The sequence below is a fragment of the Aeromonas sp. 75A genome (genome assembly GCF_051919425.1).
GTDB lineage: Bacteria > Pseudomonadota > Gammaproteobacteria > Enterobacterales > Aeromonadaceae > Aeromonas > Aeromonas veronii.
The window spans coordinates 4,575,492-4,690,834 of sequence record NZ_JBQBES010000002.1; the positions used below are offsets into that span (position 1 = coordinate 4,575,492).

The following is a 115,343-nucleotide window of genomic DNA, read 5'->3' on the forward strand; positions in this document are numbered from 1 at the left end:
GGTGTGGCCTATGACGCCAGCCCGGTGCCAGCCGATCGTCGTACCATTTCCATCCCGGATGCCGATCGCCTCTGGTACAGCCTGGGAATGGGGTATCAGTTTACGCCCAACCTGACCGTGGATCTGGGGCTGACCCTGATCGATGGCAAAAAGGTGGATGTCACTGAAAAAATGGAGCTGCAACCGGGTAATCCGATGACGACCTCCACCTTCCAGGGCACTTCTGAAGGGGATGCCTGGCTGGCTGGTGCACAATTGAGCTATCTCTTCTAAATTCCTTCCCTGCAAAAAACGCTATGCCAATTATTGCCTTACTCAATAAGGTGAACACTGGCATAGTGTTCTGCAACACCATAAAATCAACCCAGTACCTTTACTGGAGCAAGGCATGTATTCCTACGTAGCAAGACAGCCGATCCTCGACAGAGACCTCAAAACTCATGCCTATGAGCTGCTCTTTCGCGATAGTCTGAATAATGTCTTCCCGAGCATCTCCTCCCAACAGGCGACGTCACGCTTGGTGGTCGAACAGTTCCTGCAACAAAATATCGATCAGCTCTTGGGCGGCCGCCCCTGCTTTATCAACTTCCCCCACTCACTGCTGCTGGAGGGATTGGCAGAGTGCCTGCCGCCCGAAAAAGTGGTGATTGAGATCCTGGAAGATTCCCCACCGGATGATGCCCTGCTGGAAAAGGTGAAACAGCTGCACAAGCTGGGATATCAACTGGCACTCGATGACTTCACCATGTCGCCGGATTGGGAGCGCTTCCTCCCCTTTATCCACATCATCAAGTTTGATCTTCGTGCCACCCCCCTGATGCAGATCAAAGTGTTTATCCAGCGGCATCAGACGCTGGGGCTCACCTATCTGGCAGAAAAAGTAGAGGACAAGGCGGAGTTCGAGCGGGTCAAACAGCTGGGGATCCAGCTGTTCCAGGGCTTTTTCTTCAGCAGACCCGAGATGGTCAAGCAAGCCACCATGGAGCCAGCGCAAGTCGTGGTGATGCAGTTGCTCAACGTGGTCAACGAGGCAGAGCCTGATATCAACAAGATTGAGCAGCTGCTCGGTCAGGATATCTCCCTCTCTCTCAAGCTGTTGCGCTATGTCAACCATCTCAAAGGTCACACCAACCCTATTTCGTCATTTCGCCAGGCTGCCATCTATCTGGGCAACACCCAGCTAAAGCGCTTTGTCTCGCTGGTAGCCGCGACCAGCGCCGGCAAGGGCAAGAGCGCCGAGCTCTACCAGATGTCGATGATCCGAGCCCGATTCTGTGAACTGCTGGCCCACGCCCACGCCCCGAGCCAGCAGGCACAACAGGCCTTTATCACCGGTCTCTTCTCCCTGCTGGATGTACTGATGGAGCAGCCGATGGACAAGCTGCTCGGCACTATCCCTCTTATCGACGATATTCGGCTGGCGCTGCTGGAGCGCAAAGGCAATCTGGGTTTCTACCTCGCGTTTTGTGAAGATTACGAGAGCGCCAACTGGTCACGGGTAACGGCCAGAACAGCCCGCCTGGGGCTGAGCGAGGATAAGGTGAGTCACCTCTATCTGGCCGCCACCACCTGGGTCACGGAACAACTGCTGGCGATGGAAGCCACCAATTAATTCGTTTCGTCATTCACTTCGACCGCGATAGCGGTCGCCTCCCCGCCCCCGATACAGAGTGCGGCCACGCCTCGCCGCAAACCCCGTTGCCGCAGCGCGGCAATCAGCGTCACCAGAATGCGTGCGCCACTCGCCCCCAGCGGATGACCAAGCGCACAAGCCCCACCATGCACATTGACCTTGTGATGAGGGATGCCGACCCCGCTCATGGCCAGCATGGTGACCATGGCGAAGGCCTCGTTGATCTCGAATAGATCCACCTCTTCCACCGACCATGCCAGACTCGCCAGCAAGCGTGAAATGGCACCAATGGGCGCAGAGGTAAACTCGGCGGGCAATGCCGCATGGCTCTGATAACCGACGATCCGAGCCATCACAGGTACCTGCCAGGCTTGCGCCGTGGCGCCATCCATCAATATCAGCGCCGCCGCACCGTCCGAGATGGAGCTCGAATTGGCCGCCGTAATAGTGCCCTCCTTGCCAAAGGCAGGCTTCAGGGTAGGGATCTTCTCCGGTCTGCCCTTGCCGGGCTGCTCGTCTTCGGCCAGCAACAAGCGCTCACCGCGATAGACGCTTGTCAGCTCGGACACAAACGCACCGTCGTGCTGCGCATCGCGGGCCCGCTGCAGCGACGCAAGGGCAAACTCATCCATGGCACTGCGTGTCAAACCGGCCTGATCGGCGCTGCGCTGGGCATGTACCCCCATCAGCTGGCCATCATAGGCATCTTGCAAACCGTCGAGGAAGAGGTGGTCCAACACCTTTTGATGCCCCATCCGAAAGCCGCTGCGGGCATTATCCAGCAGATAGGGGGCACGGCTCATGCTCTCCATCCCCCCCGCGACCACCACCCTGTTGTCACCAAGGCGGATGGTATCCGCCGCCAACATCACTGCTTTCATGCCGGATCCGCACACCTTGTTAACCGTGGTAGCAGGCACACTATCTGGCAACCCTGCTTTCAACAACGCTTGCCGGGCTGGCGCTTGCCCCACGCCCGCCGCCAGCACATTGCCCATAAACACTTCATCGACCAGCTCCGGACGCAGCCCACTTTGCTGTAGTGCCGCCTCAATGGCACAGGCACCCAACTCAGGCGCAGTTACCTCTGCCAATGCCCCCTGAAACGCCCCCATCGGAGTCCGTTTTGCCGCCACAATTGCAATATCCATTTGCCTGCCTCTGTTTGTTACATGGCCATAACATAGGGGTTCTGACGCAATGGAACAAGAGTTGCAGTGCAGTTTACGTTTAGTTAAGGTGCAGACAGGATTTAGTTCGCCAAGAAGTCTGTATGAACAACAAGGATGAAGGACGGCGCTTCAGCATCAGTGAGCTGGCCCGGGAATTTGATATTACGACGCGCAGTATCCGCTTTTATGAGGATCAGGGGTTACTTAATCCCGCCCGAGAGGGACAAACCCGCATTTACAGCAAGCAGGATCGGGTTCGCCTCAAACTCACCCTGCGCGGCAAGCGGCTCGGATTCAGCCTCGCCGAGATCCGCGAGCTGTTTGATCTCTATGATGCCGACAAGAGCAGCCGCACCCAGTTACAGACCATGCTGGGACTGGTTGAGGAGAAACGGGAGACACTGCAACAGCAGATGGAAGATATCAGGATGGTGCTGCTGGAGCTGGATGCCGCCGAGCAGCGCTGCCAACAGGCCCTTAGCCAGCTGGGATAACCGGCTTGCTGGGCTGACCAGGTAGCTCTTTCAGCCCGATCACAAGATGCCAGATAGCAAAAAGCCACTCCTGAGAGTGGCTTTTCTTCGACCTGACGGTTCGCTATTAAACGCGAACGAAGTCCAAGTGGATCAGCTTGTAACGTACCGGGTGACGCTGGATAGCTTTCACTTTTACGTTAACTTCTTCACCGTTGATAACCAGAGTCAGTACAGACTCATAGAATTCCGGCTTCTCTTGAGCCAGGATCATTTTCTTGTGGTCAACAGTGATGGACAGGGCTTCTTTGCCTGCACCGTAAACGATGGCAGGAACTTGGTCAGCTTGACGCAGGCGGCGGCTCGCACCTTTCCCCAGGTCAGAACGGACTTCAGCTTGGAATACGAAAGACATAGTATGTATCTCTTTTGGATGAATTTATGGTGCTAACTGCGACCGGTCAGCACCTCGCAAAACGAGCGCGAATACTACCACGGGCCAAATTCGGATACAAGGTACCGACTCTGCATTTAGCGCCCCTGCTCCAACCGGGCGAATTGCTGCTGACGCTGGGCCGGGCTCAGGGCATCAAACCGCGCCAGGGTCTCGGCGCGCGGGCAGTAGAGACCCTCCCCCGTTCTGACCCGAATGCTCTTGCCAAGCCGCTGCTGGTTCTCTGCCACCAGCGCCAACAAATAGCTGTAGGTATCGGCTCCCCGGGCACTGGATAACTGATTCGCTATACGCCACAGGGTCTCCCCTGCTGCGACCTGATGACACACGGTTTGTGGACCGCCGGCCGCAGGAGCCGAGAGGGTAAGCATGACGTCACTGCCTGCGGATAAGCTAGCCGTGTGGCTGGCGAGCGCCATATCGGTGCTCGCTACTCCCTCATCTCCTTTGGCACCACTCATCCCCGCAGTGCGAAAGGCCACCCCCAGCTGAACCAGTAGAGGTTCGCTCTCGGCGGGGTCGCTGGGCATATCAACACCACCGAACGCGTCTTGGGGTGTGCGGAACTCGGCGATAAAGGGCGCGACAGGTTGCGCGTGATAAGCAGGGGACCCACTCCCCTGCTGCACGATTGCACCAGCCGCAACAGCCTGCCCGGGCACAACCCCGTAAGCCATCTCGTCGATGCGCCGCAGCCTTGCCAGATAGGTTTTGGAGAGCTGCGCCTCCCCCTCGAACAGATCGAAGGGGGGCACCAACCTGGCTGGAAAGAGGATCTGCCAGCAACCGTGCTTTTGCTTTTGGGCCAGCGGCGGAAACTGATTGCCACGCCAGGCCACAAACATCGCAGGCGGCGTGCGCGCCAGCGGGTAATATTCCGGGTTCAACTGCACCCAAGTTTGTTCCGCGATGGGTTGATAACCGCTGATCACCACCTGCGCCACACTCAACCAGATCCCCAGCATCCTTGCCTCCCTGATTTGCGGTTTGAAGGGGCTACCTGACCGGCAACCCCTTCTCATCACCCGCTATCATGCTGTTAAAACAGTTAGATAGCAGCTTAGCACTGAGCGATGGCGTTAAGCACCCGTTTATCGGAGACCGGATAAGGGGTCCCCAGATTCTGAGCGAAGAACGACACCCGCAGCTCCTCAATCATCCAGCGGATATTGACCACCTCGGTGGGAATAAGCTGGGATTTGGGGATCTTGGCCAGCAGCGCCTTGTACTCCGACTCCACGCTGTGCACTTTGAGCATGTAGACCCGATCCCGGTTGGGATCGATAGCCAGCTTCTCCAGGCGACGCTCGATGGCCCGCAGGTAACGCAAGAGGTCCGGCAGCCGCTGCCAGCCGGTCTCGGTGACAAAGCCCTTGTGGATAAGGTTGCCGAGCTGCTGCTGGATATCGGACATGGCAAAGGCGGTATCGAGCTGCATCTTGCCCTTGAGCCGCTTCTTGATCTCATGGGACAGCGTCAGCACGGCTTCCACCTGCTTGGCCACCTCCACCACCGCATCGTTGAGCTCGGCGCGGACATACTCCTTGAGCGCCTCGAAACCGGCCTCGTCCCAGGCCATGCCGCCGTGCTGCTCGATCAGTTTGTCGCAGCCGCAGGCGATACAGTCATCAATCAGCTCCGCCACCTTGCCAAACGGGTTGAAATAGAGCCCCAGCTTGGCCTTGTTGGGCAGCTTCTCCTGCAGATACTTGATAGGAGATGGCACGTTGAGCAGCACCAGCCGGCGCTGACCGGCCCACATCAGCTGCTGTTGCACCACCGGGCTCTCCACCAGCTGGATGGCGACAGAATCTTTCTGATCCACTAACGCCGGATAGGCCTTCACCTCGAAACCGCTGCGCTTTTGGCTGTACTCCTTCGGCAGCTCGCCAAAGCTCCACAGGGTGAGGCCGGACTGCTCGATGTCGTCGTCCGCCACTTGTGACAACGTCTCCTGCACCTTGCCGCGCAGCGACTCTTTCAAGGCTTCCAGATCTTTGCCTTCCGCCACCTTCTTGTGTTTGTCGTCCACCACCCGGAAGGTGAGTTTCAGGTGATCGGGCACCGCAGACCAGTCCCAGGATTCGCGGGGCACGGTCACACCGGTCATGCGGCGCAGCTGGCGCTCCATCTCGTCCAGCAGCGGTCCCTGCTCGGGATTGATGCTGGCAAGCAGCGCATCGGCATAGTTTGGCGCCGGCACGAAGTTCTTGCGCATCGGCTTGGGCATCGACTTGATAAGGGCCACCAACAGCTCGTGGCGCAGCCCGGGGATCAGCCACTCAAACCCCTTCACCTCCACCTGATTCAGGAGCGGCAGCGGGATATGCAGGGTCACGCCATCCGCCGCCTCCCCCGGCTCGAACTGATAGGTCAGCTTGAGCTTGAGGCGCCCCTGCTGCCAGAAGTTGGGGTAGTCGAGATCGCTGATGTGGGCCGCATCTCCCTTCATCAGCATCTCTTTCTCGAAGTTGAGCAGCTCGGGATCCTGCTTTTGCGCCTCTTTCCACCACTTGTCGAAGTGACGGGCGGAGATCACCTCCTCCGGCAAACGGGCATCGTAGAAGCGGAACAAGTCCTCGTCATCCACCAGGATGTCGCGCCGACGGGATTTGTGCTCCAGCGCCTCCACCTCGGCCAGGAGCTTGCGGTTATCGCTGAAGAAACGGTGACGGGTCTCGAAATCCCCCTCCACCAGCGCGCGGCGTATAAACAGCTCGCGGCACAGCGCCGGATCGATACGGCTGAAGTTGATGGTGCGCTCGTTGACCAGGGTCAGACCATAGAGGGTCACCTTCTCCTTGGCCATTACGGCGCCGTTTTTCTTCGACCAATGTGGGTCGCTGTGGTGCAGCTTGATGAGGTGGCCTGCCAGCGGCTCCACCCACTCGGGCTCAATCTTGGCATTAATGCGAGCGTAGAGGCGCGAGGTTTCCACCAATTCTGCGGCCATCACCCACTTGGGCGGCTTCTTGAACAGACCCGAGGCCGGGAACAGGTGGAAACGGCCGTTGCGGGCGCCAAGGAACTCGGGCTTTTCCAGATCCTTGTTGCCGATGTGGCTCAAGAGGCCGGTCAGCAGGGCACAGTGCACCGTCTTGAAATCCGCCGGTTCATGGTTGGCTTTAAAACCCAGCTCCTTGACCGTCTGACGCAGCTGGAAATGGATGTCTTGCCACTCCCGCACCCGCAGATAGGAGAGAAACTCCTTCTGGCACATGCGGCGGAACGGGTTGCTGCCAAGAGCATCCTGCTGCTCTTTCAGGTAGTTCCACAGATTGACGAAGGCGAGGAAGTCGGAATCCTTGTCCTCAAAGCGCCTGTGCTGCTCATCGGCGGCCTGCTTCTTCTCCATGGGCCGCTCACGGGGATCCTGAATGCTGAGGGCGGCGGTGATCACCATCACCTCGCTCAAGCAGCCGGTCTGCGCCGCGCTGATCACCATCTTCGCCAAACGCGGATCAAGGGGGATGCGCGAGAGCTGGCGACCGGTCTCGGTCAGCTGCAACTTGGCTTCGCGCTCGCCGGTGGCGGGCAGCTCGCGCACCGCCTCCAGCTCTTTCAAGAGAGTCAGGCCATCCTTGATATGGCGGGACTCTGGTGGCTCTACGAAGGGGAACGCCTCCATATTGCCAAGGCCGAGCGCCAGCATCTGCAGGATAACGGAGGCCAGGTTGGTGCGCAGGATCTCGGGGTCGGTGAAGGCAGGGCGGCCGTTGAAATCCTCCTCCGAGTAGAGGCGGATACAAATGCCGTCCGCCACCCGACCGCAGCGCCCTTTACGCTGGTTGGCACTGGCCTGAGAGACCGGCTCGATGGGCAGGCGCTGCACCTTGGTACGCCAGGAGTAACGACTGATGCGGGCGGAGCCCGGGTCAATGACGTAACGAATGCCCGGCACCGTCAGCGATGTCTCCGCCACGTTGGTGGCGAGCACGATGCGCCGTCCGGCATGTTGCTGGAATACCTTGTTCTGCTCGGCGTTGGAGAGGCGGGCGTAAAGCGGCAGCACCTCGGTATCGCGCAGATTGAGCTTGCGCAAGGCATCGGCAGTATCGCGGATCTCCCGCTCGCCATTCATGAAGATGAGGATGTCCCCCAGTCCCTCGCGGGCCAGCTCTTCCACCGCATCGAAGATCCCCTGCAGTTCATCGCGCTCTTCAAGCCCTTCGCTCTTGTCACTGACGAGTGGACGGTAGCGCACCTCCACCGGATAAGTGCGGCCGGAGACCTCGATCACCGGCGCCTTGTTGAAATGGCGAGAGAAACGCTGCGGATCGATAGTGGCCGAGGTGATGATCACCTTGAGATCGGGGCGCTTGGGCAGCAGTTGCTTGAGATAGCCCAAGATGAAGTCGATATTGAGGCTGCGCTCGTGGGCCTCATCGATGATGATGGTGTCGTACTGGGTGAGCATCCGGTCGTTCTGGATCTCCGCCAGCAAAATACCGTCAGTCATCAGCTTAATGTGGGTCTGCTCGCTCACCTGATCGGTAAAGCGCACCTTGTAACCCACGTAGTGACCGAGTTCGGACTCCATCTCCTCGGCAATACGGGCCGCCACAGTGCGGGCCGCCAGACGGCGCGGCTGGGTGTGGCCGATGAAGCCCTTGACCCCACGCCCGAGCGCCAGACAGATCTTGGGGATCTGGGTGGTTTTGCCCGAGCCTGTTTCCCCTGCAATGATCACCACTTGATGTTCTTGAATGGCCTTGGCGATCTCAGCCTGCTTCTGGCTCACCGGCAGGTTGTCCGGATAAGTCACCTTGGGCACTCCGGCCAGACGGGTTTGATAGCGAGCTTGCGCGGCATCCAGATCGGCGGCGATGGTCTCCAGCACGGCGGCCTGTTTGCCTTCAGGCAGCTTCTTGACCCCGTGCAGACGGCTGGAAAGGCGGCGGGCGTCGAGATTCATGCAGGCAGAGAGACGGCGGCGCAGCGCCTCGATAGAGAGAGACAAGGTACGAATTCCTTAAATAGGTGCCCAGAGGGGCCATATCGATAAGCTGGGAGCGATCCTAAAGAGCGAGCGGGAACGGTGCAAGCCTTAACGTAGCGTTATATATGGGAAGACAGAGAGATTGGCCGATCCTCAAACATGACAAAACAACCATTGTAAGATGGCATAACATGAATAAATCGCAGCATATGAAATAGCCAAGGCAAGCCGAAGCTTGCCTTGGGAGAGAGGAAAACAGGGTTAACCGTGGGTGTGATGGACAAAACAGGTAGTGAGCTGGGCGTGAATGGCCTGCATGACGTTGTGACGATTGATGACACCGAGCAGGCGTCCCTCCTCCACCACCGGATAGATCTTCGGCTTTTGTCCCATCATCATCTCCGCCAGACTCAAAATGCTGGTATCGGGACCCACCGACAACACCTCCTTGCGCATCACATCCTTGACCTGCGCCACCTGTTCGCAGTGATAGGCCTCCTTAAGCAGCACTGCGATGCAATCCTGCTCGGAGATCCAGCCAATCAGATGGCCCTGCCCATCCACCACAGGGCCACCGAGCTGATGACTGTTCAGAAATTTCTCGACCGCAGCTTGCACCATCATGTCGGCAGTGAAGGTGATGGGTCTGCTCTGCATATAATCCTTGGCTTTTAGCGATTCCATATCTGCTCCCCTACGGTAGTCCATCAAGCTGGCGTCTTGTGCGCCGGTACCGGCACCATGCTCGGCTTGTTCCAAGCATAGCTGGCTCGCGGCAGTATGAGTCAGCGGCCAGCCTCTCCCTCAATTGGTGGCATGATCCGGCTCACGATCCGGAATGGCTGCCATCATCATCTGCGGCAGGTGATCGGCCAGCACCGCCACCACAGCGGGATCGACCCGCCCCTGATCCGCCAGTTGCTGCATAAAGGTCAATGCGTCACGGGCAGGCAGACCGCGGCGATAAGGTCTGTCCTGCACCATTGCCTGAAAAATATCGGCGACCCGCAGGATCCGCGCTTCGAGCGCCATGGCGGATGCCGGCAGGTGGAACGGATAGCCCTCCCCATCAGGCTCCTCATGGTGATAGGCCGCCCAACAGGCAATCTCTTCAAACCCTTCGATATGGCGCAGGATCTGGTAAGTCTCGAAGCTGTGGGTATTGATGATGGCCCGCTCCTCTTTCGTCAGGCTGGCAGGCTTGTCGAGGATCTCGTCCGGCACCCTGAGCTTGCCCAGATCATGCAGCAAACCGGCGATCTCCAGCATGTCACAATGGATGGCACTGACTCCCATCTGCTCGGCCAATGCCCGAGACAACCTGCTCACACCGAGCGAATGCGTCATCGTGAATGGGCTTTTGGCGTCGACAATGCCAGAGAAGATCTGCGCCAGCGCTTTTAGCTCCCCGTTGAAGGTCAGGCAAGGCTCCCGCACCTGCAGCATCTCCAGCATGTAATCATTGATGGAGCGCGCTTCCAGCTGCAGCCAGAATGCCTCAGAGCGAGACGCCTTGAGGAAAGCATCCACCAGCTCGGGGGCAAAGAACTCGTCACGGAAATCCTGCAGGCGTGCGCGGATCTCGTTGGTATGCATCAACAATGAACCATCACCATAGTAGGGCGCCGCCAACGCATCGCAGCGATCCACCAGAAAGATAAGGTTGGCCTGACGGGCTACATTGGGGTCCACATCGGCCATCTCGCGCAACAGGTGCCAGTGGGTATGGTGATAACGGATAGGCAGGGCCAGCGGGGCCAGCAAACGGAAATCCTTGAGCAGCTGATATCCCACCTCGCAGTGGCGCTGGGAGGACTCCCAATCGAACTCGCTGACCAGATGGTGATGGGTGATGGTCGAGGAGACACCGATATCATGCAGCACCCCGAGCTCGAACAGCAGACAGCGTTCGGCCTCACTCATTCCCAGCTCCCGGCTGCACTCGGCAGCCATAATCCCGACCCGTTTACCGTGGGCCACATCGCCAATGCCCACCAGATCCAGCGAGGCTGACAGGGCATACACCACCTGCCTTAGATCCACTTGCAACGAAAAGGGGGCTGCGCCCTGCGCTCTGTCCATGATCCGGGTCCCATGCGATGTTGTTGTATCAAACTGGCGCTGTTTTATGCTTCGCCTTCTATCAACTTAGTCAATAGCCGAGCCTTTTACCTTGTTTTTATAGGCATTTATGACCCTGACACCTTGAAAAGGCAAAGATTACAGCTGGATTTATTTGGCCACACCCATTCAAGTCATATGTATACGTTCAAAAATATGCGAGCAGACTTTTTAAATCTCGCGATGAGATTGTGAGCAGTTTTAAAAACTCATATCTAAGCGAAACAATCAACACCCCAACTTTACTTAATTATGACTTAATCAGAATTAAAGAGTGCTCGGTTTGCCAGTAAGAATTTTGAATAAAGGCACACCACAACGCTCATAACAGCTCTCATCCCCTAAATTGATTAGCCGAATTGTGAACTCCATCACCCATTTATTCGCCTTATCGCCATCGATAGCTGTAGACACCTCCGCCTTCTGGATACAGCTTCCCATGCTCGCGCAAGCCCACCCGATAGCTTGCGACCAAAGGGTTGGTGAAAAAATATCGGATAACCAGCGGTTATATTCGCTATAAGGCGACAGGGATAAACGGGATTTATAGAGTGAAACTGTTGAAAGCTGATTTCCAAGCGGCGGTTAACTCGGGCTATTCAGGTCATATCACTCTTTGCAGGTCATAACGACAGCGATAAAGGGGAATGTGCCCATCCGGGTATTCCATCCCCTCCAACAGCCTGCACGGGATGATATTTCCACCGCGTTAAACGCACGCTGCTTTCATCGCCCATTTTGTGTACCAATTCACATCAGATTAGGAGTGGAGCCAATAATGGCCATTCAAATAAACAAAATAGCCATGAGCCTTGCCTTAATGGCCACCGCTGGTAGTGCCACAGCAGCCGCCAAGCCCAATATTCTTGCCATCATGGGCGATGACATCGGCTACTGGAACATCAGTGCCTACAACCAGGGGATGATGGGCTACCAGACCCCGAACCTGGACAGGATCGCCAATGAAGGGGCCCTCTTTACCGATCACTACGGTCAGCAATCCTGCACCGCCGGCCGCGCCGCCTTCATTACCGGTGAAGAGCCATTCCGTACCGGTCTGCTGACCATCGGCATGCCCGGCTCTACCCACGGCATTCCGGATTGGGCCCCCACCATCGGTGATCTGCTCAAAGAGCAGGGTTACATGACGGCTCAGTTCGGCAAAAACCATTTGGGCGATCAGAACCAGCACCTGCCGACCAAGCACGGTTTCGACGAGTTCTTCGGCAACCTCTATCACCTGAACGCAGAAGAAGAACCGGAAACCTACTACTACCCGAAAGATCCGGAGTTCAAGAAGAAGTTCGGCCCACGCGGCGTCATCAAATCTTCTGCCGACGGCAAGATTGAAGATACCGGCCCCATGACCCGCAAGCGCATGGAGCATGCTGACGAAGAGTTCCTCGAGTCTTCGCTGGCGTTCATGGAGAAAGCAGTCAAGGCCAAGAAGCCCTTCTTCATCTGGCACAACGCCACCCGTATGCACGTCTGGACCCGTCTGCAAGAGAAGTATCAGGGTAAATCCGGCGTCAGCATCTATGCCGATGGCATGCTGGAGCACGATGATCAGGTGGGGATCCTGCTCGACAAACTGGACGAGCTGGGGGTCGCCAACAACACCATCGTGATCTACACCACTGACAACGGCGCCGAGACCGTCAGCTGGCCGGATGGCGGCACCACCCCATTCTACGGCGAAAAAGGCACCACATGGGAAGGCGGGATGCGGGTTCCGCAACTGGTTCGCTGGCCAGGCGTGATCAAGCCAGGCACCAAGGTCAACGCCATGATGGCCCATCAGGACTGGATGCCGACCCTGTTGGCCGCTGCCGGTGTACCGGATGTGAAAGAGAAGCTGGCCAAGGGCTACAAGGCCAACGGCAAACAGTGGCGGGTGAAACTGGACGGTTACAACTTCATGCCGTATCTCGCCGGAAAAGCCGACACCTCCCCACGCAACTCCATGCTCTACTTCTCCTCAAACGGCGAACTCAACGCCGTGCGCTGGAATGACTTCAAACTGAACTTTGCCACCATGGAGGGCAGCATCACCGACGCGGCGCGTGTGACTCCGAACTGGCCGCAGATCATCAACCTGCGCGCAGATCCGTTCGAGAAGGCACCGCATGAATCAGGCATGTATCTGCGCTGGATGGCAGACAACATGTGGCTGTTCGTACCTGCACAGGGGATCCTGAAAGAGTTCTTCGACACTCTGCCCAACTACCCGATGCAGCAGAGCTTCCAGATGAACCCGGCCAGCATTAGCTCCCAGAGCCTGATGCTCAAGGGCAAACTGGCAGAGCTGGATGCACTCAAACAAAAAGTCGCCACCATCAAGTAAGGCGGTGACTCCAACGCCCATCACTCTCTGGTGGGCGTTTTCAATTTCCAGCCGGCTCGCCCCGAACTGGCTGGAAAGTGAAAATCCGTTGGCCCCCTCCTAGCCCTATCTCTGTCTCGTTAAATGTACCCTGTGGAAAACCCTATGAACCCCTTGCAACAACAGATCTCGCAACTCATCGAACAGGTTGGTCACAGTGTGGTCGGCCAGTCCCATGTGATCCGCGCCCTGGTCATCGGCCTGCTGACCAATAGCCACGTGCTCCTTGAAGGTTTGCCCGGCACCGCCAAGACCCGCTCGGTCAAGGCGCTGGCAGAAGCCCTCAATACCAGCTTCGGCCGCATTCAGTTCACCCCCGATCTGCTCCCCTCAGATGTAACCGGCACAGAGATGTATCAGGAGCGTGACGGAGCCCACCAGTTGCGTTTCCAGCCAGGCCCCATCTTCAACAGCATCGTACTGGCCGATGAAGTGAACCGCGCCCCCGCCAAGGTACAAGCGGCGCTGCTGGAGGCGATGGCCGAAGGCACCGTTACCGTCGGTGACAAGAGCCATCGCTTGCCCGAGCTCTTTATGGTGCTGGCCACCCAGAACCCCATCGAGCAGGAGGGGACCTACCCGCTGCCAGAAGCCCAAATGGACCGTTTTGCCCTCAAGGTCTCGGTCGCCTACCCCGATGATGAGGCAGAGCTTGCCATCATTCGGCTGGTGCGGGCCGAAGAGCGCGGTACCCGCCAGCAGAACGAGGGGTTCGCCCCCCTCTCCCCTGAACTCATCTTGCAGGCCAGATCAGAGCTCTCGGCCATGACGGTCTCACCGCTGGTGGAGCACTACATCATTGCGCTGGTCATGGCGACCCGACACCCCGATCGCTACCCGGCCACCGGGCTGTCACAGTGGATTGCGGTCGGCGCCAGCCCCCGCGCATCCATTGCTCTGGACAAGTGCGCCCGCGCCTATGCCTGGCTACAAGGGCGCAACCACGTGCTGCCCGACGATGTGCGCGCCATGGTGCCCAGCGTGCTTGTTCACCGCTTTACCCTCAGCTATGACGCGCTGGCAGATGGGGTGGATCACCAGCAGGTGGTGATGACTCTGCTCGATCACGTCGTCATCGGGTAAGCAATACCATGACACCTCGCTCCTTATCCCATTACAGGCTGACACAGGGCGGGCAACCGCCCAGTGGTGACCCCCGCATCCACTGTGACTACCTGACACTGGTCCGGCTTCAGGGGCTGGTCGGCCAGTTTTCACTGCTGCCCCGGCTAAACAGCGGCAACCTGCTGTGCGGCCGCCACCCGTCACGCTTTCGCGGCCGTGGGCTCAACTTTGAAGAGCTGCGCCACTATCAGCAAGGGGATGATATTCGCACCCTGGACTGGAAAGTGACCCTGCGCACCGGCCGCCCCCATGTGCGCAGTTATAGCGAAGAGAAAGATCGTCACGTGATCCTCTGCGTTGATCAGCGCAGTTGCATGTTCTTCTCCTCGGTGGAGGTGATGAAGTCGGTGGTGGCCGCCGAAGTCGCCGCCCTGCTCGGCTGGCAAGTACTCAAAGAGAGCGATCGGGTCGGGCTCGCCATTTTGCACTGCGATGGCGTGGCGTGGCTGCGCGGCCAGCGCTCCCGTGGCCACTGGTTGGCAGGGCTGCGCCAGCTCTGTGCCGCCAATCATGCTCTCTCTGCCACCAGCCGCGACAGCGAGGCGACCGGTCTGGCCCCCCTGCTGGCGATGCTGGGCCGCCTCAAGTTGAAAAATACCACCCTGATCTTTCTCAGCGACTGGGCTGGCGTCACCGAGGCCGACCTGACCCGCCTCGGTTACTTGCAGCAGCACAACGATGTGCTGGCACTGCACATCGCCGATCCCTTCGAGTCGACCCTGTCGACCACAGCCGCTGACGCCAGCTGGGTAGTCGGCGATGGCCAGTACCAGCTCAATATTGCTCCCCACCAGATCCCTGTGCTGGATCAGGGGCTAGCCCACCAGCAGCAACTGAAAAAAGAGCAACTGCTGCGACTGATGGCCTTCAAAGGATTGCCGCTTATTACCCTCGACACCGGTGGCCACCACCTCGCACGCCTCATTACCGCATTGGGAGGAGAGCACTGATGAACCACAAGCTGCCCGGCACCTATATGCTGCGCGAATTGCAGGACGTGACCGTACCACCCACCATCAGCTGGCAACCGCAAACCGCAGGTTGGCTGCTGCTGGCGCTGAGCCTGGGGGCGCTGGCGCTGCTCTGGCTCTATCACCGGGCACAGCGCTGGTGGCAACAGCGTTACCGCCGTGAAGCGCAGGCGGCCCTGCGCACGATCAACTGGTCTGATGCCGGGGCCAGTCTGGCGCTGTTTCACCTGATCAAGCAGGTGTTGACCCACCTAGATCCCCGGCACGGCAAGCTGTTTGGCATGGCGTTGCTGCAGACCCTCGACAATGCCATGGCTGATAGGCAGCCCCGTTTCGCGACCGAACTGGGGGAGCGCTGGCTGGTATCGCTGGTCTGTGATCAGGTGGTGCTAAGCGTGAGTGATCAGCTCTGCCTCGTTTCCCTCTGCAACGACTGGCTTGCCCACCACCAGACTCCAATACAAACAGTCTCGTTGGCGACGGAGGCTCATCATGCTTGATGCCGGTCTCGAGTTTGCCCACCCCCACTGTTTCTGGCTGCTGCCCCTGCCGTTGCTGGTGTTTCGCCTTATTCCGGCCTATCGCACCCGGCAGAGTGCCATCAAGGTGCCCTTCTTCGATCTGCTGATCGATCTGCTGGATGAACCGCCGCGTGAGGGGGCAACCCAGCTAACTGCCAGCTGGTGGCAGCGGATCGCCCTGATCACCGTTTGGCTGTTAGCGGTGCTGGCATTGGCCAAGCCCACCATCTATGGCCCGCCTCAGGTGCGCGAGCGGTTCGGGCGGGATGTAATGATAGTGCTGGATCTCTCCGGCTCCATGACCGAGACCGACTTCTCCCCCAACCCCGGCAAGTCCCTCAGTCGGCTCGACGCCGCCAAAGAGGTGCTTAAACAATTTGCTGCAACGCGCAAAGGAGATCGACTCGGGCTCATCCTGTTTGGGGATGCCGCCTTTCTCCAGGTGCCGTTTACCGCCGATCTCGACACCTGGCAAACCCTGCTGCAGGAGACCGATGTCGCCATGGCGGGCCAGAGTACCCATCTGGGAGATGCCATCGGTCTGGCAATCAAAGTGTTCAACAACAGTGATCGCCACGGGCAACTAGACCAGAACAGCGCCAAGCGGGAGAAAGTCGCCATCATCCTTACCGATGGCAACGACACCGGCAGTTTTGTCAGCCCGCGGGATGCGGCCCGGGTAGCCGCGGTCAACGGCGTGCGGCTGCATACTATCGCCATGGGGGATCCGGCCACCGTCGGCGAACAGGCTCTCGATCTCGATACCCTGCAACAGTTGGCGACCCTGACCGGCGGCCAGTTGTTTCAGGCTCTTGATGAGGCACAGCTGACGCGCGCCTATCAGGTGATCGGTGAGCTGGAGCCACAACGCTACGAAAGCACCCGCTTTCAGACCCGCGAAAGCCTGCACCATTACCTCATCGCCGTCAGCGTCGTCCTCTATCTCACCCTCTTTTCCCTGTTGACCCTCAGGCGCTACCGCCTGCGCACTGCTCTCTCAGGAGACACGCCATGATGGATCCTCTCTACTGGCAACAGCTCTGGCTGAATGCCCACTTTCTGCGCCCCTGGTGGCTGCTGGCCATGTTCCCCCTTGTCGCCATCCTGCTGCTGCGCTGGCACATGGATGAAGCGAACAACTGGCAACAGCGGCTGCCGCCCCATCTGCGCGAGGCGCTGACGCTGGGGGACACCGGCTGGAAAAAGAACCTGCCCCTCAAGGTGCTGGGGCTGCTGATGGGGCTGGCCATCCTGATCTGTGCAGGGCCGACCTGGAGCCGTGAACCCTCCCCCTTTGGCGAAGATCAGGGCGCCCTGCTGATCCTGCTCGATAACAGCGACTCCATGCTGGCAACGGATATCGCCCCCAACCGGTTGACGCGGGCCAAGCAGAAGATCAGCGATCTGCTGGCGACCCGCGATGGCGGGCGCAACGGGCTGGTGGTCTTTGCCGGCTCGGCCCACACAGCCATGCCGCTGACCCGTGACAGTGCCGTCTATGACCCTATCCTCGCCGCCATCCGTCCCGAGATCATGCCTAAAGCGGGCAAGCGTACCGAACAGGTGATCCCGCTGCTCACCGAGCTTCTGGCCGATGAGACCGGCAGCACAGTTTTGCTGGTGAGTGATGGCATCAGCCCCGCCGCCATCGCCCCCTTGGCTGACTATTTCCGTGGTCAATCCCGTCAGCTGCTGATCCTGGCCGCTGGCGACCCGGCCCTGAGTGGTAAACGCCCGCTGGAGCTTGCCTCACTAAGGCGACTGGCCAGTGACAGCAATGGCACCCTGCTCACCATGACGGTGGATAATGGCGACGTAGAGCGGATCAACCGGGGGATTGAACGCAACTTTTTGATCCACAACGACTCCCTGACGCCCTGGCAAGACATGGGTTACTACCTGCTCTTTCCGGTCGTCGCCCTGCTGCTGCTCTGGTTTCGCAAAGGCTGGCTGGTGCAATGGGGTCTGGTGGCAGCCATCGGTCTCTCCCTGTTACAGACGACGCCTGCGCAGGCAACCACCTTCTCGCTGGCGCCCGTAGAGCCGACAGAGCCTGCGATCAATCACTGGGCAAAGGAGCTGAAACAGCAGTGGTTAAACCTCTGGCTCACCCCGGATCAGCAGGGGCAGTGGTACTTCCAGCAGGGGGACTATCTGGAGGCGGCTAAACACTATGAAGATCCCTTCTACAAAGGGGTGGCCTACTACTATGGCGCCGAGTTTGCGCTGGCTCAGTCAGCATTCCTGCAAGCCGACTCCGAACAGGCTCTGCTCTATGCCGGCAATGCCCTCGCCAGACAGCGTGAGTATCTGGCCGCCCGCCGGCTGTTCCGACAACTGGCTGACGAGGCCAGCGACCCGAACGTGCGCCAATCAGCCGCCCATAACTATCAGGTGATGAGCGGGATTGTTGACGAGATCAACCGCGCCAGTCAGAGCCAGACCGGCACGCCGGATGGACCTGATCACTCCAGTGAACTGCCCGATGAAGAGCCACGCAGTGCCGACGGGGCGGAAGAGACTGTGGTTTCATCCCTGATGGCGCGCGAACCCCTGACCGCAGATCAGATCCTGGCCAATCCGGCGCAGGCCGAAAAGTGGCTGCGCCGGGTGGCGTCTGATCCCGGTGACTTCCTGCAAGCCAAATTCCGCCTCCAGCTACAAGCGCAGCAAACGGGCGCAACCGTCCGTCCTCGTTCTGCCCCCCACAAGGAGCCTACCCATGTGCAACCGGCACAATAAACTCCGCCACTGGCTGTGCGGATATGTGGCGACCGCAACCCTGCTCGGAGCCGTGCTGCTCACGGTCGAAGCACAGGCTACCGAGGCCGCTGATGCGACTGACGCTACTCAGGTAACCCTCAAGAGCTGGTTGAAAGAGCAGGGGGAGGAGAAGCGCCCCTATGCCGTCAACCAACAGATCACCCTCTATCTGGAGCTGGCCACCAACCGCTGGTTTACTGCGGGTACCCGCATCGGCCAGTTCGAGCTGCCGGGGGTCATGGTCAAGCAGCGCAGCGAGCTGGCGACCAACTTCACCCAGCGCCGCGATGGCGAGACCTGGTCGCATCAGCGCTGGGAGCTGACGCTCTATCCCCAGCAATCCGGCCAGTTCGAGATCCCCGCCATCGCGGTGCGGGCCACCGTGGCGCGCCCTGAAGGGGGCTCCCGGCAGATCACCCTCACAACCCACCCTCAGCGTTTTGCCGCCGCGCTGCCCGACCCTGCCCTGACGGTTGACGGGCGTTGGCTGAGCGCCAGCAATCTCACCCTGAGCCAGCGTTGGCAGCGCTCTGCGGATGACCATGCTGACGGCGAGCTGCGGGTAGGGGATGCTATCACCCGCACCGTGACCGCCAGCGGGCAGGATACCCTCTCTGTGCTGATCCCGCCGCTGATAACTCCGCTTGCAAGCGATGGGCGGGTACAGGCCTATCCGGCGCAAGCCCGACTGAACGATACACAGGAGCGGGGGGAGTACCTCTCGACACGGGAAGATCAGACTACCTATATCGTGCAGCGCGGTGGTGAGTTGACCCTGCCCGCGCTGGAGCTTGCCTGGTGGAACAGCCAGACTGGCCAGCTGCAAACCCTGACCCTCCCCGGGCTGACCCTGCAAGTGCGCCACTCTCCCGCCTCCTGGCTGGCGACCTACTGGCATCGGTTGCTTGGAGTAGCCGGTGGTGTAGCCCTGCTGGTGCTGGCGCTCCAGGCTATAGCCCGTTACTACCGTCACCACCCTCGCCCGCTCGGCTGGCAATATGGGGCCGCCATCTGGAGCAGGCAGTGGGGGGCGGTGCGGGTACTAGCCTATCGCTATCTGCGGGCCAAGAGGGGTTGGCTGGAACTTAGTCGTGTCAGTTCCGATCCGGTTTGGCAGCAACAACAGGCTGTATTCCAGCAAGATCCACTTGATCGGGCTGATGCGCTCAGGATGGGCTGGCGCCTGCTGCTGCGCCTGCAAAGGCGACGGGGCACCAGTCATGGCAACATCCGCTCACGGTTGGGCCACATTGTCGGCTGGCAAGCGGCCCTGCCGGAATTGCCCCCCCTGACTGGCAAACCGACCTCAGCGGATCAGTCATCCAGCAACGCAAACAGATAAATAAAGTGCGCCACGCAGCAACCCCCCCTGCACTGGTTGTCCCACTTTGCCCACTTCATTACACTGCCAAAGTGGGATACCCGCTGGCTGCCACGCCACCTGACTGGTGTGGCAGGTTCTCCCCTCCGGCTACCCGGCAGTGCCAAGGCAGTGTGATTTTTCCACGAGCATGTAACGAGGCCTCTCTTGTTAGACATCAGAAGTACCGAGCTGAACCTGATCCCGATCTTTGTCGCCATCTATGAAGAGCGCAGCCTATCCCGGGCGGCGACACGCATGGAAATCAGCCAACCCGCCGTCAGCAAGGCCCTCAAGCGACTGCGGGAGATCTACGGTGATCCTCTGTTTAATCGCAAGGTCGTGGGGATGGAGCCCACCTCGTTTGCCATCGACATCTATCCGGCGATGGCGGCCGCGCTGAAAAACTTCAGCTCGACCCTCTCGACCTCGCGCACCTTCAATCCGCGCACTTCCCAGCGAGTCTTCTCCATCGCCTGTGTCAGACTGGTCAGCGCCCAACTGGTCCCGGCGCTGCTGTGCAAGATCCGGGCACACGCCCCAGGTATTTCGCTCGAGGTGCATCCCCTCTTTACCGAGGATATGGAGAGTGACCTGCGGATGCAGCGTTATGATCTCATCATCGACATGACCCAGAGCGGGCGCAGCATGCTCAAGAGCGAGGTGCTCTATGGCGAGCAGGTGAAGGTGGTGTGTGCCAGCAACCACCCGCGACTGGGCAGCGACTTGACGGTGGAGGCCTATTTTACCGAGGAGCATGTGGCGTTGGCCCAGTGGCAGGTCAGAGGCAGCATGATCACTGCCGAGCACCTGCCGCAAATGGCCAACCGCAATATCGTGGTACGGGTGCCGACCGCCATGGAGATGCTGCCCATCATTGCGTGCAGCGAGATCATCGGAGTCTTGCCCACCTCCATCATAAATACCTTTGCCGGCATGTATGATGTGCGGGTACTCCCCTTCCCCTTCGAGGAATCAGTATTCAGCCTGTCGGCCATCTGGCATCCCAGCCGGACCACCGAGGCGGGTCACCGCTGGCTGCGCCAGCAGCTGTTCGAAGTGGTCAGCGAGCTGGGGCTGACCACCTCCATCGTTCAGCCCTAACGGGCATCTCGCACCAGTCGCAATCCCATGTCAGCCATCATCACCGACTGGCTGGCGAAATCACGCCGGAAATTTTCAGACAATTCAGCCTCATAGGCGTAGCTGCCGCCTCGCACCGACTTATGGGCGAGGTGGCTCTTGCTCTCCTGGGCATTGTTCGGGTTCTCTTGAGGACTATGGCGATAGAAGGTCTCTTCATAGGCATCAGCCACAAACTCCCCCACATTGCCGGTCATGTCGTATAGCCCCAGCTCGTTGGGCTTTTTCAGCCCCACCGGATAGGCGCGATTCTTGGCGTTGCCGCTGTACCAGGCCACTTCATCAATCTGATCGGAGCCGCTATAACGATAGCCTTTACTCAGCTTGCCCCCCTTGGCTGCATACTCCCACTCAGCTTCGGTGGGCAGGCGGTAGTAAGCGCCGGTCAACTCATTGAGCCTTGTCACAAACAGATTGGCCTGTTGCCAGCTGAGGTTGTTGACCGGTACATCCGGTGCCTGGAAATAGCTGATGGAGGGGCCCATCACCGCCTCGAACAGAGCCTGTGTCACCTCGAATTTTGCCATGTAGAAGCTGTTGAGCGAGACCGCATGCTGCGGCCCTTCGCTCGCTTTGGCGGCAGGGTCGTTGGAGCCCATCTCAAAACGGCCCCCTTCCACCAGCACCATGTCCGCTTCAATCTTCTGTCGCAGCGGATGGAGCGGCTGGTTGCCCTGTTTGACCGAGAGGGTGCAGCCAGCCACCAGCAGGGTGGTTGCCAGCAACGGAATTGCGCATTTGAACGGTATGATCGTCATAACCTGACCTGTGCAGTAAGAGAAGTGGCAGCCATCACTGGCCAGCGGAAACCGGCGGCGTGCTCGTCTTGCTCGCGCGCTTGCTATTGAGCTCGGTCAGCACCTCGGGGGGCGCTATCTTGCCAAGTTCACTCATGCAGGCGTCGCTCTTGGGGTGATCGTGGCGAAGGTAGATATCGCACACCGCATAGAGCTGCTCCGGCGCGCTGGAGATCCGGTAGGCAAGCTCGAACGAGCCGATGGCTTTCTCGAGATCCAGCGGCTCTTGCAGCACCCCGTTGAGATACCAGAAGTAGCTGTTATTGCCAGCGAGCTCCGCCGCCTGTGCCATGGTGACTGCCGCTTCGCTCTTCTGATCGAGGCGCACCTGGGTCAGCGCCTTGGCGTAATGGAGGCTGGCATTCTGCGGCAACAAAAGAATCCCCTTGTTGAGCAAGGCCAGCGCCTCGGCATCCCGTTGCTGGGCCCGCAAGTTGTCAGAGAGGCCAAGCCAGAGCTGGGGATTGTCAGGCTGATTGGCAAGCAGCTGTTCGTAGCTTGCCTGCGCCTTGTCCCACTGCCGGGTCCAGCGATAGAGATCTGCCTGCGACAGCTGCTGCGCAGGGTCCTGCTGCCGGGCGAGATACTCGCTCACCTCCGCCAGCGGCTGGCCAATGGCGCTCAGTTGCCCCTCATTCATGGCGCCATAATCGCGAGCCAGATTGAGGGTAGCGGCGCGGCGAACCTCGGCACTGCTGTCAGCCAGCAGCGGTGAGAGCAGTCGCCAGCGGTGCGCAAACTGATAGGGATCGGCGGCAATCACCGCCGCTTCGCGCACCAATGCGTGCTCATCACGCAGGCTTCTGGCCACCGCCACCAGACTGTTCTGATTCGGGTAAGCCGCCAGCTGGCGCAGGGCATCGGCCCGCTCCACCGTTGGCAGGGAGATATCCTGCGCATTGTAGGCCCACTGCTGGATCTGGGCGGCTGAGGGCGCACTGGCCGCCACGGATGCGGTGGGTGCCTCATTCGCTGATGTGGTGACCGGCGGCACAGGGCTGGCTACCGCCAGCGCTGCGCCAGACAAGGTCATGCCAAGGGCCAGCCACAAGGCGCCCATGGTGCCGGAGCGGGTGTGACGAAACTCGTGGCGACTCAACATGCTCTGCATCGCTTATTTCCTCTGACCATGTGTCATGACGCCGTTATTCATCACCGCATCACGATACTTGCCATGGGCCACCGGATAACCGGCACGGCGCAGGATATAGGCCATCGACTGATCGATATGGCTGAAAAACTTGTACCAACCGGCACAGAGGTAATTCAGACCTGCCTCCCCTTCGTGGGTGCGAATAAAGCGGTTCTTCGGGCACTCCCCATAGCAGGCAAACTGGTAGTCACACTGCTGGCACTGGCGGGCCAGGCTGCGCGATTTGGCAAAGCCGAACGCTTGCTGGGCGGGCGAATACGCCAGCTCACTGAGCGGCTGATGGTGGATATTGCCGATCTTGTACTTGGGATAGACATAGTGGTCACAGGCAAACACATCGCCGTTGGGCTCCATCGCCAGCCCCTTGCCGCAGATCTCCCCCAAGGTACAGAGGGGGTTCTTGCGTCCCATCCAAGTCTCGACACTCGCCTCAAAATATTGCACGAAGACCCGTCCCAGATCCCGCTGCACCCACTCATCGAAAATGGTGATGAGAAAATCCCCCCACCCCTCGGCCGAGACGCACCAGGGCTCGACCACCGAATTTTTGTGCCAGGGATTGAGGCGTTTGTCCCCCTGCTTGAGTTGCTCTTGCTGCTGCCAGGTCTGGGGCGCAGTGGTACGAAAGCTCTTCTGCTCGACGATGGGGATAAACTGCATCTGGGGCGACTTCACCTCGTCGCGCAGGAAGCGATAGACCTCCAGCGCATTCTTGCTGGTGAGGTTGTTAACGCAAGTCAGGGTGGCAAACTTCACCTTGTATTTATGCAGCAACGCCACCGCCGCCATCACCTGATTGAAGGTACCGCGCCCGGCTCGGTTGACCCGATAGGCGTTGTGCAGCAGCTCGGGGCCATCGATGCTCAAACCGATGAGAAAGTTGTTGGCGGCCAGAAATTCACACCACTCATCGTTGAGCAGGATGCCGTTGGTCTGCAGGTCGTTGGCAATCACCACCCCTTGCGGCTGGTATTTGCGCTGCAACTCGACCACTTTGCGAAAATAGTCGAGCCCGAGCAACGTCGGCTCGCCCCCCTGCCAGGAGAAGATGATCTCGGGGGTATTCTGCCCCTCGATATATTGACGGATATAGGTCTCAAGGGTCTGCTCATCCATCTGGGGCGAACACCCCTTCTTGTATTCCAGCAGATCCTGCTTGCTGAGGTAGTAGCAGTAGGTACAGTCGATGTTACACACGGCCCCGATAGGTTTGGCCATCACATGCATCCGCTTGGATGCCTTGCCGTTGAACTGTGGACCCTGAGTAATCACCATAACTGCACCACCTGCAAAATTGCTGTTTTGAGGCCTGCAGTCTAAAGGCTCCCGCTGTCACACGCTGGTTATACCCCTTATAACCAGCGGATATGGGACCAAGCTAACATTCTGATGTCATAAAAAATCATCGCATCCAACGAGATAAATTGGTCGTATAGTCCCGGTGAGCAAGATAGAAGTGCCTAAGATGTCGGGAGCAACCGCCCAATAAACCGCCACCTGCACGGCTCGCCCTTCGTTCTGCCTGCGCTATGGTTTACCATGCAGACAATTGTGGTGCCTGGCACCGCCCACCCTAGCGCCAGGCGCTACCGTCATCGGATACCTCATCTCGAGCAACATGAGCAAAACAGCACACGCGGGCAACGAGCCAACATTCTACTTCCACGACTACGAGACCTTCGGCATCAGCCCCGCCAAGGACAGGCCGTCGCAGTTTGCCGGTATTCGTACCGATGCGGATTTCAACATCATTGGCGAGCCGCTGGTCATCTACTGCAAGCCGCCGGCGGACTATCTGCCGGATCCGGAGGCGTGCCTGATTACCGGTATCACGCCGCAAAAGGCGATGAAGGATGGGCTGTGCGAGGCGGATTTCATTCGCCAGATCCACGAGCAATTCGCCACGCCGAATACCTGTGTGCTTGGCTACAACAGCATCCGCTTCGATGACGAGGTGACCCGCTACACCCTCTATCGCAACTTCTATGACCCCTATGCCTACAGTTGGCAGAACGGCAACTCCCGCTGGGATATTCTCGACATGCTGCGGGCCTGCTATGCCCTGCGCCCGGAGGGGATCGAGTGGGCCTTTGATGATGAAGGCAAACCGAGCTTCCGGCTGGAGAAGCTGACAGTCGCCAATGGCGTGGCCCACGCCAATGCACACGATGCACTCTCGGACGTGCTGGCCACTATCGAGATGGCCAAGCTGGTGAAAAAAGCCCAACCCAAGCTGTTTGGTTATCTCTTTGATCTGCGCAACAAAAACAAGGTGAAGGCGCTGATTGACGTGGTGACCATGAAGCCGCTGGTGCACGTCTCCGGCATGTTCTCCCCCTGGCAGGGTTGTGCAAGCTGGGTCTCGCCACTTGCCTGGCACCCCACCAACCAGAACGCGGTGATCATGGTGGATCTGACCCGTGACCCCACCCCGCTCATTGAACTCTCCAGCGAGGAAATCCGCGAGCGCCTCTACACCAAGAAAGAGGAGCTGGGGGATCTGGCGGGCATTCCGGTGAAACTGGTGCACATCAACAAGTGCCCGGTGCTGGCGCCAGCCGCCACCCTGACGGCGGAGCGCGCCGACGAGCTCGGCATCAATCGGGAGCAGTGCCGCAAGAGCCTGGATCTGCTGCGCGCCCACCCCGAAGTACGGGAAAAACTGGTGGAAGTGTTCAATCAGGAGTTTGCCGGCAGCAATGAGAGCGACCCCGATACCCAGCTCTACGGCGGATTCTTTGGCCACGGCGACAAGTCCACCATGGATCTGGTGCGTGCTACCCCCGCGGACCTGCTGGGTGAGCGGGAGTTCGCCTTTACCGACGCCCGGCTGCCGGAGATGCTGTTCCGCTACCGCGCCCGCAACTGGCCGCACACCTTGAGCGAAGCGGAGCAGAAACGCTGGCGCCTGCACTGCAGCGACTACTTCAGCCGCCGTCTGCCGGACTATGTGCCCCGTCTCGAGGCGCTGGCCGAGCAGAACCAGAGTAACGAACGGAACTTCGCGATTCTAAAGAGTCTCTATCACTATCTGGAAGATTTATGAGTTGTGAGTAGTTTCACAATAAATCCTTCCCGCCCGTCCCCTTCTTCAGGTCATAATGACGAAGGGGATTTCCCCAAAAACCAATATCTTGCAACATCCTGAGCGGATGTCTCCCAAGCAAGAGATCTTTTTGGCCGAACGGAAGCCATTTGCTGATGCCTCGTCACCACGCACTGCTCGGATTACTGGCCCTGCTGCCGCTGGCAGCCAACGCCGCATACCGGTTCGATGTGCCGGATTATCTTGCTCGCCTGCCCGAACAGACCTATCGCATCGTAGAACAGAACTTCAACACCCTTTATCAGCAGACTGATTTCACTCCCCTGATCACCAACAGCTACTTCAACGGCTCCCATCTCTACAAGTTTGTCGGGGTACCGCTGGCCATCAGCGCCCAGTCAGGTTTCCAGCTGGAGGTGTTTGGTCAGGTCTATAACCGCGCTTCGCAAGCCTATATGCACCTGAGCGAGGACATGTCCCTCTATCGGGTGATGCGAGTCGATCTGATGGGGAACCCCAATGATCAACTGGCCATCGGTTTTGGTCTGGGGGTGCCCATCACCCCGTTGCTGACCCTCAAGGCGATCGCCTCCGGCAGTGATATCCCGGGCTATGGCTCAGCCAAATACGCCGTCGGCTTTGAGTGGCGTTACTGAAAAACATGGCTGATAACCGCTGATTGAAACAATTCAGGCTCCGTGATGGAGCCTGAATTGTTTATGGTGACGCTGTGATCAGGTGTAGTGGATCACCCGCCCCTCGCCCCCTTGCAGGGTCACAGCCGTGCCGACTGCCTGTCCCAGCCAAAAATCGATTCCCCCTTCCGGCAGCAGAAACTCCTGTGGTTGCCCCTCCCAGTTGAACAAGCAGAGCAGAGTGCCGCCCTCGGGCAGGCTTACTTCACCACAGGCAAAGTCCATCGACTCGAAACGGGCAGAGGGTGCACGAACAGCACAAAGACCCAGCAGCTTGCACAGTTGCGCCGCCTGCTCCTCATCGAGATCTTGCAGTCGATCACCGGCCAGCATCATGCCGCCGCTCGCCACCAACGCTGCCAGATGGAAGCTGTAATCCGCATTGCTTGCCTGCTGGCTCGTCAGATCCCGAAGGCAGATACAGTCGGGGTCGAGGGCCCAGAGCTTGTCATTCTGCCAGGCGCGGCAGAAGGCCTCGCGGGCGATCTGACGATAGCGGTGGCCGTTGCGCTCCACGTCATCGCTCACCCGCATGCCGTGCACCAGGCCAAGGCTCGGCCAGATGGGGGCGTTGCAACCGAGCAGGAAAGCGCCTTCACCTGCACCACGCAGGATGGCGGCCATACCGCGCCGATAGGCTTCAACCCGGGTGGCTGCCGGATCGTGGAAACGGCCACCGTGGATTGCGCCCCAGAAGTTGGCATCGAGCTTGAAGTAGTGGATGCCCCACTGCTCGCGCAGGGTTCGGAACACCTGTTCAAGGTGCGCTTGCACCTCGGGGTGGGTGCCGTCCAGCACATACCAGGGAGTGCAGCGCCAACCACCGTAGGTGACCCGCTCGGAAGGTAGCGGCAGGCCGTCATCCCCCTTCACAAACCAGTCTGGGTGCTCCTGAAACACCTGTGAACCGGGCTCTGCAATAAAGGGTGCGACCCAGAGGGCAGGCTCGCAGCCAGCCTGTTTGATCTCGGCAGCCAGTGAGGCTACACCTTGCTCGAACTTGGCCGACGGGGTAAGCCAGTCGCCCATTTTGGCCTGATAGCCGTCGTCGATCTGCACATAGCGCAGGGCCGGGAAGCGCTCGGCACGCACCTGCAGGTTCTCGCGAATGTCGGCAGCGCTCACCTCGGCGTAGTAGTGATACCAGGAGCACCAGCCGCTCGGGCGATCACTCACCTTGCCGATCAGCGAGCCATGCTCAGCCTCGATCAGCCCAGCCAGCTCGGCCAGCAGATCCTCGCGCTCCGCCCCTTCGAGGCAGATCAGCGCCTCGCTCTGCCAGTGCTCACCGGCTGCAAGTTTTCGCCCTTCGCAGTTCATCAGGATCTGCAAGCGACCATCAGGGTAGAGGCGAAACTCCCCGCCAAAACGGTGGCAGCTGGCAAAGGCGAGCAGCAGCCACCCCTTGCCATGCTCTACCAGCAACAGGTTGTGAATGGTGTGATAGCCATTGTCATCGGTGATGCGATAGACGCTGGCATCGGGACAACGGCCGACATGTTGCGGTGATTGCCAGCACCCCATGGTCTGGGCCAGCATCTGGAATCCTTCGCCATAGATGGCACTCTCCACCGGCAGGCCAAGCTTGCCGTCAAACAGCACCCAGCGCTCAACCGGAGTGGCATCAGGGCCGGTGTTGTCGAGTCGCACCCGGCACAGGGGGCCTTCCCACTGACGGGTTTGCAGCAGATGGGGTGGCAACGCATTATCGTTCGCCAGCTGGCGAACTCGGGACAAGAGGGATGTCATCACTACTCCTTGTAGTTCGAAAAAGGGTTCTATCAGACGATGTTCAACAGATAATCCGCATACAAATCAGCTTCAAACGAACTGATTTCAGTTGTTATTGTTTTAATGCCGCGACCCGGCCTCTCTGGTAAACTGCGATTTTTCTTCCCAGTCGATGAGGTTCACGTGATCGCGCAACGCGCCTTGCTGTACTTTCGTGACTTTATGGTCATCGTCGCCTGCCTGCTGGCAGGCAAATCCGTGGCAGCCATCCTGCCTTTCGCCTTTCCCGGCAGCATCATCGGCATGCTGCTGCTGTTCGTGCTGCTCTCCCTGCAACTGATCAAGCTGCACTGGGTCGAGCTGGGCGCTGGCTTGCTGCTGCGCCACATGGGCGTGCTGTTCGTGCCGGTCGCGGTCGGGCTGGTGGCTTGGCTTGAGCCCCTGCGCCAATCCTTCGGCGTCATCATGCTCTGCATCGTGCTCGGGATTGTGCTGATCCTCGCCACCGTCGGTCGGCTCTACCAGAGGATGAACAAATGATCTTCTGGCTCGCCATTCCCTTAACGCTCGCGCTCTATTTCGCCACCCGCGCCCTCTATCGCCGCCTGCCCTGGCCCATCATCAATCCGGTGCTGGTGCCGACCGCGGTGATCATCGGCCTGCTGCTCTGGTTTGATCTGCCCCTTGAGCAGTACGAGCGCGGCAGCAGCCCTATCACCATGCTGCTGGAGCCCGCCGTGGTGGCGCTGGCGCTGCCGCTCTATCAGCAGGCACGCCAGATCCAGGCCAAGCTCAAGCCCATCCTAATCTGTACCCTCGCCTCCGTCTTGATCTCGGTGTGCACAACCTTGCTGATCGGTCATTTTATGGGCACAGATCCGGCGCTGCTCGCCTCCCTTGCCACCAAATCCATCACCACCCCGCTCGCCATGAGCGTCAGCCAGTCCATCGGCGGCATTCCCGCCATCGCGGCCGCCGTGGTGGTGGTAGTGGGGATTGTCGGTGCCCTGATCGGCTACCCGCTGCTCAAACTGTTCAAAGTGACCGATCCGGAAGCGCAAGGGCTCGCCATGGGGGCCTGTGCCCACGCCATCGGCACGGCTACTTCCGCCGAGAAAGGGATCACCCAGGGGGCCTTTGCATCGCTGGCCATGGTGGTGTGCGGGATCCTCACCGCTGCCGTCGCCCCGCTGCTGTTTGCCATCTATCACTGGCTGATCTGATCACCCCATTGACCACCTGTTGACCATTCCGGGGGGCCTGCTGGCCTCTCGGGGTGCGACCTGCCGCACAATTTGCACAAGACAAACGTTTCCATTACCATCCCCCTCCGTTTGCCCGTCAGGGCGTGAGCCTGCTCACACATTTACCCGAGCTTGCTCCCTACAATGGCCGCCCAATTGGCCTTTGAGGACACACTATGCATCCCCGTTTTGCCAAGCCATTCGATACCCTCTCTGCCCCGCTCAAAGCAGCCGTGCAGCCCATGCTGGATAGTGCCGACTTCAACGCCCGCTTCACGCCGGAGCAAGTCGCCACCCTGAAAGCCGCCACAGGTCTCGATGATCGCGCCCTGCGCCTCGCCCTGTTGCCGCTGGCAGCCGCCTGCTCGGTGGCGCCCATCTCCAAGTTTTATGTCGGTGCCATCGCCTGCGGCCTGAGTGGCACCTGGTACTTCGGTGCCAACATGGAGTTTGCGGGGCAAGGTCTGTTCCACTCGGTCCACGCCGAGCAATCCGCTATCTCCAACGCCTGGCTGGGTGGCGAGACCGGGATCAGCGAAATCACCGTCAACTACACCCCCTGCGGCCACTGCCGTCAGTTCATGAACGAGCTGAGCACCGCCAAGATCCTGAAAGTCTCCCTGCCCGATGACCTGAGCGCCCTGCAATCCTTCCTGCCCCACTCGTTTGGCCCGGCGGATCTCGACATCACAGATGCGCTGATGAGCCCGCAGGATCACGCAGAGCTTGAGCTTCAAAGCGAAGACCCGCTGTGGCAGGCCGCGCTGGCCGCTGCCCGTCAAAGCTACGCCCCCTACAGTCAGGGCTATGCCGCGGTGGCGCTGCAGTTTGCCGATGGCCGCATCTTCTCTGGCCGCTACGCCGAGAACGCCGCCTTCAACCCCAGCCTGCCGCCGATGCAGATGGCCTGCGCCCATGCGGTGCTTAACGGTGAAGATCTCGCCACCATCCGCCGCGCCGTACTGCTGGAGAACAAGAACGGCCAGATCAGCCAGCGGGACTCCGCCCAGTCCACTCTAAAGGCGCTGGGCTCGGTCGAGCTGGAGTATCAGGCGGTCTGACCCCCGCTTAGCTTCGATAAACGAAAGCCCCCGCACCTTGGTGCGGGGGCTTTTTTACTTGGCTGTTTAACCGGGAGCAGCCGGTGATCCTCACGGCTTGGCTGGGTTGATCACCCCGTCTAACCGGTTGCTGATCAGACAGGTTTCAGCCGCGCGGTGAAGTGGCGCAGCAGCGGCGGCTCGTAGTCAAAGGTGAGTCCGCGAATGTCGCTGGCCCGCGCTTTCACCGCGATCAGGCAGTCGGCCACATAGTCCATATGATCCCGGGTGTAGACCCGGCGCGGAATGGTGAGACGCAACAGCTCGAAGTCCGCAGCCTCCTGCTTGCCGGTGGCGGGATCTCGCCCGAGCAGCAGGGAGCCAATCTCCACCCCGCGCACACCCCCTTCCAGATAGAGCTCGCAGGCGAGCGCATGAGCCGGGAACTGCTCGGCCGGAATATGGGGCAGCAGCTTTTTGGCATCCACAAACACCGCATGGCCGCCGGTGGGGGTCTGGATGGGGATGCCCGCCTCGGCCAGCCGCTCGCCGAGATAGGCCACCTGACTGATGCGATAGGTGAGATACTCCTCATCCATTCCCTCGCGCAGGCCGATGGCGAGCGCCGCCATGTCCCGTCCCGCAAGCCCGCCATAAGTGACAAAACCCTCCATCGCCACGCAGCGCACCTGCACCGCGCGAAACAGGTCGAGATCCTCTTTGAAACAGCAGAGCCCGCCGATATTGACCAACCCGTCCTTCTTGGCCGACATGGTGAAGATGTCCCCCAGTGCGAACATCTGGCGCACTATCTCCTTGATGCTGCACTTCGCATAAGTCGGATCCCGCTCCTTGATAAACCAGGCGTTCTCGGCAAAGCGGGCGGCGTCGATCACCACCGGAATATGGTGACGACGGGCCAGCTCGGAGACCGCCTCCATATTGGCCATGGAGACCGGCTGGCCGCCGGCGCTATTGCAGGTCACCGTGATGATGATGCCGGCCACGTTGTCGGCCCCCAGGGTTTCGATGGTGTCGGTCAGGCGAGGGAGATCAAAATCCCCCTTCCAGGCATAAGGGGCCGTGGTGTCGAGGGCTTTCGGGGTGAGCAGGTTGATGGCCCGCGCGCCAGCCAACTCCACGTGGGCCTTGGTGGTGTCGAAGTGGTAGTTGGAGATGAAGACCGGCGCCTTGCCCTGGCAGCGCTTGACCAGCTCGGGGAAGAGGATCTGCTCGGCCCCGCGCCCCTGGTGGGTGGGAATCACATGCTGATAGCCAAAGATCTCGCGCACCGTGCGCTCCAGCTCGACGAAGTTGCGGCTGCCCGCATAAGCTTCGTCCCCCATCATGATGCCGGCCCACTGGCGATCGGACATGGCACCTGTGCCGCTGTCGGTCAGCAGATCGATATAGACATCCTCGGCCAGCAGCAGGAAGGGGTTCCAGCCAGCGGCCTCGAGGGCAGCGCGACGCTCGGCGCCAGTGGTCTGTTTGATGGGCTCGACCATCTTGATACGAAACGGCTCGGGTATACGACGCATAAAAGACTCCTCACCGGCGCAAGGCCAGTGTGTTTGAAATCGGGATTGGCAAAGAGGCCGGGGCGATCAGGGTCGTCCGGCTGACAAATTCAAACGGCGGGTGCCACCAATCAGCGGTGAGGAAAGTCGAAGGTCAGAATGGGATCCCGGGTATACCAGTGGGCGAGCAGGCAGGCTGCCCGGGGCGTAGCTGTCATGATTGGCATCACTCCCCTCCATATCGGTTGTAGACAGTCGGTGGCCAACAAGATCCATAGATGGATGCTGCCAGCGGGCAGCCTCGCCACGTTAACGGCTGGTTAATTGGCAAACAAGGGGCGCACCGACGGGCTGTGCGCCCGCTCACAAAGTGCGCATCTGAGCGGCAAACTGGCAGTGAGGTTGATCCGCCCGCGCCCCCGGTTCGTTATTCTCCCTACCCATACGCCACATCCCCCATCAGCCAAGGCCGGAAGCCATTATGCATCGCAAACCCCATCTGCCCGAGAAGATCTGCCCCGTCTGCCAACGCCCCTTCAGCTGGCGGCGCAAGTGGGCGCGCAGCTGGGAAGCGGTTCGCTACTGCAGCGAGCGCTGTCGCCACGCTCGTCACAGCAGCCAGCAACCTGAGGGGGAGCGAGTCTGATGGAGCTGCGCCTGATTCTCGGCGATCAGCTGAACGCCGGTCACAGCTGGTTTCGCACCCCAGATCCGGCGATCTGCTACCTGATGGCGGAGCTGCGCCAGGAGACCGACTACTGCCGCCACCATCGCCAGAAGGTGCTGGCCTTCTTTGCCGCCATGCGCGCCTTCGCAGCAGCCCTCACCCAAGCTGGCCACCGCGTCTGTTACCTGACCCTGGATGAGAGCGCCCGCTGGCCCGATTTGCCCGGCTTGCTGGAGGCTCAACTCGAAGCACATCAGGCCAGCAGCTTTGCCTGGCAGAGCCCAGACGAGTGGCGCCTTGCCAGCCAGTTGAAAAGCTGGGCGGCGGGCCTGGCCATCCCTGCCACCGAGGTGGAGAGCGAGCATTTTCTCACTCCCCGCGATGGCTGGCAGCGCTATCCTCACAGCCGGATGGAGTTCTTCTACCGCGCCCTGCGCAAGCAATACAGGGTGCTGCTCGATGAGCGCGGCCAACCCCTTGGCGGGCGCTGGAATTTTGATGACGAGAACCGCGCCAAGCTGCCGGCGAGACAGCCCATCCCGGAACCCCTCACCTTTGCCAACGAGGTGAGCGAGATTGATGCCATGCTGACCCGCCACGGGGTCAGCACCATCGGCGAGGTGGATGCCAGCGCCCTACCGTGGCCCATCAACCGGCGCCAGAGCCGCGAGCTGCTGGCCCATTTTCTGGCCCACTGCCTGCCTCACTTTGGCCGCTATCAGGATGCCCTGAGCGAGCGGGGCTGGAGCTTGTTTCACAGCCGCCTGTCGTTTTCCCTCAACAGCAAGATGCTTCATCCGCTTGAGGTGATCCGCGCCGCCGAATCCCACTGGCAGGCCAATCAGGCCACTATCACGTTGGCACAGGTGGAGGGGTTTATTCGCCAGATCCTCGGCTGGCGCGAGTTTGTCCGCGCCCTCTACCGGGAGAAGATGCCCGACTACAAGCAGACCAATTTTCTCGGGGCCAACCGGCCGCTGCCCGGTTTCTTCTGGAGTGGCGAAACCAGGATGGCCTGCGTGCGCCACGCCATTCGCCAGTCTCTTGAGCACGGTTACGCCCACCATATCCAGCGGCTAATGGTGACCGGCAACTTTGCCCTGCTGGCGGGGATCGATCCTGACGAGGTGGATCAGTGGTATCTCGGTATCTATGTGGATGCCATCGAGTGGGTGGAGCTGCCCAACACCCGCGGCATGAGCCAGTTTGCCGATGGCGGCCTGATGGGCAGCAAGCCCTACGCCAGCAGCGGCGCTTATCTCGAGCGGATGGGCCACTACTGCAAGGGGTGCCACTATCAGGTCAAAGCCCGCCACGGGGATGGGAGCTGCCCCTTCAACAGCCTCTACTGGCACTTTCTCTGGCGCAATCGGGACAAGCTCGGCAACAATCCCCGCCTCGCCCTCCCCTATGCCAACTGGGATGGCCAAGCCGCAGAACAGCAACAGACCATTCTGGCGACGGCGGAGCACTACCTGATCAAGCTGGAGCAGTTGTAAGCGGGCCATGTCCCCTGGCACATTCACACTGACAACAGCGCAGCGATTTACGCTGGCAATCAGGCGCGTCATCGCACCAAACACCAGCCTGTGACCGGCAAGCAGACGGAGATCCCAATCCTGCGCAGAGCGGTTGAATATCCTGTGGCGGCTGATTATGGTGGTGGCCACATCAAGGTTTCCATCAACCAAACATCAGAAAAACGAGTCTAAGGAAAGACGATATGGAGATAGTGGTTCTCGGTGGCGGCGTGATTGGGGTAACCAGCGCCTGGTATCTGGCCAAAGCGGGTCACAAGGTGACCCTGCTGGAGCGACAAGGGGGCGTTGCCCTTGAAACCAGCCATGCCAACGCCGGGCAGATATCCCCGGGTTATGCGGCCCCCTGGGCGGCCCCCGGCATTCCCCTCAAGGCCGCCAAGTGGATGCTGCAAAAGCATGCCCCCTTCACCGTGCGCCCCACTGCCGATCCCTTCCAGCTGCGCTGGATGCTCAGAATGCTCGCCAACTGCACCCCGACCGCTTATGCCACCAACAAGGGGCGCATGGTGCGTCTGGCCGAATACAGCCGCGACTGCATGAAGCTGCTGCGTGACGAGTTGAGCATCGATTACGAAGGGCGCCAGCTCGGTACCCTGCAGCTGTTTCGCAGCCAATCCCAGCTCGATGCCAGTCAGCGCGATATCGAGGTGCTGGAGGAGTATGGCGTCCCCTACCAGTCGCTCGATGCCAGCGGCTGCGAAGCGGCAGAGCCTGCGCTGGCGCGGGTGCGCGGCAAAATCGTCGGCGGCTTGCGTCTGCCCGGCGACGAGACCGGCGACTGCTTCCGCTTCACCAAGGCCCTTGCCCTTGAAGCCGAGAAGCTCGGGGTCAAGTTCGTCTTCAACTGCGACATCGACGAGATTGAGCAAGCCCGCGGCCGCGCCGTGGCTGTGCGGGCGGGCGAGCAGCGCTATCGCGCCGATGCCATCGTCTGTGCGCTCGGCAGCTATGCCACCGGCTTTTTGCGGCCGCTGCTGCGCCCGCTCGGGCTGGAGCTGCCTGTCTATCCGGTCAAGGGCTACTCCCTCACCCTGCCGATGATCAACGCCGAGGCCGCGCCGCGCAGTACCGTGCTCGACGAGACCTACAAGGTGGCCATCACCCGCTTTGACGAGCGGATCCGGGTCGGCGGCATGGCGGAGCTGTCGGGCTACAACCTCGCTCTCAACCCCAGACGCCACGACACTCTGGCGATGGTGGTGGGCGATCTCTTTCCCGAAGGGGGCGATATCAGCAAGGCTGAATTCTGGACCGGCTTACGCCCCATGACGCCGGACGGCACCCCGCTGGTGGGGCCCAGCCCCATTCCCGGCCTCTGGCTCAATACCGGCCACGGCACTCTGGGCTGGACCATGGCGGCCGGTTCGGGTCAGCTATTGTGCGATCTTATCAGCGGCAGCGAGCCCGCCATCAGCGATGAGGGGCTCACTCTGGCCCGTTACGGCTAAGCGCATAACAGGTCGGGCTGTTTCACTCGCCAACTGCGCCCCCAGACAACAGCAGAGGACGTTCTCGACCGCTTTATTGACAGGCCACCGCCAAAAACGGTGGCCTTTTCGTCTGATGTTGACCTTCTCCCTCCCCATCTGCCTGAGCGGTGCTCTGGCTGCCGGTTAATGCAGCAAACGGCACAGAATATTGCGCAATTCGACTTGCGCAAGCCGCCACAATCCGTAATGTGGATAGACGCATTTTTCGCAGCGCATATTTTTAAATGGCCTGTAAACCGCTTGTAAACAGGCGTCGCCAGACAAGAGGTTACGGGTGTCACCGCGAGTTTCTTTAGCAGCAATCCAGGGTAGGACATTATGAAAAAAGTAGGTTTGGTCGGTTGGCGTGGCATGGTGGGATCGGTTCTGATGAGCCGGATGCAGGAAGAGCAGGATTTCGCCCATATTCAACCCACATTCTTCACCACCTCCCAGGCCGGTGAGGCCGCTCCCAACTTCGGCGTCGATGCCGGTACTCTGCAGGACGCCTTCGATATCGAGGCGCTGGCCAAGCAGGATATCATCATCACCGCCCAAGGCGGCGACTACACCAAGGATGTCTATCCGCGCCTGAAAGCCGCTGGCTGGCAGGGTTACTGGATTGACGCCGCCTCCTCCCTGCGGATGGAGAAAGATGCCGTCATCATTCTGGATCCGGTCAACGGCGACGTCATCGAGCAGGCCCTGAACGATGGCATCAAGACCTTCGTTGGCGGCAACTGCACCGTCAGCCTGATGCTGCTGGCCCTCGGCGGCCTGTTCAAGGCCGATCTGGTGGAGTGGGTGAGTGTGGCCACCTATCAGGCTGCCTCCGGTGGCGGTGCCCGCCATATGCGCGAGCTGGTCACCCAGATGGGGATGCTGCGCGACGAAGTGGCGGTCGAGCTGGCCGACCCTGCCTCCGCCATCCTCGACATCGAGCGCAAGATCACCGAGAAGACCCGCTCCGGCACCCTGCCGGTGGACAACTTCGGCGTACCGCTGGCCGGTGGCCTTATCCCCTGGATCGACACCAAGCTCGACAACGGCCAGAGCCGTGAAGAGTGGAAAGGTCAGGCCGAAACCAACAAGATTTTGGGTATCGAGAACGCCGTCATTCCGGTGGATGGTCTGTGCGTGCGGATCGGTGCCCTGCGCTGCCACAGCCAGGCGTTCACCATCAAGCTGAAAAAGGATGTGCCGCTGGCGGAGATCGAAGCCCTGCTGGCTGCCCACAACGACTGGGTGAAAGTGATCCCCAACGATCGCGACATCACGGCCCGCGAGCTGACCCCGGCGGCCGTTACCGGCACCCTCAGCATTCCAGTCGGTCGTCTGCGCAAACTCAATATGGGCCCTGAGTATCTGGCCGCCTTTACCGTGGGTGACCAGCTGCTGTGGGGCGCCGCCGAGCCGCTGCGCCGCATGCTGCGTATCCTGCTGGCGCGCTAATCCGCCACAGCAGCAGATACAACAAGGGCGGGGAGTCACACTCCCCGCCCTTGTTTATTGCCTGTTTTTATAAGCCCTGTAGCAGGCTCTCACTCTTGCTGTCACTTAAGCTGAATACGCTGACAGCCGCTGTAGATCTCGGCCCGCCCGGGGCGGCAAAAGCCCACCAGGGTGAGCCCCGTCTGCTCGGCCCGCTCGACCGCAAGCTCGGTAGCGGCCGAGATGGCGAGCAAAATTTCCACCCCGGCGCTGGCGCACTTTTGCACCATTTCGAAGCTGGCGCGGCTGGTCACCAGAATGGCGCCGTCACGCCGACCAGTGCGGCACAGATGGCCCACCAGCTTATCCAGCGCAATATGGCGTCCCACATCTTCGCGGATGGCGAGAATGTTGCCTTCCCCGTCCAGATGCACCGCCGCATGGGTGGCGCCGGTGCGCTGGCCCAATAGCTGGAGCGGGCGCAGCGCGGTCAATACCTTGTCGATATGGCCCACCGCCAGACGCTGACTGTCAGGCAAGCTTGGCTGGGTGCGGATCACCTGCTCCAGACTCTCGCTGCCGCAGATGCCGCAACCGGTGCGCCCCGCCAAGGTGCGCCGCTTCTCTTTGAGGCGATGAACGCAGCGATTGGCCAACGTGATATGCAGCTCAATCCCCTGACAGCCATCAATCTGCTCGATGTCGTGGATATCGAGCAGGCTGTCGATGATCCCCTCGGATAGCGAAAAGCCGATGGCGAAATCCTCCAGATCGGAGGCCGAGCACATCATCACACTGTGGGCGATGCCGTTGTAGACCAGCGCCACCGGCGTCTCGGAGGGGAGCGCCATCTCGCTGTCGCAGGTCAAGGTCTCGGCTCGGTAGTGCACCACCTCGCGGTGGATAGCGCAGCGGGCCAGCTCGTTCTGTTCGCTCAGCCCTCTTTGTTCTCTCTGCTCGCACTGTTCGTTCTGTTTTTGCTCGCTCCGCTCACTCCGCGCCTCAAGCTCAAGTAGCTCTCTCATGGTGCGACCCCGTCAATGATCTCGGGATCTCTGGCCGAAATGCCGAGCCGCTTCATTTTCGAAAGCAAGGTGGTGCGCTTCATGCCAAGGCGGTTGGCCGCCCCCCGCTCGCCAGCGACGATGCCGTTGCAGTCGCGCAGGGCGGCGATGATCGCCTCGCGCTCATCGGTCGGCCCCTCCTCGGCAAAGAGCGGCGTGGCGGGTTCGTCATACACCAGGGTCTCAATCTTGTGATAGCCCTTGAGGGGCATCAGCTCATCGGGCGAGAGGTTGAGCACATGGCCGCGGGTCATCACCACGGCGCGCTCGATAACGTTCTCCAGCTCGCGGATATTGCCGTACCAGGGCAGCGATACCAGCATCTTCATAGCATCGGCGGGGATCGAGGTGATGGTGCGGCGCATCCGCTTGGCGATCTTCTTGATGAAGAAGTTGACCAGCAGCGGAATATCCTCGCGGCGCTCCCGCAGCGGCGGCAGCTCGATGGGAAAGACGTTGAGGCGGTAGTAGAGATCGCTTCGAAAGCGCTTGTTCTTGACCATTGAGAGCAGATCGCAGTTGGTGGCGGCCACCAGCCGCACATCCACTGCGATGGGGTTGCTGTTGCCCACCCGCTCCAGCTCGTGCTCCTGCAATACCCGCAAGAGTTTGGGCTGCAAATCCAGCGGCATATCCCCCACTTCGTCGAGGAACAGGGTGCCCTTGTGGGCCCGCTCGAAGCGGCCGATGCGCTGGGTCAGGGCACCGGTAAAGGCCCCCTTCTCGTGGCCAAAGAGATCGCTCTCGATAAGGCCGGTGGGAATGGCGGCGCAGTTCACCTTCACCATTTCGTGGTCGTGGCGGGCACTCAGGGCGTGAATGGCCTGGGCGATCAGCTCCTTGCCGGTGCCGGTCTCGCCGAGGATCAGCACGGTACTGTCGCTCTCGGCCACCAGCCGCACCTTCTCCAGCACACTCTCCATCACCGCGCTCTGGTAGATGATGTGGGGGAACTCCCCCTGCATCTGCGGCTCGTTGATGCGAATGGTCTTCTCGCGGGCCCCCGTGGTGTTGGAGATCTCCTGCTGCGCCTGCACGTTGTTCATGGCTATGGCGGTGCGCGCCGCCACCTGCTCCAGCAAGGAGATATCGATATCGGCAAAGAAGTCGGCGTTGGGGTGCGAGAGGATCAACACCCCCAGCAGGTTGCCCCGATAGCGCAGCGGCAAAATACAGGAGCTGTCGGCCTCGGGCGGCAGGATCTGGGAGGTAAAGCGGCAGCGATTGCTGCAGCCGTGGCCGTGTTCGCGATAGACAAAAAACGGCTCACTGTGGCCAAGGGCCCCCTGCAGGCACTTCTTTTCGAAACAGGAGTGATCGATGATGCCCGGCTGATCGCTCTGGTGCTGATTGACCAGATAGCTCTTGAAGCTGTCGGAGGTGGCGTTGTATTCGGCCAGACACAAGCTGCTGATGCCGAAGTGGTGGTGCAGGATGGTAAACAGGCTCTTGGGCAGCTCGGCGATGCGCACCAGTTTGATCACCGCGTTGGTTACATCCACCAGAATTTTGCAGCTGTCGCGCTCAAGGCGCAGGGAGTTGGCCTGCTCAAGAGTGCGCTCCTTGTCGAGCACGTTCTCCAGCGCAATGGCGATAATGGCAGCCAGCTGGGTCAGCTTGGCGAGCGTCTCCATGGTGAAGCTGTCGAGCTGGGTGTTGATAAACTCGACCCCGCCAAGGTGGCTGCGGGCGGTGGTGATGGGGAGCTGGCAGTAGGAGCGCAGCCCCCCGTAGACCCCTTCGCGATCCAGCGCCGGGCAGCGATTCTCAAAGCGGGCGGCAGCGAGAATGATGGCCTGTTCAGGGGTCTCTTTGGTAGGACGGGGGGAGAGGTGCAGCTCTGCCTTGGGGCAGACCAGATGCTTTGGGCCGGAATGTCCCATGAAGTAGAAGATGGCCTCCTCGTCCGCACCCATGTTGAGGATCAGGTTGACCCGGGTTACGCCGCCGAAGCTGGCATCTATCTTGTTGAGTTTGTGGATAAAATCATCGAGCGTCACGGCCGACAGGAGGGATTTGGAGAGCAGGAGGAAACCGTCGTCCCAGATGGGAGAGATCTCGTCCAGGGGGATGGCACTCACATTTAGCATTGCGGCCTCACGTTATATCGATTTAGTCACCAGTCAGGCTGTCCATGCCATCGCATCACGACAAGCACCCGTCACCAAAATAAATAGCCGCAGCCCGTAAAAGCGGCTGCCAATAAGAAAAGCGGTGACGAAAATTGTCGCATGTTGCAATTCCAGAGTTGTTATTAACGAACGACAACAAAAAGTAACATCGTTATCGGGGGATATATTGGAATGGCGACTCATCATAGATGAGCTCAAATTTCATTACAATCCGATTTAATATATCTGACGGCCATATTTAACCGGTTATTTCATCAGTTCTTGATCTCAATTAAGGCGCCCGAAAAGTGGGCCGCCGTCAACTGTCAGATCTGCCTCTCCTCTTCGCTGGCTGCGGGTTTCAAGATGGCGTTTGCTGCCCATCCATCGGCAATTTACGAGGTGATGATCCGGCTGTGGCAGCACTTCAGGCCACCGAAGATAAAGAGGGCCGACAGGCTCTGGAAGGCCATCAGCAGCCAGCTGGCGTTGTCGGCAAGCTCAACCGAGACGCACTGGTGAGTGAGGTAGACCAGCAGGGTGACCACCCCCAGCAGCAGGCAGTTGATCAAGGTGGTGGAGATAAACCCGATCAGCCAGGCACTGGAAATACTCAAGGCGGAAAATACGCTGCCCATGGCGAGCCGTGCAGCCATAAAACAGCCGAAAAAACCGAAGCCGAGCAGAAATATCATCTCGTCACGCCAAATATAGCAACCTATTCCCAGCAATATCGCCGCCAGATAGGTGCCAATATAGAAAATTCCGAATAAGCGACCAATTTCATGTTGCATCATTTATCCCCTGTTTTTGGGTAATAAAAGGGTGCCCGACTCGATAAATCCGAGTCGGGTTCCCTTATTTGTGCAGAACGTCCTTTTTTAGGGCGGGTCAGCCTTTGGCTGCGCTGCGCAATTTCGCCTTGAGCGCACTGTATTCAGTCTGGACGTACACTTCCGCCTCAGGCTGATTGTCGATGCGCTCGATCTTCACCGCGCAATACTTGTACTCCGGCGTGTGGGAGACGGGATCGACGTGCTCGATGGTGAGCTCGTTACAGGCCCCGATCCACCACTGGTAGGTCATGTAGACCACCCCGGCGTTGACCCGGTCGTTGTAGTTGGCCCGGGTGATCACCTTGCCACGGCGCGACGAGATCCAGACCAGCGCCTGATCCTTCACCCCGAGCTTTTTGGCATCGCTCGGGTGGATCTGCACATAGCCCGGCTCATCGGCCAGGGTTTGCAGCGCCGAGCAGTTGCCGGTCATGGAGCGGCAGGAGTAGTGACCCACCTCGCGCACGGTGGAGAGCACCAGCGGGTACTCCGCACAGGGCTGCTCCAGCGGCGGCCGCCACTCGGAGGCGATCAGCTGACCCTTGCCGCTCGGGGTGGTGAACACATTCCCCTCGAACAGAGTGCTGGTGCCCGGGTGATCCTCGGTCGGGCAAGGCCACTGCACGCTCTTGAGATCGGCCATCTTGTCGTAGCTGACCCCGGCGTAGAGCGGGCAGAGCGCACGCATCTCGTCCCAGATCTCTTCGGTGTTGTGGTACTCCATGGGATAACCCATGGCGGTCGCCATCAAAGAGAAGATGGCCCAGTCCGGTTTCACGTTCTCAGGAGGTGTCACCGCCTTGTAGAAGCGCTGGAAGCCGCGATCCGCCGAGCTGTAGACCCCTTCGTGCTCGCCCCAGCTGGTGGCGGGCAGAATGACGTCGGCCATCTCGGCAGTCTGGGTCATGAAGATATCCTGCACGATCACCAGCTCCATCCCCGCCAGAGTGCGGCGGAACTGACCCAAGTCAGCCTCGGTCTGGGCCGGATCTTCACCGAAGATGTAGAAGGCCTTGCACTTGCCCTCCTCCACCTTGTGGCCAAGCTCCGTCAGGCGATAGCCGGGCTTCTGAGAAAGCGACTCCACGCCCCACGCTTTGGCAAACTTGGCGCTGATGGCGGGATCGGCCACCGACTGATAACCCGGGAACTGATGCGGCAGCATCCCCATGTCACAGGTGCCCTGCACGTTGTTCTGACCACGCACCGGCCCGCAACCGGTGCCACGACGACCGAAGTTGCCGGTCAGCAGCGCCAGACCCGCCAGCCCCTTGACCACATCCACCGCCTGACCGTATTGGGTCACCCCCATGCCCCATAGGATCATGGATGCAGGCGACTCGGCATAGGTGCGAATGGCGGCGCGGATATCGGCAGCTTTCAGGCCGGTGATCCCCTCGACATATTCCGGGGTGTACTTGGCCACCGTCGCCTTGAAGGTCTCGAACCCTTCGGTGTAGTTGGCGACGAACGCCTTGTTGTAAAGCCCTTCATTGATCAACACGTTGGCGAAGGCGTTAACCAGCGCCATGTTGGAACCGTTTTTGAGCGGCAGCCACTGATCGGCGATGCGGGCGGTCTCCACCATGCGGGGATCACACACAATCACCTTGGCCCCGTTTGCCTTCGCCTTGAGGATATGGCGAGCGACGATGGGGTGAGAGTCAGCAGCGTTGTAACCAAACACCAGCAGGCACTTGGTCTCTTGAATTTCGGGAATGGCGTTGCTCATGGCGCCGTTGCCTACAGTTGTCTCCAGACCGGAGACTGAGGGTGCGTGTCACACCCTCGCGCAGTGGTCGACGTTGTTCGTCCCAATCACCGCACGGGCAAATTTCTGCATCACATAGTTGGCTTCATTGCCGGGGCCACGGGCAGAGCCGGTGGTCATGATGGCGTCCGGGCCATATTTCGCCTTGATGGCAGCCAGACGGCTGCTGGCGAACTCGATGGCTTCGTCCCAGGAGACCGCCTCGAACTTGCCACCGCGCTCGCGGCGGATCATCGGGCTCTTGAGACGGGGGGTCAGCAGGTTGGTGTCGTTCAAAAAATCCCAACCGTAATAGCCCTTGAGGCAGAGCTGCCCCTCGTTGGTCCGGCCGTTGGCGCCTTCGGCCCCCACCACCTTGTCGTTTTCAACCAGCAGGTTGATTTTGCAACCGGTGCCGCAATAGGGGCACACGGTAATGACTTTTTTCATGACTCACACTCTTGTTTGTTAACGAAAAACGGCTCGGCAAGCCCGCTCACACCCGCGCCGGCATCGCCAGCAGTGCCTCGGCACTGGCCAGCTGCTTCTGCCGGTTCAGGGTTTCAAGATGCTCCGGCGTGACCAGCCGCAGCGCCTGGGTCGGACACACCTCGACACAGGCCGGGCCCGCCTCGCGGTGACGGCAGAGATCGCACTTGAGCGCCTGCGCCTTGGTCTGCGGACGCTTGAAGAGCGAATCGGCAGCGGGTGCCACCTCTTTGAGCACCACCGCCATGGCGCCGTAAGGACAGGCCACCACGCAGGACTTGCAGCCGATGCAGCGCTCCTGCAACACCTTGACGCAGCCATCCTCGCTGACGATGGCATTGTTCGGGCAGGCCATGGCGCACGGCTTGTCTTCACACTGGCGACAGAGCACCGGCGTGGTCACCTTGCTGCCCACGATCACCTTCAGGCGCGGCTGAAAGTAGCTGTCCCTGGAGACCAGATGTCCATCCTCGATGGCAAGATGCAGGCCGCCCTCCCGCTCAAGGGTCCCGCTGCAAGACCCTGACTGGTGTGAAACGGCGCAGGCCACCTCACAGGTACGACACCCAATACAGAGACTGGGATCTGCAATCACGAAGCTGTTCATAGAGAGGGATCCTAAATGGTTCGTTACACCGGGCCGCCCGCCGACAGGCAAAGAGGCGGCCAGCCCCCACAAAGCATTTATCAGACCAAAACGGGACAAGGGTGCGATAAAAATTCACAACCATCTGAAAATAAAGGAGTAATCAGAAAGAGAAGCGCGCTGATTGCCACCTCTGACGAGGGTGACGACGGGGTGGGAAGTGTGATCGACACGACAAAAGTGACGAGCTCGACACCGGCTGACAAAGGCTATCACCCTGCCCTTTCAGCTCAAGCGAACAAACAACAACCAATCAATGACTAATTTGTTGATCTTGGACAGATTATGCGCCGATTGCCCTTTTTACCCCCTACCCGATTGGATAGCATGCTCCAGTTGGCAACCTGTCTGTTGAGGGCGTTTCCATGAAGACAAGCGAGACGACTGCACAGATTAAAAGCAGCCGACTAGGGGCTGGAACTTAAGGAGGATTGGTAGCTTAATTTAGCAGCAAGCAGTATTGCTAAATTGGCATCTTCTCGTTGAGCTCTAAATTAGAATCTCCGTATTACTACAGGAACAATACTCCCACAATAATTATCTAATAAAAATTGAATTAAGCGTTGTGGGTTTTATCATGAAAACATTCATTAGGAAATACATGAAATATGAGTACCACACTTCAAATTAACGGGCTTGACCCACTTGACCTTCTTACACGGGCTCATGGGCAAGACAATAATTCAGTTATATCAACAGTTCTTGACCAAGCCCGTAAAGGTACTGTTAGCAATATACTTAAAAGTTACACTGGATATTTTGATGTTTTTAGCGAACCAATTCAGAATGCTTTAGATGCGTGTGAAAAAAAATCTAGAATAAAACAAAATTACCAGCCCAAAATATGGATAACCATAGATATCAGAGATAAGATAATTAGAATCGTCGACAATGGCTGTGGGATGGATTTAGAGCAATTTTGTTATTGTTTCACTCCCAATGTATCCTTCAAAAAAGGGGAGCAACTGCGAGGAAACAAAGGGGTGGGTGCAACTTACATAGCTTATGGATTTAATTACGTAAAGCTTCAAACCAAACAAAATAGAACTAGTTTATCTGGAATAATTCAGAATTGCAGAAGCTGGGTAAATGATAAAACCAATAACCAACCAAGACCAAAATTCTCAGAGTCAAAATTTGATGCTGCTGAGTTAGAAGATGAAGAATCTGGTACTTGTGTCGAGATTAGATTATCAGGTATGAATGGGGAAAAACCAAAAAATCTTACCTACTATGGCACTAGAAATGCCAATAATTGGTATGAAGTTTTACGTATTGTAACTCCTCTTGGTGGAATATACCTTGATTCTGATAGCAAGATAAAGCCTCTAGTAGAAGTTACTGTTCATGATGAATCAGGGAATACCACAAAGAGAGATAGCCAAAACTGTGAGTTTTATTACCCTCATGAAATACCAGGATTAAAGACTCAAGATCTTAAGTCACTTTTATTGGAAATATCAAAACAGACTGGAGACCCTGCTGATATCAAAAAGAAAATAAAGCCTGAGTATAAAAACCTAGATTGTTTATATGATATTTTTGAACCTGAAAAAATAATATCAATGAACACTAGGGGACTATTTACAGAAGATGATATAATTTTAATAAGAGAATATAAAATATATGCATATTGTGCTCACATGAGTCAAACAAAAACATTCGATAAATTTAATGAAACACTTGGCTTAAGATCTAATGCACAAATAATGAAAGGCGGGCTTTTAATTGCTTCAGACACAATGCCTCAAGGCGATCTTTATGTTATACCACTTAAACGATATATAGGTTACCAACGAAATACGTTCGTAATTACCCACTTGCGTGATGGAAATCCAGATTTAGGTAGGAAAATTTTTCAGCCAGAAATAAAAACAATATGTGAAAAGATATCTGTCTTGCTAACTAACAATATGATTGACTATCGCTGGGCAATTAAAGCTGATAGTGGCTCAATACCTACTCTCTCACCATCAAATGAGCTATGGCAATGGAAAATCGAGCAAATAAATCACCGTTCAAACAATCCTTTCATATATTTTGATACGTCTAAAAACCTTTCACTAGTATCCATCCCCAGAGAAGAGCAGGATGTACTAGCTCTTTATCATCAACTACTAGGTGCAGGTGTAATAAAGGGCATAAAATTCTTTGGTTCAACACATCATGACCGCTATGATGCATTAATTTTAACTGATTATGAAGATGCTCATATTTACTCACAAGATAATCCAATGGGCGTCCGTGATGACATTGTTAATGGTGCAGAGTCAGAACCAAAAGTCTTGGAGTTTAAAAAAACCTTTGATAGTTTGATTGATGATTTTGAAAATGAATCAAAATTTGAAAATCAGATTGATTTTGTTGTCTGCTGGGATATTGAAGATAAATACAGCAGAAAATACCACCTCAAATCCCTTCTTCTCGATGGCGAAGGTAATGTGAGGCAATTTTATGGATCAACGCATCAAGCTTTTACAGCAGGAAATGATTCGCCAATATTTGAAATATGTATACTGAAGGACTTTTTAGAGTATTATAGAGACAATGACAAATTACTAGCTCAGCATAGAACAACATACTATAACTAAATATAATGTTTTTTGTGGCTATCTTTAACGATAGCCACTTTTTATTTAAAAAAAGAGAAATTAAAAGCCACACATCCTTTTTATTGATGCTGTATGAAATAGTTTGCCCCCCTACATATATCCGCTCTCGTTTTACTTTATCGTGATTACCGTTATGACGGCCGCGTTACTTTCCCGTAATTCTTTTCCTCTTACACATCAAAAAGGACTCTATCGCACCCCACCCAAACCTTTACTCTCTGCACTATCCATTTATTAGCCAACACCTTATCGTCTGTTTTTCAGTTACCTGGATAAAATTACAACCAAAAAAATATGCAGAAAAAACACACAGTTGCCTACGTCATAACGTTCTAATTCAATCGCCGGATAATTAATTCTCTTACTCAAATTGAACTTTTGATTATTTATAACTGAGCATAGTCCCGCAGAGTGTGTGTCATTATAAGCTTAATGACAGATGAACAGACTGTGTTTCATGACAAGCAGATCACTATTCCGTTAGCGCCCTTTCCCATCGCAATCCATTAATTCTCTCCCGATTAAATATCACGATTTTCCTGATAGGTCGGGCAGCTGTGCGTTGGCAAACGTGTAAACATCAAACTGACAAGATGAACTCATGAACTGTGATAAACAACAAGCCACTCCCGGCGTTATGCTGGCGGCGATTGGCGTAGTCTATGGCGATATCGGCACCAGCCCGCTCTATACCTTGCGCGAGTGCCTGTCAGGTCAATTCGGATTCGGCGTCGAGCCGGCCTCCATTCTCGGCTTTCTCTCGCTGATCTTCTGGCTGCTGATCCTGGTGGTGTCGGTCAAGTACCTCTCCTTTGTAATGCGGGCCGACAACTCTGGCGAGGGTGGCATTCTCACCCTGATGTCGCTGGCAACCCGCAACGCCTCCACCCGCTGGACGCCGCTGCTGATCATCCTCGGCCTGATTGGTGGCAGCTTCTTCTATGGCGAGGTGGTGATCACCCCGGCGATGTCGGTGATGTCGGCCATCGAGGGTCTGAGCATTCTCACCCCCGCCCTCGACCCCTATATCGTCACCCTTTCGGTGCTGGTGCTGACCCTGCTGTTCGCCATCCAGAAACATGGCACCGCCATGGTGGGCAAGCTGTTTGCCCCCATCATGCTGATCTGGTTTATGACGCTGGCCGTGCTGGGGCTGCGCGGCATCATCCATAACCCCGAGGTGCTGGGTGCGCTTAACCCCATATGGGCGGTGCGTTTCTTTATCCAGTACCAGACCACCTCCTTCTTTGCCCTCGGCGCCGTGGTGCTGGCCATCACCGGGGTAGAGGCGCTCTACGCGGATATGGGCCACTTTGGCAAGAATCCCATTCGCCTCGCCTGGTTTATCGTGGTGCTGCCGTCGCTGGTGCTCAACTACTTCGGTCAGGGTGCGCTGCTGCTGAGCAATCCCGCCGCCATTGCCAACCCCTTCTTCCTGCTCGCCCCGAAATGGGCGCTGGTACCGCTGCTGCTGCTGGCAACCATGGCGACGGTGATCGCCTCGCAGGCGGTGATCTCCGGGGTCTTTTCGCTGACCCGGCAGGCGGTGCGGCTCGGTTATCTCTCCCCCATTCGCATCGTTCACACCTCCGAGCAGGAGTCCGGCCAGATCTATATTCCGGTCATCAACTGGATGCTCTATATCTCGGTGGTGATCGTCATCATGAGTTTCGAGCACTCCAGCAATCTGGCGGCGGCCTACGGCATCGCGGTGACCGGTACCATGGTGCTCACCTCCATTCTCTCCTGCTCGGTAGCCAAGAACAGCTGGCACTGGAACAAGTATCTGGTGGCCATCCTGTTTGCCGCGCTGCTCTGTATCGACGTGCCGCTGTTTGCCGCCAACCTCGCCAAGATCTTCTCCGGCGGCTGGCTGCCGCTCACCCTGGGTGCGGTGATGTTCACCGTGATGACCAGCTGGAAGAGCGAGCGTTTCCAGCTTATTCGCCGCCTGAACGAGCACGGCAACTCCCTTGAGCCGATGATCGCCTCGCTGGAGAAATCCCCGCCGACCCGGGTGGCCGGCACCGCCGTCTATATGTCGCGGGTGGTCAATGTGATCCCCCATGCGCTGCTGCACAACCTCAAGCACAACAAGGTGCTGCACGAGCGGATCATCCTGCTCACCCTGCGGGTGGAAGAGGTGCCCTACGTCCACAATGTACGCCGGGTCTGCATCGAGCAGCTTTCCCCCACCTTCTGGCGGGTGGTGGCAAGCTACGGCTGGCGCGAGACCCCGAACGTGGAGGAGATCTTCCACCGCTGCAACGCCGAGGGGCTGAGCTGCCGGATGATGGAGACCTCGTTCTTTATGGCCCACGAGTCGCTCATCATGAAAGACCGCCCCTGGTATCTCTATCTGCGCGGCAAGCTCTTTATGCTGCTGCAGCGCAACGCCCTGCGCGCGCCGGATCAGTTCGAGATCCCGCCCAACCGGGTCATCGAGCTGGGATCCCAGGTGGATATCTGATGGCGGGTTGATGGCCTCTTAAAGGCATAGAAAAAATCAGCAAATAGAGAGGGAGGCATTGGCCTCCCTCTCTTGTTTCCGTTAACCCCGATTACCGCCCCCTCATCCCCAGCCCTTCTCCCGCAAGGGGAGAAGGGAGCAAACCAGTGCAGTTGATTGTGAAACAGTTTGTAGGAAACCTGATGCGCGTTCACCAATTGCAAGGCATTGAAATGACGATGTAAACAGCCCCTCATGGCCCGCAGCAGTGCAGAGGTAACGCAGACAAAGCTTGCAGAGCCGAGCAATGAGCTCGAGTACAGCGGGCGGGAGCCGGGCATTGCTCCAGATAGTGATTAGCATTGATAATGGTCATAGGCTTCGCGTGTGTTGATTGTGTTTAGCGATAAAATCAGATCACCATCGAAGCCTTTTTTACATCTATTTCAATTGGTTGCCGCTAAATATCCGGTACATGAAGCCATGATAGGGATTCTGGGTGTGGCAGTTGTTTGGTTTTACTATCACAGCTCGCTGACTATCACTTCACCAGACTGCGCAACCAGCTGATCTCCTCGCCCCAGATGGACTCGTCAATGGTCTCGAGGATCAGCGGAATGCGATCGAAGCGCTCATCATTCATGATGTGGTGGAATACTGCCTCTCCCAGATTGCCCTCCCGCAAGCTGTGGTGGCGATCGACACGGCTACCGAAGGTGCACTTGGCGCCGTTGATATGCATCCCCTTGAGATAATGAAAACCCACCGTGCGGTCGAACTCGGCAAAGACGGCAGCGCAGCTCTCGGCGGTGCGCAAATCGTAGCCGGCGGCAAAGGCGTGGCAGGTATCGAAACAGATCCCGACCCGGCTCTTGTCCTCCACTCCCTCGATGATGGTGGCAAGGTGCTCGAACGACCAGCCGAGGTTGGTCCCCTGCCCTGCGGTATTCTCAATCACCGCCGTCACCCCTTCACTGCGCTCCAACGCCCAGTTGATGGACTCGCTCACCAACTTGAGGCTGGCCGCCTCAGGGATCTGCTTGAGATGGCTGCCGGGGTGAAAATTGAGGTAACACAGCCCCAGTTGCTCGCAACGCTTCATCTCGTCGAGAAACGCATCGCGGGATTTGGCCAGACCATCGGGATCCGGGTGGCCCAGATTGATGAGATAGCTGTCGTGGGGCAGGATCTGCTCCGGCAGAAAACCGGCCTTGTCACAAGCCGCCTTGAAGGCACGGATGGTGGCATCCGACAAGGGGGCCGCCTGCCACTGACGTTGATTCTTGGTAAAGAGGGCAAACGCGTTGGCCCCGATGGCCTGGGCGCGGGCGATGGTATTCTCCACCCCGCCGGCCGCACTGACGTGGGCTCCGATATATTTCATACAATCTCCTCAATACGGCAAGCCGCCATTATGCCGATCCAGCCCGGCCACGCCAAACCGGGATATCCGATAGCGGGTATCGACAAATAGCGCCGCCTTGGCAAAGCGGCTGCGTTTCATGGCGCAATCGGCCTGCTCTGTAGCAACCTCTCCCCAGAAGTGATAGTTAGAGCCCGTCCACGCCAGCATGGCGCCCATAAAAAAACGCAGCGTATCGCCTGAGCAATAACGCTGCATCTTTGGGTCTCTCGGCCGTCCCCCTTGCCGTGGCCCGAATGGCCAGCGACAAGGGAGCAAGAATGCGCGGGGAGAGTCGCCTTAGAAGGGCATTTTAAAACCTGGCGGCAGTTGCATGCCACCGGTCAGTTCGCCCATCTTGGTCTTGTTCTGCTCTTCCACACGACGCACGGCATCGTTGCACGCCGCGGCGACCAGATCTTCCAGCAGCTCCTTGTCATCTTCCATCAGGGAGGGGTCGATCTCGATGCGACGGACGCTGTGGCTACCGGTCATGGTAACCTTGACCATGCCAGCACCGGCTTCACCGGTCACTTCCATCTGAGCCAGCTGCTCCTGAGCTTTCTGCATACGCTCTTGCATCTGTTGGGCCTGTTTCATCAGGTTCCCCATTCCACCTTTACCAAACATATGTCGTCTCTCGTCTTGAAATCCGGCATCCAGCGCCGGGCTGTGGGCTTGTCTGTCCTAGATGGGGACAGCCAAACTGCTTTTCAACCGGAAGCGAGCTCCCGGCCACGGAATTTAGCGGTTGAGGGGCTCGATGCTCTCGTGATGGAGCACGGCACCAAACCGCTGAACTAAAAACTGCACGTTGGGATCCAGCTCCAGATCCCGGGTCACCTGCTCGCGCACCCCGAGATAGAGGCGGTGTTCGATCTCGAGGGGGGTCTCCTGGTCAGGCACCACACCGAGCGTCACCTCAACCTGCACCGGTTGACCTAGCGCCGGCCCGATGATCTCGGCCAGATCGGCGCGCGCCTTGTCGCTCACCAGATGGCGCTGCTCGGGCTTGAGGGTTAGCAGTACCTTGTCCCCTTCCCGCGTCATCACCGAGTTGATGGCCAACTGGCGCAGCCGACCACCCACCTGAGTGTGGGCGATCAACTCGGCCCAAGGGTCGCCGCAACCATTGAGCAGCGAAGAGGGAATAAGGCGGGTCGCCTCTCCCTCTTGCGGCTCGCTGTCGCTCTCGAGCTCATCCCAGTCGATGGTCTCCATCACCGGCTGAACGGGCTCATCCTGCGTCACAGGGGTAGCAGCCACCGCCGTGGTGGCAACGGGTGGCAGGGTCGCTGGGGCGGGCGTCACCGCAGGCGCCGCAGCACTGCGCTCACCGGGTCGATAGCTCGGCTGCCCGTCGAGATCCCAAGGTGGCAGATCGGTTGGCTGGGCCGGTGCCGTAACGGGAGCGTGGCTCATCACCGGAGTCTGCCCGGCAAAGCCCTGATTGAGGTACTCTTCGTAATCGCCGTTGTCACCCTGCGGTTCGTAACCGTCGCCATAGAGATCCACTGGCGGCAGCTCATCATAGTGCCCCATCGTCGCCATCCCCTGCCCGGCCGGTTGGCTGACCGGAGCTGGCTGTTGGGTGACGACCGGTGCAGCGGCGGGCGCTACAGGTTTAGCTGGCGCAACCGGTACTGCGCGCGGCGCAGGCGCCGCCGGGGCATCCTGACCTCGCTGGCGGCTGCGCAACATGTTTCGCTTGCCAAGCAGGCTTTGCATGCTCGATACCGCTGATACCGGTTCAGCAGCGGCAACAGGCGTTGCTGTCGCTTCGAGCGCGGGCTCGAAGGGGGCGGTCAGCGGCTCGCCACGGGAATAGTCGGTATCGGCTGCGGCAGACGCTCGCTCATCCGCATCTGCTGGCTGTGCAGCTGAGTGCGCTGGCGCATCGGGCTGCGCATGGGTCAACGCGGGCTCGGGTTGATACCCCATGCCTACGGCTTCACGCAGCAGCTCATCCTGCTGGCTGAACAGCTCGGCGGCTTGCGCCTCCTCCTCGCTGTCGGCGGGGTTGCCGATATCATCCGTCATCGCAGGCAGGGAGACATCAACCGCGGGCACGGCACTGGTAGCAACAGAACTGGCTAGCGGTGCAGGCACGGCGCCGCTGATCGGTGCCACTGCGGCCGATTCAGCGGCCGGGCGCTTTCCCGGCAAGGCGCCAACCAGCGTGGTGCTGCTCGCCGCACTGCTCGTCATTGACGGGGGCAGCGCGGTGAGGCTGGCCGGATGCAGGGCATCACGCCTTGGCGAGAAGGCGAGCATCCGCAGGCAGGTCATCTCCAGCGCGGTGCGGCCATCGGGGGCCCAAGGCAGATCTTTACGGCCACCCAGCACGATCTGGTAGCAGAGCTGCACCTCTTCCGGGCTCATCGCCTTGGCCAGTTGCAGCAGGGAATCGGCATCCGCCCCCTGCTCCTGCACACTGGCAGGCAGCAGCTGCGCCATGGCGATGCGATGGAGCAAGCCTTCCAGCTCGGCGTGGAGCTGATCAAAATCGGGGCCCAGGGTGGCGATCTCGGTGATCTTGGCCATGGTCGCGGGGGCATCTTGCCGCAAAATGGCTTCCAGCAGCTGGTGCAGATGGCGGTGATCGAGCGTGCCCAGCATCGCCAACACGCTGTCGAGGCGCACGCTGCCATTGCCGTGGGCCAGCGCCTGATCGGTCAGGCTCAGGGCATCGCGCATACTGCCGTCAGCGGCTTTGGCCAGTGCCAGCAGGGCGCGCGGCTCGAAGGGCTGCCCCTCCTGATCCAGCACCCATTCGAGCTGCTTGGCGATCTGGGTCTGATCCAGACTCTTCAGATGAAACTGCAGACAGCGCGAGAGGATGGTAATGGGCAGCTTCTGCGGATCCGTGGTGGCCAGCAGAAACTTCACATAGGGAGGCGGCTCTTCCAGGGTTTTCAGCAGCGCGTTGAAGCTGTGGCGCGACAACATGTGCACTTCATCGATGAGGTAGACCTTGAAGCGGCCACGGGCCGGGCGGTACTGCACGTTGTCGAGCAGCTCGCGGGTATCTTCCACCTTGGTGCGGGACGCCGCGTCAATCTCCAGCAAGTCGACAAAGTTGCCCTGATCGATCTCGCGGCAGGTATCACAAACGCCACACGGGTGGCTGCTGATCCCCTGCTCGCAGTTGAGGCTCTTGGCCAGAATACGGGCGATGGTGGTCTTGCCGACCCCGCGGGTACCGCTCAGCAGATAGGCGTGATGCAGCCGTCCCTGATCCAGGGCGTTGGTCAAGGCGGTCAGCACATGTTGCTGGCCTACCACTTGTTCAAACGTATGGGGGCGCCATTTACGCGCCAGAACCTGATAGCTCATAAATCCATCATGCAGGGAAGACAGGGCATTGAGGCCGGATGCTAACACAAATGGCGGGCTGGCTGTATCGGCTATCGGTCAGAGCGGGAGGGATCGCTTGATTTTCAAACCGATGCCCGCACGGGCACCGGTTCAATGCAGGCCCGATGCAGAGGATCGGGCCGAAGAGGCATTACTCGCCGGCCAGCTCGACCAGTGAGACCACCTTGATGCCAGCGGCAGTCAGGCGGGCATCGCCACCCAGAGACGGCAGGGAGATGATGAAGGCCGCATCGGCAACTTCACCACCGGCACGGCGGATCAGCTTGACGGTCGCATCAACGGTACCGCCGGTCGCCAGCAAATCGTCCACGACCAGCACCTTGTCACCGGGTACGATGGCATCGGTGTGCAGTTGCAGGGTGTCAGTACCGTACTCGAGGGCATAGGACTCCTCGATCACTTCGCGCGGCAGCTTGCCCGGCTTGCGGACCGGCACGAAGCCCAGCCCCATGGCATAGGCAACCGGCGCGCCAAAGATGAAGCCGCGAGCTTCGGTGCCAACAATCTTGGTGATCCCTTGATCACGATAATGATTGGCCAGCAGATCGATGGTGGCCTTGAAGGCCTCGGCGTTCTCAATCAGGCTGGTGATGTCACGAAACAGAATGCCCGGCTTCGGATAGTCGGGAATGGTCTTGATGCTTGCTTCGATAAATTTCAGGGTTTCCGGATTCATGTGTTGACCGCTTATTTTTTTGACCCAGGGGTGGCCATTTTTTCTCAATTCCCTTCTGCGGGAAATAAAAAAGCCTGTCACGCAAAAATGACAGGCCGACTCCATAGCATTATTGCTGCAATAGCTTAGGGACTTCACTTCACCATTGCAACTGGCTCCAGCACCGGCAGACGCATTAACCAGGTGAGCAGGATCACCATTATGATAACCAGCAACCCCTTGACCCACAGCAGTGGCACCACCGCCAGCGACACCGAGAAGGTGAGCAGAATGAAGATAATGGCGCGCCGTCTGGCCTGGCGACGAATGCCGCGATACTGCTGCCAATCGACGATGGGAGGACCGAACCAAGGATGGGTCAGCAACCAGCGATGAAAACGGGGCGACGAGCGGGCAAACAGGGCGGCAGCCAGCAACATGAAGGGGGTAGTCGGCAAGAGCGGCAGCACAATGCCCACGATACCGGTGGCAAATGCCAGCCACCCGAGCGCCATCAGACACCAACGCTTCATTCCTGCTCCTTGTATGATTTATCTCCCTCTAGCCTAACAGAGTTTGAGCGGGTGCTGACAGCAGGCCGCAACCCCACTACAATCTGCGCTCTTTTTTCTCCCCACTCTCGTCGGAAAACCGTTATGCGCGTTATTTTGGCCCCCATGCAGGGGGTACTGGATCACCTGATGCGGGAGGTCCTCACCTCCATCAATGATTACGATCTCTGCGTGAGCGAGTTTATCCGGGTCGTCGATCAGCTGCTGCCCGCCAAGGTGTTCTACCGCCTCTGCCCTGAACTGCTGCAAGATGGCAAGACCCGTGCAGGCACCCCGGTACGGGTGCAACTGCTGGGGCAACACCCAGAGTGGCTGGCCGAGAACGCCGTGCGCGCCATCGAGCTCGGCTCCCCCGGCGTCGATCTCAACTTCGGCTGCCCCGCCCCCACGGTCAACAAGAGCAAGGGCGGCGCGGTGCTGCTCAAAGAGCCCGAGACCATCTACCGCATCGTCAAGGCGGTGCGCGACGCAGTGCCCGCCCATCTGCCGGTGAGCGCCAAAATTCGCCTCGGTTACGATGACAAGGATCTCTATCTGGAGAACGCCCAGGCGGTCTTCCAGGGGGGCGCCAACGAACTGGCCGTCCACGCCCGCACCAAGCGCGAAGGGTACAAGGCCCCCGCCCACTGGGAGTATGTGGACGCCATCCGCCGCACCCTGCCCATCCCCGTCACCGCCAACGGCGAGATTTGGGATCATAAAGATGCCCTCGCCTGCGCTAGGGTCTCGGGTTGCGATGCCCTGATGGTCGGGCGCGGCGCCATCTGCCTGCCCAATCTGGCCAACGTGATGAAAACCGGCTGCCCCCACATGAGCTGGGCCGAGGTACTGCAGTTGATGGTGAGCTACACCGAGCAGGATCTGGCCAGCGAAAAAGCTGACTATTACCCCAGCCGCATCAAACAGTGGTTCAGCTATCTCAAGCGGGAATATCCCGAAGCGGACCAGCTGTTTCAGGAGATCCGGGTGCTCAAAGAGACGGCTCCCATCCGCGATGCCCTGTTGCAAGCAGCCAAAAGCCACGGCTAACCACGTTTAACTTGACGCATATCATCTTGATAGAGTTATCGGATCCCTATACTGCCCCGAATCTGTCGTCTGTCCTGTGGGGGATAATGTGTGTGAAATGACGCAAGCACAGTTGACTGTCTGGCGTAATCGCCTGCTGTCAGACTGGGCCCAAGTACGAGAAACGCTGATCGGTCAGCTCAAAGCCTGCCGCCGTGACGAGTGGGCCGAACAGGTCGGTCACTGCGAGCAGGATCAACTGGTGGAACTGACCAGCCGGCTGGATCTGCCGAAGGTTGAGCAGAGCGTGGCCCGCCTCAAGCGGATCGATGCGGCACTCTGCCAGATGGATCTCGGCCTCTATGGCCTCTGCTCCGATTGTGAAGAGCCGCTTTCCATCGAACAGCTGGAACAGGATCCGACCCTGCAACGCTGCCCGTGCTGCGAAGCCCGCTATCGCAAGGGATTCCACGCCCACGAACTGTGAGGGATGCGCATCTGTGCATCCGCTCAACCCTCAGCACTGGTTACTCCGTCGTTCCTGTCCAATACTCACCGTATCAGCCTGTTCGAGGGTATGCGTTGTGTACAGACTCTTGTTGTTATGGTGTTTGTGTTGCCAGGCTACGGCACAAGAGTCATTGGTCGTGGGCTGGGTCGACTGGCAGCCCTTCAGTTATCGCAATGAACAGCAACAGCTCCGCGGACTGGATGTGGAGCTGCTCAACGCCATCTTCCTGCGGGCCGGTTATCAGGCCAAATTCAGTGAAATGCCCTGGGCTCGCGTGTTGCACGAGCTGAAATTCGGCACGGTTCAACTGGCCATGTCAGCCAATATCACCGCCGAGCGGCAGCAATATGCCCGCTTCAGCCACCCCTATCGGGAAGAGGAGACGGCCATCGTCATCCGTCGGCAAGATGCCGAACGCTGGCGCGGGATCACCACCCTGGAGCAGTTGATCAACACCCCTGACTTCCATATCGGGGTGCTCAAGGGCTTTGATTACGGCAATACCTTCCGCCAGTTGATGGCAAGGCCCGAGCTGCAGCCCCGTTTGCAGATGCGCCTGCGGCTGGATCAGTTGCTGAAGATGTTGCAAGGGGGTCGGATCCAGGGGTTTATTCTGGACCCCCACGGACTGCAGGAGTGGCAGGGTAAGGATGGCGTGCAGGACAAGCTGTATATTCTGCTGCATATCGAACAGACACCGGTTCACCTGATGCTGAGCAAAGAGAGCACCACAGAAGCGCAACTGCAGCGGATCAATCAGGCTATCGATCAATTGAAACAGAGTCCAGACTATCAGCAGATCCTCGATCGCTACCAGTTCAGATCCCTGCATTCACAGGAAAACACTCATAAGTAAGGGGAGCATATGCTCCCCTTGCAGTCTCAAGCAAACCCAATCCTGTCTCAAACAGCTCTGGTTGCAACTTGCCAGGACGTTTTGGTCACCGATAACGTGATGGTTAAACCTAGCTATCAGCGTCCCAGCACAATGTCGGCAAGGTGGGTGAAGTGGTGGATTTCGTGGGTGGCATCGCACTCGCCCGCTTGCCGCGCCGGGTTGTACCAGCAGGTTGCCAGCCCCTGCGCCGCCGCCCCGGCAATATCGGTTTTCGGATTATCCCCCACCATCAGCACCCGCGCAGGATCCGGCTGCCCCATCAGGGAGAGGGTGTGCTGGAAAATAGCTGGCGCCGGCTTGGTCACCCGAATTTCGTCGGAGATCACCAGCGGCTCGAACCACTCGCTCCAGCCCAGTTTGCCGAGCCGCCCCCGCTGGGGCACGCTGAAACCATTGGTGATGATCCCCATCCGCACCTTGTTGCGCAGCTGCTGCAGAGTCTCGACCACCCCTTCAAGAGGCATGCTAAGGGCAATGATCTGCTCCAGAAAGGTGTTGTTCATCGCCATGGGATCGGCGGCGACCTGCTGGGCAAAGAGGGAGAAGCGGGTCTGCTGCAACGCCGTTGCATCGATCTCGCCGTCGTTGTACTGCTGCCAGAGCCCGTGGTTGAGGGCGTGGTACTGCGCCATGCTGGCGTCATCAGCCTGTACGCCATAGATCTGCAGGGTGTGCGTCAGCGCGGAGGCGACCGGAAAATCGAGCAGGGTTTCATCCAAATCGAACAGCACCCAGTCATAGCTTGGTTGTTTCACAGAACTCCTTGTTATCATTCAGATTGTTCAGAGGTTTGGCGACCAACTCTGCCAAGCGGGCTGGCCAGCAGATCTAGCGTGAGACGCACGCCAAAGCCTGTCACTTCGCTGGAGACCACCCCATTGCCCCCCTTGTTGCGAAAACCGCTCAGGTCGAAGTGCAGCCAGGGGGTCTGCTCGGGCACGAAGTGGGCGAGGAAACGGGCCGCATCGATGTGATCCGGCGAACTGCCCGGCGCACACTGCAACAAATCGGCCCACTCGCTCTCGATATTGTCGTCGTAATCGTCATCAAGCGGGAAGGGCCAGATCCGCTCACCGCTGCGCTGACCCAGATTGACCAGTGATGCCATCCATTCGCTGCGATTGGTAAAGACGCCGCTGTAGCGGCTACCCAGCGCCCGTTTGCAGGCCCCGGTCAGGGTTGCGTAATCGAGCAGCAGATCCGGGGTATCCTGCACCGCCATCGCCAAGGTATCGGCCAATACCATTCGCCCTTCGGCATCGGTATCGACCACCTCGATGGAGGTGCCATTGATGGCAGTCACCACCTCGCCAGGACGATAGGCGTGAGGGCCGATATGGTTCTCGGCAATGGCCAGCCAGCAGTGTACCTCGTAGGGTAGCTGAGCCCGGCTGATGGCGTAGAGGGCCCCCAGCGCCACCGCGCTGCCCCCCATGTCCAGATGCATGCCATACATGCTGCCGGAGACCTTGAGGTTGTAACCGCCAGAGTCGTGGCAGATCCCCTTGCCCACCAACGCAATGCGGCGCACCGGCTTGGGTGGATAGTAGCTGAGCTTGACCATGGCCCCCTGATTGTCTTCCGAGCCACGAGCAACGGCCAGAAACGCCCCCGCCCCCAACTCGGCCAGCTGCGCCTGATCATAGTGATGGCACTGCCACCCCTCATCTTGCGCCAGCTTGCTGACAAACTCGCGATAGCTGGCGGCCGTCAGCTCGGAGGCAGGTAACACCGCCAGATGGCGAGCCAGCCCGTTGCCCCCCGCTTCGCTGTAAAGGCGTGCCAAGTCCAGCACCACCGCGGGTGAAACCTTGATCTGCTGATAGCTCCAGCTGCTTTCACTGCGGCGCTTGCTGGTGGGCAACGAAATATTGGCGGCAAGCAGGGCCGACAACATCACTTCGGCCAGCATCACTCGCTCGGAGGGGGAAAAACCTTCCAGATGCAGCCCGAGCCGCTCCACATTGAGCCCAGAAAGAGGAGCAATCCAGCCTCTGATCTGTTTATAGAGGCGGTGATCCCGCGTCACACTGCCGGTCACAAACATCACCTGCAACATGGTATTGCCATGCATCAGGGTAAAGGGCGCTTTTTTCCCCAGCGCAAGCTGGGTCTGGAGACCCGCAAGGGCGGGCAGCGAAAGCAAGGACTCCTTCTGCTCTTCGGCGATCAGCAGCAGTTGCAACGGCAGCCCTTGGGCAAGGGCTTCGGCCAGCGTAGCATCCCGGCTTTCAATAGCAGGAGGAAGATAGGTGAAGGAAGTGATCACAGGCGCGTGCCTCATCCATGAAGAGATACCTGATGATACCCAACAAATGGTTGATACGACCAGTTTTGGTCTTGAAAAAGCGTCAGAAATAGCAGCAATCACCAGATGGTGACGAGCATCAAGAAGGATTGTTCAATGATTGGCAATGCAGGAAGGGAACGTACAGAAAGTTGGTTGCGGGGGCCGGATTTGAACCGACGACCTTCGGGTTATGAGCCCGACGAGCTACCGAGCTGCTCCACCCCGCGTCCGAATTGTCACCCCAAGCCGAGCAGTAGCTTGGTAGCGTTTGTCTGCTTTCGACTGTTTATACAATCACAAGCTGACGAAAGAGTTGGTTGCGGGGGCCGGATTTGAACCGACGACCTTCGGGTTATGAGCCCGACGAGCTACCGAGCTGCTCCACCCCGCGTCCGAATTGTCACCCCCAAGCCGAGCAGTAGCTTGGTGGCGTTTGTCTGCCTTCGACTGTTTACACAATCGCAGGCTGACGAAAATTTGGTTGCGGGGGCCGGATTTGAACCGACGACCTTCGGGTTATGAGCCCGACGAGCTACCGAGCTGCTCCACCCCGCGTCCGAATTGTCACCCTCAAGCCGAGCAGTAGCTTGATGGCGTTTGTCTGCTTTCGACTGTTTATACAATCGCAAGCTGACGAAAGAGTTGGTTGCGGGGGCCGGATTTGAACCGACGACCTTCGGGTTATGAGCCCGACGAGCTACCGAGCTGCTCCACCCCGCGTCCGAATTGTCACCCTCAAGCCGAGCAGTAGCTTGATGGTGTTTGTCTGCTTTCGACTGTTTATACAATCGCAAGCTGACGAAAAGTTGGTTGCGGGGGCCGGATTTGAACCGACGACCTTCGGGTTATGAGCCCGACGAGCTACCGAGCTGCTCCACCCCGCGTCCGAATTGTCACCCTCAAGCCGATCAGTAGCTTGGTGGCGTTTGTCTGCTTTCGACTGTTTACACAATCGCAAGCTGACGAAAGAGTTGGTTGCGGGGGCCGGATTTGAACCGACGACCTTCGGGTTATGAGCCCGACGAGCTACCGAGCTGCTCCACCCCGCGTCCGAATTGTCACCCTCAAGCCGATCAGTAGCTTGGTGGCGTTTGTCTGCTTTCGACTGTTTACACAATCGCAAGCTGACGAAAGAGTTGGTTGCGGGGGCCGGATTTGAACCGACGACCTTCGGGTTATGAGCCCGACGAGCTACCGAGCTGCTCCACCCCGCGTCCGAATTGTCTCGAAGTGGCTGAGCAGTAGCCAGTTCGATTTCTCCTTTCCCATCAACCGGTTACACCGGTTTGACTGGTCAGGATATCAGATGGTTGCGGGGGCCAGATTTGAACTGACGACCTTCGGGTTATGAGCCCGACGAGCTACCGGGCTGCTCCACCCCGCGTCTGAGGTCGCCAATAATAGGCGCCAGCGCACAGATTGCAAGTAAATATCTCAAAAAAAGTTTATTCGTAGATTAATCGGACAAATAGTGCGGTCATTAGCAGCATCATGCTGTTTTTTCAGGCAATCGAGACCTTGCCAGGCATCCGGCACTACACTCAATAAGGTGAACACTCCTCATTTTGGGTAGGTAGAATATGCGCATCTCCGCCGGTCACTGCCGTCAGTTGGGGGCTACGCCCGACAGTCACGGCGTCAACTTTGCGATCTGGGCACGCCTCGCCAGCCGGGTCGAACTGCTGCTCTTCGCAAGCGCAGACGATGCGACCCCCGAGGTGATCCCCCTATCCCCGCGCCTTAACCGCACCGCCTACTACTGGCATATCCATGTGGAGGGGATCTCGGTCGGGCAGCGTTACGCCTATCGCATTCAGGGCCCGTGGCGCCCATATGGCGGCACCCGCTTCGATTCCGAGAAGGTGTTGCTCGACCCTTACGGCCGCAGCATCGAGCTTGGCGCCAATTACGATCGATGGGCGGCGGCCCGTCCAGGCAGCAATCTGGCTTGTTGCGCCAAGAACAAGGTGGTCGATACTCGCCACTACGACTGGGAAGGAGACAAACTGCCCGCTCACTCCCTCTCCCGCTCGGTGATCTACGAATTGCATCTGGGGGGCTTTACCAAGTCCCCGAGCTCCGGAGTCGATCCGGCGCTGCGTGGCACCTATCTCGGATTGATTGAGAAGATCCCCTATCTGCAATCTCTCGGCGTCACCGCCGTCGAGCTGCTGCCGGTGTTCCAGTTCGATCCTCAGGATGCGCCCAAAGGACTCTCCAACTACTGGGGTTACAGCCCCATGTCCTTTTTCGCCCCCCACGCCCAGTACGCCTGCGGCGATGATCCGCTGACCGAATTTCGCGACATGGTCAAGGCGCTGCACAAGGCCAATATCGAGGTGATCCTGGACGTGGTTTACAACCACACCGCCGAAGGGGGTGATGATGGCCCCACCTTCTCGTTTCGCGGCATCGACAACGAGGCCTACTACATCCTCGACAACAACCAGAAGGACACCAACTATTCGGGCTGCGGCAACACCTTCAACGGCGCTCATCCGGTGGTGCTGCGGATGATCATGGACAGCCTCCACTTCTGGCGTCAGGAGATGCACGTCGATGGCTTCCGCTTCGATTTGGCCGCCATTCTGTCACGGGATGAATCGGGTCAACCGCAGGCCAATGCCCCCACTCTACGCACCATAGATACGGACCCAAACATCGCCGACATCAAGCTGATTGCCGAAGCCTGGGACGCGGGGGGGCTCTATCAGGTGGGGTCACTGGCCGGCGCCCGCTGGCGTGAGTGGAACGGCCAGTTCCGGGATGATGTGCGCCGCTTTCTGCGCGGGGATGACAACAGCGTCACCGCCTTTGTCGAGCGGCTCTGCGGCAGCCCCGACATCTACCACTATCACCACGCCGATCCCGAGAAAAGCATCAACTTCGTTACCTGCCACGACGGTTTTACCCTGTGGGACTGGGCCAGTTACAACAGCAAGCACAACGAGGCCAACGGGGAGGAGAACCGTGACGGCTGCGATCACAACTTCAGCTGGAACCACGGCCACGAAGGGGTGACGGAAGATCCCCAGATCAACGCCCTGCGGATGCGCCAGGCCAAAAACATGATGGTAGCGACCCTACTCTCGGTGGGCTCCCCCATGCTGCTGATGGGAGACGAGCTGCTGCGCACCCAGCGGGGCAACAACAACGGCTACTGTCAGGACAATGCTACCTGCTGGATGAACTGGCTGCCCAATGCCCGCAGTCAGGAGATGTTCCGCTTTATGAAGGAGCTGATCCAATACCGCAAACACCTGTTCCAGCGCCCGGAGCAGGAGAGCATGCCGCTGTCGCTCACCGAGATCCTGCGCCACAGCGAGATCTGCTGGCACGGAGTCAACGCCGGGCAACCGGATTTCAGCCCCCACTCCCACGCCATCGCCATGTCGGCGCTGTCGAGCGAGACCAAGCTGGCGCTCTATGTGCTGTTCAACGCCTACTGGGAGCCCCTCACCTTCAACCTGCCGAGCCCGCCCAAGGGGGTCGGCGGCTACTGGCGGCGGATCCTCGATACCGCCCTCCCCTCGCCGCAAGATATCTGCACCTTCGGCATGCCGCTGGAGGGATTGACCCGCGAATATCTGGCCCAGCCGCGCAGCAGTTGCCTCTTTATCTGCGGGGCCGACGATTTCTATTGATCGATTGCTGTGAATTGATAGCAGCGATACCTGCAAGCCAGATATGCAAAAGCCCCGAGTGTTGGCTCGGGGCTTTCTCTTTTCAGCGCCAGTGTCAGATCAGCTGGTGCAACACACTGGTAGCGGCGATCTGGGCGATCAGCAGGCCACACAGGGAGGTGGAGACCACCACTGGCGCGGTATCACGCTGCAAGTAGAGCGGGCTGAACCAGAGCAGCAGAGAGGCCACCAGCAGCGCTGCCTGGGTCACCACCGCCGGGATCAGGGCATCGAGATTGGCCTCCCCCCCTTGCCAGCCCACCAGCACTGCCAGCCAGACAAGGCTGGCCATCGCCCCCACCAGACCGGCCAGCGGCAACAGGGTATTGAATGCCTTGAGGCGATGACGGGCCCGCAGCAGCATCAGGTGGGCAAAGGCCGCCCCCAGCATCGCCATCTGCAGCAGACCGCTCACCCAGCCCTGCAGTTGCAGCAGCCCGATGCCATAGAGAGCGAGCGGCAACGCCGGTAGCCAGAGCAGTGTCGAGGGGACTGAACGCTTGCCCTCCAGTCGTGACTGGGCCAGCGACAAGCCAACCCCGAGCACCAGTGCTACACCACCACTCCAGATAAGCCAGCTGGCCGCCTTGGCCTCGACCGCCAGCATCAGGGAGAGCGCGGTAATAACCCAGATGGAGAAGAGCTGCTGACTGATGCGCGAGCGCTGGCCAGGGCAGATATCACCGCGCCACAGCACGATACCGAGGGCGATCAGGGCGCCAAGCGCCATCAATCCGGTGAGGGGAAAGAGCCAAAAAGGGAGTTGGACGAACACGACGCCTCCAGCAGTAAAGATTCGAGGTGCGCCACCGGGGCGCCAGAGAGGGGCGAGTATACCCAAACCGGCGGCTATCCCCAATCGCGACAAACAATCGCGGGCAAACAATCCGGGGCAATTTGCGCCAGCAGGGCCCACCTTGAAGGGCGCCCTGCTGGCAGCCATGCCCATAGTGACGGGATGCGGTGGTGGCGTTAGCCCTGACCGCGGGCCAGCGCCACCACCCGGGCAAACATCTGGCGGATCACCGGCGGAATATGCTCGGCGCCGAGCCGCTCCGCCTCTTCCACCACCGCCAGCGCAATTCCCGGCTTGCTGCGGTGATGGATCGCCTTGTTGATGATGTGACTGGCGCTCCACATGGCGCGCCCGCCCACCCCGGCCTCGCGGCGAAACACAGCTTCAAAACCGTTGTGATAGAGGTAGTGCTCGATGTCGGCGGCAGGGAGCTGGGTCAGTCGGTCCCGCTCCCGCTCTCCCTTGAGCTGGCCCCGGGCCGAGGTGGCATACTTGAGCCCCGCCTCGTCGCCATCGGTCAGCAGGTGCCACTCGATGCCAAAATCCCGCGCTACCTTGATGAGCGGCGACTGGCCGCACTGGGCAAACTCGATGATCCGCACCCCCTCGGCCCGCAAACTGTAACCGCAGATCTGCGCCAGCTCGGAGAGCAGCCAGATCTCGGTCTCCCCCTCCACCAGCAGCCAGCAACGGGCAAACAGCGACATGGGGCGGTTAATCCGCACGTGGAAGGCGATCTTGCGCAGATCGTCGCTGCTGTAACGCTCGCCCCCCAGCTGATGACAGAGGATATCCTGCTGACGGCGCACCAGCCGCCGCACCTGATTGAGCGGCAGGGAAGAGAGCAGATCTCCCGAGTTAGTGGTGAGCAGCTTCTGACCCGGCAGTTGTTCCAGTAGCCCCCACGCCAGTGCCAGCATGGTCGGGTGCAGCCGGCTCTCCGGGTCCTCCAGGATCATGATGGGGCGAGCCCCCTCCTCCAGCTCGCGGTTGCCCCGCGCCTGCAACAAGGTAGCCGCCATCCCCGCCATCGCCAGCTGCAGCGCGCGGTTATCGGCGCGGCGCAGCAGGGTATGCAGGTTGCCAGGATTGCGCAATGTCATGGGGCGATTGATGATGTCGCGCTGACTGCGCGGCTTGTTCTTGATGGGGGCCAGGGCGTTGAAGTAGTGGTCCATCAACTGGCGCACCGCCTGCAGCGCCTCTTTGAGCTCCGGCTCGCCGATCCTCTGGGGTTCGTCGATCAGCTTGTCCGCCAGCTCGCTCAAGCGATGCTCGGAGAGATCTCCCCACTGCAATGTCTCCACTCCGTTGCGAGCGGTACGGGCGTCCCGCAGCCGGAACACCGGGTTCATGGTGATGAGCATGCAGACCAGCTCGTGGGTATTGGCGATGGGCAGGCTCTTGCCTACACCGTCGAGAAAGTCGTGAATGGTGAGCACAGAGCCATCCGCCTGCAGCTCGGCGCTGGCGCGATAGTGAATGCGGTGGAATTTGTCCTTGTGCAGCACCCAGGAGGGGCAAAGACGGGCCAGCCGACGGGAGTGCTGACACATCTGGGGTCTGTGCTCACTGAAGGTGAGCACCAGTTGCAGGTGGCGCGCCGGGGCCAGTTCGGGATCTTCCGGTTGGTGAAAATCCTCGGCGGTGAACTGATAGGGCTCGGCATCCTGCCCCAGCAGACACCAGAGGGCGCGCAGCAGGCTCGATTTACCCCAGGTATTCTCGCCGATCAACACTGTGGTCTGATCCAGCCCGAGCGACAGGCGATTTATACCGCGAAAACCTTTGACTTCAATACGTTCCAGAAACATCCAGCCGTGTCCACATCATTGTGATGGGGCAATAGTGGCAAAGTTACCGGAAAAATCCTATCGCAGGCGGGGCTTTTTCAACGTGAACTGTGAGGCACTGCAGGTTCGGGAGGGGTCACAACAGCGGTGCGATCTTGCGGGGCATTCCAGTGGCTGAACCAGAGATGACGGGTACGGATTTGACGTTTGCGATAATTCAATGGGCATTCCTTTCAATGGATAAGTGGTAGAGAGTACACCTCTTTTGCCCAAAGTCTCAGGGTTATCTGTGACGAGAAGATGACAATTGCGCCCGCCACTGCCCCGGCGTCAAACCAAACGCCTCGCGAAAACGATTGCCGAAATGGGCCTGGGAAGAGAAGCCACACTGACTGGCGATACTGGCCAGCGGCTCGGGGCCGGCCAACAGCTGCTTGGCCCGTTTGAGCCGCAGCCCCAGCAGATAGCGGTGGGGCGGGCAGCCGAGACTCTGGCCGAACATGCGGGCAAAGTGATACTCGCTCAGCCCCGCCTGCTGGGCCAGCTCTGCCAGCGTGACCGAATCGGCCAGATGGGCCTGCAGATATTCCTGCACCCGCTTGATCACCACGGGCGCCAGCCCGCCGCGTAGAGGCGGCAGACCGGGAGCCTCCTCGGTGTGGTGGCGATAGGCGTGGAGGATCAACATCCAGGCGCCGTGGGAAAGCGCCAGCCGATCGACCCCGTGCTGCCACTGAAGTTGCATCAGTTGGCGCTGCACCAGTCCGGCCGCCTGCGGATCATCGATAAAGGTCTTGTCCACCAGTTGCAGGTGGCGCCCCTCCTTGTCACACACCTCCTCGGCGATACGGGTGAGGTGAGCCGGGGTGAAGTAGAGATGAAAGAAGCGGAACTCTTCGCGCACCAGCCACTCGGATCTGTGGTGATCCGGCATAATGCACACCTTGCCGGTGCCGCCGTGACCACCCGGCCCATCGAGTCGCTCGGTCTGCTCGCCTCCTTGCAGATAGACGCTCAGGGTGTGGTGGCCCGGCTTGTGATAACGGGTCTGGTCATAGCAGTTGCGCCAACTGGCGACGCCAAGCCCGGGTTCGAGCCAGCAGGCGTCCTCCAGCCGGGCGCCGGTGCTGACCAGTGCATCAAATACCCCTGCTGTTTTCATTCGCCACTGCCGCCTGTTCCGGTGTACATTTTATGCCGCTGCCATCCATCTTACCGACCGCGCCCGCAGATGACAGCGCGTGACGATGAAAAACCGCAAGATGGTGCAATCCAGCCATCAGGGCTCGCCCCATAGTGGGTCATCTATCCCTGACTCACCGGAACTGTGATGAATCTGATGCTCTATCTTGCCACCGTGCTTATCTGGGGCAGCACCTGGATTGCCATCGCCTGGCAACTTGGCCCCATTCCCATCGAGGTGTCGGTGCTCTATCGCTTCCTGCTGGCGGCGGTGGCACTGTTTGCCCTGCTCACCGCCAGCGGCCGCTTTCCGCGCCTCCCCTGGCACGGCCAGCGTTACGCCGCACTGCTCGGTGCCCTGCTCTTTTCCACCAACTTCCTCTGCTTCTACCACGCCACCCGCTATATCCCGAGCGGCATGTCGGCAGTGATCTTTGCCAGTGCCAGCATCTTCAACGGCCTCAACCTCTGGCTGTTCGAGAACAAGCGCCCCACCCTGCGCTGGCTGCAAGGCTCCTTGCTGGGGCTCTTTGGCACCCTGCTGCTGTTCTGGCCGGAGCTGGCAGATGCGCAATTGGGTGCAAACGGCTGGAAGGGGCTGCTGCTCGCCTGCGGCGGCACCCTCTGCTTTTCGCTGGGCAATCTGGTCTCGGCCCGGGGCCAGCGCCACGGCTACCACGTACTGCAACTGGTGCCCTGGGGTATGGTTTACGGCGTGGTGCTGTTGCTGGGCTGGGTCACATTGCTCGGGCAGCAACTGGTGGTGCCAACCGATGGCCACTATCTGGCGGCCATGGTCTACCTCGCCCTGTTTGGCTCGGTGATCGCCTTTACCGCCTACCTGACCCTGGTGGGGCGCATCGGTGCCAGCAAGGCCTCCTACGCCACCGTGCTCTTTCCGTTGGTGGCGCTTACCCTCTCCACCTTCTATGAAGGCTTTGTCTGGCAGCCGGTCTCGGTGGCCGGAGTGGTGATCAGCCTCATCGGCAATCTGGTGATCTTCGCGCCGCCCTTGAGCGAGTGGCGCATTCGACCGGCCAAGGCAGCAAACGACACTTGCTCCTGAGCCAGTCAGCCCCTAAGGTAGCGCTGATCAATCTGTGACGATCCTGATGGCGATAAACAAGGGGGCGAGATGTTACTGGAAGGGCTGGAGACGCTGAGCCTGCTGGCGAGTGAAGGGACCATGGCCAAGGTGGCCAGTCGCCTCTATATCAGCCAGTCGGCGGTAAGCAAGCGGATTGCCCAGCTGGAGCTGCGCCTTGGCAAGAAGCTGATCGAGCCGGAGGGGCGCCAGATCCGCCTCACCCCGCAGGCCAAGGAGCTGCTGGAACGAGTTGCCCCGAGTCTGGCCGAAATGAAAGGGGTGCTTGCCGATAGTCAGGATCTGGCGGATCAGAGTCCTCTCCCCATCGCCTGCTCCGAAACCCTGCTGGCGGGTTATCTCGCCCACTTCATGCGCGACTATCTGGAGCACGATCCCCACCTTGCCCTCTCCACCCACCACACGCCGGTCATTCTGGCGCGGGTGCGCAGCGGCGATGCCCTGCTCGGCATCTGCGCCGGTCGTCTCCCTCCCGGCCATGGCCTCGGCGCCGATCTGCTGCTTGAGGAGCCCTTCTATCTGGTGGGCGAGGCGCAGCAGAGCCTGCCACCAGCCAGCGCAGAAAGCAGGCGCAAGATCCTCACCATGGATCTGGAGAACCCCTCCAACCGCTACCTGCGCGAACCGCTGGCAGATATGGGATTGGAACCCACCATGGAGCTCGACTCCTATCTGGCGCTCATCGAACTCGCCAAGGCAGGCATTGGCCCTGTGCTGCTCCCCGCTGGCCTGCTGGGGCTGGTGGGAGAACAGGGGAAGATGGCGCGCCCACTGCCCAGGCTGGGCCGCCCCCTGCATCTGGTCTACCGGCCAAACAGCCTAAAGCGAGAGCGGATCGCCCAGCTGGTGAGCGCCCTGCACCAACACTTTCGCCACCGCAGCGACACGCCGCGCTAGCCGTGTAAAACACCTGATATGACAACGGGGCCCGAGGGCCCCGTTAACAATTGCGATGCGGCAAGCAAGGCGCACATCAGATCCAGGCAAACAGCTCGGGATACTGGCTCCACACCAGCTTGGCAGACATCAGCAAGGAGACGGTCACCAGCAGCGGCTTGATCAGCTTCACCCCTTTTTTCAACACCATCTTGGAGCCGAAGCGGGCGCCGATAAACTGCCCCAGCGCCATGCAAAAACCGACACTCCACACCACCTTGCCACCGAGCGCAAAGAACAGCAGGGAGGCGATATTCGAGGTGAAGTTGAGCAGCTTGGTATGGGCGGTGGCGCGCGCCATGCCAAAGCCCGCCAGCGCCACGAAACCGATGGCAAAAAACGAACCTGTGCCCGGCCCGAAGAAGCCGTCATAAAAGCCGACACCGCCCCCCACCAGCAACGCAAACAGCATGGGAGTCAGACGGCGGGAGCTCTCGGCATCGCTTACCCGCGGCGAGAAGTAGAAGTAGCAGGCAAAGGCCATCAGCAGGAAAGGGAGCAGGCGCTCGAGAATGGCGGCGTCTATGGTCTGCACCGCTAGCGTGCCGATGGCCGCACCGATAAAGGTGCAGATCACCGCAGGCCAGATCATGGCCCACTCCAGCAGCCCCTTGCGGGCATAGAACCAGGTGGCGGAGAAGGAGCCAAAGCTGCTCTGCAGCTTGTTGGTGCCGAGCACTAGCGCGGGCGGCATGCCGGTGGCCAGCAGAGCAGGCACCGTCAGCAGACCGCCGCCACCGGCGATGGCATCGATAAAGCCGGCGACAAGCGCTACACCGAACAGGGCAAACAAGGTAACCAGTTCCAATTCCATCCATAGACCTCACGAGAGTGGGTTGCCCGAAGGGGTCGGGCAACCGGAGAACACCAAAACGACGTTGTGCGGGGGTGGCACAGGCTGCCCGCTATCCTAACGGGCCACTGACCATGAATCTAACGAAACAGTGGCAGCCAATTGATTCCTGATTTTCATTAATTTGAGCTGTCAGGCCCCTGCCTCCTCAGAAGAGGGCCCCGTTAGCAAGCAGTTGAAGCGACCTTCGCTTCCTTGATGGCTGCCAGCGCCTCACAGAGATGATCCTCATCGGCACCGGGGAAACGGCTGACCCGACCGGCCATGTAGCGGCTGCTGAACAGATTGAACCAGTGCTGCAGTGCCTGCCCCGCCTTGAGCTCTCCCGCCACTTCCAGCACGCAGGCCGCCACTTCGGCGGTGCAGAGGTGCTCGTCGCAGTTGGCGACCCGCATGCCGTAGGTGGAGAGCGCGTCGGGTTTGATGGCGAGCACCGGAAAACCGTCTAGATAGGGGCTCTTGTTGAACATCTTGCGCGCCTCCGGCCAGGTGCCATCGAGCAGGATAAAGAGCGGTTTTTTACCCGGTGCCAGCGTCACCTCGCCGGTCAGGCGGGCAGGCTCCTTCTCGCAAGCGGGAAAGACCACATAGGGCTGCCAGGCGGGATCGGCCAGCAGGGCCAGCAACTCGGGATAGGGCTGGGTACGTGACCAGAGAAACGCCCAGGTGGTATCCGGCAACACATCGGCGATCAGGCGACCGGTGTTGGAGGGCTTCATCGGCTCGCTGTCATACATCAGCAGGCAGAAACCGGCCTCAGCTTTGAGCTCGGGGCGCCACTCGCACGCACACCAATCCTCGCGCAGCTGACAGGCCGGACAGCGGGCCAGGGTGCCGCCACGGGCAAGAAACGGTCGGGTAGAGATACTCTTGCGCCAAGCCCGCAGGCGGTTGACGGCGTGATCAGGAACAGGCTTCATTTAGGTTCACAACTGGAGTCAAAACAGGAACGGCAGCGGTGCCAACATGTCATGGCGCCACAGGGCGCGATAACAGGGGGACTGCCGGAAAAGCGCAAGATTGTACCCAGTTACGCGCTGGCGGAACAGCAATCCCAGCCCCTTTCGCCAAACACAGTGCCAACCTCTCTTGTCTTAAGACTCCTGACAGCTGCGCAGCAGCTCCAGCAACAGGCTGCCATCGCGCAGTGCCTTGTGCACCTGCACCGAGGTGGGCTTGGTGGGATCTTCGTAGAAGTGGGTGGATTCAATCTGCAGCCGCACCAGATATTCGGCGGGCAACTGGCTGGCCAGCGACTGGTGCAGCATGGGGAACAGCAGCCGATCGGCACGGGTGATCTCGCCCCCGAGCAGCAGCTTGCCCGGATTGAGCAGGCAGATGAGATTGGAGAGTACCTTGGAGAGACGACCCGCCGCCTGATGGAGAATATCCTGACAGAGGCTGTTGCCTGCCAGCGCCAGCTCGCACAGCTCGCGGATGGTGACGCTCTCGGGCAAGTCGTGCTCCTGCATCCGCTCGCGCAGATCCCGGTATTGCGCCTCCAGCGCCTGATTGGTCACCAGGGTGCAGGCACAACCAAAGCCGCCGCAGTAGCAGCGCTGGCCATAGGGCTCGAGCTGCAGGTGGCTGAGATCGCCGAGCAGCGCATTCTCGCTCTCGATGAGCTGACCATTGACCACCATGCCGACCCCGATGTCGTTGTGGACAAACACCAGCACCGCATCGGCGCAATTTTTGGCGGCACCCCACTCCCGCTCGGCCTGGATCCAGGTGCGCACGTCACCGCTTACCAGCACAGGTACCGAGAACGCCTGTTGCAGTGTCGGGCCAAGGGGCCAGTTGCGCAGATCGTAGAAGGGGAAGTGCTTGACCATGCCGGAGTGGCGCTCTACCTGACCCGGCAGACAGAGGGCGATGCAGGCCAGACTGAGGGACTTTCTCGGCAAAAACACCTTGATGGCATGCACCAGACTGCCAAGCAGATCTGCGCGCTCCTCCTCGGTAAAGAGGTGGCGCTGGCGGGCCAGCGAGCGACCGGAGAAGTCAAACAGCGCCATATCCACGTAGCCACGGCCAAGACGCATGGAGAGAAACTGGAAGCGGCGCTCGTTGATGCGCAGCAAGGTCTGTCGACGGCCGCGCCCCACTGAACTTTCACCACAGGTGACCACCAAACCGCCATCGAGCAGTTCCCGGGTGATCTTGGTGATACTGGCAGGCGAGAGGCCGGTCAGGCGGGAGAGATCGGTGCGCGACAGCTCCTTGTGCTCTTCCAGGCTGGCATAGACCAGGCCGTAGTTGAGCTGCCGGATCAAATCGATACTACCTTTCACGATCTCATTCATAGGGTACGGGGCAAAGGCTGAAAAAAAGAGGCTGGCAATTTTCACACATTATTGGTCAATCCCCAAATAAAGTGCGGCCTGAACCGGGGGTCAGGCCGCATCTTGTGGTGGCCGTCACGGACCATTGCAAGATCAATAACGGAATTGCGAGACCAGTTTGCGCAATTTGTCGCCAGTATTGGCCAGATCTCGGGTGGTGCTGTTGGATTCCACCGCTGCGCTGGTCAGCTCGCTGACAATCTGCTGAATGGCTACCAGGTTCTTGTTGATCTCCTCGGAGACCGCGTGTTGCTCTTCGGCGGCGGTGGCGATCTGGATGTTCATGTCGTTGATGGTACTGACCGCCATCACCATGCTGTCGAGGGAGCTGGCGATATGGCTCGCCTCCTGCACCGTCTCCTGGCTGCGATCCTCGCTCGCCTGCATCACCTCCACCGCCTGCTTCACCCCGCCCTGCAGACGTTGCAGCATCTCGTTGATCTCCTTGGTGCTCTGTTGAGTACGACCGGCCAGCGAACGCACTTCGTCCGCCACCACCGCAAAGCCCCGCCCCTGCTCACCGGCACGGGCCGCCTCGATAGCGGCATTCAGCGCCAGCAGATTGGTCTGCTCGGCAATGCCGCGAATGACCTCCACCACCGAGCCAATCTTGGCGGTCTCTTGCGCCAATTGCTCGATAACACCGGAGGCGGTATGCACCTCCCCCACCAGCCGGTTGATACTGTTGATGGCCCCGCTCACCACACCCCGGGCGGCGTCCGATTCACGGGCCGCATCGCTGGTTGCTGTCGCGGCATTGGAGGCACTGGCCGCCACCTCCTGCGCGGTGGAGCTCATCTCGGTCACCGCAGTGACCACCTGATCGGTCTCGCGACTGTGGCCCTGCATCTGATGGTCATAGTGCTCGCTCAGATGGTGCAACTTGTCGACCGCGCTAAAGAGGTGGTTGCTGGTCTCGCCCACCTGACTCACCACCGACTGGATCCGCTCGACAAAGCGGTTGAAGGCGCTGGCCAGCTGGCCAATCTCGTCCTGACTCTGCACCTTGAGACGCTGGGTCAGATCCCCGTCGCCGTTGGCAATATCGTTCAATGCCAGCACCGCATCCGCCAGCGGCTTGGTGACCCGGTTGCCCACAATGACGGTCGCCGCCAGGGTGATACCCAGGATCAGCAGGATCACCAGCACACTGCTCTGCAACGAGGCATGCATGTTGCTCTCGCGCTCTGCCCGCAAGGCCGCCAGCTCGTTGTCGATATCATCGATATAAAAACCGGTGCCAATGGCCCACTGGTATTTGTCCAGCACCAGAGTAAAGGCCAGTTTGGGAGCATCGCGACCGATGGAGGGCTTGGCCGTCCAGTATTCGGTAAAACCATCCCCCTGACGGGCCGACTTGAGGATCTCCTGGATCAGCAACTTGCCCTTGGCATCCTTGTCGTTCCAGCGGTTTTTTCCCTCCAGCTCGGTACGCACCGGCAGCAGTATGGTGTTGCCCTCGAAGTCATAGACAAAGAAGTAGCCGTCACTGCTGTAACGCAGCGGCCTGAGCAACTCTTTGACCTTTTGACGATTTTCCGGAGAATCCGGCAGGGAATACACGGCATCGACGGCGGTTTTGGCCATCATGATGTAACTGCTGAGCAGCGCTTTACGCTCCTTGATGGCATTTTCCCTCGCCACCACCAGATCAGACTCCAGATCACTCTTGGAGACCATGTAGTTACTGAGATTGACCACCAGGGCCATCAACAGTACGGGGACTGCACCCAGTAACAGGATTTTCTGCTTTAGCGTCATCTTTCACATCCTTGCAGCTGTTTTTATTGGAATTCCTTGCTTACTCATCAGTATAGGTGCTGGCAGGGCGAGCCCAGCTTTCGTTACAATTCCCTTAAACAAATCGGCCAGAACGTGAAAATCATGAATCTTTGTCCTTGCGGCTCAACCCTTTCTCTCGAATTGTGCTGTGGCTCACGTCACAGTGGCGCTGTGGCTGACACCCCGGAGCAGCTGATGCGCTCGCGCTACAGCGCTTTTGTGCTCGGTCTGGGGGAGTATCTGGTCCATAGCTGGCACCCAGTCCACCTTGGCGGCCTCACCGCCGAAGAGCTCTCTCACATCGACACCCGCTGGGACGGTCTCGAGATCATCGCCAGCCAAGGCGGCCCGGAGGATGAAACCGGGATGGTGGAGTTCAAAGCCTGGTTTCTGGAGGGGGATGAGCGTCACTGCCTCCATGAGCGTTCCCGCTTCGTGCGTTATCAGGGGCGCTGGGTCTACACCGAGGGAGAGCAGGATCCGGCCCCCCTCAAGGCAGGACGCAACGATCCCTGCCCCTGTGGCAGCGGCAAAAAGCACAAGAAGTGCTGCGGCTGACCCATAGCACACCCACCAGACTCGTCAAACAGTGACAAGGGGCATCCGATGCCCCTTTTTTGTGCCTGTTATTCGCCAGCAGCCCACAAACCGATGCGATAACAAGCGTGACAAATGTCACATAATGCTCATTAACGCGCGAGAAAATGAGCGTTTGCGAGCGCAAATTTGGCCCATATCAAACATTTCCACTCAGAAGTAGGCCACACTGGCTCATCTGGAAGAGATGAGACGGGCAACAATGAAAAGAATAACTACACAAGTCGTCATCATAGGCGGCGGTGCCACAGGGGCCGGCATCATGCGCGATTGCGCACTGCGCGGCATCGACTGCATCCTGCTCGAGCGCGATGATATCGCCGCCGGCACCACCGGCCGCAACCACGGCCTGCTTCACTCCGGTGCCCGCTACGCGGTGACGGATCAGGAGTCCGCCCGCGAATGCATCCAGGAAAACCGCATCCTCAAGCGGATCGCCAGCCACTGTGTCGAAGACACGGGCGGCCTCTTCCTCACCCTGCCGGAAGATGACATCAATTTCCAAACCACCTTTATGGATGCCTGCGCCCTGGCCGGTATCGAAACCCGCCAGCTCGATCCCGGTGAAGCCCTGCGCATGGAGCCCAACGCCAACCCGGCGATGATCGGCGCCATCCATGTGCCGGATGGCACGGTCGACCCGTTCCGCCTCGCCGCCGCCAACGTGCTGGATGCGAAAGAGCATGGCGCCCGCATTTTCACCCACTGCAAGGTGCTGGGGCTACTGCGCACGCAAGATCGGGTACACGGGGTCAAGGCTATCAATACCCGCACCGGCGAAGCGTTCGAGGTGGAGTGTCAGGAGGTGATCAACGCCGCCGGCATCTGGGGCCAGCAAATTTGCGAATATGCCGATCTCGGCATCCGCATGTTCCCGGCCAAGGGCTCCCTGCTCATCATGGATTACCGCATCAACCAGCTGGTGCTCAACCGCGCCCGCAAACCGGCGGATGCGGACATTCTGGTGCCGGGCGATACCATCTCCCTCATCGGTACCACCTCGAGTCGCATCGATTACAACAAGATTGACCAGCTCACCGTCGAACCCGAAGAGGTCGAAGTGTTGCTGCGCGAAGGTATCAAGCTCGCCCCCATCATGGCCCGCACCCGTCTGCTGCGCGCCTACGCCGGGGTGCGCCCGCTGGTGGCGGTGGACGGTGACGACACCGGCCGCAATATCAGCCGCGGCATCGTGCTGCTCGATCACGCCGAGCGGGATGGTCTCAAGGGGTTCAACACCATCACCGGCGGCAAGCTGATGACCTACCGCCTGATGGCGGAGTGGGCCACCGATCTGCTGGCCAAGAAACTCGGTAACAGCAAGCCCTGCCAGACCGCCGAACTGAGCCTGCCCGGCTCGCGGGATCCGGAAAAGGTCTCCGCCCCAGGGCTCTCGGTGCCGGTCGAAGGCTCCGCCCAGTACCGCCACGGCGAGCGGGTCATCGCCTTCTTCCGTGACAATCCGAAAGCCAACGCCCTCATCTGCGAGTGCGAAATGGTCACCGCGGGCGAAATCGAATACGCCCTGCGCGAGCTGGATGTGGACAACCTCATCGACCTGCGCCGCCGCACCCGTCTGGGGATGGGGCCCTGTCAGGGGGAGCTGTGCGCCTACCGCGCCGCCGGTCTGATGCAGGAGTATGGCAAGGCTGACGGTCGTCAGGCCTGCGTCATGCTGCGCCAGTTCCTGGAGGAGCGTTACAAGGGAACCCGCCCCGTCCTGTGGGGCGATGCCCTGCGCGAGGCCGAGTTCACCTACTGGATCTACGAAGGGCTGTTTGGCTTGGGAGAATGGACGGCGCCGCAGCTGGTTGCCGATACCCCACGCGGCCCAACCAGCGAGACCACTCACAAGGAGAGCCGTCATGAAGTTTGACAATATCGTTATCGGCGGTGGCATGGCGGGACTCTCGGCTGCCCTGCGGCTGGTGGAAGCAGGCCAGAAGACCCTACTGATGGCCTCCGGCCAGAGTGCCCTGCACTTCTCCTCCGGCTCGGTCGATCTGCTCGAAAGCGAGGGAGATCCCCGCGCCGCCCTGCCCGCCTTTATGGCTGCCCATCCGGATCACCCCTACAGCAAAGTAGGAATGCAAAATATCGAAGCGAGTCTGGCCGATCTGCAGCGCCACTGCGCCGAGCAGGGATTGCCGCTGGTTCGCCACGACACCAATCACCAGCGCCTGACTCCTATCGGTACCCTCAAACGCACCTGGCTCTCCCCCGATACCTGTGCCTGCGTCACCGATGCGCCGATCCCGGACGTGCTGCTGCTGGCCACCCTCGAGGGCTTTCGTGACTTTCATCCGGCACTGGCGGCCGCCAATCTGGCGACCCATCCGCGCTTTGCCCACTGCCGCATTCTGACCGGCGAAATCCGCCTGCCCCAGCTGGCGGAATTCAGCCGCAATCCCCACGAGTTTCGCTCCGCCGACATCGCGCGCCTCTGTGACAAGCATCATCTGGTGGCCGATCTGGCCCGCGAGATCAGCCGCATGGTGCAGGAGAGCGGTGTACCCGGCTGCCGCCATATCGTGCTGCCCGCCTGCCTGTCTCTGGGGCTGGTTGGCCCGCGTCTGGCGGAGCTGGAGCAGCGTACCGGCTGCACCATCAAGGAGGTGGCCACCATGCCGCCATCACTGATCGGGATGCGGATGCAGGAGGCACTCAAGCGCCGCGTGATGGCCCTTGGTGGCACCTTCCTCACCAGCGAGCGGGTGCTGGGCGCCCGTTACGAAGGTGACCGGGTGGTCGGCGTACATACCCAGAATGGCGATGATCAACTGTTCGAGGCGGACAACTTCGTGCTTGCCTCCGGCAGCTTCTTCAGCCGTGGGCTGGAGTCCCGTCTGCGTGGCATTCGCGAGCCCATCTTCGATGCCGATGTGCTGAGTCTGGAGGAGCGTGACGCCTGGGCCGGTCGCCGCCTGTTCGATCACCACCCCTTCATGGGTTTCGGGGTCAAGACCGACGACAAGCTCAGAGTGCTGCGTGGCGGCAAGCCGCTCGCCAACCTCTATGGCGCAGGCAGTGTCTTGGCCCATTACGACCCAATTCGTGAAGGTTCCGGCTCCGGCGTTGCCGTTGCCACCGGCTGGCAGGCTGCCGGCCATATTCTGGGCGCGGCCCAATGATTACTACGTCCCATATCCCGTGTCTTCATCATCGCCGGGAGGAGAACTGACATGCTACTGGATCACGCCAACCAAACTTTCGATCAGTGCATCAAATGCACCGTCTGTACCGCCTACTGTCCGGTGGCCAAGGCCAACCCTGCCTACCCCGGCCCGAAACAGGCGGGCCCGGATGGCGAGCGGCTGCGGATCAAGAGCCCCGAGCTCTTTGACAGCGCCCTCAAGCACTGCACCAACTGCAAGCGCTGCGAAGTAGCCTGCCCGAGCGGGGTGCGCATCGGCGACATCATCGCCAAGGCCAAACACCAGTACAGCGGCTTCAAACCGGGGATCCGCGAGTTCGTGCTCTCTCACACCGATCTGATGGGCAGCATGTCTACCCTGATGGCCCCGGTGGTCAACTTCACCACCGGCCTCAAGCCGATGAAGCTGGTGCTGGACAAGGCGCTGGGGGTCTCATCCCACCGCGACCTGCCCAAATACTCCCAGGGCACCTTCCGCGGCTGGTACAAGAAGCAAAAAGAATCTCAGGCCCGCTTTGCGCGGCAGATCGCCTACTTCCACGGCTGCTACGTCAACTACAACCACCCGCAGCTTGGCAAGGAGCTGGTACAGGTGCTCAACGCCATGAACATCGGCGTGCAGTTGCTGGAGCGGGAGAAGTGCTGCGGCGTGCCGCTGATTGCCAACGGCTTCATGGACAAGGCCAAGCAACAGGCGGCCTTCAACATCAAGCAGATGGAGAACTCCCTGCTGGGCAACGAGATGCCGCTGCTGGCCACCTCCTCCACCTGCGGCTTCACCCTGCGCGATGAATACCCCCACCTGCTGGAGCAGGACAACCACAAGGTGCGGGATCGCATCTCGCTGGTGACCCGCTTCCTGTGGAACGAGTTCTACAAGGGCAACAAACCGGCGATGAAGCCGCTCAATCTGCACATCGCCTACCACACCCCCTGCCACATGGAAAAAATGGGGGGCGTCATCTACACCCTCGAATTGCTGCGCGCCATTCCCGGAGTCAAGGTGACGGTGCTGGAGTCCCAGTGCTGCGGCATCGCCGGCACCTACGGCTTCAAGTCCGAAAACTACCAGACCAGCCAGACCATCGGCGAGGGGCTGTTTGATCAAATCAACCGCCTCTCCCCCGATCTGGTGATCACCGACTGCGAAACCTGCAAATGGCAGATCGAGATGAGCACCAGCTTCCGCTGTGAACATCCGATCCACCTGTTGGCACAGGCGTTGGCCTGACTACTCCGGCCCTTGCGGCCGCATAAAAACAATCCACGCAGAGATAAACAAAGAGCCGGCAATTGCCGGCTCTTCTTTTTTACGCTTCACACACGCTATCAGGGGTGCTGGATGATCAGGCTATGTTGATCTTCCAGCATGCTCTGCAGGATATCGTGGGACGAGGTGCTGGTGAGATTCCAGCTACTCAAATCCACATCCTTCAGGGTGATCTGCTGGGTCACATGACCATCCCCGGCTGGCGCCACCGAGAGATTCACATCGCTTAGGCCATTGCTCCCCGTGGTCACCGAGGCAGAGAGATGCTTGAGCAGATCATCGACACCATTGCCAGTGACCCCTTGCAGCATATCAGCCAGATCGATCTTGTCCCCCTGTTCCGGATGGAAGTCGGTGATGGTATCGATGGCGGGCTGCCCCTGACTCCCCTCATCCCCGTGCTGCCAGACGAAGAGATCGCTGCCAGCCCCGCCGGTGAGAATGTCGTTGCCATGGCCCCCCAGCAGACGGTCATCGCCTGAGGAGCCAAACAGCCAATCCCCCTGATCGGAACCGACCAGCTCATGACCACTCTGGCCGTGCACCGTGATGGTCTCAAGGGGCGTGCTGACGGTTGAGCCGCCGACACTCGACTCGGCACTGATCCCCAGCACATGGTCACCGTCACCAAAACCGCTGAAGTAGAGCGGAACCGAGTGATCGGCCGGGATCAACCAGTCGCCATTGCTATCGGCATGACCGACACTCTGACCATGCTCATCCTGCACTTGTGCCCCATCCAGGCCGCTGATGCGGATGGAGAGTTCACCGGTGGCCGGATTGACCACGCTGGCATTGATGCCAAGGGGGATAACGGCCCCCTGCAAGGCATGGAACGCATGCTGATCCACCGTCAGACCCGGCATATCCGGCTCGGGCGTGACAGTGATGGTCACCTGATCGGTGTCGCTCAGCGGGCCACCCGCACCAGTGTTGCCCTGATCGGAGGTAGTGACGGTAAGGGTATCCTCTCCCCAGAAATCTTTGGCCGGTTCATAGTGCAGGTTGCTTGCCAGCAACTGGTTGAGATCAGCCAGCGACCCCACCAGGGTGATCTCGCTGGTACCCGCCCCCTGCACCATCACGGCACCGGTTGCACCCAGCAAGGTCAGCACACCATGCTCGACCCGCAGCACCATGGAGACAGGCGCACTGCCTGCATCCACATCCTTCACGCTGACGCCAGAGAGCGACAGAGAGCCATCCTCTTTGACCGTCATGCTGCCAGGCAGCTGATTGACCGGCGCATCGTTGACCGGCTGCACCTCGATGGGCAGCACATCGGTATCGCTGAGTGCCCCGCCACTACCCGTGTTCCCCTGATCGTTGGTGACCATGGTCAGGGCGTCATTGCCGTAGAAATCACTGTTGCCCTGATAGGTGACCCCACCAGAGAGCAAGGCATTGAGATCGGCCAGCGTGCCGGTCAGCACCAGCGAACCGGTGCCGTTGCCGACTACCGTCACGCCGCTGCCAGCAGGCAGCGTCAGGGTGCCATGTTCCACCGACAGGGTGATCTTGATGGGGCTGTTGCCCGCATCCACATCTTTCACCTGCAAACCGTGGATGACAAAAGGCTGATCTTCCTGCGCGACCTGAGGGGTCGTTGGCAATACGTTGATTGGCGCATCGTTGACCGGGCTTACATCCACATGGATGGTGCCATTGACCTCGGGGCCAAGGGCGCCGTTGTCGAGGCTCTGGGCGGTGATCTTGAGATCCAGTGCACCGTTGGCATCATTGGTCACCAGCTCGACTGCACCCAGCTTGCCGCCCTCGGTGGTGACCTGCCAGCGACCGCCACCCAGATCAACAACCGTCCCCGCCACGCCATTTGGCAATCGGATCTCGGCACCGTCAGGCACCCCTTCGATGGTGACCCGCACCTGCTCCGGTTTATTCTCATGCACATTACCCGCATTGCCGCCGGTTGGTTGGTTATCCCGGGTCTCCAGCCCCAGATCCAGCGTGATCACATCCCCTTCGGTACCGCTCGCCTGGCCCTGAATGTCGGCGATAAGGGCATCCCCCACCGGATTGACGGTTACGGTAAAGCTGCCACTGGTTTCGAGCGGAATGGTGAGCCCCTTGTCCAAGGTAAAGGCGCTCAGCGACAGCTCCACGGTGCCGCTAAAATCAGCTGGCGGGATCAGGGTCAGCGTGGAGAAATCAGTCCCCACCGGGATCTGCCAGACGCCGCCACCATTGTTGACCGCCGGAGCCGACAGGGTGAAGCCATCCGGTACCCCCTTTATCTGCAGCGCGACGATCTGCTCCGAGCCATCATTGTCGATAAGGGTTGCGCCAAATCCGGCAAGGTTGACCGTGCCATCTTCGCTCCCCGTGACACTGTGCATCGAGAGCTGGGCCGGATCGTTGACCGGTCTCACCTCAAAGCCGACCTGCCCGATCCAACTGCCGCTGTCGGTCACCTGCTGGCCACCGACCAGCGCGGTATCGACGATATCGACCTTGATGTCGAGCGGTACCTGACCGCTGAAGTGCTCTTTGGGCACAAACACCAAGTCCTTGAGGGCAACCACGTCGTTGACCACCAGGGTGTTGACCGGCTTGCTGCTGCCATCGAGGAAGTAGCCATATTTGGCATCCACCGTGATGGTGACCCGCTCCACGGTTTCGAGGCCACCATTGGCGATGGAGGGGCTAATATCGGCCAGTTTCACCGAGAGATCGAGGTGGATCTCGCTATCTTCCAGATTGTCCGGCTGTCCGTCCTGGTTGGTATCCAGCACGGTCAAAGTCAGTTCCGGGTGCTCGCCACGGCCACCATTCACATCGACCACGGGGGCCACATCGACCTGTACCGTCGTGCTGTCGACCTTGATATCGCCACTGGCAGTATCCGTGTTGACCACCTTCACCTCGATATTGAGCGAGCCGGCAAAGTCTTGCGGCAAGCCGAGGGTCAACCCTTCCAGGCCCGCCAGTGACGGCGGCACCTTGATGACGTACTCACCGGTCGAGATGTTGTACTCGGCGCCGCTGATGGTGACGCCCGCCGGCAGCCCCTTGAGGACAATGGTCACCTCGTCGCTCCCCTGGTCGGCGGCGCCGATATGGATCACGCCTTTGAGCTGCTGACCAAAATCAACCCGGATATCCTCCTTGCCCACCAGCACGGCGTTGTCGTCGATATCGACAGTCGCCGCCGGCGTCTTGGGCGTCACTGGCTTGTTTTCAAATTCGGCACTGGTTTCCAGGCTCACTTTGACATGGGCACTGGCATCGCCATCATCGCCCCTGTCGATCACCATGGCATCGATGCGGATCGGTTCGACCTTGCCGACAAACCCGTCCGGCGCATGCAGCTTGAAGCTGCCGAGGTTGCCCGCCGGCACGATCCAGCTGCCGTTACCGTTGTTGATACCGCCAACCACCACGAACTGATCGCCTGCACCACCGTTCAACACCGGCAGATTGATCACTAGATAGTCGATCTCCTCCACGCTCGAGGGATCGAGGTCGGTAAAGACGAAGCGTCCAGTCAGGTCTATATCAGCACCGCTCTGCCCCACGAGAGATCCACCGCTCTGGGTCAGCACGCCATCGGGCTCCACCACGGCCTGGATATCGACATGCAGATTGCCATCGATCACCTTCTCGGCCACCGCGCCCGAATCCACATCATGCTGGGTCACGGTGACGTGGCTCTGGATAGTGGTATCCCGATCGCTATCCTCCGGCGCCTTCACCAGCAGTTGCCCCCCGTTGAGCAGGCTGTCGAGCTGGGTGGCGGTCAGGGTAACCTTGCCACTGACCACGGTCAGCTGGCTCTCGACACTGCCGACTCGCAGCCAGATCTGGTAGCCATCCTCCACCCCGGAGAGACTCAGCGCCGTGACTTTCTCGGCGCCGTCAGTAAGGGTCGGATGCCAGTCCAGCACGGTGAACTGATCTTCCAGGCCATGGCTGGTCTTGCTGTAATCGGTGGCGTCAATCTCGGGTTCAACCTTGATATGCAGCGGCACATCGAAGCTCTTGTGATCACCATCGTTCTCGGTCACCACCACCTTGGCGATCAGGTTCAAATCCGCCGTGCTGTTGTGGGGCGGCTGTATAAGCAGGTTGCCAAGATCCGATACATTGACCTGATAGGTCGGTTTGCCGCTGGCATCGAGCCCGGCAAAGGTAAGGGTCAGCTCCTTGCCGCTGGCATCAAAGACCCTAGCACCTTCCGGCAGCCCTTGCAGCACCACGTTGAGGCTCTCGGAGGTGTCGTGCGGGGTATCGACCCACTCGCCCGAGGTGAGGGTAAAGTTGAGCGGTGCCCGTCCATCCTCACCCACTGTGGTGGCATAACCTGTCCCTTCGGCCTCCCAGCCGGTATTACCAAGCTCGAAATGGGGCTGATCCACCACCCCCACCAGATCCACATGAAGGGTCTGGGAGCCGGTCTCCTTCTCGTTCACCACGGTATGGGTCTGGCCGTTGGCATCGGTCAAGGTCGCCGTGTCTTTCACCACCCCCTTGATGGTCAGGTCGAAATCGACGTTGCTGTTTTTCGGCGGTTGCAGCTTGAGTTCGCCAATCCGATCAAAAGGAACCTCATAGTAACCGGCTATGTTCTGTGCAACGGCGGAACCACCCAGCAACAAGGTTGCACCGTCAGGCAGGCCACTGATGCGGACAAACATCTGCTCGGAGCCATCGAGTTTGTCACCCAGATGAGCAAGGGCAATCTTGCTGCCCAGATCGAGCAGGGTGTCTTCCTTGCCCTGAATGTCACGCACGGTGAGCTTGGCGTCATCGGCCACCGGATTGACGTTGATCACCAGATCAATTTTGTCTCCCTGCGCCGTACCCTGACCCTGAGCGATCGGGTTCTTCTCGGTGCTGATCGGCGTCACCGACAGCTTGATGTCACCACTGAAATCCTTGCCCGGAACAACAGTCACCTTGTTGATGTTGCCTGCCGAAACGGTGTAGATGCCATTGCTATTTGGCTTGAGCTCGACACCGTTGAGCATCAGGGTTCCCTTGCCCGCTTCCAGCTTGATCTGATAGGTCAACGTCTCGGAGCTGTCGGTGTCAGTCAGGCTCGCCTTGACGTCCAGCTTGATACCCGTGCTGTCTTCATTGGTGTCATAGTGGCGAGTGGTGTTGGCTGTGTCCCACATCGGCTTGTCGGCCACGCCGCGCACTGTCACAGCCAGATCGCCCGTTACAGCCGCAGGAGCTGCCCCTTCGGTGACACCGACCTGCAGTTGCACCTGGAAGTGCAGCGGCTGACCGCCATTGCTCCAGCTCGACCAGTTGCTTGAAGGCACAAAGGTCACCCCCTGAGTGGTGTAGTGAACATTATCACTGGTCACCATGGCCGCTGGCGGCACGATAAACCACTTGCCATCAGCCGTGGTGGTGAGGGCAACGCCGTTGTAATAGAAGGTGCCATGGGCATTGGTGGGCGCCTGAATCAGGAGCTGGTCCACATGCTCACCGCGATCGAAATCGCCAATATAGAGCTGCATGTTGATAGGGATACCCAGCCTCGGGTCTTGCGCCCCCTGATCTTCGTTACCAATGGCTGCGCTAACGATAAAGCGCACCGCTTCATCCTGCAGATTGAGGGTCAGTGTGCTGTCTGCACGATCGCCATCGCCATCGACCAGATGGGCTGTCACCACCTGACTGAGCTGACTTGCGTCGTGATTGAAACCGGCCGCAGGATTGAAGGAGTAGGAGCCATCGGCAGAAATGGTCAGGGTTCCCATCACCTGCTTGCCATCGGGGCTCATCACATCTTGTATCAAAGAGCCATTGATGGCGTACGTCTGGCCATTGATGGTAATCGACTCGACACGGGCACCATCCGCACCTTCATTGGCGGTAGGCAGCAGATCGCCGGTCACGGTACTGCTCCCCTCGCTCAGGGTATGAGCCAGCACAGTGCCGATAGGCATGTCATCTTGTACCGTCACGGTCACGCTGACGTTCGGACTGCGATCGCCATCATGATCGGTGACAAACAGCGGCACTTCGATGGTCAACTCATCCTTGCCCTGTGCACCGTGATCAAGCTGGCCTACCAGATGGACGCTGTAACTGCCGTTAACATCGAGGTGGACCCAGAAAACGGGCTTGCCCCCCTCGGCAGTAGCCAGATACCAGCCGGTGCTGTGTGCAGCCAGCGTAACCGCTTTGCCACCCGACGTGAGGTGATTGGCCTGATTGAATGCAGCCACATCCAGCTCAAGGGAGGCAACCCGATCCGAACCGGCTGTGATGGTCACCTTGCCACTATCGGTTTCTCCACGCCCTGCAGGCGTGGTCCCCGGATGCTGACCGTTCACAGCATCGAGATCAGACTCCTCGACCCGAACCGGCTCAATGGCGGATATGATCGGGTTGATGCCATCAGTCACCGTGACAGTGGCGGTGCCCTGATTTTTGCTGCCATCGCTGTCGGTGACTTCGACCGGCAGATTCAGCTCAAGCTTGTTGTCTGCCCCGTGATCCAGGTTGGTATGCACCGTTACCTGATAACCGATCTCTGCGCTGGTGTGAGCGGCGATGGTGGCAGGGACGGTGGGGATGGAGACCGTCATCACTACCAGACCACCACTGGTCACCGCCTGGAAGGTGTGACCATCCGAGCCAACCGCTTTCCAGGTCAGGGTTTCGCCGTTATGGGTGATGGCCTTGCCACTGGCATCCATGACCTGACCGGAGAGGGTCAGTCGCACATCAGTCACCGGATCCGAGTCAGCCTTGATGGTGATCTTGCCGCTCGTCTGCTGGTCATCCACGGCCGAGTTGGCGCCATCGAAGCGCCCTTCATTGAGGGTTACATCGGTCAGGGTGAGGGTTGGTTTCTCCCCTTCCCCAATCTGGATATTGAGGGTGCCGCTGGTGCTGTCGTTGTTGCCGCCCGCCTTGTCGTAGTCGTTGACGATCACCTTGATGGGCAGCTCGGTCACGGCGTTTCCGCCCTGATGAAGCCCCTGATAGAGGGTCACCTTATAGTCAAATCCGTTTTTGCCCGCCTGATCGAGGCTGCCAACCAGCTTGACCTCGAACACCTCGAACCGCTGGCCATCCACCATCACATAACCCTTGAGCAGCTGGCTACCTGGGATAGAGCTATTGTCATCAACCAGCTCGTACTGCACCGGTTTACCCAATGCGGTCAGCGCAGGTTGTTCGTTGGCATCGGCAAACGCCACCTCGACCACCCGATCCGACCCGGCTTGCACATCGAAGTGACCGGTTTGGCTCAGGCTGTTGCTGCCGGTGAGGTCCCCCTCATCCAGGGACACGCCTTTGCCCGGAATAAAGCTCGGTGCCTTGCCATCCACGATGGTGAGCGGCAGCGTGGTACCGATGCGATCGCCATCCTGGTCGGCCAGGGTGACAGCAAGCGGCAGATTGAGGGATTCACTCCCCTTGTGATCCAGCTCGCAGCTCAGGGTGACCTTGGCGGTGACGCTCCAGTTGCCATTGTTATCGACCAGGCTCAGCTCGGCGCGCAGCACCACCTGGCCACCGGCGGTTCCGACCAGCTGGCCATTGGCATCAAGGGAAAAGGTGATCGGGTTGCCATGACTGGTCAATCCGGTCAAGGTGCTCTGGATAGCGGCGATATCAAAACCGAGGGATGCCAGATCAAGGGCATCGCTGCCGTGCGCGACCGAGAAACTCATGGTGCTGACGGCAGCCGTCTCCCCTTGCGCCATCTCGGTGATGGTGGTGCCGGTCACGGCGGAAATGGTCGGATTGGCACCATCCCCCACCTCAACCGTAATGGTGGAGAAGACCTTGTCACCATCGCTGTCGAGCAGGGTAAAGCCCGCCTTGAGCAGGCTGTCGGCACTGCCCTGATCCAGCGGTTGATGGAGGGTAAAGCTGTATTTGCCATCGTTACCGAGGGTCAGCTCAAACACCAGCTTGCCATCTGGGGTACGTCCCTCGATACGATGATCGGCCACCGCGATGGTCACGGCCTGCTTGCCCGAGGTGAACCCTTGCAGCCCCGGCTGATTGGCATCGAAAGTGATGCTGGCCAGCGGATCGCTGCCCGCCGTGATAGTCAGATCACCGTCAAGGGTCTGGCCTTGCTGCCAGTTGCTATCTTCGGTGAGCGTGAGGGAGACAGGATTAACCTGCGGCAAGGCGCCATCGGTAATGGTGATATTGAGGGTACCGAGATTGCTCTTGTCGCCGTCAAAATCTGAGCCCTGTACCTTCAGGCCAAGGTTGAGGCTGTTGGTCGCTTCCGGCTCGTCAAACACCCCGGTCAGGGAGACGCTGTATTTGCCATCCAGCCCGATGGTAACAGTGAGGATTGTCTTGCCCTGCCAATCCTTGACGATCAGCTGGTTGTCCTGAACCTCGTAAGTCGTCGCCTTGCCCTGGCTGGTGAGCCCCGCCAGCGCCGGTTGGCTCGCCTCAAAGTCGAGAGAAACCAGACGATCGCTCCCCACCGTCACCGGCAGCTGACCATTGATGCTCTGGTTGCCCCCCTCTTGCAGGGCGACGCCTTTATCGAGACCGAGCACAGGATCTGCACTATCACTCACCGTGATGGTAGCGGTGCCCTGATTTTTGCTGCCGTCGCTGTCGGTGACTTCGACCGGCAGATTCAGTTCCAGCTTGTTGTCTGCCCCGTGATCCAGGTTGGTATGCACCGTCACCTGATAACCGATCTCTGCGCTGGTGTGAGAAGCGATGGTGACAGGGACGGTGGGGATGGAGACCGTCATCACTACCAGACCACCACTGGTCACCGCCTGGAAGGTGTGACCATCGGTGCCAACCGCTTTCCAGGTCAGGGTTTCGCCGTTATGGGTGATGGGCTTGCCGCTGGCATCCATAACCTGACCGGAGAGGGTCAGTCGCACATCGGTCACCGGATCCGAGTCAGCTTTGATGGTGATCTTGCCGCTCGCCTGCTGGTCATCCACCGCCGAGTTGGCACCATCGAAACGCCCTTCGCTGAGGGTTACACCTGTCAGAGTGAGGGTCGGTTTATCCCCTTCCCCAATCTGGATATTGAGGGTGCCGCTGGTGCTATCGTTGTTGCCGCCCGCCTTGTCGTAGTCGTTGACGATCACCTTGATGGGCAGCTCGGTCACGGCGTTGGCGCCCTGATGGGTCCCCTGATAGAGGGTCACCTGATAGTCAAAACCGTTCTTGCCCGCCTGATCCAGCGTGCCAACCAGCCGCACCTCAAACACCTCGACGCGCTGGCCATCGACCACCACATAGCCCTTGAGCAGCTGACTACCCGGGATGGCGGGATCCCCATCAAGCAGCTCGTATTTGACGGTTTGGCCGAGGGCTGTGAGCGCCGGTTGCTGGCTGCCATCGGCAAACGCCACCTCCACCACCCGATCCGACCCTGCCTGCACGTCGAAGTGACCGGTTTGACTCAGACTGTTGCTGCCGGTGAGGTCCCCTTCATCCAGAGACACGCCTTTGCCCGGGATAAAGCTCGGCGCCTTGCCATCCGCGATGGTGAGCGGCAGCGTGGTACCGATGCGATCGCCATCCTTGTCGGCCAGGGTGACCGCCAACGGCAGGTTGAGGGATTCGCTCCCCTTGTGATCCAGCTCACCCGTGAGGGTCACCTTGGCGTTCACACTCCAGTTGCCATTGTTATCGACCAAGCTCAGCTCGGCGCGCAGGATCTCGCGACCATCTGTCGTGGTGCCAACCAGCTGGCCGTTGGCGTCGAGGGAGAAACTGATCGGGCTGCCATGGCTGGTGAGCCCAGTCAGGGTGCTCTGGATGGTGGCGATATCAAAACCGAGAGATGCAGGATCAAGGGCATCGCTGCCGTGGGTCACCGTGAAACTCATGTTGCTGACCGCAGCCGCCTCCCCTTGCGCCATCTCGGTGATGGCGGTGCCGCTGACGGCGGAGATGGTCGGGTTGGCGCCATCACCTACCGCCACGGTGATAGTGGAGGAGACCTTGTCGCCATCGCTGTCGAGCAGGGTAAAGCCCGCCTTGAGCAGGCTGTCGGCACTGCCCTGATCCAGCGGTTGATGGAGGGTAAAGCTGTATTTGCCATCGTTGCCAAAGGTCAGCTCAAACACCAATTTGCCATCTGGGGTACGTCCCTCGATACGATGATCGGCCACCGCGATCGTCACAGCCTGCTTGCCCGAGGTGAACCCTTGCAGTCCTGGCTGGTTGGCATCGAAGGTGATGCTGGCCAGCGGATCGCTGCCCGCGGTGATGGTCAAATCACCGTTAAGGGTCTGCTCCTGCTGCCAGTTGCTATCTTCCGTGAGCGTCAGGGAGACAGGATCGACCTGCGGCAAGGCACCATCGGTAATGGTGATATTGAGGGTGCCGAGGTTGCTCTTGTCGCCGTCAAAATCGGTGCCCTGTACCTTCAGGCCAAGGTTGAGGCTGTTGGTCGCTTCCGGCTCGTCAAACACGCCGGTCAGGGAGACGCTGTACTTGCCATCCAGCCCGATGGTGACGGTGAGGATCGCCTTGCCCTGCCAATCCTTGAGGGTCAGCTGGTTACCCTGCACCTCATAACTGGTGGGATGCCCCTGGCTGGTGAGCCCAGCGAGCGCTGGTTGGCTCGCCTCAAAGTTGAGGGAGACCAGACGATCGCTGCCCACCGTCACCGGCAGTTGACCATCGATGCGCTGGTTGCCCCCTTCCTGCAGCGAAACGCCTTTGTCGAGACCAAGCGAAGGATCACTGCCGTCGTTGATGGTCAGAGTCAGGTCGGCGCTGGTGGTGTCGCCATCGATCTCTTTGGCACTCACCTGCAACCCCAGCGAGAGGCTGTCGCTACCCTGATGATCGAGCGGGCCGGTAAGGGTGACCACCACCCGCCCAGCCAGATCGCTGCCCTGCTGCTGCGCATTCAATTCGGCGCGCAGCACCTCCACCCGTTGGCCACTGCCATCTAGGTAGTAACCCACCAAGGTGCGATCATCGGCAAATTCAAAGGTCAGCGGATGACCATCGCTGGCAAGACCCGAGCCGTTGAGGGTAGTCAGGGTACTGTTCTGATTACTGAACACCAGCGAATCCACCAACAAAGGATCGACACCGTGTTTGACTACAAAACGGCTCTCACCCACTACGGCAGCACCGTTAATAAAGGCATCTTCGGTCAGGGTAATGGGCGGGAGATCAACGTCAAAGTTGGGCGGATTGCTGTCCACCAGATTGATCACCAGCGGCGCCTTCACCAGATCGCCGTCGCTGTCGCGATATTCGAGGTTGAACGGCAGGCGCAACACGTCCTGACCGTGATCCAGGCTTTGACTCCAGACGATGCGGTAACTTCCGTCATTGTTGAGGGTCAGGGTGAAGACAGTCGCCCCACCAGCACTGGCGGTCAGGGTCTGACCGTTGATGGTGTAGCCAAGGGGCGCGCCATGGCTGACGAGCCCCAGCCCTTCCAAGGCACTCTGATCAGCGGCGAACTGGACTTGCAGATTGCCATCCTGGCCAGCACCGGTATTTAGACTGCCGATCGCGGTGATCGGGCCATCGGCCAATCCGGCTTCGGAGAGCGTCAGGGTTTCGCTCTGACCAATCAGCGGTGCCCCATCGCTGGCGCTGTTGCCCGCCAGATCGGTGACACTGGCACGCACTTCAAAGGATTGATTGATACCGGAGAGATCAAGACCTGATACCTGCCAGCGGCCATCGGCCCCCACCTGTGCCGAGGTGGTCAACAGCGGCTGGCCATTGCTGTCAACAAGTGTGATGGTGACACTCTGACCCGCTTCCACATTGCTGGTGGAACCGCTCAGGGTGGTGCTGCTGTTGCCAAACAGGGCAGTGGTATCGAGATCATCGATGTCGATAGATGCCTGAGTATCGACATTGATAACGAGGGTATCGCTGGCGCGGTTGCCGGCAATATCCACGGAATTGACCTGAAACTGGTACTGGCCATCGGCCAGGGTCTGCGGCAGCTGATATTGCCAGTTACCGGCGGCATCCACCGTCAGGACGGTGAGCACGCTACCGCCAAGGCTCAGGGTCACGGTGGCGCCGGGCTCCCCCTTCCCTTGCAGCAGCGGGGTATTGTCGCGGGTCAGATCATCGGTCTGACTGGCGCCGGTGTCGCTCTCATCGGCGAGATCGAGGGTAATGGTGGTGATGGTATCGAGCAGAGTCTGTCCGGTATCGCTGGCGTTGTTGCCCGCCTGATCCTGGGTATTGGCCACAATCTGCAACGGGCCATCCACCAGCTTGCCGGTCACATCGCCAAAATTGGCTTCCCACACCAGGCCGGGCAGCACCACTGTCGTCACCGTCAGTGAATTTCCCGTCTGATCGATAAGGGTCACAGTGACTGGCTGGCCTACCTCCACATCATCCACCACACCACGAATGATGACGCCAGCCGCTTCATCGGCGTTGATAATGTTGTCGCTGGTTTGGGGCTCGGTGATGATGATGGCGGCAAAGAAATCGCGCTCTTCGGAAAACAGCAGCTCATCGCCCACAGGTTGCACCGTATGGTCGGTATCAAAACCGGCCTCGGCCAGGGTGGCGTCATTGGTACGATCGACCACCACAAATCCACCCGAGCTGGAACCGGCTACACCACCGATATTGCCCGCAGCGGCTGCGTTACCGGCGGCGGTCTCCTGGAACAATTCGGTCGGGTCAATACCCTGACGGATCGCCTCTTGCAATGAGGCCAGTTCCGGATCGGCCGGTTGCCCATCAGCAGCAGGCGTGACGGGCTCAGGTTTGGCGGCCGTTTCTTGCACGCCAGCAGGATCACTGCCCGGCTCGGCTAGCTGAAAATTGCTCCCTTGAACGGATTGCAGGCGATCCCCCGGCTGCAGCGCCATCCCCACCTTTGCTCGCATGACAGATCCATCTGCACTGATGACAAACACGGAGCCCTCGAGTTGGGTGATCACCGTGGACTTTTCAATTTGCAACTCTGCCATACAACCTCCAGCAAAACCTTAACCACCAACATCAGTACCTACAGGGTACTTGTCTGTTCAATAATCATACCGCACCAGACTAAGTGGGTCTTTTCGCTATTTTCGACAATGATTGCCATAAAATGGCCATAACTTACAAGATTGTGCATCTAACAGGCCTTTTTAAATGAAATGAGATTTGGATGACCCCAATTGCATCACCTTTATTAACAGGTCTATCAGACTCCATGTGACCATTTCTGTCGTTTGACGATAAATCCACTGCAGCTTCAATAAATGGATCATAATCCGAAGGTCGAAAGCTCACAGCACGACACCGAGAATTTGCATATTCAGTCAATTATCAGCATAAGTCATTGCCAGAATCTGTGAACAATAGGACAGCAATCCAGCTCAGCTGGCAAAATTGCCAGTACGTAACTGTATCGATCAAACGCCTGCCATCTAATGCTCTGCAGTTAACAAGAAGTTGAGTTTCCATAAAATTTAATCCAGATCTCATTTCAGCGATCAATCCTGTGCACCAATTGATCTGGCACAACTCTCCCTCCGATAAATCATCATTAAATTTACCTATTTGTTAGGGTAACCCTCGAGCAATCATATATTGCGCGGTTTTATTCACCCGCAAGCGAATGTCTGCCCACCCCGCCCGACGGGGAGAAGATCCACACCAAGATGGAACGGGTCAGACGAGACCAAAACATTTATCTGGGAGTGATAAACGTGGGTTCACAACACAGGCATATCAATCTGGGCCTCGCCGCCCTGCTGCTGACCAGCTGGCTTGGCGCCAGCGGCTGGGCACAGGCTGATGACGCAACCACCAAGGGCAAGATAGAGGCGCGCAGCGAGCTGTTCGCCAAGGATCACGCCGATCAGTTCACCAGCTGGAAAGGTACCAGCGAGAGCCGCGAGCGCACCGACGCCTTGGCGGAAGATCCCCAGATGGTGGTGCTCTGGGCCGGCTACCCCTTCTCCAAGGATTACAACAAGCCGCGCGGCCACTTCTATGCGCTGACCGACGTGCGGGAAACCCTGCGCACCGGCGCCCCCAAGACTGCCGAAGACGGTCCGCTGCCCATGGCCTGCTGGAGCTGCAAAGGCCCGGACGTGGCCCGCGTCATCGACGAGAAGGGTGAGGATGGCTACTTCAAGGGGATGTGGGCAAAAGGCGGACCGGAAATCGTCAACACCATCGGCTGCGCCGACTGCCACGACACCGCCTCGAAAGAGTTCAAGGAGGGGAAACCCGCCCTGCACCTCTCCCGTCCCTATGCCGACCGGGCCATGACCGCCATCGGCAAGCCATTCAAGGAGCAGGGGCGCTTCGATCAGCAGTCTCAGGTGTGCGGCCAGTGCCACGTGGAGTACTACTTCAGCGGCCCCACCAAGGCGGTGAAATTCCCCTGGGACAAGGGCACCACAGTGGAGCAGATGGAGCAGTATTACGATGAAATAGGCTTTGCCGACTGGACCCATGCCCTCTCCAAGACCCCCATGCTCAAAGCCCAGCACCCCGAGTACGAGACCTGGCGCGCCGGCATTCACGGCCAGAACAACGTCGCCTGCGTCGACTGCCACATGCCCAAGGTGCAGAACGAGCAAGGCAAGGTCTACACCGACCACAAGGTAGGCAACCCCTTCGATCGCTTCGACCAGACCTGCCGCAACTGCCACACCCAGAGCAAGGAGATGCTGCAAGGGGTGGTCAAGCAGCGCAAGGACGCCGTCACCGAGATCAAGCTCAAAGTCGAGAAGCAGCTGGTGCACGCCCACTTTGAAGCCAAGGCCGCCTGGGATGCCGGCGCCACCGAGGCCGAGATGAAGGACATTCTGCAGGACATCCGTCACGCCCAATGGCGCTGGGACTTCTCCATCGCCTCCCACGGGGTGCAGATGCACGCCCCGGAAGTGGCGCTGCGCATGCTGGGAACCGCCCTGGACAAAGCCGCCGACGCCCGCACCAAGCTGGCACGCCTGCTGGCCGCCAAGGGGATCAGCCACGAGATCGCCATTCCTGACATCTCCAGCAAGGAGAAGGCCCAGGCCGCTCTTGGCATGGACATGAAGCAGATGAACGCGGACAAGGCCCAGTTCCTCAAGACCACAGTGCCCGCCTGGGAAGCCGAGGCCAAAGCGGCCGGACGACTGGCGCAGTAATGGAGCGGGCGGGCACTGCGGTGCCCGCCACGGATGGAGGCTTCCTATGGGTGATTTAACAATGGATTTCTTACGACTGATGCTGATGGCAGCCATGCTGCTCACCAGCCTGCAGGGTCAGGCGGCCGAGCCGGCAGCAGCCCCTGTACCAGCTACACATGAGGTGGAATTTTTACGCAATCCCGACAAGGCCTGCACCGACTGTCACAAGGAGCAGAGCGAGGGAATGCACGGCAAGCATGGTCAGGCGACCAATCCCAACAACCTCAAGCCGGTGACCTGCACCAACTGCCACGGCCAGCCCTCCCCCCAGCACCGGGAAGGGGTCAAGGATGTGATGCGCTTCAGCCACAGCCTGAAGGATAAAGAGAGCATCAAGCTTTATCCCATCAGCGAGCAGAATGGAGTCTGCATGAGCTGCCACGAGCCCAAACCACTGCGCGAGGCGCTCTGGGCCCACGACGTGCACGCCACCAAGCTCACCTGCACCAGCTGCCACCAGTTGCATCCGGCCAAGGAGCCCATGGTGGGGCTACCGGAGAAGTCCCGCATCAAGCTCTGCGTCGACTGCCACAGCAAGCAGCATGAGGCCAGCAAGGCCCGGCAGGAGCAGTCCAAACCGGCTACCGGCAAGGAGGCATCATGAGCTGCTCTCGCCGTGACTTTATGGCGGGCATGGGCGCGGGGGCCCTTATCATGATGACGGGGCCGACTCGCTCCCTTGCTACCCCCCTTGCCCACAGCCAGACCATCGACGGGATACGCTATGGCATGATCCACGATGAGACGGCCTGCATCGGCTGCACCGCCTGCATGGATGCCTGCCGGGAGGTGAATCAGGTGCCACAAGGGGTCTCGCGCCTCGAGATCATCCGATCAGGCCCGGTCGGTGAATTTCCCGACGCCGAGTACCGCTTCTTTCGCAAGTCCTGCCAGCACTGCGACAACGCCCCCTGCGTGCATGTCTGCCCCACCGGCGCCTCCCATATCCGCAAGAAGGATGGCATCGTCGACGTCGACGCGGATCTCTGCGTCGGCTGCATGTATTGCCTCGCCGCCTGCCCCTATCAGGTGCGCTTCATCAACCCTGTGACCCGAGTGGCAGACAAGTGCGACTTTTGCCGCAAGACCAACCTGGCGGCGGGCAAGGAGCCGGCCTGCGTGGAATCCTGCCCCACCAAGGCGCTGGTGTTCGGTAATCTGGATGATCCGGACAGCCCCATTGCCCAACGGCTGGTGAAAGAGACCACCTATCGCTACAAGCAGGCACTCGGCACCTCGCCCAAGATGTACCGCGTGCCCAAAGGGGAGATAACGTCATGACCATACAAGACGCATTTCACTTCCCTTCCCTTGTCTGGGACTGGCCCATCGCTATCTATCTCTTTCTGCTCGGCATCTCCGCCGGGGCCACCACCCTCTCGGTGCTGCTGCGCAGCAAGGGGGCCGGCAGCGAGAGCGGCATCATCAAGGCAACCGCCATTCTGGCGCCAGCGAGCGTGATATTGGGGCTGCTCATCCTTATCTTCCATCTGGCCCGCCCTTGGACCTTCTGGAAGCTGATGTTCCACTATCAGTTCGACTCCGTGATGTCGATGGGGGTCATGCTGTTTCAGCTCTATATGGCGGTACTGTTCGCCTGGCTGGCGGTGGTGTTTCGCGCCGAGATCGAGACATTGCGCGGCAGGTTGCTGCAAGAGAAGTTCGCTTTTGTGGATGGGCTGATTGGCTGGCTCGCCCGCATCGAGCGGCTGCTGGCGCCGCTCTTGCTGCTGCTTGCCGTGCTGCTAGGGGCCTACACTGGCTTTCTGCTCTCGGCACTCAAGACCTATCCGCTCTTGAACAACCCGGTGCTGCCGGTGTTGTTTCTGGTCTCGGGCATCAGCTCAGGTATCGCCTCCACCATCTTGCTGGCGGTGACGATCTTCAAGGAGAACCATCACAGCCAGGGGGTGAGCTTTGTCCATCGCTTCGAGCGACCTGTGCTGGCGGTGGAGGTGTTGCTGCTGGTCTGCTTCTTTACCGGCCTCTACTTCGGTGGCGGCCAGAAAGAGGTGGCGATGTGGGCGGCCATCGGCAGTGGCTTCTGGGCTCAGGTGTTCTGGCTCGGGGTGGTGGGCATCGGCATGCTGCTGCCCCAGCTGCTGGCTCTGCTGACCCCGGCGCCCCTGCGGGAGCGAAACGGCCATCTGGTGCTGGTCTGCAGCCTGACACTGGTGGGGATCCTGCTGCTGCGCTACTTCGTGCTTTATGCCGGCCAGATGACGGTAGTTTAAAGATATGATCACCAGCACCAGCCGCCCTTCGGGTGACTGGCGCTGGTTTGTTGCTGGCCCAATGAATTTCTGGTGATGCCAGACACGCTGCTTGGCAATGTTCCCCGCCAAAGGGAGACAACGCGGCGTGTGTGTCATGACATGAATGACATCAAAGATTGAACCGGAGGTTATGTGCTGGCGGAGCTCGGCTATCTCTCACTGTTGCTGGCGGCGGCACTCTCCTTGCTGCAGGGCACCCTGCCCTGGCTGGGATTACGGCTCGCCTCCCCGACCCTGCTGCGCAGCGCCACGCCGCTGGCGCTGATCAATGCCGTCCTGCTATTGGCCGCCCTGCTGCTGCTCGCCAGCTGCTTTGGCCAAGATGATTTCACCGTCAGCTATGTTGCCCAGCACGCCAACAGCGCCCTGCCCCTTGGCTTCAAACTGGCGGCCGTGTGGGGGGGCCACGAGGGCTCCATGCTGTTCTTCGTGTTTGCGCTGGGGCTGTGGGGCGCCCTGGTGGCCCTTTGTTCCAAGCGGGTCGATCCGCTGATCACAGCCCGGGTATTGGCCATCATGGGTCTGATCGTCGGGCTGTTCGGCCTCTATACCCTGATCTTCTCAAGCCCGTTTGACCGCCAATTCCCGGGGCCGCTGGAGGGGCGCGATCTCAACCCCATGCTGCAGGATATCGGCCTCATCATCCACCCGCCCCTGCTCTACCTCGGTTACGTCGGCTTTGCGGTCAACTTCGCCTTCGCCATGGCGGCGCTCCATTCGGGCAGACTGGATGGCGCCGTTGCCCACTGGAGCCGCCCCTGGGCGCTCGGCTCTTGGGTGTTTCTCACCGCCGGTATCGTGCTGGGCTCTTGGTGGGCCTATTACGAACTGGGCTGGGGCGGCTGGTGGTTCTGGGATCCGGTAGAAAACGCCTCCCTGCTGCCCTGGCTGCTCGGCACTGCATTGCTGCACGCTCTTGTCGTCTGCGAGAAGCGCGGTGCCTATGGTCACGCAGTGCTGTTGCTCTCCATCTTCACCTTCGCCTTGAGCCTGCTCGGCACCTTCGTGGTGCGCTCCGGAGTGCTCACCTCGGTGCACGCCTTTGCAGTCGACCCCAGCCGCGGCCTCACCCTCTTGTTACTGCTCGGCTTGCTATTGACCTGCGCCCTCACCCTGTTTGCCCTGCGCGCAGACATTCGCGCCCCCTATGCCCGCTTTGGCTTGCTGTCAAAAGAGGGGCTGCTCGGCGCCGCCATCCTGCTGCTCTGCGTGGCCTGCGCCAGCGTGCTGCTCGGCACCTTCTACCCCATGGTGTTCCAGTCGCTCCATCTGGGCTCGCTGTCGGTGGGCGCCCCCTATTTCAATACCATCTTCGTGCCGCTGGCCCTCTGCCTGATGGCACTGATGACCCAGCTGCCGCGCCTGCGCTGGCAGCAGCTTGCGCCACATTCCCGACTCAACGCTCTGTTGCCACCGCTGTTTGGCCTGCTTGGCGGCGGGCTCATTAGCCTTGCCTATCTGGAACAGGGATCGTTTTCCGGTAGCTGGAGCGGCATCCTCGCCAATATGGTGAGCCTCTGGCTGATGGTCAGCCTGTTGCTCCCGCTCTTGGAACCGACGTCGCTGCGCGAGTTCACCCTCAATCGGTTCGGCAGTTTGCTGGCCCACCTCGGGGTGGCGGTGTGCGCCCTCGGGATCAATCAGGTGAGCCACCACAGTCAGGAAGGAGGCACAGTGCTAAGTGCCAACCAACCCTACCAACTCGGCGCGTTCGAATTTCGCTATGAGGGGAGCGAGCCGGTGATCGGCCCCAACTATACCGCCGAGCGCATCACGCTTAGCGTGCACAAGAGCGGTAAAGAGGTGGCGCGGCTGACGCCTGAGCGGCGCCACTACAGCGTGCGCACCATGAACATGAACGAACCCGGCATCGCGTGGGGAATGTTCGGCGATCTCTACGTGGTGCTGGGTGAGAAGATGGGGCCAGATGCCTATGCCATGCGGCTGCACTACAAGCCGCTGGTGCGCTGGATCTGGCTCGGCGGCCTGTTGATGATGGCAGGCGGCGCCCTGCGTCTGCTCGCCCGTCGCCCTTTGCTAGCCTCCCGTTCCGTTGCGGTTGGCACCACCCATCCCCGGCTCGAACAGGAGGCGTTATGAGATCCCGCCTGCGCCTCTTTGTTCCACTGCTGCTGACCCTGAGCCTCGGCATCCTGCTCTGGCTCGGCCTTGGCAACAATCCCTACAGCCAGGATGACGCGACGCTCGGACGTACCCTGCCTGCGTGGCAGAGCGACAATCTGCTGGACGGGAGTCCGCTCCAGACCGCCAGCCTCAAGGGGGAGCCCTTTGTGCTTAACGTCTGGGCCAGCTGGTGCGTCAACTGCCGCGCCGAGCATCCGTTGCTCAGCGAGCTCGCGGGCACAGTGCCCCTCTATGGTCTCAACTACAGGGACAAGGGGGATGCGGCCCGCGCCTGGCTTATCCAGGCGGGCAACCCCTATCGTGCCGTGCTGGCCGACCCTGACGGCAAACTGGCCCTTGAGCTCGGCGTCTACGGCACGCCGGAGACCTATCTGTTTGATGCCGATGGCACCCTGCTAGCCCGCCATACCGGCGAGCTTACCAAAGGGATCTGGCAACGCCAGTTTGCCCCCCTGTTCGACAAGGCGCGAACTGACGCGCAAATGAAGGCCGCCACAACGGCACCCGCAATTACGCCATCTATTGCGCCGTCTATTGCAATATCAGCTCTGGAGACACAGCCATGATGCGCCGTTCTCTTGCCTGCACCCTGCTGGCCCTCGGCATGCTGCTGAGTGCAACGGCATTTGCCAGCGGGGTCGATACCTATCAGTTTCGCCACCCCGAGCAGCAGACCCGCGCTCAGGAAGTGGCCCGCGCCCTGCGCTGCCCTCAGTGCCAGAACCAGAATCTGGTGGAGTCCAACTCCCCCATCGCGCGGGATCTGCGGCTAGAGGTCTACCGCTGGGTGGACGAGGGACAGAGCGACGAGCAGGTTATCGCCCGCATGACGGAGCGCTTCGGCGATTTCGTCCGCTACGATCCCCCCTTCAAGGCCAGCACGGCGCTACTGTGGGGCGGTCCCCTGCTGCTGTTGGGGCTGGCGCTGTTGATCCTGTCTCGCCGCCTGACGCGCACAAAGGTGCAACCCATCCCTGCCGTTAAGGCCATCGTTGAGGCCCCCCCTCAGCCCGCCGCCGATCCGCGCAGCGAATTGAATTTGCTGATCATGCACGGGGAGCAGGCAGGCCTCTCCCCCGACCAACCGCTATACGGGGAGCTGAGCGCCGCCCGCCTGGCCAACGCCATCCCGGCGGCTGAGCTGGCCCTGCGAGCGCAACTGGCCAGCCAGCGTGACAATCGCGGCCGCAATAACCAGCACGGGCGGGCCTTGTTGCTGCTTGGCCTCCTGGCCATCGCGGCCGTTGCCGCTGTGTATTTCAGCAGCGGCCGCTATCAGGCATGGCAGGATTATGCATCCCGTCCCGATCCGCTGGCGGGGTTGAGCCCGCGGGCTCTGCAGGACAAGGAGCTGGGGAGTCTGCATCAGAAGCTTCAGCGCAGCCCCGCCGACCTCGACAGCTGGGCGGCGCTCGGCCAGCTCTATCTCTATCGGGGTGAATATGACAACGCCCTGCTCGCCTACCAACGTCTCGCTCTGCTGGAGGGGGGCGCCAGCGCGGCGACTCAAGCCGCCCAAGCCACTGTGCTCTACTATCAGGCGGGCCAGCAGCTGACTCCCGAGGCAACCCGCCTGCTGGAGAGCGCCCTCAAGCAGGACGCGGGGGAAGTGAGCGCCCTGATGCTGCTCGCCTCCGATCACTTCCTGCATGGCCGCTACAGCCAGGCCATTGCCCTGTGGCAGCAACTGCTCGATGGCGAGCGCCCTCGCATCAATCGGGCCGCGCTGATTGAGGCGATCCAGACGGCAAGCATAATGGGCGGGTAACCCCTTGATTAAAGGAGGGTAATCGTGGTGATATGGCGCCGCGACCACGCAAGTGGCTCAGCACTCTCTTTCAATAGACAAGGATGTCTGGATGCAACTCACCCTGTTAAACGACTCGGGTAAATTCGATGGGCTCGATGACACCATTAGGCACGTTTTTGCCGAGACGGCGCACAAATTGAATGCCTTGTTCGATCTCTCCCAACTGGATGTCACCTTCAGCCCTTTTGCCGAGGGGGATGCTCCCGATTCGGGTATCGGTGGCTGGGCCATCAACATGTATCGAATAGAACTCCAGCTTGATCTGGAACGGCCTGATATCAAAGAGGTGATCATCACAGAATTGCCTGCCGTGCTGGCCCACGAAGTCCACCATATCGTGCAAAAGAAGAACAAGGTGGAAGCAGAAACACTGGCCGAAAACCTGATTTTTGAAGGACTGGCCTGCTACTTTGAGCAGAGGTTCAATGGTGGCACCCTCCCCTCGCTGTTCAAGGAGTCTCATCACCATGACTGGCAATCGCTCCTGGCAGAGATGACGCCCCATCTATCCAGCAAGCAGTTCAACTATTTAGACTTTTTTTACTGCCGTGATAACCGGCCATTTCCCAAATATGCCGGTTACTGGGTGGGGTTCAATCTGGTGACCAACTATCTGGCCAAAAATGGACTGAATGAAATAGAGGTCATGGGTCTACCCGCCGAAGCGTATTTCAATTAACACGCCTTCATACTGTTCGTGGCTATCACAGAGCCCAAATCCGGAGAGAAGATCATGATCCCCATTCGCTGCAAGGCCGTATCCGGCGTTGCCCTTACCACTGTCGATGGCGAAACCAGATTGCTGGTGATGAAACGGGTCAAGGGAGGCTTCTGGTGCCATGTGGCGGGCACGGTGGAGGCGGGTGAAACCGGCTGGCAGACCATTATTCGGGAGTTTGGCGAAGAGACGGGGATCAAGGTCACCGAGCTCTACAACGGCCAGTATCTGGAGCAGTTTTACGAGGCGAGCTTGAATACGGTGGAGGTGGTGCCGGTCTTTGTGGTCTATTGCCCGCCCAATCAGGCGGTGACCCTCAACGACGAGCACACCGAATATCGCTGGTGTTCCCTGGCCGAGGCCAAGGCGCTGGTGAGTTTCCCCGGCCAGAAGGCGCTCTACGACCATATCTGGCACCACTTTGTCGACAACGCCCCCTCTCCCCTGATGCGGGTTGATATCTGCTGACTGCGCACAACTTCCCCCTGTAAATGCAACACGCCCCCGGATGGGGGCGTGTTGCATCTAAAGCCAGCCAAGCGCTTTTGTTAGCCCAAGCAGATGGCCTACGGCCGCTCGCCAGCGGCCAGACGGCGGTTGATATCGGCGATAACCGGGGCTATATCCGCCAGAGTGTCGATGACATAGTGAGCCCCCGCCGCCCGCAGTTTGGCCTCGGCCGGTGCGCGCCGGGCGGCGATCTCCGCCTCGCTCATGGCGGCAAACTCTTCCCAAGTGGCACCAAATTCGTTGCCGGAAACCGACAATCCCACCGTCCACATGCCCGCGCTAAGCCCTTCGCTGATACCCGGTACGGCGTCATCCACCTTGATGCAGCGATGCACCGCGCTCACTCCCAGCTCAATTACGTTGGCCAGCGCCATCCAGGGACCGGGGCGACCACCAGCCTTGAGGTCATCGGTGGCGACCCAGTGATCCGGGCGATAGCCGTGATCGGCCGCGGCTGGCACCAGCGCCTCCATCACCGGACGGGGGTAACCGGAGCAGGAGCCGATTTTCATCCCCTGCACCCGCAGAGCATCCAGCACCGGCAACACGCCGGGGATGGGAGCGGCAAAGCGGGTCACGGCGGCAATCTGCAGCGGCATAAAGGTGTGATAAAGGTGGTCCACCTCGGCGTGGCTCATGGGGTGGCCAAAGCGAGCCTGCCAGCGCGCATCCACCGAGGGCAGACGGCCCAGCGCGGCGATATGATCCCACTTGCCAAGGCCCATGGGCTGGCGTGCTTCGTCCAGGGTCACAGCAAAGTCATAGGCGCGGGCGAAGGCCTCGACAAAGATGGAGGTGGGGGCGAAGGAGCCGAAATCGACGACGGTACCGGCCCAGTCGAGGATCAGCGCCTCCACGTCGGTGGTCGGGTGAATGGCAATCTGCAAGTCAGTCATGGTGGTGTTCCTGTTTCGGTGAAAGTGCGATCTCGCCCAATGCGCGATCGAGAATGGTGATGGCGCGCACCAGATCGGCGCGGGTGATATTGAGCGGTGGCGAGAGCTGGATAACGTTCCCTTGGGAGACCTTGAAGCTGAGCCCCAGCTCCAGACAGCGGTAGAGCAGCCGCTCGGCGGCTTGGCTATTGCGGGCGCGACTCTGATGATCGACCACCAGATCGAGCGCCCAAAGCATACCGATACCGCGCACCTGCCCGATCAGCGGGTGACGTTCGGCCAACTTGCCGAGCTCGGCCGCCATAAAACGGCCATCCTCCTGCGCTTTTGCCAGCAACCCCTCTTCGCGGATGGTCGCGATGGTCGCGAGCGCCGCCGCGCAGCCGATAGGGCTCTTCTCGTGGGTGTAGTGACCGAGTGAAATAGCTGCGGCCTGATTGAACCGGTCGCGGGTGATGAGCGCTGCAAACGGCACCACCCCGCCCCCCAGCCCCTTGCCCAGACAGATGATGTCGGGCTCGATGCCGAACTCTTCAAAGCTGAACCAGTGGCCGGTGCGCCCCAGGGCATTGGGGATCTCGTCGACGATCAACAACACCTTGTGGCGATCGCAGATCTCCCGCACCCGCTGCCAGTAGGCCTTCGAGGGCACCTGCACATCGGTGTTGCGGATAGGTTCGGCGATAAAGGCGCCTATTCCTCCCTCCTTCTCGATGACGTACTCCAGATAATCGGCGTAGTGCACATCATCCCCCTCCCCGCGATACCAGACGCCGCGATATCGGGTGGGCGGCGGGATGCGCTCCACGCCGGCTATCAAGGGGCCCATGCCGGCGCGAAAACAGGCCTCGCCGCCGACCGAGATGGCATCGAGGGAGGCGCCATGAAAGGCATCCCAGAGGGACACCACCTTGCTGTTGCCGGTGATGAAACGGGCGAGCTTCAGGGCAATCCCCACCACCTCGCTGCCGCCGGGGGCAAACAGCACTCGGTTGAGATCGCCCGGGGCCAGTTCAGCCAGGGTGCGGGCACAGTCAATGGCAACCTGATGGGTATAGCGGCGGGGCGCGAACGGCAGATCGGCGAGTTGCTGCTGCACCGCGGCCACCACCCTGGGGTGACCGTGACCCAGCTGATGAACGCTGTTGCCGTGAAAATCGAGGTAACGCTTGCCCGATACACTGGTCAACCAGCTCCCCTGCGCGCACTCAAGCAGATCCAGACAGGGGGTGGAGAGCGCCTGATGGAGGAAATAGCGGCTATCCTCCGCCAATCCGGCCTGTACATCTTCGCTCTGGTCAGCCCACCAGCGCGCCCGCCCCTCGCCGAGGTTGATATCCCCTTCGCTATCGGCGCGGCCGCTACCGTGCAGCTTATGGTCATGCAAATCGCGGCCACGCAGATCACGACCCTGAGCCAGCATGCTGGTCATCGCGCGTCCCCTTGCCAGTAGCAGGCGCTGGCCATGGCGGCGAGCAGATCGCGTACCCGCCCTGGGGTCACATCGCCGATATTGCCGATACGGAAGCAATCGGCTTGGGAGACCTTGCCCGGGTAGATGACAAAGCCCTGCGCCTTGAGCCGCTGGTAGAAGTCAGCGAAGCGGTAGTCAGGGTGGGTCGGAGAGTAGAAGGCGGTGATGATGGGAGACTGCCACTGCTCGGGCAGCAGCGGCGCAAAGCCGAGGGCAGCCATGCCATCCACCAAGGTGCGCTGATTCTCGCTGTAGCGCTGATGGCGGGCGGCAATGCCCCCCTCCTCTTCCAGCTCGCGCAGGGCCTGGGCAAAGGCAAGCACGGTATGGGTGGGCGAGGTAAAGCGCCACTTGCCCCCCTGCAACTCCATGGTCTGCCACTGGGCGTGCAGGTCGAGGGAGACCGAGCGAGCACGACCGGCGCAGGCCGTCAGTGCGGCGCGGCGGGCGATGACAAAGCCAAAACCCGGCACCCCCTGAATGCACTTGTTGGCCGAGCTGATAAGAAACTCGATGCCAAGGCGTCCCATATCGATGGGGATACCGCCAAAGCTGCTCATGGCATCGACGATCAGGCGAATACCGCGGCGCTGGCAGAGCTCGGCCACCTCGTCGAGCGGGTTGAGCATGCCGGTGGTGGTCTCGCAGTGCACCATGGCCAAGTGGGTGATCTCGGGGTGGCGCCTCAGCATCGCCTCGATGGTGGCGGGTTCGGGGCGGGTGGTCTCGCCACAGTCCAACTCGAGGTGGCGCAGGCCAAGGCAGCGTGCCATCTCCCCCATGCGGGCACCGTAAGCGCCGTTGTTGATGATCAGCAGACACTCATCGACGCCTATCGCCGAGCCCAGCACGCTCTCCACCACATAGCTGCCACTCCCCTGCAGCAAGACGACGCTGTAGTCACTTTGATATTCCGGGCCAGTGGCGAGGCGCACCAGCTCGCGGCGGATGGGCTCCACCACCCCCTGGTTATAGTCCGCATCCCAGGTACAGCTGTCTTGCAGCATGGCGGCACGCACAGTGGCGGTGGTCGAGAGGGGGCCCGGGGTCAGCAGCAGGTAATCGACGGCGGCAGGGGCCGCAGGAATATGGGTCATGACTTCGCTCCTTTTTGGTATATACCAGAATGAGCGCATTGTGGGTAACTGCCCCGCCAAGGTCAAAGGGGTGGCGCTACGTGCAACAAAAAATTCATTTTCAGCGCCGGGATCGCGATAATCTAGGAAGCCTGAACAACAGGGGCGATTCTGGTATCTACCAACGCATGTTGATGTTGCCGTGTAACGACCGAGCAGATGACCTGCCCTGTGCCCAGCCTATTGCCCAACTCATTGCACAACTTATTGCAAAACCAGGGATTTTCATGAGCAAACCCCAATATCTGCAGATCAAGGATGCCCTCGCTAACCAGATCCTGGCGGGGGGTCTGGCCCCCAACGACAAGCTCCCCTCCGAGCGGCTGCTGGGTGAACTCTATGGCACCACAAGGGTCACCATCCGCGAGGCGCTGGTGCAGCTGGAGGCGAACGGCCTTATCTATCGGGAGGATCGCCGCGGCTGGTTCGTCACCCCGCCGCGCTTTCGCTTGAACCCCAGACGCACCTCCAACTTTCACCAGATAGTGCGGGAGCAAGGGGGTGAACCGCACACCGAGCTGCTGGAGAAAAGCCGCCAGGCGGTGCCGCCCGCGTTGATGGCGCAACTGCAGCTCAAGCCGTTCGACAGCCTCTTTTTGCTCAAGCGACTGCGCTATGCCAACGGGCGCGCCATCTGCTACTGCGAGAACCACTGCCTGCCAGAGCGGGTCCCGGGCCTGCTGGAGCTGGATCTCAACGGCAGCCTGACCGAGATCTATCAGGCCCATTACGATCTTCACTACGCCCGCATGCAGGTGCGTTTCTTCCCCACCGCCCTGCCGGACGAGGTGGCCAAGGCGCTGGGAGCCACCGCCGGCCTGCCCGCCCTGCGCCTCGAGCGGCTCAACTTCGATCAGCACGGCCGGGTGCTCGACTTCGATCTGGAGTACTGGCGCCACGACAGCCTGGAGATCGAAGTGGATACCCAGGATTAGTCACGGATAAATCAGGAACGGCAAAACGTCACGGGGCTGTCACGGTCACGTCATAAAGATCCCCTAGCCTCTCTCTCGACCAATCTGGTTTATACCAAACCAATTTAACTGGAGAAGAGGATGAAACAGGGAACCCATCTGCTGGCCGCCGCCGTGCTGGCTGCCATGACCGCCCCGGCACTGGCCGCGACCGATCTCACCGTCTACACCGCCTTCGAACCGGAGCAGCTCAACGAGCTGAGAACCGCGTTCGAGCGCCAGCATCCGGACATCAACATCAAGTGGGTGCGTGACTCCACCGGCGTGGTCACCGCCCGCTTGCTGGCAGAAAAAGCCCAGCCCAAAGCGGATGTGGTATGGGGTCTGGCCGCCACCAGCCTGATGCAGCTCGATCAGCAGCAGATGCTCAATGCCTATGCACCGAAAGGACTGGACAAGCTCGACAGCCGCTTTCGCGACAGCAAGGCCGAGCCTCACTGGATCGGTCTGGACGCCTTCTTCAGCGCTATCTGCTTCAACAAGGTAGAGGCGGAAAAACAGGGGATCCCGGCCCCCACCAGCTGGGCCGACCTCACCAAGCCCATCTACAAGGGCAAGGTGATCATGCCCAACCCCAGCTCCTCCGGCACCGGTTACCTGAGCGTTGCTGGCTGGCTGCAGACCATGGGCGAGCAGCAGGGCTGGCAATTCATGAACGGCCTGCACCAGAACATCGACCGTTACACCCACTCGGGCTCCGCCCCCTGCAAGCTGGCCGCCAGCGGTGAAACGGTGATCGGTATCTCCTTCGACTTCCCGGCTACCAGCCTCAAGGCCAAGGGTGCCCCCATCGAGGTGGTGTTCCCGAAAGAGGGGTCGGGCTGGGATATGGAAGCCGCCGCCATCATCAAGGGCACTCCCAAGCTGGAAGCCGCCAAACAGCTGCTCGACTTTGCCGCCACCGAACAGGCCAATACCCTCTACAACAAGTCGTTCGCAGTGGTCGCCATTCCGGATGTGGCCAAACCCAGAGCCGGCTATCCCGCCAATATCAAAGGCCAGATGATCGACAACGACTTTGGCTGGGCTGCCCGCGAGCGCAACACCATCCTGGCCCAGTGGAGCGCCAGCTTCGACGGCAAGACCGAAGCCAAACAGTAAGCGTGAAGGGCGGCGGTTTGTTCACGCCAGACACACCGCTGCCAATAAACTGCCAGTCGAAGGCCAACAGCTGTTGGCCTTCGCTTTTTGGTTTTAACTTCCCGAGTTTGTATTGCCTTCAATTAGCGATGCTTAGTCCATCCACACAGGGCCCAACCACTTGCTGGTGACCCGATCTCATTTGACTGTCATCAAGCTGTCATCCCCCGATCACCTGACCGTCACACTTCACATGCAAACTGGTATATACCAAATCAGTAGCGAGTCGAACCATGGCCCAGCCCTATCTGGACATTCAACATCTCAACAAGCAGTTCGGTGCTTTTCAGGCCCTCAAGGGGATCTCTCTGACCATTGAGCCGGGGGAGTTTATCTGCTTTCTCGGCCCCTCCGGCTGCGGCAAAACCACCCTGCTCAGAGCCATCGCCGGGCTGGATCTAGCGGACAACGGCGAGATCTGGCAAGGAGGGCGCAATATCTCCCGCCTGCCGCCCCAGGAGCGCGATTTTGGCATCGTGTTTCAGTCCTATGCTCTCTTCCCCAACCTGACGGTGGCCCAGAACATCGCCTTCGGCCTTGAGAATCAGGGGCTGGCGCGGGATCTCATCAAGGAGCGAGTCGATCACTGGCTGGGGCTGGTGGATCTCACTGCCCAGTCCCACAAATACCCGAGCCAGATCTCTGGCGGCCAGCAGCAGCGGGTGGCGCTGGCCCGGGCGCTCGCCCTCTCCCCCGGCCTGCTGCTGCTGGACGAACCGCTCAGCGCGCTGGATGCGCTGGTACGCACCCACCTTCGCAGCGAGATCCGCGCCCTGCAGCAGCGCCTTGGCATCACCACCATCATGGTGACCCACGATCAGGAAGAGGCGCTGACCATGGCCGATCGCATCGTGGTGATGGAGGGCGGCCGCATCGTACAGGTGGGCACTCCGCAGGAGATCTACCACCAGCCTGCCAGCCGTTTCGTGGCAAGCTTTGTCGGTACCATGAACTTCCTCGAGACCCTGGTGCTGAGCCCCAATCAGGTGCGCCTCAACGAACAACCGCTGACACTTGCCAACCAGGCCGCGGCCGGCAGCAAATTGCAGGTGGCGATCCGCCCCGAGGCAATCACCCTGAGTGCGCCGAGCGAGCCGTATCTTGGGCAACATGGCGTTGAAGCAACCATCGATCAGGTGGAGTTTCTCGGCGCCGCTCAGCGCCTTATCTGTACCGCCGACACCTATCTGGGCCCACAGCAAATTCTGGTGGAACGCCCGACCCATGAGCTGCCCCGCCACGAACAGGGTGGCTGGCGCAGCGGCATGCGCTGCTCGCTGCACTGGCCCGCCGGGGCGATGCAGCTGTTTGAAGGAGAGCGCCCATGACAGCCCCCCTTGCGACCTCCTCCCTGCTGCCACCAGTGACAGCCCGGCAAGACTCTCGCTGGCAGCGGCTCTGTCGCGGCTGGAGCCGGGATCAGCTGCTGCAACTGATCCTGCTGGTGCTCGGCATCGCCCTGCTCACCGGCGGTCTGTTGCTGCCACTGCTCACCATGCTGCAAAAGAGTCTGCAGGATGAGAACGGCCTCTGGGTGGGCCTTGCCAACTTCAGCGCCTACTTCGACTCCCCTCATCTGGGGCGCACCATCGGCAACACCCTCTGGCTCGGGGTGCTGATCACCGCGCTGGTGGTGACCATCGCCTTTGGCTACGCCTATGCCCTCACCCGCACCTGTATGCCGGGCAAGAGCCTGTTTCGCCTCATCGGTTTGATCCCGCTCCTGATGCCCTCCCTGTTGCCCGCCATCAGTCTGGTCTACTGGTTTGGCAATCAGGGGATCGCCAAGGGGCTGCTCGGCGGCGAGAGCATCTACGGCCCCATCGGCATCGTCATTGGCCTTGGCTTCTGGTGCTTCCCCCACGCCCTGATGATCCTTATCACGGCGCTCGGCCAGAGCGATGCCCGCCTCTATGAAGCCTCCCGGGTGCTGGGCAGCAGCGGCTGGCGCACCTTTGTCACCGTCACCCTGCCTACCGCCCGTTATGGCCTGCTCAGCGCCGCCATCGCGGTCTTCACCCTTACCATCTGCGACTTTGGGGTAGCCAAGGTGATTGGCGGCCAGTACAGCGTGCTCGCTACCGATATCTACCGGCAGGTGATCGGAATGCAGAACTTCTCGCTGGGCGCCGTTGCCAGCGTCACCCTGCTGCTGCCGGCACTGTTGAGCTTTGCGCTGGAGCACAGGGTGCGCAGCAAGATGCAGGAGCAGAGCAGCACCAAGGCGGTGCCCTATCAGCCCAAACCCCATCGGCTGCGGGATCTGCTGGCGCTCGGTTGGTGCACGCTCTGGGCCCTGCTGTTTCTGGCGCTGGTGGGGATGGCGGTTTACGGATCCCTGGTGCAGTTCTGGCCCTACAACCTCGCTCTGACGCTGGATCACTATGCCTTTGACAGCAACAGCGTCTATGGCTGGCAGCCCTTTACCAACACCTTGCAACTGGGCCTCTATACCGCGCTGATCGGCACCGTGCTGGTGATGGTGCTGGCCTGGGCGCAGGAGAAGGGGCGCCACTTCGCGCCGCTGCGCCAATTGCTGCATCTGCTCGCCATGCTGTCGCTGGCGGTGCCCGGCATGGTGCTGGGGCTCGGTTACATCTTCTTTTTCAACGGCAATCCGCTCTTTGGCGGCCTATACGGCACCCTGCCGCTGATGGTGCTCTCCTGCGTCATCCACTACTACACGGTGGGCCATATGACGGCGCTGACCAGCCTCAAGCAACTGCCCAAGGAGCTGGAGCTGGTGGCCATCTCATTGCGCATTCCGCTCTGGAAGGCGTTCTGGCGGGTCACCCTGCCCGCCTCCCTGCCAGCGATCTTGGAGATCTTTATCTATCTGTTCGTCAACGCCATGACCACCACCTCGGCGGTGATCTTCCTCTATTCGAGCGACAGCGTGCTCGCCTCCATCGCCGTACTCAATATGGAGGATTCCGGCGATACAGCCGCGGCCGCCGCCATGGCCACCCTGATCCTGCTGGCCGCCGCCACCGCCAAGCTGCTCCAGCTCTTTTTGAGCCGCGCCCTGCTGGATCGCACCCAGCGCTGGCGCCACCAATAACCTTATCGAGGAGTCATCATGTCCACTCTCCCCTTCTGGCTGGCCGAAGCGCTCGCCGCCGAACAGTCCGCGCCCCCCATCCCCCTGGTCGGCAACCACGAGGCCGATGTCTGCATCGTCGGTGGCGGCTTTACCGGGCTGTGGAGCGCCATCGCCCTTAAACAGGCCGAACCGCACCTGCACGTCATAGTGCTGGAAAAAGATCGCTGCGGCAGCGGCGCCTCCGGGCGCAACGGCGGCTGCCTGCTCACCTGGTCGGCCAAGTACCTGACCTTAAAGCGTCTCTTTGGGGAAGATCAGGCTGCCTGGCTGGTGCAAAGATCCGAGCAGGCGGTGCACGAGATCGCCCGCTTCTGCGAACAGCACAATATTGAGGCACAGCTGAGGGTCGAGGGCACCTGCTACACAGCCACCAGCGAGGCCCAGCGCGGCCTGATGGAGCCGGTATTGCAGGAACTCAAGCGAGCCGACCTTAACCAGTGGCAGGCGATTGCGGAGGGTGAACTGGCGAGCCAGAGCGGCTCCCACGTTCATCTGGAGGGGCTCTACAGCGCCCACGCCGGTTCGGTGCAACCGGCACTGTTGGTGCGCGGCCTGCTGCGGGTGGCGCGGGAGCTGGGGGTCGAGGTCTATGAGCACTCCCCCATGCAGCGCCTTGAGGCGGGCCAGCCGGCACGGGTGCAAACGCCGCAGGGTGAGGTGCGTGCCCGCAAGGTGGTACTGGCCCTCAACAGCGCCATGGTGCAGCACTTTCGCGAGTTTCGCCGCAGCATAGTGCTGGTCTCTTCCGATATGGTGATCACCGACCCCGCGCCGGATGCACTGGCCGCCCAGCAGCTTGCGCACGGCCGCTCCGTGGTGGATGGCCGCACCTTTGTGCATTACTACCGCTCCACCCCGCAAGGGCGGCTGATGCTGGGCAAGGGGGGCAACACCTTCGCCTTTGCCAACCGCCATCTGGCCGAGTTTGATGCCCCCAGCCGTTATCTTGCCCCCCTCACCCGCACCCTGCGCCGCTTCTTTCCGGCGCTCAAAGAGGTGCCCATCGCCGCCAGCTGGTGCGGCGCCTCCGACCGCTCGGTAGATGGCCTCCCCTTCTTCGGCCACTGGCGAGGGCAGCCCAATATCGTCTATGGCCTCGGCTACTCCGGCAACGGAGTGGCGCAAAGCTGGATGGGTGGCCAGATCCTGGCGGCTTTGGTGCGCGATGAAGTGCGGGAAGAGGACAAGCCGTGGCGCGACTGTGCGCTGGTCAGCGGCCCGCGCGGCTATTTTCCGCCCGAACCCTTTCGCTGGCTGGGCGCCATGGCGGTGCGCAACGCCATCCGGCGCAAAGAGCGGGCGGAAGATGAGAACCGCCCGGTAGCCTGGTATGACAAACAACTGGCCAAACTTGCCGATGCGGCGGGCAAGGCGGATAAATAAGTTATTTCACTTGACCTTGATATTGCACCAGGCTCTAACGCTTGGCCTCTCAGGCGACCTCATCGTGGATGAGCTATCCACATCTTCATCGGCAATCATCCATAACAATGTGCTGACCAGAAGGTCAGCACATATATAGTTACAACACTAATTAAAAATTCACTGCGGCGTTAAATCTAATATCCCAGAGGTCAAGGTCCTGACGCCCGATACTGTAATAACCGGTGATAACTTCAAAACGCTGATGACGCTGAGGGGCTACCGCCAGTGCAATCCGTGCAGATCCACTCCACGGGGTCGTACTTTCCATTGTCAGATTTTCATTCAGGATCTGACCATCATTGGGACGCTCAATATCATAACGAACCCCAAGACGCAGGGCCGGTATAATTTGAACCCCATCGGTTGTGGTGAAAATACGACTGATATCCCCTGATGCTTCACTGGTGGCATATTCAAAAGAGTTTTCATTAACCCGCAATGTCACGTTATAAATCTGGTTTGCATAAGGCAATGAGCCTGTGTAATCAAACGCATCGGATTTATTGTGACTGTAAAAGAGGGCAAGCTTGGGCCGCAGCAGATATTCACCAACATCGTAGCCGCCGGTCAGGTTGGCTGAGATCAACCCGGTCGTTGTCTTGAAACTCCCTTTAAGTACATCGAGTTCGGTATCGTTATCAGTTCGTCCCCATGCAGCCCAGCCATCCAGCAGCCAGTGCGTATCTAGCCTATAGCCGCCATATGGCCCAACAAAGAAGCTGTCCCCCTCATTTCGTACCGAACTGCCAAACGTGCCAAGAGAGGTTTTGCTATTGGCAAATGCAATACCGCCCAGCCCGTCTTTACCAAGGGATCTGTGTATACCGATCAAAAAGCTGTTGGCATGTCCGGATGTGTCTATCTCGTTACGATCATCGGAGACTCCGGTATGGCGTACATCAGTCCATACCTGCCACAACCCCTTTTGACTGGCAATATCTTCAAATTGGTCAAGCCCGACAACGACACGATCTGAAATACTGAGGGAGCCGCTCAAATAGCCCATCAAGGCATCTGCACTGATACTGGTCACAATATTGCGGATCGGGTCACTCCCACCGCCGGTGCCACCACCACTACCACCATTGCTGCCATCCCCACCGCCGGATCCGCCACCAGTTCCACCATTGCCGCCCCCCCCACCGCCGGTTCCGCCACCACTTCCTCCATTGCTGCCGCCACCACCTCCGGTTCCGCCACCAGTGCCACCGTTACTCTCTCCCCCATCGATCGGGGGAATATTTGGAAATACCGGATTGGTCTGGTTTCTCGAATCGAGGAAGCAGTTGAAAGAACCATCCGCATTGAGGAGATCCAGTTTGTGAGTCCCGTTAAGGTCATCAAGTACTACAGGTGAGACACTCAGGTGCAACGACGCGCGGTTTGCATTCCAACTATCGATTTCAGATACCCCGGGAGCAGAGAGGCGAAAATTCCCCCCGGAACCTGGACTTGAAAGCCATAGTGATACCGAATTGTCAGCCGAACGCCCAAGAAACTTTAGATGCTGCCCCGGTTGCCTGTTCGGGCAATCCGCCGCCCATGCTGTTGGCAAGCAGATACTGGTAAGGCAGCCAATTCCCAAAATACGTGAAATCATTATGTCCTCCTGACACTACGTTATCTCACTGACATCCTTGCATGACTTTTAGCATTCCCCACAAACAGGTCACTCGATGCAATGGGTAAAGGAACAAATCAATCTGACAAGTTCAAATCGCAGACTATTTTAGTATCCACACTGTTTCTGGTCTCCTGTAATAAAATTCGTTTAGCGCCTGAATCGCGATGATTGATTAAATCAAACCACTTTAAAACCCATAAAAAATGCCGCCCATCGGGCGGCACTTTTATTAGAGATAACGGGCTAACAGGAATTACCAGCCGGTTACTTCGCGCAGGGCCTTGCCGATATCGGCCAGGGAGCGGACGGTTTTCACGCCAGCATCTTCCAGCGCGGCAAACTTCTCGGCGGCAGTACCCTTGCCACCGGAGATGATGGCGCCAGCGTGGCCCATCCGCTTGCCGGGAGGGGCGGTAACACCCGCGATATAGGAGACCACCGGCTTGGTGACGTGGGCCTTGATATAGGCCGCTGCGTCTTCCTCGGCGTTGCCGCCGATCTCGCCGATCATCACGATCGCTTCGGTCTGCGGGTCGTTCTGGAACATCTCCAGAATGTCGATAAAGTTGGAGCCCGGGATGGGGTCGCCACCGATACCGACACAGGTGGACTGGCCAAAGCCCTCGTCAGTGGTCTGCTTGACCGCTTCGTAGGTCAGGGTGCCGGAGCGGGAGACGATGCCCACCTTGCCCGGCTTGTGGATGTGGCCCGGCATGATGCCGATCTTGCACTCACCCGGGGTGATCACGCCCGGGCAGTTGGGGCCGATCATCCGCACGCCGGTCTCTTGCAGCTTCACTTTGACGTCCAGCATATCCAGCGTCGGGATGCCTTCGGTGATGGTGACGATGAGCTTGATGCCCGCGTCGATCGCTTCCAGGATCGCGTCCTTGCAGAACGGAGCCGGCACATAGATGACGGAGGCGGTGGCGCCGGTCGCTTCGACCGCGTCACGTACGGTGTTGAACACCGGCAGGCCCAGATGGGTGGTGCCGCCCTTACCCGGGGAGACGCCGCCCACCAGCTGGGTGCCGTAGGAGAGCGCCTGCTCGGAGTGGAAAGTACCCTGACCGCCGGTAAAGCCCTGGCAGATGACTCGGGTGTCCTTGTTGATCAGTACGCTCATCAGTTGGCCTCCGCTGCTTTGACGACTTGCTGCGCGGCATCGGTCAGACTCTTGGCCGCAATGATGTTGAGGCCGCTCTCGGCCAGCTTGATACCACCCAGCTCGGCGTTGTTGCCTTCCAGACGGACCACGACGGGCACCTTGACCCCCACTTCCTTGACCGCACCGATAATGCCTTCCGCGATCATGTCGCAGCGCACGATGCCGCCAAAGATGTTGACCAGCACCGCTTTGACGTTGCTGTCGGAGAGGATGATCTTGAACGCCTCGGTTACGCGCTCCTTGGTGGCGCCGCCGCCGACGTCAAGGAAGTT

At 59.7% G+C, this 115,343-nt stretch carries 86 protein-coding genes, 8 tRNA genes and 1 pseudogene (2 of these 95 cut by a window edge); 48 read left to right on the forward strand and 47 right to left on the reverse strand.

Annotation, left to right across the window (positions count from 1 at the left end; genetic code table 11):
- A protein-coding gene (locus ACTG2T_RS21300; RefSeq protein ID WP_330124338.1) for an OmpP1/FadL family transporter crosses the window boundary here: on the forward strand, window positions 1–273 show its final stretch. Its footprint begins 996 nt before the window's first position; the window shows 273 of its 1,269 coding nt (coding positions 997–1,269); the start codon falls outside the window, past its left edge; it ends in the stop codon at window positions 271–273.
- A gap of 115 nt (window positions 274–388) precedes the next feature.
- On the forward strand, window positions 389–1,612 hold the full coding sequence (locus tag ACTG2T_RS21305; RefSeq protein WP_005333249.1) for an EAL and HDOD domain-containing protein: 1,224 nt from the start codon (window positions 389–391) through the stop codon (window positions 1,610–1,612).
- Here ACTG2T_RS21305 and ACTG2T_RS21310 read toward each other — a convergent pair.
- The gene (locus tag ACTG2T_RS21310; RefSeq protein ID WP_111900942.1) at window positions 1,609–2,784 is read right to left on the reverse strand and encodes a thiolase family protein; all 1,176 of its coding nucleotides are present in this window, start codon (window positions 2,782–2,784) and stop codon (window positions 1,609–1,611) included. The two genes, ACTG2T_RS21305 and ACTG2T_RS21310, sit on opposite strands and share 4 nt — an antisense overlap.
- Window positions 2,785–2,906: 122 nt before the next feature.
- Here ACTG2T_RS21310 and ACTG2T_RS21315 point away from each other — a divergent pair, with 122 nt between their 5' ends.
- Window positions 2,907–3,299: a MerR family transcriptional regulator gene (locus ACTG2T_RS21315; protein WP_005360322.1), complete on the forward strand. Its 393-nt coding sequence runs from the start codon at window positions 2,907–2,909 to the stop codon at window positions 3,297–3,299.
- A gap of 106 nt (window positions 3,300–3,405) precedes the next feature.
- On the opposite strand, the gene rplY is transcribed toward ACTG2T_RS21315, so the two are convergent.
- The 5 genes from rplY to ACTG2T_RS21340 all read right to left on the reverse strand — a co-directional run bounded on the left by rplY (window position 3,406) and on the right by ACTG2T_RS21340 (window position 10,753).
- Entirely contained in the window at window positions 3,406–3,693 is a 288-nt protein-coding gene (rplY, locus tag ACTG2T_RS21320; RefSeq protein ID WP_005333252.1) for a 50S ribosomal protein L25, read from the reverse strand.
- 116 nt (window positions 3,694–3,809) lie between these two features.
- Window positions 3,810–4,697, reverse strand: a complete 888-nt coding sequence (locus ACTG2T_RS21325) for a hypothetical protein (protein ID WP_330124339.1) — start codon at window positions 4,695–4,697, stop codon at window positions 3,810–3,812.
- A 95-nt stretch (window positions 4,698–4,792) separates the two neighbouring features.
- Window positions 4,793–8,692 carry an ATP-dependent RNA helicase HrpA gene (hrpA, locus tag ACTG2T_RS21330; protein ID WP_330124340.1) on the reverse strand — a complete coding sequence of 1,300 codons (3,900 nt, stop codon included), beginning with the start codon at window positions 8,690–8,692 and terminating at the stop codon, window positions 4,793–4,795.
- Window positions 8,693–8,932: 240 nt separating this feature from the next.
- Window positions 8,933–9,355, reverse strand: a complete 423-nt coding sequence (locus ACTG2T_RS21335) for a CBS domain-containing protein (protein ID WP_005333273.1) — start codon at window positions 9,353–9,355, stop codon at window positions 8,933–8,935.
- Window positions 9,356–9,475: 120 nt separating this feature from the next.
- Window positions 9,476–10,753, reverse strand: coding sequence for an HD-GYP domain-containing protein (locus tag ACTG2T_RS21340; RefSeq protein WP_213389537.1), 1,278 nt, complete (start codon window positions 10,751–10,753; stop codon window positions 9,476–9,478).
- 844 nt (window positions 10,754–11,597) lie between these two features.
- On the opposite strand from ACTG2T_RS21340, the gene ACTG2T_RS21345 reads away from it, so the two are divergent.
- From ACTG2T_RS21345 to ACTG2T_RS21380, 8 genes are all read left to right on the forward strand, one after another.
- Complete coding sequence (locus tag ACTG2T_RS21345; RefSeq protein WP_330124341.1) at window positions 11,598–13,136, forward strand: arylsulfatase; 1,539 nt, start codon at window positions 11,598–11,600, stop codon at window positions 13,134–13,136.
- Window positions 13,137–13,280: 144 nt separating this feature from the next.
- Window positions 13,281–14,258, forward strand: a complete 978-nt coding sequence (locus ACTG2T_RS21350; RefSeq protein WP_265774189.1) for an AAA family ATPase — start codon at window positions 13,281–13,283, stop codon at window positions 14,256–14,258.
- Between the two features lie 8 nt (window positions 14,259–14,266).
- On the forward strand, window positions 14,267–15,250 hold the full coding sequence (locus ACTG2T_RS21355) for a DUF58 domain-containing protein (protein ID WP_330124342.1): 984 nt from the start codon (window positions 14,267–14,269) through the stop codon (window positions 15,248–15,250).
- Window positions 15,250–15,771 (forward strand): DUF4381 domain-containing protein, encoded by a 522-nt coding sequence (locus ACTG2T_RS21360; RefSeq protein ID WP_167572831.1) that lies wholly within the window; start codon window positions 15,250–15,252, stop codon window positions 15,769–15,771. The genes ACTG2T_RS21355 and ACTG2T_RS21360 overlap by 1 nt, the downstream gene beginning before the upstream one ends.
- Window positions 15,764–16,807 carry a vWA domain-containing protein gene (locus ACTG2T_RS21365; RefSeq protein WP_330124343.1) on the forward strand — a complete coding sequence of 348 codons (1,044 nt, stop codon included), beginning with the start codon at window positions 15,764–15,766 and terminating at the stop codon, window positions 16,805–16,807. Before ACTG2T_RS21360 ends, ACTG2T_RS21365 begins: the two co-directional genes overlap by 8 nt.
- Entirely contained in the window at window positions 16,804–18,534 is a 1,731-nt protein-coding gene (locus ACTG2T_RS21370) for a VWA domain-containing protein (protein ID WP_330124344.1), read from the forward strand. Before ACTG2T_RS21365 ends, ACTG2T_RS21370 begins: the two co-directional genes overlap by 4 nt.
- A complete protein-coding gene (locus tag ACTG2T_RS21375) occupies window positions 18,515–19,897 on the forward strand; it encodes a BatD family protein (protein WP_320546096.1) in 1,383 nt (460 codons plus the stop codon). Before ACTG2T_RS21370 ends, ACTG2T_RS21375 begins: the two co-directional genes overlap by 20 nt.
- A gap of 186 nt (window positions 19,898–20,083) precedes the next feature.
- A complete protein-coding gene (locus tag ACTG2T_RS21380) occupies window positions 20,084–21,019 on the forward strand; it encodes a LysR family transcriptional regulator (RefSeq protein ID WP_110303097.1) in 936 nt (311 codons plus the stop codon).
- On the opposite strand, the gene ACTG2T_RS21385 is transcribed toward ACTG2T_RS21380, so the two are convergent.
- From ACTG2T_RS21385 to ACTG2T_RS21395, 3 genes are read right to left on the reverse strand one after another with little or no spacing between them, the layout of a single operon-like run.
- Entirely contained in the window at window positions 21,016–21,816 is an 801-nt protein-coding gene (locus ACTG2T_RS21385) for a formylglycine-generating enzyme family protein (RefSeq protein WP_330124345.1), read from the reverse strand. The two genes, ACTG2T_RS21380 and ACTG2T_RS21385, sit on opposite strands and share 4 nt — an antisense overlap.
- Before the next feature lie 34 nt (window positions 21,817–21,850).
- On the reverse strand, window positions 21,851–22,966 hold the full coding sequence (locus tag ACTG2T_RS21390; protein ID WP_330124346.1) for a tetratricopeptide repeat protein: 1,116 nt from the start codon (window positions 22,964–22,966) through the stop codon (window positions 21,851–21,853).
- Between the two features lie 3 nt (window positions 22,967–22,969).
- Window positions 22,970–24,283 (reverse strand): anaerobic sulfatase maturase, encoded by a 1,314-nt coding sequence (locus tag ACTG2T_RS21395; protein WP_330124347.1) that lies wholly within the window; start codon window positions 24,281–24,283, stop codon window positions 22,970–22,972.
- Window positions 24,284–24,626: 343 nt separating this feature from the next.
- On the opposite strand from ACTG2T_RS21395, the gene sbcB reads away from it, so the two are divergent.
- Together sbcB and ACTG2T_RS21405 are read left to right on the forward strand one after the other, a co-directional pair.
- Entirely contained in the window at window positions 24,627–26,054 is a 1,428-nt protein-coding gene (sbcB, locus tag ACTG2T_RS21400; RefSeq protein ID WP_330124348.1) for an exodeoxyribonuclease I, read from the forward strand.
- Window positions 26,055–26,209: 155 nt separating this feature from the next.
- The gene (locus ACTG2T_RS21405) at window positions 26,210–26,710 is read left to right on the forward strand and encodes a hypothetical protein (RefSeq protein WP_005360277.1); all 501 of its coding nucleotides are present in this window, start codon (window positions 26,210–26,212) and stop codon (window positions 26,708–26,710) included.
- A gap of 78 nt (window positions 26,711–26,788) precedes the next feature.
- Here ACTG2T_RS21405 and ACTG2T_RS21410 read toward each other — a convergent pair whose 3' ends face one another.
- A complete protein-coding gene (locus ACTG2T_RS21410; protein WP_330124349.1) occupies window positions 26,789–28,498 on the reverse strand; it encodes a glycoside hydrolase family 36 protein in 1,710 nt (569 codons plus the stop codon).
- A 165-nt stretch (window positions 28,499–28,663) separates the two neighbouring features.
- Between ACTG2T_RS21410 and ACTG2T_RS21415 the strand changes: the two genes are divergently transcribed.
- From ACTG2T_RS21415 to cdd, 3 genes are all read left to right on the forward strand, one after another.
- Window positions 28,664–29,020 carry a CidA/LrgA family protein gene (locus ACTG2T_RS21415; protein ID WP_005333279.1) on the forward strand — a complete coding sequence of 119 codons (357 nt, stop codon included), beginning with the start codon at window positions 28,664–28,666 and terminating at the stop codon, window positions 29,018–29,020.
- The gene (locus ACTG2T_RS21420; protein WP_139735641.1) at window positions 29,017–29,703 is read left to right on the forward strand and encodes an LrgB family protein; all 687 of its coding nucleotides are present in this window, start codon (window positions 29,017–29,019) and stop codon (window positions 29,701–29,703) included. The genes ACTG2T_RS21415 and ACTG2T_RS21420 overlap by 4 nt, the downstream gene beginning before the upstream one ends.
- A 197-nt stretch (window positions 29,704–29,900) precedes the next feature.
- A complete protein-coding gene (cdd, locus tag ACTG2T_RS21425; RefSeq protein WP_005333283.1) occupies window positions 29,901–30,785 on the forward strand; it encodes a cytidine deaminase in 885 nt (294 codons plus the stop codon).
- 134 nt (window positions 30,786–30,919) lie between these two features.
- Here the strand turns inward: cdd and ACTG2T_RS21430 are convergent, their stop codons facing one another.
- Window positions 30,920–32,305 (reverse strand): tryptophanase, encoded by a 1,386-nt coding sequence (locus ACTG2T_RS21430; RefSeq protein WP_330124350.1) that lies wholly within the window; start codon window positions 32,303–32,305, stop codon window positions 30,920–30,922.
- A 460-nt stretch (window positions 32,306–32,765) separates the two neighbouring features.
- Between ACTG2T_RS21430 and ACTG2T_RS21435 the strand changes: the two genes are divergently transcribed.
- From ACTG2T_RS21435 to asd, 4 genes are all read left to right on the forward strand, one after another.
- Window positions 32,766–32,930 carry a DUF2256 domain-containing protein gene (locus ACTG2T_RS21435; RefSeq protein WP_123172992.1) on the forward strand — a complete coding sequence of 55 codons (165 nt, stop codon included), beginning with the start codon at window positions 32,766–32,768 and terminating at the stop codon, window positions 32,928–32,930.
- Window positions 32,930–34,450, forward strand: coding sequence for a cryptochrome/photolyase family protein (locus ACTG2T_RS21440; RefSeq protein WP_330124351.1), 1,521 nt, complete (start codon window positions 32,930–32,932; stop codon window positions 34,448–34,450). The genes ACTG2T_RS21435 and ACTG2T_RS21440 overlap by 1 nt, the downstream gene beginning before the upstream one ends.
- Before the next feature lie 194 nt (window positions 34,451–34,644).
- The gene (locus ACTG2T_RS21445) at window positions 34,645–35,940 is read left to right on the forward strand and encodes a D-amino acid dehydrogenase (protein WP_330124373.1); all 1,296 of its coding nucleotides are present in this window, start codon (window positions 34,645–34,647) and stop codon (window positions 35,938–35,940) included.
- Window positions 35,941–36,300: 360 nt separating this feature from the next.
- On the forward strand, window positions 36,301–37,413 hold the full coding sequence (gene asd / locus ACTG2T_RS21450; RefSeq protein ID WP_005345266.1) for an aspartate-semialdehyde dehydrogenase: 1,113 nt from the start codon (window positions 36,301–36,303) through the stop codon (window positions 37,411–37,413).
- A 101-nt stretch (window positions 37,414–37,514) separates the two neighbouring features.
- Here the strand turns inward: asd and fdhD are convergent, their stop codons facing one another.
- The 5 genes from fdhD to ACTG2T_RS21475 form a co-directional block, all read right to left on the reverse strand.
- Window positions 37,515–38,417, reverse strand: a complete 903-nt coding sequence (gene fdhD, locus ACTG2T_RS21455; RefSeq protein WP_330124352.1) for a formate dehydrogenase accessory sulfurtransferase FdhD — start codon at window positions 38,415–38,417, stop codon at window positions 37,515–37,517.
- Window positions 38,414–40,546, reverse strand: coding sequence for a sigma 54-interacting transcriptional regulator (locus ACTG2T_RS21460; RefSeq protein ID WP_330124353.1), 2,133 nt, complete (start codon window positions 40,544–40,546; stop codon window positions 38,414–38,416). The genes fdhD and ACTG2T_RS21460 overlap by 4 nt, the downstream gene beginning before the upstream one ends.
- Before the next feature lie 416 nt (window positions 40,547–40,962).
- Window positions 40,963–41,262 carry a hypothetical protein gene (locus tag ACTG2T_RS21465; protein ID WP_330124354.1) on the reverse strand — a complete coding sequence of 100 codons (300 nt, stop codon included), beginning with the start codon at window positions 41,260–41,262 and terminating at the stop codon, window positions 40,963–40,965.
- A gap of 196 nt (window positions 41,263–41,458) precedes the next feature.
- Complete coding sequence (fdhF, locus tag ACTG2T_RS21470) at window positions 41,459–43,603, reverse strand: formate dehydrogenase subunit alpha (protein ID WP_184233535.1); 2,145 nt, start codon at window positions 43,601–43,603, stop codon at window positions 41,459–41,461.
- Between the two features lie 46 nt (window positions 43,604–43,649).
- A complete protein-coding gene (locus tag ACTG2T_RS21475) occupies window positions 43,650–44,249 on the reverse strand; it encodes a 4Fe-4S dicluster domain-containing protein (RefSeq protein WP_005333302.1) in 600 nt (199 codons plus the stop codon).
- 15 nt (window positions 44,250–44,264) lie between these two features.
- Between ACTG2T_RS21475 and ACTG2T_RS21480 the strand changes: the two genes are divergently transcribed.
- The 3 genes from ACTG2T_RS21480 to kup all read left to right on the forward strand — a co-directional run bounded on the left by ACTG2T_RS21480 (window position 44,265) and on the right by kup (window position 49,370).
- Complete coding sequence (locus tag ACTG2T_RS21480) at window positions 44,265–44,552, forward strand: hypothetical protein (protein WP_330124355.1); 288 nt, start codon at window positions 44,265–44,267, stop codon at window positions 44,550–44,552.
- Window positions 44,553–44,896: 344 nt separating this feature from the next.
- The gene (locus ACTG2T_RS21485) at window positions 44,897–46,879 is read left to right on the forward strand and encodes a hypothetical protein (RefSeq protein ID WP_330124356.1); all 1,983 of its coding nucleotides are present in this window, start codon (window positions 44,897–44,899) and stop codon (window positions 46,877–46,879) included.
- A 622-nt stretch (window positions 46,880–47,501) separates the two neighbouring features.
- Window positions 47,502–49,370 carry a low affinity potassium transporter Kup gene (kup, locus tag ACTG2T_RS21490; RefSeq protein WP_330124357.1) on the forward strand — a complete coding sequence of 623 codons (1,869 nt, stop codon included), beginning with the start codon at window positions 47,502–47,504 and terminating at the stop codon, window positions 49,368–49,370.
- A gap of 149 nt (window positions 49,371–49,519) precedes the next feature.
- On the opposite strand, the pseudogene ACTG2T_RS21495 reads toward kup, so the two are convergent.
- From ACTG2T_RS21495 to ACTG2T_RS21525, 7 genes and pseudogenes are all read right to left on the reverse strand, one after another.
- Window positions 49,520–49,725: pseudogene (locus ACTG2T_RS21495) on the reverse strand (IS4 family transposase); the annotation flags it as partial.
- Between the two features lie 165 nt (window positions 49,726–49,890).
- Window positions 49,891–50,733 (reverse strand): deoxyribonuclease IV, encoded by an 843-nt coding sequence (gene nfo, locus ACTG2T_RS21500; protein ID WP_127005489.1) that lies wholly within the window; start codon window positions 50,731–50,733, stop codon window positions 49,891–49,893.
- Between the two features lie 9 nt (window positions 50,734–50,742).
- Window positions 50,743–50,970, reverse strand: coding sequence for a hypothetical protein (locus ACTG2T_RS21505; protein ID WP_139399241.1), 228 nt, complete (start codon window positions 50,968–50,970; stop codon window positions 50,743–50,745).
- 81 nt (window positions 50,971–51,051) lie between these two features.
- Window positions 51,052–51,381, reverse strand: coding sequence for a YbaB/EbfC family nucleoid-associated protein (locus ACTG2T_RS21510; protein ID WP_033113565.1), 330 nt, complete (start codon window positions 51,379–51,381; stop codon window positions 51,052–51,054).
- A 114-nt stretch (window positions 51,382–51,495) separates the two neighbouring features.
- Complete coding sequence (gene dnaX / locus ACTG2T_RS21515) at window positions 51,496–54,087, reverse strand: DNA polymerase III subunit gamma/tau (protein ID WP_330124358.1); 2,592 nt, start codon at window positions 54,085–54,087, stop codon at window positions 51,496–51,498.
- Between the two features lie 172 nt (window positions 54,088–54,259).
- Window positions 54,260–54,805, reverse strand: coding sequence for an adenine phosphoribosyltransferase (apt, locus tag ACTG2T_RS21520; RefSeq protein ID WP_005352403.1), 546 nt, complete (start codon window positions 54,803–54,805; stop codon window positions 54,260–54,262).
- 134 nt (window positions 54,806–54,939) lie between these two features.
- Window positions 54,940–55,317 (reverse strand): YbaN family protein, encoded by a 378-nt coding sequence (locus tag ACTG2T_RS21525; RefSeq protein WP_064335934.1) that lies wholly within the window; start codon window positions 55,315–55,317, stop codon window positions 54,940–54,942.
- 123 nt (window positions 55,318–55,440) lie between these two features.
- On the opposite strand from ACTG2T_RS21525, the gene dusC reads away from it, so the two are divergent.
- The 3 genes from dusC to ACTG2T_RS21540 all read left to right on the forward strand — a co-directional run bounded on the left by dusC (window position 55,441) and on the right by ACTG2T_RS21540 (window position 57,731).
- Complete coding sequence (dusC, locus tag ACTG2T_RS21530; RefSeq protein WP_330124359.1) at window positions 55,441–56,385, forward strand: tRNA dihydrouridine(16) synthase DusC; 945 nt, start codon at window positions 55,441–55,443, stop codon at window positions 56,383–56,385.
- Between the two features lie 97 nt (window positions 56,386–56,482).
- Window positions 56,483–56,851: a TraR/DksA family transcriptional regulator gene (locus ACTG2T_RS21535; RefSeq protein WP_204479421.1), complete on the forward strand. Its 369-nt coding sequence runs from the start codon at window positions 56,483–56,485 to the stop codon at window positions 56,849–56,851.
- A 160-nt stretch (window positions 56,852–57,011) separates the two neighbouring features.
- Window positions 57,012–57,731: a substrate-binding periplasmic protein gene (locus tag ACTG2T_RS21540; RefSeq protein ID WP_019445806.1), complete on the forward strand. Its 720-nt coding sequence runs from the start codon at window positions 57,012–57,014 to the stop codon at window positions 57,729–57,731.
- Window positions 57,732–57,847: 116 nt separating this feature from the next.
- On the opposite strand, the gene yjjG is transcribed toward ACTG2T_RS21540, so the two are convergent.
- Window positions 57,848–58,528 (reverse strand): pyrimidine 5'-nucleotidase, encoded by a 681-nt coding sequence (yjjG, locus tag ACTG2T_RS21545; protein ID WP_330124360.1) that lies wholly within the window; start codon window positions 58,526–58,528, stop codon window positions 57,848–57,850.
- Between the two features lie 14 nt (window positions 58,529–58,542).
- A complete protein-coding gene (locus ACTG2T_RS21550) occupies window positions 58,543–60,042 on the reverse strand; it encodes a M17 family metallopeptidase (protein ID WP_330124361.1) in 1,500 nt (499 codons plus the stop codon).
- Here ACTG2T_RS21550 and ACTG2T_RS21555 point away from each other — a divergent pair.
- A complete protein-coding gene (locus ACTG2T_RS21555; RefSeq protein WP_265339925.1) occupies window positions 60,026–60,154 on the forward strand; it encodes a hypothetical protein in 129 nt (42 codons plus the stop codon). The genes ACTG2T_RS21550 and ACTG2T_RS21555 overlap by 17 nt on opposite strands.
- Window positions 60,155–60,213: 59 nt before the next feature.
- Here ACTG2T_RS21555 and ACTG2T_RS21560 read toward each other — a convergent pair.
- The 8 genes from ACTG2T_RS21560 to ACTG2T_RS21595 all read right to left on the reverse strand — a co-directional run bounded on the left by ACTG2T_RS21560 (window position 60,214) and on the right by ACTG2T_RS21595 (window position 61,447).
- A tRNA-Met gene (locus tag ACTG2T_RS21560) sits at window positions 60,214–60,290 on the reverse strand.
- 87 nt (window positions 60,291–60,377) lie between these two features.
- Window positions 60,378–60,454: transfer RNA gene (locus ACTG2T_RS21565), tRNA-Met, on the reverse strand.
- An 87-nt stretch (window positions 60,455–60,541) separates the two neighbouring features.
- Window positions 60,542–60,618 (reverse strand) — tRNA-Met (locus tag ACTG2T_RS21570).
- 88 nt (window positions 60,619–60,706) lie between these two features.
- Window positions 60,707–60,783 (reverse strand) — tRNA-Met (locus tag ACTG2T_RS21575).
- Between the two features lie 87 nt (window positions 60,784–60,870).
- A tRNA-Met gene (locus ACTG2T_RS21580) sits at window positions 60,871–60,947 on the reverse strand.
- 88 nt (window positions 60,948–61,035) lie between these two features.
- A tRNA-Met gene (locus ACTG2T_RS21585) sits at window positions 61,036–61,112 on the reverse strand.
- An 88-nt stretch (window positions 61,113–61,200) separates the two neighbouring features.
- Window positions 61,201–61,277: transfer RNA gene (locus ACTG2T_RS21590), tRNA-Met, on the reverse strand.
- 93 nt (window positions 61,278–61,370) lie between these two features.
- Window positions 61,371–61,447, reverse strand: a tRNA-Met gene (locus ACTG2T_RS21595).
- A 196-nt stretch (window positions 61,448–61,643) separates the two neighbouring features.
- On the opposite strand from ACTG2T_RS21595, the gene glgX reads away from it, so the two are divergent.
- Window positions 61,644–63,707 (forward strand): glycogen debranching protein GlgX, encoded by a 2,064-nt coding sequence (gene glgX / locus ACTG2T_RS21600; RefSeq protein WP_330124374.1) that lies wholly within the window; start codon window positions 61,644–61,646, stop codon window positions 63,705–63,707.
- Window positions 63,708–63,801: 94 nt separating this feature from the next.
- On the opposite strand, the gene ACTG2T_RS21605 is transcribed toward glgX, so the two are convergent.
- The 3 genes from ACTG2T_RS21605 to ACTG2T_RS21615 all read right to left on the reverse strand — a co-directional run bounded on the left by ACTG2T_RS21605 (window position 63,802) and on the right by ACTG2T_RS21615 (window position 67,497).
- Window positions 63,802–64,521 (reverse strand): hypothetical protein, encoded by a 720-nt coding sequence (locus ACTG2T_RS21605; protein ID WP_139732229.1) that lies wholly within the window; start codon window positions 64,519–64,521, stop codon window positions 63,802–63,804.
- Between the two features lie 197 nt (window positions 64,522–64,718).
- A complete protein-coding gene (locus tag ACTG2T_RS21610) occupies window positions 64,719–66,356 on the reverse strand; it encodes an ATP-dependent endonuclease (RefSeq protein WP_330124375.1) in 1,638 nt (545 codons plus the stop codon).
- A 262-nt stretch (window positions 66,357–66,618) separates the two neighbouring features.
- On the reverse strand, window positions 66,619–67,497 hold the full coding sequence (locus ACTG2T_RS21615) for a helix-turn-helix domain-containing protein (protein ID WP_005333465.1): 879 nt from the start codon (window positions 67,495–67,497) through the stop codon (window positions 66,619–66,621).
- A gap of 168 nt (window positions 67,498–67,665) precedes the next feature.
- On the opposite strand from ACTG2T_RS21615, the gene ACTG2T_RS21620 reads away from it, so the two are divergent.
- Together ACTG2T_RS21620 and ACTG2T_RS21625 are read left to right on the forward strand one after the other, a co-directional pair.
- Entirely contained in the window at window positions 67,666–68,583 is a 918-nt protein-coding gene (locus ACTG2T_RS21620) for a DMT family transporter (RefSeq protein WP_330124376.1), read from the forward strand.
- A gap of 69 nt (window positions 68,584–68,652) precedes the next feature.
- Window positions 68,653–69,519, forward strand: a complete 867-nt coding sequence (locus ACTG2T_RS21625; RefSeq protein ID WP_330124377.1) for a LysR family transcriptional regulator — start codon at window positions 68,653–68,655, stop codon at window positions 69,517–69,519.
- A 76-nt stretch (window positions 69,520–69,595) separates the two neighbouring features.
- On the opposite strand, the gene ACTG2T_RS21630 is transcribed toward ACTG2T_RS21625, so the two are convergent.
- The 4 genes from ACTG2T_RS21630 to ACTG2T_RS21645 form a co-directional block, all read right to left on the reverse strand.
- Entirely contained in the window at window positions 69,596–70,372 is a 777-nt protein-coding gene (locus ACTG2T_RS21630) for a TSUP family transporter (RefSeq protein ID WP_005333472.1), read from the reverse strand.
- 203 nt (window positions 70,373–70,575) lie between these two features.
- Window positions 70,576–71,331 (reverse strand): tRNA-uridine aminocarboxypropyltransferase, encoded by a 756-nt coding sequence (locus tag ACTG2T_RS21635; RefSeq protein ID WP_330124378.1) that lies wholly within the window; start codon window positions 71,329–71,331, stop codon window positions 70,576–70,578.
- Between the two features lie 174 nt (window positions 71,332–71,505).
- The gene (locus tag ACTG2T_RS21640) at window positions 71,506–72,717 is read right to left on the reverse strand and encodes an ROK family transcriptional regulator (RefSeq protein WP_005333476.1); all 1,212 of its coding nucleotides are present in this window, start codon (window positions 72,715–72,717) and stop codon (window positions 71,506–71,508) included.
- Between the two features lie 132 nt (window positions 72,718–72,849).
- Window positions 72,850–74,517 carry a methyl-accepting chemotaxis protein gene (locus tag ACTG2T_RS21645; RefSeq protein WP_100645734.1) on the reverse strand — a complete coding sequence of 556 codons (1,668 nt, stop codon included), beginning with the start codon at window positions 74,515–74,517 and terminating at the stop codon, window positions 72,850–72,852.
- A gap of 123 nt (window positions 74,518–74,640) precedes the next feature.
- On the opposite strand from ACTG2T_RS21645, the gene ACTG2T_RS21650 reads away from it, so the two are divergent.
- The 4 genes from ACTG2T_RS21650 (at window position 74,641) to glpC (ending at window position 79,520) form a co-directional block, all read left to right on the forward strand.
- Window positions 74,641–75,096, forward strand: coding sequence for a YchJ family protein (locus ACTG2T_RS21650; RefSeq protein ID WP_330124379.1), 456 nt, complete (start codon window positions 74,641–74,643; stop codon window positions 75,094–75,096).
- Window positions 75,097–75,337: 241 nt separating this feature from the next.
- Complete coding sequence (gene glpA / locus ACTG2T_RS21655) at window positions 75,338–77,011, forward strand: anaerobic glycerol-3-phosphate dehydrogenase subunit A (protein ID WP_136502201.1); 1,674 nt, start codon at window positions 75,338–75,340, stop codon at window positions 77,009–77,011.
- Window positions 77,001–78,266, forward strand: a complete 1,266-nt coding sequence (gene glpB, locus ACTG2T_RS21660; RefSeq protein ID WP_330124380.1) for a glycerol-3-phosphate dehydrogenase subunit GlpB — start codon at window positions 77,001–77,003, stop codon at window positions 78,264–78,266. Before glpA ends, glpB begins: the two co-directional genes overlap by 11 nt.
- 51 nt (window positions 78,267–78,317) lie before the next feature.
- Window positions 78,318–79,520: an anaerobic glycerol-3-phosphate dehydrogenase subunit GlpC gene (gene glpC / locus ACTG2T_RS21665; protein ID WP_075115084.1), complete on the forward strand. Its 1,203-nt coding sequence runs from the start codon at window positions 78,318–78,320 to the stop codon at window positions 79,518–79,520.
- Window positions 79,521–79,618: 98 nt separating this feature from the next.
- Here the strand turns inward: glpC and ACTG2T_RS21670 are convergent, their stop codons facing one another.
- Window positions 79,619–92,467, reverse strand: a complete 12,849-nt coding sequence (locus tag ACTG2T_RS21670; RefSeq protein WP_330124381.1) for a retention module-containing protein — start codon at window positions 92,465–92,467, stop codon at window positions 79,619–79,621.
- Window positions 92,468–93,193: 726 nt separating this feature from the next.
- Between ACTG2T_RS21670 and nrfA the strand changes: the two genes are divergently transcribed.
- The 9 genes from nrfA to ACTG2T_RS21715 all read left to right on the forward strand — a co-directional run bounded on the left by nrfA (window position 93,194) and on the right by ACTG2T_RS21715 (window position 102,089).
- Complete coding sequence (gene nrfA / locus ACTG2T_RS21675) at window positions 93,194–94,630, forward strand: ammonia-forming nitrite reductase cytochrome c552 subunit (RefSeq protein WP_330124382.1); 1,437 nt, start codon at window positions 93,194–93,196, stop codon at window positions 94,628–94,630.
- A gap of 46 nt (window positions 94,631–94,676) precedes the next feature.
- Window positions 94,677–95,276, forward strand: a complete 600-nt coding sequence (gene nrfB, locus ACTG2T_RS21680; RefSeq protein WP_330124383.1) for a cytochrome c nitrite reductase pentaheme subunit — start codon at window positions 94,677–94,679, stop codon at window positions 95,274–95,276.
- Window positions 95,273–95,953, forward strand: coding sequence for a cytochrome c nitrite reductase Fe-S protein (gene nrfC / locus ACTG2T_RS21685; protein ID WP_330124384.1), 681 nt, complete (start codon window positions 95,273–95,275; stop codon window positions 95,951–95,953). Before nrfB ends, nrfC begins: the two co-directional genes overlap by 4 nt.
- Window positions 95,950–96,906 (forward strand): cytochrome c nitrite reductase subunit NrfD, encoded by a 957-nt coding sequence (nrfD, locus tag ACTG2T_RS21690; protein ID WP_330124385.1) that lies wholly within the window; start codon window positions 95,950–95,952, stop codon window positions 96,904–96,906. The genes nrfC and nrfD overlap by 4 nt, the downstream gene beginning before the upstream one ends.
- Window positions 96,907–97,080: 174 nt before the next feature.
- Window positions 97,081–99,048 carry a heme lyase NrfEFG subunit NrfE gene (gene nrfE, locus ACTG2T_RS21695; RefSeq protein WP_330124386.1) on the forward strand — a complete coding sequence of 656 codons (1,968 nt, stop codon included), beginning with the start codon at window positions 97,081–97,083 and terminating at the stop codon, window positions 99,046–99,048.
- Window positions 99,045–99,659: a DsbE family thiol:disulfide interchange protein gene (locus ACTG2T_RS21700; protein ID WP_330124387.1), complete on the forward strand. Its 615-nt coding sequence runs from the start codon at window positions 99,045–99,047 to the stop codon at window positions 99,657–99,659. The genes nrfE and ACTG2T_RS21700 overlap by 4 nt, the downstream gene beginning before the upstream one ends.
- Window positions 99,656–100,861, forward strand: coding sequence for a heme lyase NrfEFG subunit NrfF (gene nrfF, locus ACTG2T_RS21705; protein ID WP_330124388.1), 1,206 nt, complete (start codon window positions 99,656–99,658; stop codon window positions 100,859–100,861). The genes ACTG2T_RS21700 and nrfF overlap by 4 nt, the downstream gene beginning before the upstream one ends.
- A 91-nt stretch (window positions 100,862–100,952) precedes the next feature.
- Entirely contained in the window at window positions 100,953–101,582 is a 630-nt protein-coding gene (locus ACTG2T_RS21710) for a DUF2268 domain-containing putative Zn-dependent protease (RefSeq protein ID WP_139746700.1), read from the forward strand.
- Between the two features lie 54 nt (window positions 101,583–101,636).
- Window positions 101,637–102,089, forward strand: coding sequence for an NUDIX hydrolase (locus ACTG2T_RS21715; protein ID WP_330124389.1), 453 nt, complete (start codon window positions 101,637–101,639; stop codon window positions 102,087–102,089).
- 98 nt (window positions 102,090–102,187) lie between these two features.
- On the opposite strand, the gene phnX is transcribed toward ACTG2T_RS21715, so the two are convergent.
- From phnX to phnW, 3 genes are read right to left on the reverse strand one after another with little or no spacing between them, the layout of a single operon-like run.
- Window positions 102,188–103,027, reverse strand: a complete 840-nt coding sequence (phnX, locus tag ACTG2T_RS21720) for a phosphonoacetaldehyde hydrolase (protein WP_330124390.1) — start codon at window positions 103,025–103,027, stop codon at window positions 102,188–102,190.
- Window positions 103,020–104,459, reverse strand: coding sequence for an aspartate aminotransferase family protein (locus tag ACTG2T_RS21725; RefSeq protein ID WP_236268192.1), 1,440 nt, complete (start codon window positions 104,457–104,459; stop codon window positions 103,020–103,022). The genes phnX and ACTG2T_RS21725 overlap by 8 nt, the downstream gene beginning before the upstream one ends.
- Window positions 104,456–105,598 (reverse strand): 2-aminoethylphosphonate--pyruvate transaminase, encoded by a 1,143-nt coding sequence (gene phnW / locus ACTG2T_RS21730; protein ID WP_201956292.1) that lies wholly within the window; start codon window positions 105,596–105,598, stop codon window positions 104,456–104,458. The genes ACTG2T_RS21725 and phnW overlap by 4 nt, the downstream gene beginning before the upstream one ends.
- A gap of 266 nt (window positions 105,599–105,864) precedes the next feature.
- On the opposite strand from phnW, the gene phnR reads away from it, so the two are divergent.
- The 5 genes from phnR (at window position 105,865) to ACTG2T_RS21755 (ending at window position 112,237) form a co-directional block, all read left to right on the forward strand.
- Window positions 105,865–106,572, forward strand: a complete 708-nt coding sequence (gene phnR, locus ACTG2T_RS21735) for a phosphonate utilization transcriptional regulator PhnR (RefSeq protein WP_047438836.1) — start codon at window positions 105,865–105,867, stop codon at window positions 106,570–106,572.
- Window positions 106,573–106,692: 120 nt separating this feature from the next.
- Window positions 106,693–107,712, forward strand: a complete 1,020-nt coding sequence (locus ACTG2T_RS21740; protein WP_110303835.1) for a putative 2-aminoethylphosphonate ABC transporter substrate-binding protein — start codon at window positions 106,693–106,695, stop codon at window positions 107,710–107,712.
- A gap of 272 nt (window positions 107,713–107,984) precedes the next feature.
- On the forward strand, window positions 107,985–109,079 hold the full coding sequence (locus tag ACTG2T_RS21745) for a putative 2-aminoethylphosphonate ABC transporter ATP-binding protein (RefSeq protein WP_110303836.1): 1,095 nt from the start codon (window positions 107,985–107,987) through the stop codon (window positions 109,077–109,079).
- Window positions 109,076–110,812: a putative 2-aminoethylphosphonate ABC transporter permease subunit gene (locus ACTG2T_RS21750; protein ID WP_330124391.1), complete on the forward strand. Its 1,737-nt coding sequence runs from the start codon at window positions 109,076–109,078 to the stop codon at window positions 110,810–110,812. The genes ACTG2T_RS21745 and ACTG2T_RS21750 overlap by 4 nt, the downstream gene beginning before the upstream one ends.
- Window positions 110,813–110,830: 18 nt before the next feature.
- The gene (locus ACTG2T_RS21755; RefSeq protein ID WP_330124392.1) at window positions 110,831–112,237 is read left to right on the forward strand and encodes an FAD-dependent oxidoreductase; all 1,407 of its coding nucleotides are present in this window, start codon (window positions 110,831–110,833) and stop codon (window positions 112,235–112,237) included.
- A gap of 151 nt (window positions 112,238–112,388) precedes the next feature.
- On the opposite strand, the gene ACTG2T_RS21760 is transcribed toward ACTG2T_RS21755, so the two are convergent.
- From ACTG2T_RS21760 to sucC, 3 genes are all read right to left on the reverse strand, one after another.
- The gene (locus tag ACTG2T_RS21760; RefSeq protein ID WP_330124393.1) at window positions 112,389–113,879 is read right to left on the reverse strand and encodes an autotransporter outer membrane beta-barrel domain-containing protein; all 1,491 of its coding nucleotides are present in this window, start codon (window positions 113,877–113,879) and stop codon (window positions 112,389–112,391) included.
- A gap of 277 nt (window positions 113,880–114,156) precedes the next feature.
- Window positions 114,157–115,029 (reverse strand): succinate--CoA ligase subunit alpha, encoded by an 873-nt coding sequence (gene sucD / locus ACTG2T_RS21765; protein WP_005333542.1) that lies wholly within the window; start codon window positions 115,027–115,029, stop codon window positions 114,157–114,159.
- Window positions 115,029–115,343: the 3' portion of an ADP-forming succinate--CoA ligase subunit beta gene (gene sucC, locus ACTG2T_RS21770; RefSeq protein WP_005361097.1), read on the reverse strand. It continues 852 nt past the right edge of the window; the window shows 315 of its 1,167 coding nt (coding positions 853–1,167); the start codon falls outside the window, past its right edge; it ends in the stop codon at window positions 115,029–115,031. The genes sucD and sucC overlap by 1 nt, the downstream gene beginning before the upstream one ends.

What these genes read in the sequence shown, in the direction of transcription:
- ACTG2T_RS21430 (WP_330124350.1), bottom strand. Translation starts at nt 32,305, where the DNA reads ATGCGTCGTATACCCGAGCCGTTTCGTATCAAGATGGTCGAGCCCATC.
- glgX (WP_330124374.1), top strand. Translation starts at nt 61,644, where the DNA reads ATGCGCATCTCCGCCGGTCACTGCCGTCAGTTGGGGGCTACGCCCGAC.
- ACTG2T_RS21335 (WP_005333273.1), bottom strand. Translation starts at nt 9,355, where the DNA reads ATGGAATCGCTAAAAGCCAAGGATTATATGCAGAGCAGACCCATCACC.
- ACTG2T_RS21670 (WP_330124381.1), bottom strand. Translation starts at nt 92,467, where the DNA reads ATGGCAGAGTTGCAAATTGAAAAGTCCACGGTGATCACCCAACTCGAG.
- ACTG2T_RS21395 (WP_330124347.1), bottom strand. Translation starts at nt 24,283, where the DNA reads ATGGTGATTACTCAGGGTCCACAGTTCAACGGCAAGGCATCCAAGCGG.
- dusC (WP_330124359.1), top strand. Translation starts at nt 55,441, where the DNA reads ATGCGCGTTATTTTGGCCCCCATGCAGGGGGTACTGGATCACCTGATG.
- ACTG2T_RS21410 (WP_330124349.1), bottom strand. Translation starts at nt 28,498, where the DNA reads ATGACATCCCTCTTGTCCCGAGTTCGCCAGCTGGCGAACGATAATGCG.
- ACTG2T_RS21505 (WP_139399241.1), bottom strand. Translation starts at nt 50,970, where the DNA reads ATGCAGCGTTATTGCTCAGGCGATACGCTGCGTTTTTTTATGGGCGCC.
- ACTG2T_RS21645 (WP_100645734.1), bottom strand. Translation starts at nt 74,517, where the DNA reads ATGACGCTAAAGCAGAAAATCCTGTTACTGGGTGCAGTCCCCGTACTG.
- ACTG2T_RS21345 (WP_330124341.1), top strand. Translation starts at nt 11,598, where the DNA reads ATGAGCCTTGCCTTAATGGCCACCGCTGGTAGTGCCACAGCAGCCGCC.
- nrfF (WP_330124388.1), top strand. Translation starts at nt 99,656, where the DNA reads ATGATGCGCCGTTCTCTTGCCTGCACCCTGCTGGCCCTCGGCATGCTG.
- nrfB (WP_330124383.1), top strand. Translation starts at nt 94,677, where the DNA reads ATGGGTGATTTAACAATGGATTTCTTACGACTGATGCTGATGGCAGCC.
- ACTG2T_RS21365 (WP_330124343.1), top strand. Translation starts at nt 15,764, where the DNA reads ATGCTTGATGCCGGTCTCGAGTTTGCCCACCCCCACTGTTTCTGGCTG.
- ACTG2T_RS21760 (WP_330124393.1), bottom strand. Translation starts at nt 113,879, where the DNA reads ATGATTTCACGTATTTTGGGAATTGGCTGCCTTACCAGTATCTGCTTG.
- ACTG2T_RS21510 (WP_033113565.1), bottom strand. Translation starts at nt 51,381, where the DNA reads ATGTTTGGTAAAGGTGGAATGGGGAACCTGATGAAACAGGCCCAACAG.
- kup (WP_330124357.1), top strand. Translation starts at nt 47,502, where the DNA reads ATGAACTGTGATAAACAACAAGCCACTCCCGGCGTTATGCTGGCGGCG.
- ACTG2T_RS21475 (WP_005333302.1), bottom strand. Translation starts at nt 44,249, where the DNA reads ATGAACAGCTTCGTGATTGCAGATCCCAGTCTCTGTATTGGGTGTCGT.
- glpA (WP_136502201.1), top strand. Translation starts at nt 75,338, where the DNA reads ATGAAAAGAATAACTACACAAGTCGTCATCATAGGCGGCGGTGCCACA.
- ACTG2T_RS21350 (WP_265774189.1), top strand. Translation starts at nt 13,281, where the DNA reads ATGAACCCCTTGCAACAACAGATCTCGCAACTCATCGAACAGGTTGGT.
- glpC (WP_075115084.1), top strand. Translation starts at nt 78,318, where the DNA reads ATGCTACTGGATCACGCCAACCAAACTTTCGATCAGTGCATCAAATGC.
- ACTG2T_RS21340 (WP_213389537.1), bottom strand. Translation starts at nt 10,753, where the DNA reads ATGGACAGAGCGCAGGGCGCAGCCCCCTTTTCGTTGCAAGTGGATCTA.
- ACTG2T_RS21360 (WP_167572831.1), top strand. Translation starts at nt 15,250, where the DNA reads ATGAACCACAAGCTGCCCGGCACCTATATGCTGCGCGAATTGCAGGAC.
- ACTG2T_RS21385 (WP_330124345.1), bottom strand. Translation starts at nt 21,816, where the DNA reads ATGACGATCATACCGTTCAAATGCGCAATTCCGTTGCTGGCAACCACC.
- fdhD (WP_330124352.1), bottom strand. Translation starts at nt 38,417, where the DNA reads ATGAGAGAGCTACTTGAGCTTGAGGCGCGGAGTGAGCGGAGCGAGCAA.
- ACTG2T_RS21480 (WP_330124355.1), top strand. Translation starts at nt 44,265, where the DNA reads ATGGTTCGTTACACCGGGCCGCCCGCCGACAGGCAAAGAGGCGGCCAG.
- ACTG2T_RS21625 (WP_330124377.1), top strand. Translation starts at nt 68,653, where the DNA reads ATGTTACTGGAAGGGCTGGAGACGCTGAGCCTGCTGGCGAGTGAAGGG.
- ACTG2T_RS21620 (WP_330124376.1), top strand. Translation starts at nt 67,666, where the DNA reads ATGAATCTGATGCTCTATCTTGCCACCGTGCTTATCTGGGGCAGCACC.
- ACTG2T_RS21465 (WP_330124354.1), bottom strand. Translation starts at nt 41,262, where the DNA reads ATGATATTTCTGCTCGGCTTCGGTTTTTTCGGCTGTTTTATGGCTGCA.
- sbcB (WP_330124348.1), top strand. Translation starts at nt 24,627, where the DNA reads ATGAGCAAAACAGCACACGCGGGCAACGAGCCAACATTCTACTTCCAC.
- ACTG2T_RS21750 (WP_330124391.1), top strand. Translation starts at nt 109,076, where the DNA reads ATGACAGCCCCCCTTGCGACCTCCTCCCTGCTGCCACCAGTGACAGCC.
- ACTG2T_RS21525 (WP_064335934.1), bottom strand. Translation starts at nt 55,317, where the DNA reads ATGAAGCGTTGGTGTCTGATGGCGCTCGGGTGGCTGGCATTTGCCACC.
- ACTG2T_RS21700 (WP_330124387.1), top strand. Translation starts at nt 99,045, where the DNA reads ATGAGATCCCGCCTGCGCCTCTTTGTTCCACTGCTGCTGACCCTGAGC.
- ACTG2T_RS21370 (WP_330124344.1), top strand. Translation starts at nt 16,804, where the DNA reads ATGATGGATCCTCTCTACTGGCAACAGCTCTGGCTGAATGCCCACTTT.
- cdd (WP_005333283.1), top strand. Translation starts at nt 29,901, where the DNA reads ATGCATCCCCGTTTTGCCAAGCCATTCGATACCCTCTCTGCCCCGCTC.
- dnaX (WP_330124358.1), bottom strand. Translation starts at nt 54,087, where the DNA reads ATGAGCTATCAGGTTCTGGCGCGTAAATGGCGCCCCCATACGTTTGAA.
- ACTG2T_RS21635 (WP_330124378.1), bottom strand. Translation starts at nt 71,331, where the DNA reads ATGAAGCCTGTTCCTGATCACGCCGTCAACCGCCTGCGGGCTTGGCGC.
- ACTG2T_RS21375 (WP_320546096.1), top strand. Translation starts at nt 18,515, where the DNA reads ATGTGCAACCGGCACAATAAACTCCGCCACTGGCTGTGCGGATATGTG.
- ACTG2T_RS21755 (WP_330124392.1), top strand. Translation starts at nt 110,831, where the DNA reads ATGTCCACTCTCCCCTTCTGGCTGGCCGAAGCGCTCGCCGCCGAACAG.
- ACTG2T_RS21420 (WP_139735641.1), top strand. Translation starts at nt 29,017, where the DNA reads ATGATCTTCTGGCTCGCCATTCCCTTAACGCTCGCGCTCTATTTCGCC.
- ACTG2T_RS21305 (WP_005333249.1), top strand. Translation starts at nt 389, where the DNA reads ATGTATTCCTACGTAGCAAGACAGCCGATCCTCGACAGAGACCTCAAA.
- ACTG2T_RS21610 (WP_330124375.1), bottom strand. Translation starts at nt 66,356, where the DNA reads ATGTTTCTGGAACGTATTGAAGTCAAAGGTTTTCGCGGTATAAATCGC.
- ACTG2T_RS21725 (WP_236268192.1), bottom strand. Translation starts at nt 104,459, where the DNA reads ATGACCAGCATGCTGGCTCAGGGTCGTGATCTGCGTGGCCGCGATTTG.
- ACTG2T_RS21440 (WP_330124351.1), top strand. Translation starts at nt 32,930, where the DNA reads ATGGAGCTGCGCCTGATTCTCGGCGATCAGCTGAACGCCGGTCACAGC.
- ACTG2T_RS21615 (WP_005333465.1), bottom strand. Translation starts at nt 67,497, where the DNA reads ATGAAAACAGCAGGGGTATTTGATGCACTGGTCAGCACCGGCGCCCGG.
- phnR (WP_047438836.1), top strand. Translation starts at nt 105,865, where the DNA reads ATGAGCAAACCCCAATATCTGCAGATCAAGGATGCCCTCGCTAACCAG.
- ACTG2T_RS21325 (WP_330124339.1), bottom strand. Translation starts at nt 4,697, where the DNA reads ATGCTGGGGATCTGGTTGAGTGTGGCGCAGGTGGTGATCAGCGGTTAT.
- ACTG2T_RS21710 (WP_139746700.1), top strand. Translation starts at nt 100,953, where the DNA reads ATGCAACTCACCCTGTTAAACGACTCGGGTAAATTCGATGGGCTCGAT.
- ACTG2T_RS21460 (WP_330124353.1), bottom strand. Translation starts at nt 40,546, where the DNA reads ATGCTAAATGTGAGTGCCATCCCCCTGGACGAGATCTCTCCCATCTGG.
- nrfC (WP_330124384.1), top strand. Translation starts at nt 95,273, where the DNA reads ATGAGCTGCTCTCGCCGTGACTTTATGGCGGGCATGGGCGCGGGGGCC.
- ACTG2T_RS21310 (WP_111900942.1), bottom strand. Translation starts at nt 2,784, where the DNA reads ATGGATATTGCAATTGTGGCGGCAAAACGGACTCCGATGGGGGCGTTT.
- ACTG2T_RS21485 (WP_330124356.1), top strand. Translation starts at nt 44,897, where the DNA reads ATGAGTACCACACTTCAAATTAACGGGCTTGACCCACTTGACCTTCTT.
- ACTG2T_RS21405 (WP_005360277.1), top strand. Translation starts at nt 26,210, where the DNA reads ATGCCTCGTCACCACGCACTGCTCGGATTACTGGCCCTGCTGCCGCTG.
- ACTG2T_RS21315 (WP_005360322.1), top strand. Translation starts at nt 2,907, where the DNA reads ATGAACAACAAGGATGAAGGACGGCGCTTCAGCATCAGTGAGCTGGCC.
- ACTG2T_RS21640 (WP_005333476.1), bottom strand. Translation starts at nt 72,717, where the DNA reads ATGAATGAGATCGTGAAAGGTAGTATCGATTTGATCCGGCAGCTCAAC.
- glpB (WP_330124380.1), top strand. Translation starts at nt 77,001, where the DNA reads ATGAAGTTTGACAATATCGTTATCGGCGGTGGCATGGCGGGACTCTCG.
- sucD (WP_005333542.1), bottom strand. Translation starts at nt 115,029, where the DNA reads ATGAGCGTACTGATCAACAAGGACACCCGAGTCATCTGCCAGGGCTTT.
- asd (WP_005345266.1), top strand. Translation starts at nt 36,301, where the DNA reads ATGAAAAAAGTAGGTTTGGTCGGTTGGCGTGGCATGGTGGGATCGGTT.
- ACTG2T_RS21435 (WP_123172992.1), top strand. Translation starts at nt 32,766, where the DNA reads ATGCATCGCAAACCCCATCTGCCCGAGAAGATCTGCCCCGTCTGCCAA.
- phnX (WP_330124390.1), bottom strand. Translation starts at nt 103,027, where the DNA reads ATGACTGACTTGCAGATTGCCATTCACCCGACCACCGACGTGGAGGCG.
- phnW (WP_201956292.1), bottom strand. Translation starts at nt 105,598, where the DNA reads ATGACCCATATTCCTGCGGCCCCTGCCGCCGTCGATTACCTGCTGCTG.
- ACTG2T_RS21535 (WP_204479421.1), top strand. Translation starts at nt 56,483, where the DNA reads ATGACGCAAGCACAGTTGACTGTCTGGCGTAATCGCCTGCTGTCAGAC.
- ACTG2T_RS21355 (WP_330124342.1), top strand. Translation starts at nt 14,267, where the DNA reads ATGACACCTCGCTCCTTATCCCATTACAGGCTGACACAGGGCGGGCAA.
- ACTG2T_RS21740 (WP_110303835.1), top strand. Translation starts at nt 106,693, where the DNA reads ATGAAACAGGGAACCCATCTGCTGGCCGCCGCCGTGCTGGCTGCCATG.
- ACTG2T_RS21715 (WP_330124389.1), top strand. Translation starts at nt 101,637, where the DNA reads ATGATCCCCATTCGCTGCAAGGCCGTATCCGGCGTTGCCCTTACCACT.
- nrfD (WP_330124385.1), top strand. Translation starts at nt 95,950, where the DNA reads ATGACCATACAAGACGCATTTCACTTCCCTTCCCTTGTCTGGGACTGG.
- ACTG2T_RS21390 (WP_330124346.1), bottom strand. Translation starts at nt 22,966, where the DNA reads ATGCAGAGCATGTTGAGTCGCCACGAGTTTCGTCACACCCGCTCCGGC.
- nfo (WP_127005489.1), bottom strand. Translation starts at nt 50,733, where the DNA reads ATGAAATATATCGGAGCCCACGTCAGTGCGGCCGGCGGGGTGGAGAAT.
- ACTG2T_RS21745 (WP_110303836.1), top strand. Translation starts at nt 107,985, where the DNA reads ATGGCCCAGCCCTATCTGGACATTCAACATCTCAACAAGCAGTTCGGT.
- ACTG2T_RS21650 (WP_330124379.1), top strand. Translation starts at nt 74,641, where the DNA reads ATGAATCTTTGTCCTTGCGGCTCAACCCTTTCTCTCGAATTGTGCTGT.
- ACTG2T_RS21630 (WP_005333472.1), bottom strand. Translation starts at nt 70,372, where the DNA reads ATGGAATTGGAACTGGTTACCTTGTTTGCCCTGTTCGGTGTAGCGCTT.
- rplY (WP_005333252.1), bottom strand. Translation starts at nt 3,693, where the DNA reads ATGTCTTTCGTATTCCAAGCTGAAGTCCGTTCTGACCTGGGGAAAGGT.
- apt (WP_005352403.1), bottom strand. Translation starts at nt 54,805, where the DNA reads ATGAATCCGGAAACCCTGAAATTTATCGAAGCAAGCATCAAGACCATT.